Source organism: Silvimonas sp. (assembly GCF_031291215.1).
GTDB classification, from domain to species: Bacteria; Pseudomonadota; Gammaproteobacteria; order Burkholderiales; family Chitinibacteraceae; genus Silvimonas; species Silvimonas soli.
Genome location: NZ_JARLJK010000136.1, coordinates 1 through 112,801 on the forward strand (window position 1 = coordinate 1; position 112,801 = coordinate 112,801).

Consider the following 112,801-nt stretch of genomic DNA (forward strand, 5'->3'; position numbering starts at 1 on the left):
AGGAACATGCGACGAACTGGATGTGGACTTACAATCACGAGCGGCCGAATATGGCGCTTGGAGGAATCACCCCGAAACAGAAGTTGGCATTAACCGAATGACTTCTACTTCTGACCCCGGTTAAAAACGGGGGGATTACCGCTGTATGTACCGTATTTTCTAAGTTGTTCCGGTTTGGTTATCGATTCGTGTACCTATTCGTGTACCTAAAATTTTTTGCTGCCCCTTTTTAGCGGCTGTAAAAACTATATTATTGGTACCAGAGCTGGGTCACCTTTGAATTAAAACTATTTCACGCGGGTGGCGCAGCCAGGTCAACTACCTCGAAGCCACGCTTCGATGGCATTTCATCTGTCCCGTGACCTTCTACTGCCCGCTTGCCGCCAGATTCGTAGAGCAAGTATTTTCCTGGCTGTTCATTCCCTTCATTCGGAATCAATACTTTGATGCTGGTTTTGTTCAGGTATACCCAGCGAGGTAACGCCCGTTCAGCAAAATCGAGCCGTTGTATCCGGTTGGCTCCTTGGTCATAACCTACGACGACCCCTTGGGTGTAATTGGAAGAAAACTCGCCGGCAACCATGAGCACACCGCGCGTGGTCCCGATGCACCGACTCGATATGACGCTGCCGGTGGAAGTGGACAGGCTCCCGAATAGAGGCTTCTGTTTACCATTCTGGACGAGGTAATAGACACCAACATCTTGGGTAATCTCTTTGCCTTTAATGAGCTGGATGGTTTTACCTGACCCCACTTGGCACGAAGTAACTAGGGTGTCGGCGTAACTGGCCGCCAGTGCAAACATGCCGAGAGCAAGAACAAATGCATTCATTTTCATTATCGTGGTCCAACGCAGAGGCATGCAGCAGGCCCGGCCGCAAGCGGCCCGTGGGCTTCTACCGCACGACCCGGTGCGCCGAACGCACCCCGGAAGGGGCACCCACGGCCCCAGTGACAGCGACTAAACTGTGACGACATGGCCCGCTGGGCATTTCATAGGTCTCTCAATCTGTCTGGTCGCCACGCCGTACCTTTAGCGTTAATCCCCACAGGTATTCATCCAATGCGTTACGAAAGCATCATGAGGAGTCTCACCAATTGAGTTCAAGGTTAGACATTCCGTCCCCTTGCGATAATGCGTCTGGCACTGAGTAACACCACCAGTGCATGAGTCGATCTCATGAATGCCCGCCTTATAGAACACCATTGCTCCCGCATCGATGAAATCATCGCCAGTCGTTTCAGTGCTGGGGTGTTTATGCAGGACAATTCCCTTCCAGCCCGCCTTGAACAAAGCTGTTCGTGCATCCATAAGCATCATGCCTCGGTAGAGGTCTGTAGCTGCGTTAGCTGCCCCTGCAATTAGGAGTACACAGACTGTACCAACAAGTATCTTTTTCATTTTACGGTGCCGCCCCCTTCAACAAACCAAGCCTTAAGCACTGCGTATGTGTGCTTCTGAAATGAGGACCACTGCGCTGGAGCTAGTATTTTGATCGGCGTCTCAATATTGCCAGCAATGATAAGGTCCAAGCACTTGAAAGCGCGTAGGTTTTCAACAGCGATCAGGTCTTGGGTTTGTGGTGAGAAGTCCGTGAGGCCCTGCGCCCGGATACCCATCTGCGTCCAGCATGCCTTGTTGATCTGGTACATGCCCGCAGCGGTTGTTGATCCATCTTTCCCTAGCCCAGGGTGTGTGGATTCGTCGGTGAAAGTCCACCCATTGCGGCCTCTGATCCAGCCATACATTGCGTGGTAGTCCCCGCCCTCTGATTTTTGGATCATGTACAGAAACGCTTTCACGTTGGGGTCGTTCAGGTACGCCAGATTCTCAGTTCTGCGTGCATTCTGAGCAGAAACAACCCTCAACTGCTTCGCCGCACTATCCTCTTTGCGCGTGGTTGTCCTCTTGCCGACACGCCGCAATTCCTTGCCGGTTGGTGAGATCACAGTATCGTTCATGCTACTTCCATCCCGTTGCAGTAGAAGATAACTTCTTCTGGATTGTCTTGGTCGTCCACAAGATGCGTGTAGCCCTGACTGTCGGTTACACCATGCTCAATCTCCCCAGTTTCACGTCTGACTGCATATTCAGTGCCAGCAAGTGGCTGGCCTGTATGGTCGTCCAGCAACTGGAACCTGTCGTTATAAGTGGCTGGATCAGCGAATGACGCGGACAATGCAGCATGCGGGCTGACGACTTGATTCGTTGGTGAGGCGGGATCGTTGTAAAAGCTGGTCGAGTGGGCAATCACCCGGTTGTACTTGCAGCGGCACAGGACACGATCCCCGTTCTGTACCATGGGCACCCCATTCTCAGCCCAATGGATTGCGGTACCGCTAACGGGAAATGTGCCTTTACATGCAGGGCAGTACGCCTGATCCCCGCTGCGACACATAACCTTCCCCGAGTCCATGTAGGTGGACGTTGCGGAAATTACTTCCCCACCGGAAGTTGTCCGGTCTCCCATCCCTGCAAGCAGGCCCGACATTGGTGATCCCCTTCTTTCGTGATTGATCGCACAAACATAAGCACGGCAAAACGCTGGACTCAATTAACTAATCACACAGAAATTGCTGGTGTGGTGCGATCAGCCAAAAGAAACGCCGTAAAAGAATAATTACGAGTGCCGTAGATTTTTTTATGTCAGTCAAAAAAACCTTGCAGGCTCAGAGCGTTGGGGTGAGGGGAAGTGACCCGGAATGTCGAATATTTCCCCAGGCCACTATCTATATTCATAGTGGGGAAATAATCGGGGAAAACGGGCTTTTGGGTGCGTACCACGCTGCGTACCTCGGTTTTGCATACCTGTTCTTTCGCGGTAACAACGGGTCTGTTGCCAAGCAGAAACAGCGTTTTCCGTGGCAACCAGCGTGGCAACCATAACGCATGGCAACCACCGATTTGCCCCCTGTCCTATCCGGAATCACATTCTGAAAAACACCGGAAACCGTGGAAACCTTGGCAGTGGAAACCACCGTTACCGTGGTAACCAGCTTGGTAACCACCGGGCTGGTAGCCAATGCGTAATCATTACGCCAAACGGTCCAGCAGGCCTAGCCGTGAGGGTAAAGAGTGAAATCCCGATCCAGCCAGAGAATGAAGAATGTCGCCTCCCGCCGATAGCCAACCATTGGCTTCTTGCCGGAAAACCTGAAAGCAATGAAGTCCACGTCTGATCTCCCCCCGCAAAACCGGAGCAGCGAAAACCAGGGATTTCTGGCAGATTTGATGCCTTCACGGGCAGGAGATTGGCCATGAAAACGTCGAAATACACGGAAGAACAAATTGCCTTTGCGCTGCGCCAGGCCGAGTCGGGCACCGCCACGGCGGAGGTCTGCCGCAAGATGGGTATTTGCGAGGCCACGTTTTATCTCTGGAAAAAGAAATACGCCGGGCTGGGCGTGAGCGAATTGAGGCGCTTGAAGCAGCTGGAAGAGGAAAATGCCCGGCTCAAGCGGATGGTGGCTGACCTGAGCCTGGACAAGCAGATGCTGCAGGAAGTCATTCAAAAAAATGTATGGTCCGCCCCGGCTTTGCAAGATGGTGTATCCATGACAGAACAGTTTGCCTTAATGTATCCGGCCTCTCGCGAGTGGGCTGTTGTTACAGCCAGGCCATGATGAAATACGCGCGTACGGTTTCTAAATAGCGGTTCGGGCTCAGAACCCGCTTTTTTTGCAAGATTTACCGTGCGCCGTTTGGCTGTTTTGTCATCAATACAGCCCTGTAGGGTGCGCATTGATGCGCACCGTCTCCCTGGACTAGCCGATTTCACGAACATCTTGTCAATGTGTGAAGCTGAAACCGGAGGTAGTTTGTTGGAGCAAGACGGCAATTCGCCAGGGAATTCAGATTCAAATTTGAAACAATAAAGCGGGTCAGGGGATGGGGCTGCGGCTGAAATCGGCCCCCCCATCGTGAGGACTGCTTTATTGCTCGCGTGCAGGGTCAATTTCCTGGGCGCGCGTTGTTTTGCGGGAGCGCCAGGTGGTTTCCGCTATTCCTGCAATCGCTACCAACATGCCAATCAGCACGGCCCACAACCCAACTTGGGAATACATCAGCAGCCCAATGGCGATACCCCATGCGGCGTTGAGCAGTAACTTTTTTGTGCTGATTTTGGGGTGTTGGGTGGGCGTCATGTTCTTGTTTATCAAGTTACTTCTCCATGCCCGGACCACAATCCAGGCCCGCAAAAACAAACGCCCGGAACCGCATAACGGCGCCGGGCGCTGAAGTGAAACTGGTGGAGCCGGTGGGAGTCGAACCCACGTCCGAAAGTCCTCTACGAAGAGTTCTACATGCTTAGCCTGGTCAACTGGATTTAACCTTTAACGAGCCGACCGGCAGGCTTGTTTCGGGCGAGTCACCTTAGTTTGACACTGCATCAAGTGACCCGATGCAGCGCGATCCCTTCTATATGACTCTGCTACCGGTTGCCCGGTCTACCCGAAGGGAGAAGTAGTGCAGAGCCTAGCTGGTTAAGCAGCTAGGGCGTAAGTTTCGTCGTTTGCAACTAACTTGGTTCAGTGTTTTACGGGTAACTGAGAACCCGGCATGCCCTCATCCGCTTTGTAACCCCCGTCGAAACCATGGCGGCCCCAGATGAAGAATGTCTAGTATACCTCGAAACCGCGTTTCGGCGCAGCCCACCGTGTGAGCGTTGTTGGTGTACGGGTGACTGGTCCGGATTATTGGGTTTGATTCTGGGTTTGGTTCTGGCCTTGCACCCAAGCAACAATCCAGTCGGGTAGCGGCGGTGACGGGTGGGTAATGCCGCCCAATGCCATCAGGTCGCTGGTGAGTACAGAGCCGCCGGTTCTGCGCAAAAAGCGGGCGGCGACCACGGCTACGGCAATGATTTCGCCTTTACGCTCTATGCGGTGCTGCAGAAATACGGCCTTTTCATCCCAGCCCAGTACGTCGGTTTGCACTTCAAACCGCTGCCACACAGTCAGCGCTTTGCGAAAGTGGATGGTTTCCATTGCCACCACCGGAAACCAGCCCGCCTGCTTGACCTTGTCGGCCAGGCCAGAGCGAATCATCAAGTCGGTGCGGGCCAGGTCGAGCAGGGTGAAATAACGGCCATTGTTCACGTGCCGCAGGATATCCAGATCATTGGGGTAGACCTGATAGGGCGTGCGACAGGGGCCGAGTACCGGGCACACTGGTCTGAAGCGCGCAAACAGCATTTGCCAGATCAAACGAAAATAAAGATTCATGTTTTGGGCCAGAAGGACGGGTCAGGTCAAGGAAGGGTCAAAGCAGGATCAGAATTCGCAAAAACCGCATTGAGCGACGGTTTGTTTTGCGTGCACACTGCCATGCAATTCATCGCGTGTTATGCCGTCGTACTTTGTCGATTGCGCAACACGCAGTAAATACGGCAAAACCGGAGGCCCCATGTTTAAAGCGTTATTGTTGAACCAGTCAGATGCCGGGTTCTCGGCGCAGGTTACAACGCTGGATGAAGCGGCATTGCCAGAAGGCGATGTGCAGATTGATGTGCAGTTCTCAACACTCAATTACAAAGATGCGCTGGCGATTGGCAATACCAGCCCGATCGTGCGCAAGTGGCCGATGGTGCCCGGCGTGGATGGTGCGGGCATCGTTACCGCATCGCGCCATGCGGATTTCAAACCCGGTGATGCAGTAGTGCTTAATGGCTGGGGCGTGGGAGAGCGCCATTGGGGCTGCCTGGCTCAAAAGGCCAGTTTGTCGGGAGACTGGTTGATTCCGCTGCCTGCGGCGTTTACACCTGCGCAGGCCATGGCCATTGGCACCGCCGGTTATACCGCCATGTTGTGCGTGCAAGCGCTGGAACGGCACGGGCTTACTCCGGCAGACGGCCCGATTCTGGTTACCGGTGCGACTGGCGGCGTGGGGTCGATTGCGGTGGCCTTGCTGGCTCGCCTGGGTTACTCGGTGACAGCGCTTACGGGTAAAACCACGGCGAGCGATTATTTGCAGCAGTTAGGCGCTACCGAGGTGCTGGATCGGGCCGCGTTTGCCGCTGCGGGTAAACCATTGCAGAAGGAACTGTGGGCAGGCGTGATCGATTCGGCCGGTAGCCATACGTTGGTGAACGCGTGTGCCCAGGTGCGTTATGGCGGCGCGGTTGCCGCATGCGGGCTGGCGCAAGGAATGGATTTGCCGGGCACCGTCGCACCGTTCATTTTGCGTGGGGTGACGCTGTATGGCATTGATAGCGTGATGGCACCTAAAGCCCGCCGTATGGCCGCATGGCAACGGCTGGCGCAAGATCTGGATCACGATTTGCTGCGTGCGGCGACCACGCAGATTGGTCTGGCCGATTGCGTTGATGCCGCGCAGGACATTCTGGCCGGGCGGCATCGCGGGCGGTTTGTGGTGGATGTAAACCGGTAAACCACTTACTTGAGGCAAGACGCTGTACGCGCCTTGCCTCAATTATTCATCCGCAGTTGGCTGTGCTCAGGCCGGTAGGTGCGCCAGCAAATCCAGCGGGTGACCAATGCTCAGGTCGGCGCCCCAATTTTCGGGCTGGTCGGTGCTGGCGATATAGCCGTAGCTGGCAATGACTGTTGTCATGCCCACTCGGCGGCCGGCCTCGATATCGCGTTCGGCATCGCCCACATAAATGCAGTTGGCAGGGTCCACGCCCAGCGCTTCGGCAGCGTGGTACATCGGCTTGGGGTCTGGCTTGGGTGCGCCCACGGTATCGCCAGACACCACCACGCCTGGCGCGAACGGCAGCGGCAGCAGGGCCACCAGCGGGTCGGTAAATCGCGCCGGTTTGTTGGTGACAATGCCCCAGCGCCAACCGCGCGAAACAATCGCTTCGATCAGCGGAGTGACGCCATCAAACAAAATGGTGTCATCGGCCAGATGTAGCGCGTAGTGCGCCAGAAAACGATCCCTCAAGGCGATGAATTGTTCGGGCTGCTGTGGAGTGATGCCAAAACCTAGCCCAATCAAACCACGCGCGCCGTGCGAGGCAATCGGGCGAATGGCCTGATAAGGTTGCAGCGGCAGACCTTCTTCGGCCAGCAAGCGGTTGAGCGCGGCGCCCAAGTCTGGCGCGGTATCGGCCAGCGTGCCATCCAGATCAAACAAGACTGCGCGAACGGGGTCGGTCATTGCGAGTGAGTTCCTGATATTGCTGAGCGCGCCGCCGCCGAGTCAGTTGGCGGCTGGATGTGGCCGGTTGCGGATATGTTAGAGCGGCTTGCGGCAAGCCACCATGTAATTGACGTCAGTATCCGCGCCCAGTTTGTAAACCTTGGTGAGCGGGTTGTATGTCAGTCCGGTTAGCGCCACGGTTTCGATGCCGCTGGTGCGGGTCATGCGGCCCAGTTCAGACGGCTTGATGAACTTGGCGTAAGCGTGAGTACCGCGTGGCAGCATGCCCATGATGTACTCGGCGCCGAGTACGGCCAGCGCATAGCTCTTGGCGTTGCGATTGAGCGTGGAGAAAAACAGCCAGCCACCTGGTTTTACCAGTCGTGCGCAGGCTTCAATAATGCTGGCGGGCGAGGGGACATGCTCCAGCATTTCCATGCAGGTCAGCACATCGAACGATTCGGGCGCTTCTTCGGCCAGCGCCTCGACCGCAACTTTTCGGTATTCCACACTCAAGCCAGATTCATGCAAATGCAGCTTGGCGATTTTGAGTGATTTGTCGGCCAGATCAATGCCGGTCACCTGCGCGCCACTGGCCGCCATGCCCTCGGACAAAATACCGCCACCGCAGCCCACATCCAGCACCTTTTTGCCCGTCAGGCCAGCGTGCTCATCAATAAATGCCAAGCGCAGCGGGTTGATGTCATGCAGCGGTTTGAACTCGCTGGTTTTGTCCCACCATTTGTGAGCCAGCGCCGAAAACTTGGCGATTTCGGCGGCATCGGCGTTCAGGATGTTGTCGGGCGCGGATTGGGGTTCTGTCATGATTTCTTGCCTTCCATGCGCGCTTGCCAGCGGCGGGCGCGGGTGAGGATTTCCTGGCGATTCAGGCTGGTGTGCTGGCCATTGTGATACACCGTGCGGCCAGCAATCCAGACGTGGCTGACCTGGGTGCGGTCGGCGGCGTAAACCAGATGCGATACCGGATCGTAACATGGCGCGGTGCCTGCCGCAGAGAGGTCAACGGCGATCATGTCCGCCTGTTTGCCTGCCACCAGGCTGCCGATGCGGTCCTGCCAGCCCAGTGCTTTGGCGCCATTGAGGGTGGCCATTTCCAGTGCTTGCCACGCGGGCAGTGCTTCGGGATTGCCGCTCTGGCCCTTGGCCAGCAAGGCGGCCATGCGCAGTTCGGCGAACATATCCAGCTTGTTATTACTGGCAGCACCATCGGTGCCGATGCCGACGTTGATTCCGCCAGCGATTTGATCGGCAATGCGGGCAAAGCCGGATGCCAGTTTCAGATTCGATGCCGGATTGTGCGAGACGTTCACCCCGTGCCGCGCCAGCAGCGCGATTTCTTCATCGGTGGTGTGTACCATATGCGCGGCAATTAACTGGTTGCTTAGCAGGCCCAGCCCGGCCAGCCGTGCCAAAGGACGCGTGCCGTGCTCTTTGAGGCTGCCAGCAATTTCGTCCTGGCTTTCGTGAACATGGCAATGAATACCCACGTTCAGTTGATCGGCCAGCATGATCACATTGCCGAAGGTGGCATCGCTTACCGTATACGGCGCGTGTGGTGCCAAGGTGAACCCAACCAGTGATTCGCCGCGGAATTCATCCATGCAGGCGATAGCTTTGCGGATGTAGTCGTCGGCATTGCTGGCATACGCTGTGGGGAACTCCAGAATCGAGCAACCCACCATCATGCGAAAATCGCTGGTCAATGCAGCGCGGGCAACAGTGCTGTGGTGAAAGTACATGTCGTTGGCGCAGGTGGTGCCGCCAGCAATCATTTCCGCGATGGCCAGTTGCGTGCCATCGAAGACAAATTCATCAGATACAAACTTCCCTTCAGCCGGCCAGATGTGCTCGTTCAGCCAGGTCATCAGTGCCAGATCGTCGGCATAGCCACGCAGCAAAGTCATGGCTGAGTGAGCGTGCAGATTGATCAGCCCGGGCAGCAAGGCGTGATCCGGCAGGTGGATGCGCCCGGCTTGTGGATACTGCTGCAGGGCCTGAGACACCGGCAGCAGGGCGCGGATATGTTCCCCCTCCAGCACCAAGGCATGGTCGGTTAGAACCAGCGCTTGCGGTTCAATCGGGATAATCCAGCGCGGAATGATGACTTGTATGGGCATGCGATGCTTGCAAAGGCAATATTTGAGAGGGAAAGGCGGCTGAGCCAGCCTTGAAGATTCGGGGCGCTAGCTTGATAACTGGATATTACAGACTGTAGAAAAGCAAAAAGCCGACCAGTTGGTCGGCTTTTTTGCTTGCGCGCCGTGAATTACTTGGCAGCGGAAGCGTCCGAAGCAGCAGCGTCGGAAGCAGCAGCAGGAGCAGCAGCAGCGTCGGAAGCGACGTCGGAAGCAGGTGCAGCAGCAGCGTCGGAAGCGGCCGGAGCAGATGCTTCAGCAGCAGGAGCGGATGCATCAGCAGGAGCTTCATCTTTCTTGCCGCAAGCGGTGAGTGCGAGGGCCAGCAGGGCAGCAACGAGCAGAGACTGTTTCATTCTTCTTACCTTTAGCAGAATGGGGGGTTGGACAAGTAAATTACAAATTACAGCGTTGTTAGGCTATCGACCGTGATCGATGGCTATTTGGAAACCAGTTACATCACTGACGACCGACGGGCGGAATTCTAGCACGATTTGAATAAAAGGGTAGCCTGGGAGGCGCACCAAACTGTAGCGCGCTGAGATTTTTACAACAAATGTCAAACGCTCATAAATCAAGCCTACGCCAATCTGGCGTAACGTTCGAACATTCCCACGCCTTATCAAAGGCTTGTCGCATTTTAGCGACGTCGCGCGCATCGTCTGCGCATTCACTTTTCGGCCAATCAAAGTGACAACGTCTTACAAACCGTTGCATATCGGCCAGAATAAATGGCGAAAACAACGCTGGCATATCCGGATTAGCCAAATGCATCTGTAATCTTTGATTCTGGCGATTCTCCAATTCCAGTAGCAACGGACATTGGCTGGCAATGAATTCGGTTGAATGCGCCAGAATGCGGATCTGCGCTGCGGGATTGCGCGCCAGCAAGGCGGCCATGGCCTCGGTCATGGCGCGGCTCTCAAGGCCGCACTGGCTGAAGTCTCGTTCGTACATCATGAGGCTGTGGCTGGCGCCCTGAATCAGCGCCAGTGTGGCCTCACGATATTCTTTGTAAGTCTCAAATTTTGCCGACATGAAGGTAGCCATAGTCGTAGCAGGTATAGAGCGCTTCGAGTACTGCATCGTCATATTGCACCGCTGGCAGGCGGCGGCTATCGGCCAGGCGACGCAAGGTTTCCACCGCGTCTGCTTCGGCCTCCAGTTCTTCACCATTAATAAAGAGCTGTTCTCCTTCATAGAGCATGAGGGATTTCAGGTCCAGATAAACGCCCTGTGCCTGCGCTTGTGCGGCAAATTCGTCAAAATCCAGCGCGTCATCCGGCGCGGTGTAGAACACGTGTGGTTTGGGTTCGGTAAAGTAACGGCCAACAAACTTGCGAACGTCGGCGTCGGTCCAGGTTAGTTGCGTGAGCATGGATTCGATTTTGCCCACAAAGGCCAGATCAATCTCACCCGGTCGAGCAGTGGGTTGACGCTCGGGATCGCCATAAACGCCGGTCAGACGCAGCTCGTCCTGCAGGTATTCCAGAAACTTGCCGACGATTTCCTGTTCAGTGGGCGCCCGAAAACCGATCGAGTACGTCATGCCAGGTTCCAGCGCCACGCCGTAGTGCGCGTATTTGGGCGGCAGATACAGCATGTCGCCGTGATCCAGAATCCATTCCTGTTCGGATGAAAAATCGCGCAAAACGCGGATGGGCGCGTCTTCAATAAAATTGCCCGCGTCATCGCTGGAAATCTGCCAGCGCTTTTTGCCGCCCACCTGCAGCAAGAACACATCATAAGAATCGTAGTGTGGGCCAACCGTGCCGCCCGGTGGGGCGTAGGAGATCATCAGATCGTCCAGCCGGGTATACGGCAAAAAATTGAATTCATAGAGCAGATCAGCAATATGCGGCACGTGGTGATTCACGCTCTGCACCAGCACTGTCCAGTCGGTTTCTGGCAACCGGTCAAAGCGGCTGGCGCGAAACGGGCCGTTTTCTACCAGCCAGCGCTCATCACGACGCTCAATGAGCCGCGATTCCACGTCATCTTGCTGAGCGAGCGCAATTAACCTGGGTAAATCAATCAGTTCTGGGAAATCTTGCCAGGCATTGCGGATCAATAACGGCTGCTTTTGCCAGTAATCTGTCAGAAATTGCTCTGCAGTCAGTCCACCCAGGAGTTGTTTGTTCATTGGCTCGGCTATAACGGAGAAAAACGAGGCAATCATTATCCCACTACGCAAGGGAGCTGACATGCTCAAAGACGGGGAAATTGCACCGGACTTTGCATTACACGATGCCCAGATGCAGTTGATCCGGCTATCGGATTTGCTTGGGCAACATCATGTGGTGCTCTATTTCTTTAACAGGGATCACTCTCCTGGCGGAGTGACCGAGGCCGTAGAGTTCAGTGATCGCGCCGAAACATTTCGGGCGCACGGCACGCTGGTGTTGGGCGTGAGTCTGGATGACTGTCTGGCGCATGAGGCTTTTCGCGATGAACACGGCATCGAATTTCATCTTTTGTCTGATGCGGAAGGCGAGGTGAGCCGGCTCTATCATGTTTTGCGGGAATGGGTGGGCGCAGGCATGGTAAAATACGGGATTGAACGCTCTACCTTTGTGATCGACCGGCAGGGCGTGATCCGCCACGCGCTGTATCACGTGCTCCCGAAAGGGCACGCGGCGGAAATACTTTCACTTGTTAAACAGTTAGGATAAACCCGATGCAAATCGCCAAAGACACGGTCGTAACGCTGAACTACGAGATGTTCGACACCTCGGGCAAATCGCTCGACAAAACCGAACAGCCTATCGTTTATCTGCACGGCGGTTACGACAACATTCTGCCGCTGGTAGAAGAAGCACTGCATGGCAAGGCCAAGGGTGATTCCATTGATGTCACCATGGAACCCGATGATGCATTTGGCGAATACGAGCCAGAACTGGTGCGTAAAGAAGCCAAAGACGTGTTCCCGATGGAAGTTGAAGCCGGCATGATGTTTGAAGCCGATGATCCTGCCACTGGCGACGTCATGCTGTTCCGCGTAACCGAAATCAACGGCGGTGAAGTCACCGTTGACGCTAACCACCCGTTCGCAGGCGTGAAAATCCGCTTTGTGGGCAAGGTGGAAGACGTCCGCGCGGCAACTGATGAAGAAATCGCGCACGGTCACGTGCACGGCGAACACGGTCATCATCACTAAGCCGTAGCGCAAGGTGTGCAGGGCTGGCCCGATGCCTTGATGGCATGCGAGCGCTGCAAAAGGCGAACCAATGCGGTTCGCCTTTTTCTATTCTGTGGTGGGCGAAAGGGCTTCATTAGCCCAAGGCATCTCAATTTGTCCTGGTTTTGTAGCTTCGTAGCCCGGATGAAGCGAAGCGGGAATCCGGGATTGCGATGCATCAACAAACCGCCGACATTTGAAATTTTTCAGAATTGTCACCCGGATTTCCGCTGCCCCCACTGCAATTGTCATATGTAACGCCCAGTGGCGTTGCGGCGGAACCCCCGAGGGGCAGCTCCATCCGGGTTACGGGCAGAGGTTCGCCATTTTTACGTTGCATCACTGATCGCAAAAACGCCTCTGAAAGGCACTGTTTTGGCGCTTTCAGAGGGTCTGGTTTTACCCGTTTTGGTGCCCGCCCAAGCATCCTCGCAACACCGAATATCCGCTTTCGACAGGCTGTCTCAATCGTGCAACGCCTCCTATGCCGCATGAATAAAGGCTTCCCGTTATGCATTGCAAATATATTTCCGTTTGTCGCCTTATCACATCTTTTTCCGGTTGCGCTAGCGCTGGGTCTTCCCCTAGTATTTGTGTCTGAACGTTGAGACGAACACAAGATGTAGTGGTTCTTCACAATTTATACACAGAATTGTCCACAGTGGGTCGGTCCACTCCCAAGTCTTTGATTTGTGGAACAAACCGGCCACAAATAACACCTAGCCAGAAGGAAGCACGCGCAAATGTACGCCACACTGGATAGCACCGCAGGAAGCCGCATGACCGAAGCTGTAGATCCCCAAGTTGCCACCGATAACACTCGCTACGAGCAATATAAAACCATTCGCCGTAACGGCGCTGTGGTGCCGTTTGCGCCGTCCAAAATCACGGTAGCCGTGACCAAGGCGTATATCGCTGTGCATGGGAATCAAGCTGCGGCCAGTGCAGCGGTGCGTGAACGGGTGGAAGCGCTGACCGAACAGGTCGTCAACGCGCTCATGCGCCGCAAGCCTGAAGGCGGTGCAATCCATATTGAAGATATCCAGGACCAGGTTGAACTGGCCCTGATGCGTTCCGGCGAGCATGACATCGCCCGCGCTTATGTGCTGTATCGCGAGCAACGCAAGTCGGATCGCGCCGCCAAGGGCGAAAGCCACGAGATCACCACCGAGCAACACGGCAGCATCAATGTCGCGTTTGATGACGGCAGCCGTCGTCCGCTGGATATTGCTCGTCTGAAGGCGCTGATTGCTTCGTCTTGCTCCGGTTTCGAAAAAGAAACCAGCGCATCGACCATCCTGGCTGAAACGCTGAAGAACCTCTACGACGGTGTGCCGGTTGAAGAAGTGCGCAAGTCGGCGATTCTGGCGGCACGTGGCCGTATTGAAATCGACCCGGCCTACAGCTTTGTCACTGCGCGTCTGCTGCTGGATGTAGCACGCCGTGAAGTGCTGGGCGAAGAAGCCAGCCATGAAGAAATGGCGACCAAATACGCTGAAGCGTTCCCGCGCCTGATCAAGAAGGGCATCGAGAACGAACTGCTGGACGAAAAACTCGGCCAGTACGATCTGGCGCGCCTGGGCGCAGCGCTGGATCACACCCGCGATTACAAATTCGGCTACCTGGGTCTGCAAACCCTGTATGACCGCTATTTCCTGCACGTGCACGGCACCCGCATTGAACTGCCGCAAGTGTTCTTCATGCGCGTGGCCATGGGCCTGTCGCTGAACGAAGTGGACCGCGAAGCGCGCGCCATCGAGTTCTACAACGTGTTGTCGACCTTTGACTTCATGTCCAGCACGCCAACGCTGTTCAACTCCGGTACCCGTCGCAGCCAATTGTCCAGCTGCTACCTGACTACCGTGGCCGATGATCTGGAAGGCATTTACGAAGCACTGAAAGAAAACGCGTTGCTGTCCAAGTTTGCCGGTGGTCTGGGCAATGACTGGACGCCAGTGCGTTCGCTGGGCAGCCATATCAAGGGCACCAACGGCAAATCGCAAGGCGTGGTGCCGTTCCTGAAAGTGGTGAACGACACCGCCGTGGCGGTGAATCAGGGCGGCAAGCGCAAAGGCGCGGTCTGCGCGTACCTGGAAACATGGCACGCAGATATCGAAGAATTCCTGGAACTGCGCAAGAACACCGGTGATGACCGCCGCCGCACTCACGACATGAACACCGCGAACTGGATTCCGGACTTGTTCATGAAACGTGTGATGGAAGGCTCTGACTGGACTCTGTTCTCGCCAGCTGAAACGCCAGATCTGCACGATCTGTACGGCAAGAAGTTTGAAGAGGTCTACACCCGCTACGAAGAAAAAGCGGCGCGTGGCGAAATGCGCGTAGCCAAGAAGCTGCCGGCACAAACCCTGTGGCGCAAGATGCTGACCATGTTGTTTGAAACGGGTCACCCATGGATCACGTTCAAAGACCCATGCAACATCCGTAGCCCGCAACAACATATTGGTGTGGTTCACAGTTCCAACCTGTGTACTGAAATCACTTTGAACACCAATGACAGCGAAATCGCGGTATGTAACCTGGGTTCCGTGAACCTGGCGAACCATCTGAAAGACGGCAAGCTGGATTCCGAAAAAGTTGGCCGCACCGTGAAGACTGCGATGCGCATGCTCGATAACGTGATCGACATCAACTATTACGCTGTGCGCAAGGCCCGTAACTCCAACCTGAAACATCGCCCGGTGGGTATGGGTCTGATGGGCTTCCAGGATGCGTTGCACACCCTGCGTATGCCGTATGCCTCTGACGCCGCCGTGCAGTTTGCTGATGAATCGATGGAAATCATCGCTTATCACGCTTACTGGGCTTCGACCGAACTGGCACAGGAACGTGGCACCTACCCAAGCTACAAGGGCAGCCTGTGGGACCGTGGCATTCTGCCGCAGGACTCCAACCAACTGCTGGCCGAAGAGCGCGGTGGTTACCTGGAAGTGGATACCAGCTCACAACTGGACTGGACATCGCTGCGCGAACGCATCGCCACCTACGGTATGCGTAACAGCAACTGCCTGGCGATTGCGCCGACCGCAACGATTTCCAACATTGTTGGCGTAGATGCTTCGATCGAACCTACTTACCAGAACTTGTTCGTGAAATCGAACCTGTCTGGCGAGTTCACCGTGATCAACGATCACCTGGTGCATGACCTGAAAGAACGCGGTCTGTGGGATGAAGTCATGATCTCCGACCTCAAGTACTTCGACGGTTCCGTGGCCAAGATCGACCGCATTCCGGCTGACCTGCGCGAGCAATATGCCACTGCGTTCGAGATGGACCCGAAATGGCTGGTGGAAGCCGCATCGCGTCGCCAGAAGTGGATCGACCAGGCCCAAAGCCTGAACATCTACATGGCCGGTGCCTCGGGCAAGAAGCTGGACGAACTGTACAAGCACGCATGGTTGCGCGGTCTGAAGACCACTTACTATCTGCGTACTTTGTCTGCCAGCAGCGCTGAGAAGTCGACAGGTCGTGGTGGTGAACTGAACTCGGTGCCGGTGGATGGTGGCTTGTCTGCACCTCCTGCCCCTAACGCACCGGCAATCCCTTCGGCACCCGCAGCGCCAGCCGCGGTAGCAGAAATGGAACCCGCAACCGACATGAAGTTTTGCTCCATCGACAACCCTGATTGCGAGGCTTGCCAGTAAAGCCGCGTGACATACCGCCCCGCTTTCGGGGCGGTGTTATTGTCAGATCAGACAAAGCTCGGACAGATCGAAATAGCCAGGCGGAACAACGTTTTGCCTGTAGACAGGTCCAAATGGTTTGCCCAGAGGGTTTGCCACAATGCTGAAGCGGCTGTTGCTGTTATTGACTTGCATCGTGCTGTTATCGGCTTGCGCCACCAGGCCGCAACTCTCCACCACTGGCATTATGGTGCCGCCAGCGGGGCAGGCTTATGCGGTACTGGCCATTACGTTTACCAGTTTTGATCGCGACACCACCAATACCAGCGTGGTGCTGCAAGGCCCGATGGGCCAGAAAGAATATTTTGCCCAAGTCATGACGGACTTTATCCGCGACGCGGGCGATATCCCGGATACGCCGGGCAAGCTGCACCTGATTACCTTGCCGCCGGGCCACTACACCATGCCGATGGCTTGGGGGCGCTGGAATGACGGCAGCGATACGATCATGTTCAGCCACCATGTAGACCGGATACCGCTGAACCTGCAGTTTGATGTTGCAGCGGGCGAAGTGATTTACCTGGGCGATGTGCATCTGGATTTGAACCTGCGATCCAGTGCGCGGTTAAGCGATCAGCATGCCCGGGATTTCAACCATATAAAAACCATCTGGAAAGTGCCGGATACCTCCAGCATCCAGATTCGCTTGCCGCAACCGATACCGGGAACGGCAACGCCAGCAGTACAGTCCGCGCAATAGCGGGGCAGCATCGCCACTGATGCATGCAACTACGGCAACAAGAAGAGTGCCAGAAATACACGAACGAGCGGAGTGCGCAGATGAATCACTTCATCGCTATCTGACTGATTCAAAGTACATAATTTGATTTTTACTCATTCTGATTAATTTAGAGTTATTTGAAAGGACCAACCCATGCTGAGTTTTGACGACGACATCGTTTCCGCCCCGGCCCCCAAGCCTGCTGCCCCCGCTGCCAGCACTCATGCTGTACCGGCATCGGCCATCAGCAACCGTGTGCGCGCCGACGACAAACGCGTCATCAACGGCACTACCGACGTCAACCAGCTGGTGCCGTTTAAGCACAAATGGGCGTGGGAAAAATATCTGGCGCAGTGTGCAAACCACTGGATGCCGCAAGAAGTGAACATGCAGCGCGACATCGAACTGTGGAAAAGCCCCAATGGCCTGACCGACGACGAACGCCGTTTGGTGAAGCGCAACCTGGGCTTCTTTGTGACCGCCGATTCGCTGGCTGCCAACAACATCGTGCTGGGCACGTATCGCCAGATCACCTCGCCAGAATGCCGCCAGTTCTTGCTGCGCCAGGCGTTTGACGAAGCCATTCACACCCACGCTTACCAATACATTGTGGAAAGTCTGGGCCTGGACGAAGGCGAAGTGTTCAACGCCTACCAGGAAGTGGCGTCGATCCGCGACAAAGACGAATTCCTGATCCCGTTCATCAATGTGCTGACCAACCCGGAATTCAAAACCGGCACGCTGGAAACCGATCAGCAACTGCTGCGTTCGATCATCGTGTTTGCCTGCATCATGGAAGGCCTGTTCTTCTATGTCGGCTTTGTGCAAATCCTGGCGTTGGGCCGCCAGAACAAGATGACCGGCGCTGCGGAACAGTATCAATACATCCTGCGTGATGAATCGATGCACTGCAATTTCGGCATCGACTTGATCAACACCATCAAGCAAGAAAACCCGCAACTATGGACTGAACCGTTCAAAAACGAAATCTATGACCTGTTCAAAAAGGCCGTAGAACTCGAATATGCCTACGCCGAAGACACCATGCCGCGCGGCGTGCTGGGCCTGAACGCCAGCCAGTTCAAAGAATACCTGCGCTTCATCGCCAACCGCCGCCTGCAACAAATCGGCCTGGAAGCTTTGTTCCCAGGCGTCTCCAATCCATTCCCATGGATGAGCGAGATGATCGACTTGAAGAAAGAAAAGAATTTCTTTGAGACTCGGGTAACTGAGTATCAGACGGGTGGGGCGTTGAGCTGGGATTGAGGTTGTGTGTTTGAAGAAAAAAGCCGCTTTATGCGGCTTTTTTCTTTTAGGTTTTTAGAAAAGCATCGTAGCCCGTATGAAGCGCAGCGAGAATCCGGGGTGGCAATGTATCACTGGTTCATCTGCATATATCTTGGCGAATATGGCAACCCCGGATTCCCGCCTGCGGCTTCGTCCGGGCTACATGATCGAGTCATTTCTGTAGCCCAGATGAAGCGTGGCGAGAAGCCCGCCCGTTTATTCCTGCGCCGGAGGTACTACCGTTGCTGGCGCAAAACTCGTCGGCTGGCTGGCCACGGTTACTCCGCCATGAATGCGATGCTGGTGGTTGTCGGCAAACATGTAATACGGAAACGGCCGGGCTGGTTCGCTGGCTTGATCCAGTCGCGCAACCAGTTCGGTGGGGATATCGAACTCCAGCGAGCGCAGGGTTTGCTGCAGCTGTTCCGGTTTGGTGGCGCCGACGATCACGCTGGCAACGCCTTTGCGGTGAGACAGCCAGTTAAGCGCCACTTGCGCCATTGGGCGGTTGAGTTCGTTGGCGACTTTTTCCAGCTCGGCCACGATTGCAAAATTGCGTGGGGTCAGTTTTTCAAAGCCGGGCGAGGGTTTGTCTGCCACTTGCTGCAAACGCCCATCGCCAAACTGGCCGCCCTGGCTGGGTTTGTATTTGCCAGACAACAAGCCCATCGCCAGCGGGCTCCAGGTGACCAGGCCCATGCCCAGTTCAGTAGCCAGATCAGCAAATTCAAGCTCGGCGTTGCGCTCAATCATCGAGTATTCCAGCTGCATGGCGGCGACCGGCTCGTAGCCGCGCCACTGCGCAATGGTTTGGGCGCGACCAGCATACCAGGCAGGCGTATCGGACAAACCCACGTAGCGGATCTTGCCTGCGCGCACGGCATCGTCCATGGTACGCATCACTTCTTCCACTGGTGTCATGCGGTCCCACGTATGCAGGTAGTAAAGGTCGATGTAGTCCGTGCCCATGCGCTTGAGCGAGCCATCCAGCGCGCGCATCAGGTTTTTGCGATGGTTGCCGCCCGCGTTGGGGTTGCCGGGTTCGGCGTTGTAGCTGTATTTGGTCGCCAGCACGATCCGATCGCGCACGCCGCGCTCGGCAATGAATTCACCCAGCCATTGCTCGCTGGTGCCGCCGGTGTACAGGTCGGCGGTATCGACAAAGTTGCCGCCATGTTCCAGGTAAATATCAAACAGACTTTTGGCCGTATCGCGTTCTGTACCCCAGCCCCATTCGGTGCCAAAGGTCATGGTGCCCAGTGAGAACGGGCTGACGCGCAAACCGGAACGGCCCAGCAGGTTGTAAGTGGCGGTAGTCATGATGTAGCTCCTTGAATTGGCGAGAAGAAGAGCCATCCCGGTGGGCGACTCGGTGTTGACGGAACCCATATTGCTCTGCTTAATTGTGAAGAAAAATGCCATATGGATTGATAGACCATGAAGAAAAACTTCAAAATGGACGCCGCCCAATTGCCCGCATTGCTGGCCTTTGAGCGAGTGGCGCGACACGGCAACTTCAGCAAGGCGGCAGATGAAATGGGCGTGTCGCCGTCGGCGTTGTCGCAAACCATCCGCAACCTGGAAGCGCGCACCGGCATTCATTTGCTCAATCGCACCACGCGCAAGGTGAGTGTGACGGAGGCGGGCATGCGCTTGCTGGCCGGAGCCGCTCCCGGGCTGGCGCAGATCGAAGCCGCGCTGCTTGATCTGGAAGACTTTCGCGATCAGCCCGCAGGAACGCTGCGCATCAACCTGCCGCGCATTGCCTATCGCACCATCATTGCCCCGCATCTGGCCGGGTTCATGCAGACGTATCCCGATTTGCGGCTGGAGTTCCGTATGGAAGAGGGGATGAGCGACATTGTGGGAGACGGTTTTGATGCGGGCATCCGCTTTGGCGAAAGCGTGGCGCGCGATATGGTCGCCGCGCGCATTGGCGGTCCGCGCCGCATTGCGGTTGCCGCTACACCCGCGTACCTGAACCAGCGTAGGCGTCCGCAAACGCCTGAAGACTTGCTGCAGCATGATTGTCTGCGCTATCGCTTTGTCACCAGCGGGCGTTTGTATAACTGGGAGTTCACGCGCGACGGGCGCGAGTTTGAAATCGAACTGGATGGCCGGCTGGTTTACAACGACATTTACGACATGATCGACGCCGCCCGCCACGGCTTGGGGCTGGTGCACGTGACCGAAGACGTGATCGCCGCAGAACTGGCCAGTGGCGAACTGGAGCGCGTACTGGAGCCTTGGTGCACGCCCTTTGCCGGGTTCTTTTTGTATTACGCCAACCGCACGTGGATGCCACGCAAATTGCGGGTTTTCATCGACTGGTTTCAGCAGGCTAATGCCGCCAGCGTCTAGATCCAGACATCATTCTGCGCGGTGCGCTCGCCGCCGACCTCGCCGGTATTGAGCACGCCGCGTGGTTCGATCAACAGCATCTGTACTTCGCTTTGCGCATACGGTTTGTGCTCAACGCCCTTGGGGACGACATACATTTCGCCCGGCCGCAGATGCACCGCGCCATCACGAAAATCAATACGCAAATCGCCAGCCAGCACGATGAAGGTTTCGTCGGTATCGGCATGCGAATGCCAGACAAAATCGCCTTCAATCCTTACCACCTTGAACTGGTAATCGTTCATTTCGGCGACGACTTTGGGCGCCCATTGCTCGGCAAATAACGCCAACTTCTGCGCAAAATTGATGGCCTGGTATTGCTGTGCCGTTGTGCTGATGTCTGACATGGTGATGTGCCCATTTCTCGAAGTTGAACAGCTAGAACCCGAACCGGATTAATCCCGGAGAGGATCGCTCAGCGTTGCCTTTGCACGATGACCAGCACAATCCCGCCCAGAATGGCGACAGATGCCACCAGCAGGCGAAAACCAAATGGCTCACCCAAAAACAGAATGCCGCCCATGGCCGCCAGTGCGGGCACACTCAATTGCACCGTTGCTGCGGTAGTCGCTTTAAGCCCGGGCAACACGGCGTACCAGATGGCGTAGCCAATGCCGGAAGCCAGCGCACCCGATGCCAGCGCATACGCCAGACCAGCCGGGTCTACGCTTGCGCTGCGCCACTGCAGCAAACTGCAGAGCAGGGCAATGGGAACCGCTCGCGCAAAGTTGCCGGCCGTAACACGGGTAGGATCGCCCGCCCCGCGACCACGCAACGAATACACGCCCCAGGCCACGCCTGCGCCAATCATCAGCAAAGAGGCTTGCAGCGGTGGTGCAGTCAGACCGGGTAACAGCAGACCGATCACGCCCGCCGCCGCCAGCAGCAATCCCAGCCATTGCATGGCTCGCAGCCGTTCGCCGCGCCATAGGCCATGGCTAATCATGCTGATTTGTACCGCGCCGAATAACAGCAAGGCGCCCGTGGCTGCTGGCAGATTGACATACGCAAACGAGAAGCCCGCTGCGTAAATCAGCAGCGCTACCGCAGACTTCCAGCTCCCTTGCCCTCGTGCGGAGCTGGTTCGCGTACGCGCCAGCAAATACAACACAGCTGCACCGGATGCCAGGCGAACACTGGTAAAGCTGGCCGGATCGATAGTGGTGTGGCGCAACGCCATGCGGCAAAGCAACGAATTGCCAGCAAAGGCGATCATGGCCAACAGGGTCAGACAGGAAACGCGTAATGGAGACATTGTTCGTTATGAACTTTGATCTGGATAAACTGCGCCAGCGTAGCAGTTTGATCCGGAACAGAGTAGGGCGCCGAAAACCGTTCAGCGCCGATCAAGATATGTTGATTGAATAAAACGACCGACCGTGCTAATTTTCAGCGCATGGGCAAAGGCGAACAGAAACGGCAAGACATCATCGAGCACGCATTGCTGCTCGCGGGCAAAGTCGGGCTGGAAGGCCTGAGCCTGGGCGGCCTGGCGGCGAGCATGGAGATTTCCAAGAGCGGGCTGTTTGCGCATTTCAAATCCAAAGAGGCGCTGCAGTTAGCGGTGCTGGAACTGGCTTGCGAACGGTTTGCGGCCGAAGTACTGGTGCCAGCAGTGGCTTTGCCACGTGGGCAAAAGCGCTTGAACGGCTTGTTTGAGCATTATCTGGCCTGGATACGCGGCCAGACCAGTCAGGGCAGTTGCATCTTTATGGCGCTGGCCCACGAATATGATGATCGCCCCGGCGAGATTCGCGATGTACTGGTGCAAAGCTGGCGTGACTTTGGCGGTTCTGTGGCGCGCGTGGCCGCTACCGCTATCACCGAAGGCGAGTTTCGCCCGGATTGTGACCCAGCCCAGTTTGCCTTTGAGTTCGTCGGCATTGTCATGGTGTTCCAGCACGCACACAAACTGCTGGGAGAAACGCAGGCCGAAGCGCGGGCTCGTCTGGCCTTCAAGCGCTTGATGCGTTCTTACCGCATTGTTGAATCCAGCCCGTCGCCGCGCAACGTACCGTTTGATGCGGCTTGAATGCGCGCGCAGCGATAGTAAAACCAGACCGTCATATCGAATCCCGTTCCACCCAATTACGGAGCCGCACCATGAACCAGGCCGACGCCAAAGTGATCTCTGCAAAAAATAGCACGACCGGTCGTTCTTACGAGCCGCCCGCGCCGAAGTGGCTCAAAACCGGCCTGCGGACGCTGGACGTGGTGATGCCGCGCACCGCAGCCAGTGTGTTGCAGCGCTTGTTCACTACTCCGCCGCGCCCCGCGCTACGCCCGGACGAAGCTGCCGTGCTAGCGCAAGCCCGGCGCTGGCAGGGTCGCGTGCGCGGCATGGCGATGTCGGGCTATGAATGGGGAAATCCGGACGACCCGGCCGTGTTGTTGATTCATGGTTGGGGCGGGCATGCCGGGCATATGTCGGGCATGGTTGAGCCATTGCTGGCGGCGGGTTATCGCGTGCTGGCGGTGGATGTGCCGGGTCACGGCGATTCACCGCCCGGGCAAGTGGCATTGCCACATTTTCACGAAGCCATTGAAGAAATGGCCAGCCGCGCCGGGCGGGATTCGGTACAGGGCTTGATTGCGCATTCGTTCGGCGCAGCGGCAGCAACCTATGGTTTGTCGCGGGGATTGCAGATTCCGCGCGTGGTATTTGTCGGGCCAATGACGCAATTTGGCGCGCTCTGGGCGGCGGTACAGGCGCGCACCGGCGTTTCGCAGCGTTTGGTACAGCGCATGATTTCCCGTATGGAAGCACGGTTTTGTCTGGGCTTTGACGAGATCGAGCCCGTAGTGCTGGCCGGGCAATTGCAAACCCCGCTACTGGTGCTGCATGACCTGCATGACGACAAGGTGGCGATTGGCCAAGGTGAAGCGCTGGTGGCCAACTGGCGTGGGGCAGCGCTGCGCACCAGCTCACAACTGGGCCATCTGAAAATACTGAAAGACCAAGCCAGCGTGGCAGCGGCAGTCGGTTTTTTGCAGCGCGCCTAAAGCGGGGGTGATGTTTGATCAATCTGGTCTAACATCATGAGACTAACCCCCGGAGCGCTGGAACCATGACCATGAGTTGGCTACTGGCTGCGATACATCTACTGGGCGTGTGCATTGCCTTCGTCGCAATCTGGTGCCGCGCCCGCGCGCTGGGTCGGGTACACGGTTACGCCGATCTGGCGCCGGTCTTTGCCGCTGATTCGGTCTGGGGACTGAGTGCGCTGCTATTGGTCCTCACCGGCCTCACCCGGGCATTTGGCGGGTTCGAGAAAGGCACAGAATACTACGGCCACCAGCCGTTCTTTCATATCAAAATGGGCTGTCTGGTGGTGGTTCTGCTGCTGGAAATCTACCCGATGATCACCCTGCTGCGCTGGCGCATCGCCCGCAAGGACACGCGCCCATCCAACTTGGCCGTGGTGGGGCGACTGGCGCAGATCAGTTATGTGCAGAATGGGTTGCTGGTGGTGATGGTGTTGGCTGCAACGGCGATGGCGCGGGGGATTGAGTTGTAGCGACTTGCGCGTGAGAGTGTGCTTTAAGTGCCTATCGGCACGGTGTTGAAATGCGTTTGATACCCCGGGGTGCCGGGGAGCACGTTTCTTTCTTTTGCGTCGCCAAAAGAAAGAAACCAAAGAAAAGGCGACCCGGGCGCAAGCGCCGACGGGGCCCGAAGTCAAAAGCCGAAACGAACAGACTGCTTGCCAGGTATCTTTACGCGCATTCTGTGTTCCCTCGATCGGCCGGAGCCTAAGGTCTCCGGCTCTCGGTCGGCGTGTTCTGCGGTTTTGTCTGCCAGGTAAAAACCAAAACCGACGTAGCGTAGGGTGGATTCGGAGTAAAGCGGCAATCCACCAGTTGCTGACCCAACCTATAGCCCGGATGAAGCGCTAGCGGGAATCCGGGGCAGCAACGCTACAACAGGCCACTGGCGAAAAGTATTCCAGCGGAATCAACCCCGGATTCTCACTGCGTTCCATCCGGGCTACAGGGTTTGCGTGGGCACTGACCATGTGAACTGGGCCGCCAATCAAACCGCCGCCACCCGCGCCTGCAGCGCCATCCTTCGCACAATCTCAATAAACTCCACCCCAATCCCACTCAGCGTTTCGCCTTTACGCGTCAACAACCCAAATGGCGCCAGATTCTGCCCAATGGCCAAGGGCAGGGCGGTGAGCAGCTTGGCTGTGAGGTGGTCGCGCAGAACAGGTTCTGCCAAAGCGGTGACTGCATCGCTGCGTTGTACCAACTGCAACGTCGCGAAGATCGAATCACATTCAACGGTATTGACCGGTGTTGCGGTGTGATTATGTTCGAACTCGCGTTCCAGCACTTGGCGTGCCGGACTGGCGAGCGGCTGTAGCACCCACGGCCATTTGGCCAGTTCGGCCAGCGTGATGCTGTCACGCCCGGCCAGCGCATGGCCGCTGCGCACCACCACTTTCATCACTTCATTGCCCAGTGGTTCAAAGTCCAGCCAGTTGTGCTGATTCAGCTCAGAAAACCGCCCAATCGCAAAATCCACTTTGCCTTGTTCCAGCAGATCAATCAGTTGATCGCTGGTTTCGCCTTTGATGCGGATGCGCAGCAGTGGCTTGCGGGTTTTGAGTTCCGAGACTGACTGCGCGACCAGATCTGGCGCTGCGCCCATGATGGTGCCGATGATCAACTGCCCAAAACCACCTTGCTGCCACAACTGCAGGCTATCGGCGCAACGCTGCAAGCCGCCCAGGGTAGTGCGGGCAAAGCGGATGACCTCTTCGCCCACCGCCGTGGGCCGCACACCGCGTGCTAGTCGCTCGAAAAGCGTGCAATCCAGAAACTCTTCCACTTCTTGCAGCATGCGCGTGGCTGCGGGCTGCGACATGGCTAGCGTTTCCGCTGCCTGATGCAAGTTGCCGTGGTCGGCCAGCGACACCAGCAAGAACAAATGTTTGTAGCGCAGGCGATGTAACAACGATTGATAAAAATATTGTTTGAGCATTGCGGTGCACCATTCCAGTGGATTGATCTGTCTTCAGTGTATTGATTTGTATGATTTAAATTACAAATGCTGCGGTCGCATAAAGTGATTGTGCGATACCTTTTACTTATCGAATATAACCAAATTCGCATTGGTCAGGTATTTCACGGCGGGTTAAAACTGTAGCCATTGCAAACGAACTACGTGTTTGGCCGACTCGATGTCGGTGCATCGCACGAGGAGAAGCTTGATGAAATTGCTGCGTTTCGGCCCTGCTGGCCACGAAAAACCCGGTCTGGTCGATGCCAATGGCGTAATCCGGGATCTCTCCGCGGTGGTCGATGACATTGGCGGCGCCACGCTATTGCCGGGCAGTCTGGCCAAACTCAAGGATGTAAAACCCGAAACGCTGCCGACCGCGCCAGCCGGTGCCCGAATCGGGCCGTGTGTGGCGGGCGTGGGCAAGATCATTTGCGTGGGGCTGAACTACAGCGACCACGCCAAAGAATCAAATATGGCGATCCCGACCGAACCGATCCTGTTCATGAAGCCGGTCAGTTCCATTTGTGGGCCGAACGATCATGTGGAAATCCCGCGTGGTGGCGAGAAGACCGACTGGGAAGTCGAGCTGGGCGTGGTGATCGGCAAAACCGCCAAATATGTCGAGAAAGAACACGCGCTGGAACACGTAGCCGGTTACTGCGTGGTGAACGATGTGTCCGAGCGCGCTTTTCAGCTGGAACGTGGTGGCCAGTGGGACAAGGGTAAAGGTCACGACACTTTCGCCCCCATCGGCCCTTGGCTGGTCACGCGTGACGAAGTGCCAGACCCGCAAAACCTGGCGATGTGGCTGGACGTGGATGGCCACCGTTATCAGAACGGCAGCACCCAAACCATGATTTTTGATGTGGCTACGCTGGTGTCGTACATCAGCCAGTTCATGACGCTACAGCCCGGCGATGTGATTGCCACCGGCACACCGCCCGGTGTGGGTCTGGGCCAGAAGCCGCCGGTATACCTGCACGCCGGGCAAACCATGAAATTGGGTATTGCCGGTTTGGGCGAACAAACGCAGCTAACCGTGCCAGCGAAAGTGCCGGGTCGCTAAGGCGACAGACAGGTAGGGCAGGCACAAGCCGCCTTTCAAGATCGCAAAGGAAACCAGATGAACCAGCTAGACCTCAATAACCGCGTTGCCATCATCACCGGCGGCGCTCGTGGTATCGGCTACGGCTCGGCCCAACGCATGCTGCAATCGGGTGCCAGCGTGGCGCTGTGGGACATCGATGCCAAACGCCTGGATGAAGCCGCCAGCGAGCTCTCCAAGCTGGGCAAGGTCAGCGTACATGCGCTGGATCTGACTGACACCGCCGCCGTAAATGCCGCCGCTGAGGCCACCGTTGCTGCGCACGGCAAAATCGACATTCTGGTCAACAACGCGGGCATTACCGGCGGCAACGGCCTGACTTGGGAACTCGACCCCAAAGGCTGGGCGCGGGTGATTGAAGTTAATCTGGTTGCGCCGTTCCTGGTCTGTCACGCGGTCATCCCGAAAATGCTGGAAAACGGCTATGGCCGGATTGTGAATGTGGCCTCGATTGCCGGTAAAGAAGGCAACCCGACCGCCTCGCACTACAGCGCCTCCAAGGCCGGTTTGATCGGCCTGACCAAATCGCTGGGTAAAGAGTTGGCGACCAAAAACATCATCGTCAATTGCATTACCCCAGCAGCCGCCAAGACCGAAATCTTCGATCAGATGGCGCAGCAGCATATCGATTACATGCTGTCCAAAATCCCGATGGGGCGCTTCTTGCAGGTGGATGAAGTCGCCGCATTGATTGGCTGGCTCAGCTCTGAAGATTGCTCGTTCACCACTGGGGGTGTGATCGACATCTCCGGCGGCCGTGCAACGTATTAAGCGTTTGTAGGGTTTGCACACTGCATGTGCGAACGCGGGTAATTGAACGGTGCGCACCCGTGCGCACCCTACCGTAATAAAGGGCGAAGCATGAGCATGCCAACCATCAAACATATCCGCGCTTTCACCGTGCGCGGCGGCGGGGCGGATTACCACGATCAGGGCGGCGGTCACTGGATTGACGACCATATCGCCACGCCGATGAGCAAGTACGAGCAATACCGCCAAAGTCGCCAGTCCTTCGGCATCAACGCGCTTGGCACACTGGTGGTTGAGGTTGAGGCCAGCGATGGCACGGTGGGTTTTGCCGTAACTACGGGCGGCGAAATTGGCGCGTTCATTGTAGAGAAACACCTGGCGCGTTTTATCGAAGGCCAGAAGGTGACCGACATTGAAAAAATGTGGGACCAGATGTTCAACGCCACGCTGTATTACGGCCGCAAAGGCGTGGTGATCAATACGATCTCCGGCGTTGATCTGGCGCTGTGGGATTTGCTGGCCAAGGTTCGCGGCGAACCGGTGCATCAATTGCTGGGCGGCCCGGTGCGCGATCAACTGCAGTTTTACGCCACTGGCGCGCGGCCTGATCTGGCCAAAGAAATGGGCTTTATCGGCGGCAAGATGCCACTTCATCACGGCCCGGCCGAAGGCGAAGAAGGCCTGAAAAAGAACCTGGCCATGATCGAAGACATGCGCAACCGCGTGGGCGACGACTTCTGGCTGATGCTCGATTGCTGGATGAGCCTGGACGTTAACTACGCCACCAAATTGGCGACCAAGGCGCATCAATACGGCCTGAAATGGATTGAAGAAGCGCTGCCGCCAGATGACTACTGGGGCTACGCCGAACTGCGCAAAAACGTACCCAAAGGCATGTTGGTGACCACCGGCGAACACGAAGCGACGCGCTGGGGTTTTCGTCTGCTGCTGGAAATGGGTTGCTGCGACATCATCCAGCCGGACGTGGGCTGGTGCGGCGGCATTACCGAACTGATCAAAATTTCCGCCTTGGCCGACGCGCACAACGCGCTGGTCGTGCCTCATGGCTCATCGGTCTACAGCTATCACTTTGTCATTACCCGCCATAACAGCCCGTTTGCCGAGTTTTTGATGATGGCGCCCAAGGCTGACCAGGTGGTGCCGATGTTTAACCCGTTATTGCTGGATGAGCCGGTGCCAGTGAATGGACGGATGTCCGCCAGCGCGCTGGATAAGCCTGGGTTTGGGGTGAGGTTGAATCCGGAGTGCAAGTTGTTTAGGCCTTATGAGCATTGATTTTGCGTAGTTGGTTTTATGTGCCTTTGGCACAAGTAAAGGCATTTGATACCCGGGGGTGCCCGGGAGTACGTTTCTTTTCTTTGCGTCGCCAAAGAAAAGAAACCAAAAGTCCCGCAGAGCGGGATAGCAAAAGGCGACCCCGCTGCCGCAAGGGGGCCCAAGTTCAAAAACCGAAACAAACCATCTGTTTGGCGGGGGCTTTTACGCGCATCCTGCGTTCCCTCGGTCGGCGTGGTTTGCCGCATGGATTGCCAGCGACAGAGCAGTAACCGTGATGTAGACCGGATGAAGCGTGCCCCTCGGGGGTACCCCTACAAAGCTCTTGGAGAACACGTATGACTGTTGCAGCGGGGAAGCGGGAATCCGGGGTTGCGATGTAACAATGAACAACGGTGGCTGAATTTTGCCCATTTCGTCTCCCGGATTGCTTCGCGAATCCGGGCTACAGATGCAGAACGCAACAAGAATTCGCTGGAGAAACACATGCTGTTAAAAGACAAAACTGTCATCGTCACCGGTGGCTCTCGGGGTATCGGCAAGGCTGTAGCCATTGCCTGCGCTCAGCACGGCGCCAACGTGGTGGTCAGCCATCACAGCCACGCCGATGAAACCGTCGCGGCGATCAAGGCGTTGGGCCGTGGCGTGGTGGCGGTGAAAGGCGATGTGGCTGATCCGCAAACTGGCCACCTGCTGGTACAAGCTGCCGTGGAGAACTTTGGCGGTGTCGATGTGTTGGTCAGCAACGCGGGTATCTGCCCGTTCCACGCTTTTCTGGACATGCCACTGGAAACCTTCCAGCGCACCATGGAAGTCAACCTGCACGGCGCGTTCTACGTGACCCAGGCCGTGGCTAACCAGATGAAAAACCAGGGCCGGGGCGGGGCGATTGTCGCAGTGAGTTCGATCTCTGCACTGGTCGGCGGCGAGTTCCAGACCCACTACACGCCGACTAAAGCTGGTGTGCATTCGCTGATGCAATCGTGTGCGATTGCGCTGGGTAAGTACGGCATTCGCTGTAACTCGGTGATGCCGGGCACGATTCTTACCGACATCAACAAAGATGATTTGTCCGACCCGGAAAAGGTTGCGTATTTCGAGAAACGTATCCCGCTGGGCCGCTTTGGCCAGCCGGAAGACCTGGGCGGTGCGGTGGTGTTTTTGGCATCGGATATGGCCGCGTATGTGACTGGTGCATCGCTGCTAGTGGACGGTGGTTTGTTTGTGAATTTGCAGTAAATCCCGGGATGTAGGGTTTGCACGTTTTTTGTGCGAACGCGTTCAAAGATTTTCCGGGAGTCACGGTGCGCATAAATGCACACCCTACAAAAGCATTGAAAACGGAAAACAACATGCAAACCCACGCATTCCGAATGCAGCTCAACCCTGGCATGAAAGCCGAATACCAGCGCCGCCATGACGAAATCTGGCCAGAACTGGTAGACGCGCTCAAAGCTGTCGGGATTAGCGATTACTGGATTTTTCTGGACGAACAAACGCATAGCCTGTTTGGCGTGCTCAAGGCGACTGAAGACCACAGCATGGACGATTTGCCCAAGCTGCCGATCATGCGCAAATGGTGGGATTACATGGCCGATGTGATGTTGGTTGAGCCGGATAACAAGCCGCAGCAATGGGCGCTCACACCAGTGTTTCACCTGGAGTAACAAGGTCATGACGCTACAGATTGTTGATCCTCATATTCACCTCTGGGCACCGGGCACGCTGCGCTACCCGTGGATGGAGAGTGATGCGGTTGGTTTTAACGGTGACACGGCGGCCATCAAAAAACCGTACTTGCCGGCGGATCTGCTGGCTGATGCCGGGGACGCAGTACAGGTGCTCAAGGCCGTGCACATCGAAGCGATCCCCGAAGATCAACTGGGCGAAACCCAATGGGTGCAATCGCTGGCCAACGATCCAGCCAACATCCCGCTGGCGATCGTCGCGGCGGCAGATTTATCACAGCCAGACGTGGAACACCTGCTGGCTGCGCACGCTGAATACCGCAATGTGCGCGGCATTCGGCAAATTCTGAACGTGCATGAAAACCCGTTTTATGACTACGTTGGCCGCCATTACATGAACGAGGTGCAGTGGCGGCGCAATTTCAAATTGCTGGCAAAGTACAAGTTGTCGTTCGACATGCAGTTGTATCCGTCGCAAATGCCTGCCGCCGCCGTGCTGGCGCGAGACAACCCGGATACGACATTCGTCATTAACCACGCTGGCATGTTTGTAGATCGCAACAGCGTGGATGGCTGGCGCCAGTGGCACGAAGGTCTGATGGCATTGGCCGCGTTGCCGAATGTGTCGGTCAAGATCAGCGGGCTGGGGATGTTTGACCACCAATGGACGGTCGAAAGCCTGCGCCCGTATGTGCTGACAGTGATCGAGATTTTTGGGGCAGAACGTTGCATGTTTGCTTCGAATTTTCCGGTCGACAAGCTGTACAGCAGCTACCCGGCGATCTGGCAGGCGTTCGCGCAGATTGTGGCGGATGCCAGCAATGAAGAAAAAGCGCAGTTGTTCCGGCTGAATGCCGAACGGGTTTACCGGATTTGAGTTTTTGATAGCCATCGCCGTTTCAAGGGTTGGCGGGTATGCAGGAAGTAGGGTGCGCATTCATGCGCACCGAACATTGAATGCGTTCGCACGCAGTGCGTGCAAACCCTACGTATACCAAGGAATATTTGATGGATTCGAGTGCAATGCAACCCCGGCTGGAATTACGCGGCGCCAGTAAAGCGTTTGGTGAGGTCCAGGCCTTGCTCAACGGCTGCCTGTCGCTGTATCCGGGCGAAGTCCATGCCTTGTTGGGCGAGAACGGCGCGGGTAAATCGACGCTGGTGAAGATTCTGGCGGGTGTACACAAGCCCGATACCGGCGCGTTGATCATCGACGGGGTGCAACGCCATTTTGCCTGGCCATCGGACGCGCTGGAAGCCGGTATCGCAGTCATCTATCAGGAACCGACGCTGTTTGCCGATCTTTCGATTGCCGAGAACATTTATATGCGGCGCCAGCCGGTGGACAAGTTCGGGCGCATTCGTTACGACGAAATGAATCGCTGGACCCAGGAAATGCTTAACTCGCTGGGCGTGTCGCTCAAGGCCACGCAACTGGTGCGCGGTTTGTCGATTGCCGATCAGCAAGTGGTGGAGATTGCCAAAGCGCTGTCGCTCAACGCCAACGTGTTGATCATGGATGAGCCGACCGCCGCGCTCTCCAAGCCCGAAGTCGAGCGCCTGTTTGCGGTGGCCGAGCGCTTGCGCGGCACCAACGTGGCCATTCTGTTTATCACCCACCGGCTGGAAGAAGTGTTCCGCCTGGCGCAACGCATCACCATCATGCGCGACGGTGCGGCGGTGCATTTTGCCGAAACCCATGAAATGAACCACGACAGCATCGTCGCCAAAATGGTCGGGCGTGATCTCTCCACCTATTACCCCAAGGCCGAAGTCGAATTCGGTGAAGTCGGCTTGTCGGTGCGCAATCTCACGCGTCCCGGCGTGTTTCGCGATATCTCGTTTGATGTGCGCAAAGGCGAAATCGTGGCGTTGTCCGGCTTGGTCGGTGCCGGGCGCAGCGAAGTAGCGCGGGCCATCTTTGGGGTCGATCCAGTTGAGTCGGGCCAGGTGTGGGTGGAAGGCAAACAACTCAAGCTGGGCCAGCCGTCCACCGCCGTAAAAGCCGGTGTGGCACTGGTGCCGGAAGACCGCCGCCAGCAAGGCTTGGCGCTGGATATGCCAATCTCACGCAATGCCTCGCTCACCGTGTTGCAACGGCTGGTGCGTTACGGGCTGATCTCGGGCAAATCCGAACGTGATCTGGCCACCACTTGGGGCAACAAACTCAAACTCAAGGCCCACACCGTCGATGCGCCTGCCGGGACGCTCTCTGGCGGCAATCAGCAAAAAGTGGTGCTGGGCAAATGGCTGGCGACCAATCCGCACGTGTTGATCATTGACGAACCTACTCGTGGCATCGACGTCGGTGCGAAGGCGGAGGTCTATCAGACCATGACTGATCTGGTGAAAAACGGCATGGCGGTGTTGATGATCTCCAGCGAACTGCCCGAAGTGCTGGGCATGGCTGATCGCGTACTGGTCATGCACGAAGGCCGCATCACGGCGGATATTCCGCGCAGCGAAGCTAACGAAGAACGCATCATGGCCGCCGCGTTGGGCCAGATGGAAAACGGCGTGAGGCAAGCAGCATGAACGTGTCCTCGATCATTCATCCCACTCCTTCGGTTCACTCAGCAGGCGCACCACCCATGCCACAGAAACAACAAGAACCGCAGCGCTGGGCATTAACGCTTGCCCGCAACCGTGAAAGCACATTGCTGGTGGTGCTGGTGCTGTTGATTGTGGGCACTTCGCTGGCCAACCCGGCCTTCCTGAGCTGGCATAACGCGCGTGACGTGCTGTTGAACGTGGCCATCACCGCCATCCTTACCGCTGGCATGACCGTGGTGATGCTGATGCGGCATATCGATTTGTCGATCAGTTCCACGCTGGGCATCACCGCCTATGCCGTGGGCTCGTTGTTTATCGCGATACCGGGTTTGCCGATTCCGCTGGCGGTGTTTGCCGGTGTATTGATCGGGCTGTTTGCCGGTTGTATCAACGGCGCGCTGGTCACGGTAGGCCGGGTGCCGTCGCTGGTGGCAACGCTATCTACGCTCTACATCTTTCGCGGCATTGATTATGCGTGGGTCCACGGCGGCCAGATCAACGCCACCAGCTTGCCAGACGCGTTCTCGCATATCGCCAACGGCAATTTTTTCGGCCTGCCGCTGCTGGTAATCATCGCCGCCGTGGTGCTGATTGCGGTGGGCTATTACCTCAAGTTCTATCGTGGCGGCCGCGAGTTTTACGCCATCGGCTCCAATCCTGAAGCCGCTACGCTGGCCGGTATTCGTGTCAACAAACGGGTGTTCAACGGTTTTGCTTTATCTGGCGCACTGGCTGGTTTGGCCGGGGTGTTGTGGCTGGCGCGGTTTGGTACGGTGGATGCCAGCACTGGTAAAGGCGTGGAGTTGCAAGTGGTTGCTGCGGCGGTGGTGGGGAGCGTGGCGATTACCGGTGGTGTGGGCAATGTGTGGGGTGCCACGCTGGGTGCGCTGCTGCTGGGGGTGATCAATATTTCGCTGGTGGTATTGCGGGTGTCGTCGTTCTGGCAACTGGCGATCCAGGGCGGGTTGATTGTGCTGGCGATTGTGGGGGATACGTTGTTGTCGCGGCAGATTGCGAAGTGGTCGGTGAGGAAGCGTGAGCATGCTTGAGATTGTGGGGCGTAGGGTGGATTCGGCGCGAAGTCCGTAGCCCGGATGAAGCTGCCCCTCGGGGGTCCCCCACAAAGTCGCTGGACGTTGCGTATGACAGTTGCAGTGGGGTAGCGGGAATCCGGGGGCAGGGTGTCAATAAGCTGATAACGCTGACTTGTTAGTGCCTTCGGCACGGTTTGATTGAGATACCCGGTGGTGACCGGGAGCACGTTTCTTTTCTTTGAGTCGCCAAAGAAAAGAAACCAAAAGAAAGGCGACCCGACAGCGCAAGCGCAAACGGGGCCCAAGGTCAAAAGCCGTGCCCCTCGGGGGTACCCCCACAATGCCGTTACGCGTATCGGATGCAAGTTGCAGGGGGAAACGAACAGTTTGTGTATCAGGGTTCTTTGCGCGGCTCCGCCGTTCCCTCGGTCGGCCGGAGCCTGAGGTCTCCGGCTCTCGGTCGGCGTGGTAAGCATGGATGATGAGCCTGGAAGGAACAGCAGATATTAGTCCCCCTCTTTTTCAAAGAGGGGTTAGGGGAGATTGGGTTTTGGAGTGGACCAGGCCGCAGTGGTTAATCCCCCATTGCAGCCATCTCCCCCAGCCCCTCTTCCAGAAGAGGGGAGCTAAAAGCAACAGCAACAGCAACAGCAACAGCAACAGCAACAGCAACAGCAACAGCAACAGCAACAGCAACAGCAACAGCAACAGCAACAGCAACAGCAACAGCAACAGCAATGGCAGAAACCTTTGGCAGCACCAGAGCCTCGTCATTCCCGCGGAGGCGGGAATCCAGTGCAACAGTGAACGGTTGTGGTAGCAACGAAAAACAATGGGCACTCGCCAACAGACGAAATGCTTTTAACCCCCCGGATGCCACTGCCGAAGGAGTGTCGGGAAATCTTAGGCTCCCGGCCACCGCCGGGTATGAAAACACCGTGCCGAAGGCACTTAAGAATCACCAGTAGCAGATACACAAAGGCACAACAAATGCTCCAAACCCAAAAACTGCAACGCACCTTCGGCTGGGAAGGGATGCTCTGCGTGGTGCTGGTTCTCTCGCTTTCGCTGGGCCGTTTGCTGTCGCCAGAGTTCCTGGGCGCAGCCAATGTCTCCAACTTGCTGGCGGACTTCACCGAAATCGCCCTCATGGCATTGCCCATGACGCTGATCATTGTTGCGGCAGAAATCGACCTGTCGGTCGCGTCAGTCATGGGTATGTCCAGCAGCCTGATGGGCGTGCTGTGGCATATGGGTTTGCCAATGCCCTTGGTCATTACGCTGGTACTACTTGGCGGCATTGCGGCGGGGTTGTTTAACGGGTTGGTGATTGTGCGCCTGGGTTTGCCGTCGCTGGCGATCACCATCGGCACCATGGCCATGTTTCGCGGGTTCTCTTATTTGCTGCTGGGCGATCAGGCGATTGCGGATTTTCCAGCCAATTACACGGCGTTTGGTATTGGTTCGATTGGCGATACCTTTTTGCCGCAGCCGTTTGTACTGGTGATCATCGCCGCGATCCTGTTCACGGTGTTGCTCCAGTCCACCGCTTTTGGTCGCAGTTTGTATGCCATCGGCAGCAACCAGACTGCTGCGCATTTCTCCGGCATTGATGTCGCCAAAACCAAGATCAAATTGTTTGTGATGTCCGGGCTGATGAGCGCCATCGCTGGCGTGGTTTATACGCTGCGCTTTTCCAGCGCTCGCGGCGATAACGGTGAAGGCTTTGAGTTATCGGTCGTCGCGGCGGTGCTGTTTGGCGGGGTGTCGATCTTTGGCGGCAAGGGCTCGCTGATTGGCGTGTTGTTGTCACTGGTGATTATCGGCGTGCTGAAAAACGCGCTGACGCTGTACGACGTTTCCAGCGAAGTGCTGACGATTGTCACTGGCTTGCTGTTGTTGTCGTCAGTGCTGGTGCCCAACCTGGTCCAGCGCGCGAAAGAAATGCGGCAGAAACGGGCGATTGCGGCGCGGGCTGCAGCGGTGATCACACCGTAGCCCGGATTCCCGCCTGCGGCTCCATCCGGGCTACGGGACACGTTGTAGGGCGGGTGCAACCCGCCATGCAGGCACCACAAAGAACAAGCAGTAAAAAACTCAAGGCCGGAACAAGGCTGGGGGTAGTACCCAAAAACCACGGTCGGCATTTTTGACCGCACCACTGACGAGGAGTCGACTCATGCGTAGAAACATCAAGTTGCTTGCAGTACCGGCACTACTGGCGGCGTTGCTGTGTGCCACAGCGTTTGGCGCAGGTCTGAAAAAGGATCTCAAGATTGCGTTCCTGCCCAAACAGATCAACAACCCGTATGAAGTGATTGCCGATAACGGCGGTCTGGAAGCCATCAAAGAGATGGGCGGGATCGGCAAGGTGGTCGGGCCGTCCGATGCGGGTGCGTCTTCACAGGTGTCGTATATCAACACGCTGATTACGCAAAAGCAGAATGCCATCGTGATCGCTGCCAATGATGCCAACGCTGTAGTGCCTTATCTGAAAAAGGCCCAAGCCCAGGGTATCAAAGTAGTGACGTTTGATTCGGACACCGCGCCAGAAGGCCGCACGCTGTTTATCAACCAGGCCGATAGCGAATCCATTGGCCGTGGCCAGATTCAGTTGCTGTCCAAGCTGATTGGTGGCGAAGGCGAATTTGCCGTGCTGTCGGCCACACCGAACGCCACTAACCAGAATACCTGGATCAAGTGGATGGAAGAGGAACTGAAAAAGCCGGAATACGCCAAGATCAAGCTGGTGAAAGTGGCCTACGGTAACGACGACGACCAAAAATCCTTCGTCGAAACTCAAGGTCTGCTGCAAGCGTATCCAAACCTGAAAGCGATCGTGGCGCCAACCACCGTGGGTATTTCCGCTGCGGCGCGTTATATCTCCACTTCGCCCAAGAAAGGCACGTTTGTGGTGACTGGTCTGGGTACACCTAACCAGATGCGCGCCTTCGTGAAGAACGGCACAGTGAAAGCGTTCCAATTGTGGGATCCGGGTGCTTTGGGTTACCTGGCTGCTTACGCTGCGGCTAACCTGGCTTCGGGCACCATCACCGGCAAGGAAGGCGATACCTTTGAAGCTGGCAAGTTGGGTAAACGCACCGTCGGCAAGAGCGGCGAGGTCATTCTTGGACCACCGACCACGTTTGATGCATCCAATATTGATAACTTCAACTTCTGATTGATGTGAGAACGGGCGGACTTAGCTTGCGGGCTGCCATCTGAACTGAGCCGCCGTGTTCTTGGTACAAAACCATCAAACATCAAAGCATTAAACCCGTTGGGCCAGTGCTGCCGTCTTCTTCAACTCTGGCGGTACCTGGCCCAACAGCTCACTTTTCACCGCGAGGAAGTCGGCGTTTTGCGTCCACGCATACACCGTGATTTTGGTGCCAATATCGGTAAAGTCAGACACGACCACGTTCGGCGCCGGTTCGGCCAAAATGCGCGAATCCGCTTCAATCAACGAGCGCAGCTTGTCGATGGCGGTCGAGACTTCGGTATGCGGCACCACCATGCTGGCGTCGATGCGGCGGGTGGCGTTGACCGTGTAATTGGTAATGGCGCTGCTCCACAACTGGCTGTTCGGCACAAACATGCCTTGGCCGTCGGGTTTGGTCAGCCGCGTATAAAACAGGCTGATTTCTTTGACCGACCCGGCGACGGTGCCACTGCCTTCAATGTAATCGCCTACCCGAAACGGGCGCAGCAGCAAAATCATGAAACCCGCGGCGATGTTCTGCAGCGTGCCTTGCAGCGCCAGGCCAATTGCCAAACCCGCCGCACCCAAAGCCGCGACGATACTGGTGGTGCGCACGCCAAAGCGATCCAGCGCCGCAGTCAGCGCGATCAGGCGGATGGCCCACATCACAATACTGGTCAAGATCGGGCGAATGGTGACGTCGGCGCTGGTTTTGGCCAGCGAGCGCATCAACAGCGCGCTAAGGCGGTTAGACAACCACCAGCCAATAATCAGAATCAGCGCGGCCAGCATGGCGTCCACGCCAAAGTTCATCAAGTTACGCAATACCCATTCCGAAGTGATCTGCATGGTTGGCATGGGGTTCTCCTGTTCAAAGTTATCGATGTTTTATATAGGCAACCCGTACGGGTTTTCCGGGTTGCGTCCGCTGATTTGATGCGGACAATCACTAGTACGACTGACATCGCCGCTTCATGTTCCGCTCGTGGCAAAAACCCGCAGCGCAGCCTGGTGGCAGATTAAGCCACATACGTTTACGAATATCCGTTGTTGTTACCGGCACACCGCCTGCAAGCGGTGTACTCAACCAGGACTGTGACGCATGCGAGTTGCCTTGTTTGTACCGTGTTTTATCGATTCGTTTTTCCCGGAAGTGGGCGTCGCCACGCTTGAATTGCTGGAACGACTGGGCTGCGAGGTGGTTTATCCATTCGATCAGACCTGTTGCGGCCAGCCCATGGGCAATAGCGGTTGTGAAGCCGATGCCCGCGCCGCCGAGGCATTGTTTGTGCGCAACTTTGCCGATTACGACTACGTGGTTTCGCCCAGCGGCAGTTGCGTGCACCACGTGCGCGATCACCTCACCGCCGTGGAACAAGACAGCACTACCCACAAAGTGCGGGCGTCTACTTATGAACTGGTGGAGTTTTTGCACGATATCCTGCAAGTGCGGCAGTTTCCGTGGGCCGAATTTCCGCACAAGGTGGGATTGCATAACAGTTGCGGTACTTTGCGGCGACTGGGTCACGCCAAACCCAGTGAATTGAATGTGCCCGACTGGTCCAAACCGCTGGATTTGCTGCGCGGTGTCAAAGGCATTGAGTTGGTCATGCCACAGCGTCCGGATGAATGCTGTGGCTTTGGTGGCACCTTTTGCGTGACCGAAGAACCGGTTTCCGCCCGCATGGGTTACGACAAAGTCCGCGATCATTCCGGCGCAGGAGCCGAATATATTGTGTCGGCGGATATGTCCTGTTTGATGCATCAAAAGGGCTGTGCCGAACGCCTGGGCTTGCCGCTCAAGTTCATCCATATCGCGCAAATTCTCAACGGTGATCAGGGAGTAATGGCATGAGCGCGGTATTGGGTAAAAAGGCGGGCAAAAAGAGCGTCGATCACGTCAAGATATCGCGCGAGTTCATCGCCGATGAGCCGCACATTGCGTTCCACGACAAGCGTCTGTGGACACTGCGCACGCTGCGCGATGGCCAGGCCAATGCCATCCCGGAATGGGAAGAACTGCGCGTGCTGGCCTCTGGCATCAAAGAACACACGCTGACGCATCTGGCCGATTACCTGGAAGAGTTCGAGCGCAACGCCACCGCCAATGGCGTGACGGTGCATTGGGCCAAAGATGCGGCGGAACACAATCGCATCGTGCACGAGATTCTGGCCGCCAGAAACGTCGATACGCTGGTGAAGAGTAAATCCATGCTCACCGAAGAATGCGAGATGCGGCCATATCTGGAAGCGCGCGGCATTACGGTGGTGGAGACTGACCTCGGCGAGCGCATTCAGCAACTGGATGACGAGCCGCCAACCCACATCGTCGTGCCTGCCGTGCACAAACTGGCGACCGATGTCGCCGAAGTGTTCGCCGATACCATCGGCACGGATCGCAACAATGCCGATCCGCACTATCTGGCCGAAGGCATGCGCCAGGACACGCGGCCGTATTTTTTGAAAGCCGGTGCGGGCATGACTGGTGCCAACTTTGCCGTCGCGGAAACCGGCACTGTGGTCACCTGTACCAACGAAGGCAACGCGGATTTGTCTGGCAACGTGCCGCCGCTCTATATCGCCAGCATCGGCATCGAAAAGATCATTCCCAAAATGGAACACCTGGGTGTGTTTATCCGCATGCTGTCGCGCAGCGCGCTCGGATCGCCCATCACCCAATACACCTCACACTTTCGCGGCCCGCGTGACGGCGGCGAATCGCATTACATTCTGGTGGATAACGGCCGCAGTGAACGCTTGGCGATGGATGACTTCTGGTATTCGCTCAAGTGCATCCGCTGCGGTGCCTGCATGAATACCTGCCCGGTGTACCGGCGCAGTGGCGGGCTCAGTTATGGCGGCGTTTACGCCGGGCCGATTGGGGCGATCATCAATCCGACGTTTGATCTGAAAAAATATTCCGCGCTGCCGTTTGCCAGCACGCTCAATGGCAGTTGCACCAATGTTTGCCCGGTGAAGATCAATATCCACGAGCAAATCTACAAATGGCGGCAGATTGTGGTGGAGCAGGGCGAAGTGTCGTTTGTGAAAAAAGAAGCAATGAAAATGGCTGGCAAGGTGTTGGCTGATCCCAAGCGCTATCGGCAGTGGACGGCAGGCACCAACAAAGCACTGGCCGGTCTGCCACGTTCATTTCTCTACAACCCGTTCAATGCCTGGGGCAAACAGCGTGAACTGCCAGAACCACCCAAACAGACTTTCCACCAGTGGTATGCCGCCAATCGGCAAGCTAAAGAGGAGGGCGAACAATGAGCAGCCGTGATGCAATTCTGGGTGCTCTGCGCGGTGCTGGCCGCACGCCAACGCCGTTGCCGGAAGTGCCATTGTTTGATGCAGACCTGCCGCCCGCGTTTGAGCAATTCAAAGTGGCACTGGCGAAGATGGGCGGCCAATGGCTGGGCGCGCCTGCCAACCTCGATGGCTGGATTGCCACACGCTTTCCTGATGCCAAAGTCATCTGCTCGGCAGTGGCGGAAACAGACGGCACGCGACGGATTGAAACGGTGACTGAACCGGCCGCGCTGGATGACGTAGACGTTGGCATCGTACGGGCACGCTTTGGCGTGGCGGAAACCGGTTCAGTGTGGTTGTCAGAAGACGAATACAAGGTGAATGCACTGGGTTACCTGGCGCAACATCTGATCGTGCTGCTCGACCCGGCCAGCATTGTGCCGAATCTGCATCACGCCTATCACCAGCGCGGGTTTCATGAGGCGCGCTATTGCGTATTGATGACCGGGCCCTCGGCCACGGCGGATATCGAAGGAGTGCTGATTCGCGGTGCGCAGGGTGTGCGTAGTTTGACTGTGATCGGGATGTAGCATTTCGTCGGGATTTAAAGCCGCAGTATCGCCATTTCTTCATCGTAAAACTGGCCGTTGACCAGAATGGCATCGGGCTCGCAGCCATAGGCGATAAAGCCCAGATGCGTGTAGAGGGCTTTGGCGGGCAGATTGTCAGTGCGCACGTTGAGCAACAATTGCCGCACACCGGTAGTCTCGCGTGCGGTGCGGATGGCTTCTTGCATCAAGGCTTTGGCATAGCCCTGACCACGCGCGGCGGCAGCGACAAATACGCCAACCACCAGCATCTTGTGCGCCAGTTTGCGGCGTTGGTCATGCAGCAAGCCGACGATGCCGACCAGCGCGTCATTATCAAATGCGCCCAATACCTGGTTCGGGCCGTCGGGCGCCAGTCGCCGTTCCAGTTCGGTGGGGGTTAGCGTAGTAAGTTCTTCTTCCACTGTGGGCATGAACGAGGTGGGCGAGTCGGCCAGAGCAGCAAGGCGCAATGCGCGATAAGCGTGCGCATCGGCGGGGAGCAAACGACGGATGTACATGGCTTGGCATAAATGAATACGGTCGGTTAGCCTCGCATGCCTGAGCCTGGTCTGGCAAGTCTGATCCACCACACCTCGCTACGTGTACGCACGTTCACTTCATGCATGGCGGATGTTCAAAACAAAACCGGTTTACCAGTTGCTGCTGTCGTCGCTACCGATATCCAGAGCGCTGTCCGAGAAGCCGCTGGAGCCGCCGCTATTATCCCAATCATTGCCGTTGCCAAAGTCGACCGGCTGGGATTCCAGTTGCTGGTCCACGTTGCCGTTGCCCGCGCCGTTTTCGTAGATGTAGGTGTTGTTTTCTACCACCCCTGGCTGCCCGGCCAGACCGCCACCGCGATGGTCCAGCATCTCGCCAATCAATACCCCTGCGGCCAGACCACCAGCTGCACCCGCCAGGCCTGCACCCAGACCGCTGCCACCCTGGTTGACCACCACCGGGCCGTTGCCATAGCCGTAACCGGCAGGCGTGCCGCCGCCATAAACCGGACCACCGGCGCCTACGCCAGGACCAGCAGCGCCCATGCCGCCGTTAAACACCGCAGGCTCGCGCCGACGGGTCAACCAGATCAATACGGCAAAGCCTGCTGCAACCAGCAACGCGATCATCAACCAGTTGCTGCCAAAACCGCTACTGCGCTGGGCATTCACAGCCGGAGCTTCTACTGCAGATTTGCTGACAGTGGTGACGGTTCTGGGCGTTGTGGCGGTGCCGGAATCGGCTTGGCCAGCGTTAAGCAGTTGCGCTTCAAACTTGTGGAATTTATCCGGATTGGTGAAGCGGATCTGCGGATCGAGTGTTTTTGCCTGCAGGGCCTGATTGGTCGCGTCGGCAAAACGGCCGTTGTGCGCGAGAATTTCAGCGTACACATAGTGCGCTTTGGCGCTGCCTGGCTTGCCTTCGACCACTTGCGCCATCAGTGTCTGGGCCTGGGCATAGTCTCCGGCGCGTACTGCGGCCTGGACATCTTGTTCAGACGGCAACGCAAAGGCGAGCGTAGTCGCTAGTGCAAAAAACAGACTGGCAATCCAACGCATGTTTTTTCTCCTGATCTGGCAATAAGCCGGTTCCGCTTGCGGCTGACCATGGGCTGGTCGACGCAAGCGGGGTTTTCATGGCGCAGTATCCGCACGCTCGCTTAAAGATGTCTTAACGACAGGTTTACGGGTTAGGGCCTGTGGCGCGGATCACGCCTGACACGGTCGCTGCCCTTGGTCTATTCTGCAAAGGCTTCCCATGCGTCTTGCATATGGGTGCGACCGGGCATTTTTTCGAGGACATCCTTTGAATCGCGTTGTGATTGTTTTTGGCGTCTTGCCACGCTTGCTGGCATCGTTGAGCGTGTTGTTGCTGGCGCTCTGGCTGCAATCGGCACAGGCCATTACCGTTCCAGGCTTGCCATCCAAGCCTGCGACCGCGACTGCGGCTGCAAGCGAGGCTTCTGCGGTGGCTTTTGCTGCCTCGCTCGATAACGTCATCAATACTCTGGAAGACAACCAGCGCCGCGATGCGCTGGTCGCCCAGCTCAAGAAAATGCGTACCGTCGCCAGCGCGGTGGCCGAACAAGCCAAGGCGGAACAAAACAATGGTTTGCTGGGCAGCGTGAACGGACTGACCAAGTGGTTGACCGAGCAAACAGATGAGCTGCTGACCAACCAGGTGGCGTGGGTGCAGTTGGTGCGCAACGCGCATTACGAAATGGTCCAGCACATAGAGCAGACACCCGGCGGCATCTGGCGGGTGTTATTTGGATTCACTGGTGCTTTGGCCATATGGGCGGCAGCGGCGTGGATACTCAACCGGTTGCTGACTCGGGTGCTGGCCCGTTTTAACGTGCAATCTCAGGGTCTACCTGCCGATTCTTCGACTCTGACGTTACTGGCCTACGCGGCACGCATGATCGGGCCATGGGCCCTGGCTTTTGTTTTGACCGTGCTTTTTACTCGCGACTGGTCGCATTCGGTCGGCGGGGCGTTGGCCTTCCTGCTGGCTTGGTGCTCGCTGTGCGGGGTCGTGTTTGCCGCGATGGCGCTGGTGTTGTTTTCGCTGTGCGGCGCTGGCCACCGCAAAGTAGCGGTGCGGGTGTTGTTGCGTAAGAGCATGCCTTGGCTAGCCACTTTTGGCGCGATGGCAGCGCTTAACGACGCCGGAAACGATGTGCGTACGCAATTGGCCCTAGGTATGAATGTCTGTTTCTTTATTACCACCGTGAGCCATCTGATCAACGCGGCTTTGCTGGCGATTTTTGCAGTGCGCTTTCGGCGGCCAATTGCACAGCTGATCCGTAACAACGCATGGAACGTGCGTCAGAATCGTAAAGCCGTAAACGAGACCTTGCAGCTTGTCTCGATTATCTGGCAGTGGCCGATTATCACGATTGCGGTGGTGGCAGGACTGGGGATTCTTGCCAGCGCCGGGCGCAACGGGCAACTCACTGACCAGGCAGTTCGTACCGTAATGTGGCTGGTGTTGGCTATTTTTATCAGCTTGATGTTGCGACGCAGTTATCACGCCCGGACGCGCCATCCCTCGTCTATTGAAAGAGGCTCGGTCTATGTGCGGCGCTTGCTGCAAATGGTGTTTGCGTTTGCCAATCTGGTGGTCGGACTGGTGTTCCTTGAGCTGATTTTGCATACGTGGCATTACTCGACGGATGACCTGGCAAAAATCGTGGTGGCTGGGCGGCGGCTGGATCAGGTGTTTTTCAGCATCGCCACCACGCTATGCGTTTCCTGGCTGGTGTGGGTCGTGCTGGACGCCATTATTGAAGAGCGCATTACCGGCAGAAAATCACAACGGCGAGGCGAGCGGGTTTCCAATCGTGCGCGCACCGTTTTGCCTTTGTTCCGCAGTGTCTTGCTGGTGGTGATTCTGATCGTTGCCGTGATTCTGTCGCTGGCTAATTTGGGGATTAACGTCAACCCTCTGCTCGCAGGTGCCGGGGTAATCGGTCTGGCGGTGGGCTTTGGGGCGCAGGCGCTGGTGCAGGATCTGATCACCGGCATTTTCATGCTTGTAGAAGACACCATCGCGCTGGGTGATGTGATTGATGCTGGCGGCCATGTGGGCACGGTCGAGGGCATTACCATGCGTACGGTGCGGATTCGCGATATTCAGGGGGCGGTGCATACGGTTCCGTTCAGCCAGATCAAAGCGGTCAAGAATCTTGGGCGCGACTTTGCCTACGCGGTATTCGACATTAGCGTGGCGTACGACAGCGACCTCGACAAGGTGCTGCAGATCATGCGCGATACCGGACGGGAAATGAGTCACGACGTGGCGTGGCGCAATGTGTTGCTGGCGCCGCTGGAAGTGCAAGGTCTGGAGCGCTTCGACACCAGTGCTATTGTGGTGAGAGCACGCTTCAGGACGCGGCCGCTGGAACAGTGGGACGTGGCGCGTACGTTCAATCTGCGTCTGAAGAAGAACTTCGACAAAGCGGGAGTAACAATGCCATTCCCGCAGATGGACGTGCACTTGAACGGCAGTTTGCAGCAGCCAGAAGCTTTGCCGGCACCGCCCAAAGACGGCGCCGCCACGGCTTAGTCGGTTTTCGGTCAGGCAACCCAAGTTGCCAGTTTGCGCTTCACCAGCCGCTATCGGTTACGCAAAGGGTGGATTGCATCGCGAATCCTCCCAGCAGTACTGAAGCGATCCGCAAACTGCCTGGCAAATGTCCCCCCCGCCGGGTTACTGCACCTTGCTACGCGGAATAGCTGCTGCAATCACTTGTGCCAGCTTTGCCAGTGCCCGGTCATGCGCTGCGGCCATTGCGGCGTAGCCGGTACCTTGCACCGGTTCTTCAATCACGTTGCGGCCCGACTGCACCGGCGTATTGGTCTTGTCGACCACTTGCCATACCGCTTCAATCACCGCCGTTTTGTCCAGTTGCGATTCAAAGCGCTGGATACCTACAGCAACTGTCCAGTTGGTGTTGGGCAAGGCCAGTTGTGGCCAGCCAGTGACGTTGGGCGTACCCAGAAGCCGTGCCAGATCGACTGCCAGCACCGCTGGTATCTGCGATTTAAGCGGTGCCGCCCAGCGCTGCTGTTCCAGCAAGGTCAAGCTATGGTCGGGCTGGTTAAGCACAAATTGGGGCCGGTCTACCACCGCTGGCACCGTGACCGCCGCCACCGCGACCACCAGATTGGCCGGTGCTGTGGTGGTGGCTGGCGCTGCCACCGGGTTGAGCGAGTAATAGTACTCAGGTGGCGCCGAGCCACATCCGGCCAGAGCCAGCGCCAGGATCGAAATCGTCAAAGCGGCGTTGAGAGCGGGGCGGATCATTTAGCGTCTTCCTTCTGCCCACGGAGCAAAGCGTCCGGATGGCGGCTGAGATAATCGGACAGGTCACGGAAGGCCTGCGCGGCTTTGGCCACTTCCTGCAGCGTGTCGTTCATGTTTTGCTGCACCGGTGCATCAGGCGAGAGGGTTTGTTTGGCCTGATTGATCGCCTCTTGCGCCTGCTTGAGCGTGTTCTGTGCTTCTGGCGCCACTTCGTTCTTCAGGCGATTGATTAGCGCATTACTGTTATCCAGCACTACGTTCAGATTGCGCAAGGCCTCATCGGCGTGGTCACCCATGGCCTCAATCGGCAAGCTATCCAGCTTCTTGGCGATAGACAACGCGGTGTCTTGCAACTGCGTCAGGCTGCCATTGATGGTCGGCAAAGACGGCGGGAATTGCTTCCAGTCGATGCTGGCCTTGGCGGCAGTCGGCACAAAATCGAGCGCCACATACAACTGGCCGGTAATCAGGTTGCCCGTACGCAATTGCGCGCGCAGCCCATGTTCCACCATCGTGTTGAGTATCTTGATACGCATGGTGTCCGTCTTGACCACTTCATCGCCGCCCTTGAGCCGCCCACGCAGACGCTCCGGATACAGATCAATGGTGACCGGCATAAGCAGGCTGTGTTCTTCCTTGGAGAATTCAAAATTGATGGCTTTGACTTCACCAATATTGATACCGCGAAAATCTACCGGTGCACCGATGCTCAAACCACGTAGCGATTCGCGGAAGTACAGCACAAATGGCGCACGTTCGCGGTCCGCCTCAGTCATGGCGGTGATACGGTCCGAGGCCAGCGTAAATTGGGTATCCGCGGGGGCGGCTTCGGCCATGTCCTGGCCAGGTGGCGCCTGGAAGGCAATACCACCGATAGCGATGGAAGCAAGCGACTGGGTGTCGATTTTCAAACCATTGGCATCCAGCGTCACGTCCACGCCACTGGCATGCCAGAAGCGGGTATTGGTGGTGACATACTGGTCATATGGCGCATGGACGAAGGCCTTCATGGTGATGCCCTTGCCATCTTTATCCAGTTTATAGGCAGAGACTTCGCCGACCTGGACGCGGCGGAAGAACAGCGGGGCGCCGACGTCGATCGAGCCCATGTCCTGCGCATGCAACACGAACTCCCGGCCCGCCTGGCGCGTGGTCACAATCGGAGCTTGTTCCAGCCCGGTGAAATCACGTTTGCTACTGGCCTGACGCGTGGGATCAATGCCGATATAAGCGCCAGACAATAACGTCCCCAAGCCGCTGACTGAGCCACCGGAAATACGTGGGCGCACGACCCAGAAACGGGTTTTATCACCCAACAGGTCGTCCGTAGCATGAGCCAGTTGCGCGGTGACCTTGATGTGCTGGCGATCATCGGTCAGTACTACGCCGGTGACGCTGCCGATATCCACATCCTTGTATTTGATTTTGGTCTTGCCGGCTTCAATGCCGTCGGCGGTCTCAAAGGTAATGGTGATGGTCGGGCCGCGCTGCAAGTAAGCGTGTACGGCAATCCAGCCACCGGCCAGAGCAGCGACAATGGGGATCAACCAGATCAATGAGGGCAGACGGCGTTTGGGCACCGCTTTGGCGGTGGGCACCTGTTCTTCGTCCGGGGATTGCGGGGGAGTATTTTGGGGATGATCAGTCATCGTCTTTTGGCTCTGGGTCCCAGATGAGGCGTGGATCGAACGACATGGCGGCAAACATGGTAATGACCACAACGCTGGCAAATGCCAGGGCGCCGGGGCCGGCGGAAATCGTCGCCAGCGACTGGAAGTGCACCAGCCCCACCATTAACGCCACCACAAAAATATCGAGCATGGACCAGCGACCGACAAATTCCACCATACGATAAAGCTTGGTGCGTTCTTGCTGGCGCCAGGTTGATTTGCGCTGCGCAGTAATGGCCAGAATGGTGAGCGCAATCAATTTGGCCAAGGGCACCGTCACGCTGGCACAAAACACCAGAATCGCCAGCGGCCACGAGCCGGAGGTCCACAGATAAATAACACCGCTCATGATGGTGTCATCTTCTTCGTAAATGATCGAAGCGGTATGCATCACCGGCAACAAGTTGGCCGGGATATAAAGAATGAACGCGGCAATCAGCAAGGCCCAAGTGCGCGTGAGGCTATTGGGCTTGCGCATGTGCAAGTGCGTGCCGCAGCGCGGACAACGGTCGCTGGCGTTGGGCACGTTTTTGCTGAGCAAACCGCAGGAATGGCAATTAAGCAAACCCTGGGCAGCGGCGGAGGCCGGATGAGGTTTCATCTTCCCTCCACCGGCAATTGACGCCAGATCTGGCGGGCATCGAACACCGAAAAAGCGGCGGTCATCAATAGCATCAACAGGGCGAACGACCACAAGGCAATGCCGGGGATAACGGTAGCCATAGCCGCCAGCTTGGTCAGCGACACCAGAATGCCCAGCATGAACACCTCAACCATGCTCCATGGCCGCAGCAACTGCAGCATGCGCAGCAAGTCTGGCACTCGCGGCGGCATGATGCCCAGCGAAAGTGGTAGCAACATATAAAGCATGATCAATAACTGAGTCGCCGGCACGATCACCGTGGTGATCATGACCAGAATGCCAAGCGTGTGCATGCCGTCGTTGTATAGCTCCAGCGCGGCGCCGGTCAGCGTGCAGGTGATTTCAGTACCGCCGATCTGCAAACCCATGATCGGAAAGAAATTAGCCAGCAAAAACAGAATGGTAGCGCCCAAGGTAAAAGCCAGGGTGCGCTCCTGACTATTTTGCGGCGCTGCGAACAACGTGGCGTTACAACGCGGACAACGAGCAACGCCACCGGGCTCCAGCTGTGGCGGGCGTAGCAGCAGATCACACTCATGACAGGCAATCAGGTGCTCATCGATCATTCAACTACTCGTTGGAAGAGGGGTGCAAGTGGCAACCTTCAAGGAGGCGAAGGCATGACCTAAATATAGTTTGAAGTTTGCAGGAATATAGCTGACTGCAATAATTTAGCCAGGTTTTGTGGGAGAACCCCTTGTTACGGCAACAAAAAAACGCCGATCTCGGGGCGCTTTTTGTTTAACCGGGTTTGCGGGCTCAACCAGGCAAAAAGTTGAACAATACCGCCACAACAATGCCAGCGCTAAAGCATGCTTGCGCGGCACTTGGTCGTTGCCATAAGCGTGGCCCCATCTCGCGGCCAATCACCCACAACATTGCCCCGGCAGCCAACGCCAGCAATGCGGGCAGCAATGCGGCAGAGATACTCAACGCCGCCGTGCCCAACAATGCTCCAGCCAGTTCTACCAGGCCGCTGGCCATGCCGCCCAATGCCGCTTTCCATGGCGAAGCACCAGCTCGCAACAACGCAGTAGCGACGGCAAAGCCTTCGGGGATATCTTGCAAGCTGATGCCAAAAGTGAGCGCGCCGCCACGTTGCGAGCCAGCCATGGAAACCCCGGCCGCAATCCCTTCTGGCAGATTTTGCAGCGTCATGGCCAGCGCAAACAGCAACAGGCCAAAACGTTCTGCCTCTGCTCCTTTCAACGCAGCCAGACTTTGCGCCCCGGCTTGCCAGCGGGCAAAACCAAATGCGCCCAAGGCGGTGATGGTGGCAATGGCCAGCAATGAAGCGCTGGCGGATGGCACGATCTTTTGCATGCCGGCAAACGCTTCTGGCAATACGCCGCTGAGGGTGACGGTGGCCATAATGCCGCCGCCTGCCATCATCAAACCACTGGCGAGTTTTTCTGGCATGCGACGAGCGAAGGCGACAGGCAGGGCGCCGATGGCGGTTGCTGCAGCCACGCTGACACCGGCAACCCAGCCTGGCTTGAGGCTGTCGCGAGTCAGCCAGAAAAATGCGGCCAACGCAGCCAGCGCCGATAACCACAACAGATAAGTGCGCGCACGTTGCGGCGGGGCATTATTTGCAGCTGGCGCTGAGAGTTGCTGCCCCAAGTTGAGTATGAGCGTGGTCATCGGGTAAATCCTGTGACGAGATGTCGTTAGGACTCATTATCGATAACCATTCTCATTTGTGAAAATGAAATATTCCAACCCAATGCATAGAGGGCAACTATCAAGGCCGCCCTCTATGCATTTGCGTAACTACGAATGTTTAGCGCAGGGTGCGGCTGAACAGGTCAAAGGCCAACTGATAACCCAGCGACGACAGTTGCGGATCAAAACGGTCGCCCTCATCGCGCATAAAGGCGTGCTGGCCGTTCAGTTCATGCCAGGTAAAGCTGAGCTTGGCATCGGTGAGTTTTTGGTAAACCTGCGCGCGTCCTTGCGGTGGAATATGCGGATCTTGCTTGCCCCAGATCATCAGCATTTCGCCGGTGATATCACCGATGCGTTCCAGCGTGTGCTGGCCAGGTTGATTCGGAATGGTGTTGGTATGCAGGTCAGTGGCATAGAAACATGCGGTGCCTTTTACTTCTGGCTGCAACGCGGCACGAAACGCCAGATGGCCGCCAATGCAGAAACCCATCGCGCCCAGATGGCCGTTGAACCAGTCTTGCTGGCCTAGATAGTCGATCATGGCGCGGTTATCTGCGTCATAACTCTCAACTGGCTTGGCTCCTTTATCTGCGTTACCTTTGTCTTTGCCCGCATCGTCATAGCCCAGCACCGTGCCAATCGGATTGAGTTCGTGGAACACCTCCGGCACCAGCACAGCGTAGCCATGACCCGCCAGAAAACGCGCGGCGCGGGCAATCGGTGCGGTTTGCTGAAAAATCTCTGAATAAAACAGAATGGCCGGAAAAGCGCCCGCTGTATTCGGGCGATGCACATAAGTGCGCATGGTGCCGGTGGGCGTGGGCAGATCGACGATATGGTTCTGGATCAGCATGGTTTGCTCCGCGTGGGCCTGGTCGCGCCGATGGGCACGAGTGGAAAAGATTCAGGCGGATTATTCCACGATTGGGCGCACATTGTGATGACACCCGAACCCGTTTTCGTACACCTCGCCGGGCCAGGCCGATGAGGTGTACGAACCGCCGTGTATTAGCGCTTAAGCGTGGCTGGCGTGGCGCAATGACACCTGCAAGCGCACCATGCGGACATTGATGTCACCCGGGTTGGCCGCCAGATAAGCGTCAACCACCGCTTCGATGTAATCCGCTCGTGCGGCTTCTGGCACTGGTTCAATAAACGGCAACCAGGCAGTGCGCAGCCAGCCGTTGAATGCAGCACGGTCCGCATACGGCATGATCTTTGGGATCAACTGCGCATCGACCACCGTCAACCCGGCTTCTTGTGCCCAGCGCTGATAATCCTCGACCCGATGAAAGCCATAGGGAAAGCGGAATTCGGCAAAATGGGCGGCCCACTCGGGGCGGCTGCGCACAGTATCGAATGCAGCAATAATGCCAGCACCGTTGCCGTGCCCACCCAACTGCAACAGCGCATGGCCATGTGGCAACAACGCGTTGGCAATGCCACGCAAGACGCTGGCATGCTCGCCGGGCACCCAATGAATCGCCGCGTTGGAGAAAATCACCGAAAAGCGCGCTGGGTAGGGCAAAGCTGCCGCGTCGGCCACTTCAAAACTGAGATTAGGCAGTGGCGCGCTCATATGCTCGCGTTGGGCGTGGGCGATCATCTCTGGCGAAAAATCGGTACCGAGCACGCTGCCCTGCGGCACCAGCGAGGCGATTACCGCGGTATGACGGCCATCACCACAGCCAATATCCAGCACGGTGTCATCGTGTTTGAGGTCGAGTTGCGCAATCAGCTCTTTGGCCCAGCGTTCCTGGCCGGTCGAGTTCTGGGCATAGTCTTGTGGATTCCAGCGTGCCATGTTTTGTTGCTCCCTGTTGGTAAGGGCTCTAGCTTGCAGTAATCATCCATCTTGCAGAACTGAAGTCTGGCGACGATGGCATCGCAAACGGAGATGGCTGTGCCGATCAAGCCAATCAATATTGTTGCTGCAAATGCTCGAACAGTTTTTGCGTAGCGGGCGAGGGTGGCTCGTTGTCGCGGGTGCACAGGCATAACTGCCGCTGCGCCCACGTATCGGTCAGCGTTAGCCCATGCAAACCCAGCGACGCTACATAGGGCGTCGTCGCCGCTCGCGGCACCACGCCAACGCCCAAACCAGCCGCGACCATGGCGCAGACCGCGTCAAAGCTGGTGACTTGCACTAGCGGGCGCAAATCGTGACCAGCCTCGGCGGCTTCGCGGGTTAGCCGCGCATGCAAGGTACTGTTGGCATGCAGTCCCACCAGCGGCCACGCCAGCGCCTGTGCAAAGGAGATATGGGTTTGTGTTGCGAGCGGGTGATCTGGCGGGACGACCAATTGCAGCTCATCCTGCCGAAAGGGCGTCAGTGTTAGCCCCGGCAGGTGTGGCAATTCGCTGACGATGCCTAAATCCGCCACGCCATCCAGCACGGCTTGGGCGACCACACTGCTGACTTGCTCCTGCAACTGCACGCGTATGCCCGGATACACGTGCCGAAACGCCACCAGTGCGCCCGGTAGAAATTCAACAATTGCCGAAATATTGGCAAACAGCCGCACATGCCCTGAAACACCATCGGCGTAGTCGCGCATTTCGCCTTCAAGCTGCCGCGCTTGTTCCAGCAACCCCTGTGCCCGGCCCCGCAACGCTTGGCCGGCGGGAGTGAGCCGCACACCACGGCTGTGGCGTTCAATCAATGCCGTCGCAAAGTGGGTCTCAAGGTCAGAGATCCGTTTGCTGACAGCAGAAGCCACCATATGGCTGCGTTCTGCGGTTGCGGCGATGCTGCCGGTTTCGGCGACGCTGACAAACAGTTCCAGGTCTTTCCAGTCAAAACGGATTGGCGCGGTTGAGGGCATGTGAAGCCTGAGATGGGAGACTTGCTGCGGATTATCGCTCAGGCATAAAAGGGGCGGGCCACAAGATGGAATCGCTGCAGAACCGGCACCAATAGCAACAGCCCGGATTGCTCTGCAAATCCGGGCTGCAGATCACCGTCGGTTAACTGGTTAACTGGCAAATCAATGAATAATAATCACCGGCAACGCCGCGATCACGCCCAAGACAGCCCAGGCACCCGCGCCAATCCACATCACCAGCCAGGTCATATCACGGGTATCTTCGTCGCGATCATGCGACAGCATTGCCGGAACGCCGTGATACAGCAGCAAGCAGGCGATGCCCAAGCCGAGCAAACCACACAGCATATTGAACGCCACCACCGGCACAAACAAGGTCAGTGAAGATAACCAAAGTGGCACCGCCGCCAGTGTGGCGAGCAGGTAACTGTTGTCTTTATCGGCTTTGCCTGCCACCTGGCGCGACAACACGTTAATCACCCACGCCATACCGCGTACCGACAAGAGTTCTGCCACGAAGAACAGCAGTGCGGTACTGAGCCAGTACTGCATGGGCGCATTCGGCGCGTAGAAGCTGCCATGGGCCATTCCGGCGTAAGTAATCATCAATACCGGCAGAATGGATAAGGGCAGGACCAGCTTGAAGAAGATGCCGCGCGCGGTGGGATGTTTAACCCGCAATTCGTCCCAGCCACGGTGATCCGAAACCAGCATGTGCGAATAGCTAGAGATTTTCATCGTAACCTCCTGAGCCTGTTGGATCGCGCATGAAGTGTGTTGGTATGCGCACTGTATTGGACTGCCGTAACGTCAGAAATATCTACCGCGTGGCTGACTATCCGATGAAGTGCAGCCGGTGATTTGACGCCCAGCCTGGTGAACCGGATTGCGGGATGTACAGTGCGCTCGGCGGCGCTGTCAGTGCTTTTGTACGCCGCGCTGGCATTTGGCCGTCCAGATGGCCGGTTTCAGCTACAATCGTCGTTTTCGATATTTACTAATTGCACCGTCATGAGCAACGAAGCCCCAGCACCGGTTATCAGCAATTTCATCCGTCATATCATCGAAGGCGATCTGGCCTCCGGCAAGCGCAGCGGTGTGGTTACCCGCTTTCCGCCTGAGCCCAATGGTTATCTGCACGTCGGTCATGCCAAATCCATCTGCCTGAATTTTGGCGTGGCACAGGATTACCAAGGCGTTTGCCATCTGCGTATGGACGACACCAATCCGGAGAAAGAAGAAGACGAATACATTGCCGCGATCCAGGAAGACGTGCGCTGGCTGGGTTACGAATGGGATGGCGAGGTTCGTTACGCATCCAACTACTTCGACCAGCTTTATGCGTTTGCTGAAGAACTGATTGGCGCTAGCAAAGCGTATGTTGATGATCTGACGCCGGAAGAAATGCGCCAGTATCGCGGCAATCTGAGCGAACCCGGCAAAGATAGCCCGTACCGCACGCGCACGCCGGAAGAAAACCTGGCGTTGTTCCAGCAAATGCGTGACGGCGCGTTTGCCGATGGCAGCAAGACGCTGCGCCTGAAAATCGACATGAGCTCGGGCAACATCAATCTGCGCGATCCGGTGATCTACCGCATCCGCCGCGCCACGCACCATCAGACTGGTGACAAGTGGTGCATCTACCCGATGTACGACTACACCCATTGCATTTCTGATGCGCTGGAAGGCATTACGCACTCACTGTGTACGCTGGAGTTTGAAGACCATCGCCCGCTGTACGACTGGGTGCTGGACAACATCACCATTCCGACCCACCCGCAACAGATCGAATTCTCGCGGCTGGAGTTGTTGAGCGTGGTGACCTCCAAGCGCAAGCTCAAGCAACTGGTCGACGAAAAACTGGTAAGCGGTTGGGATGACCCACGTATGCCAACCGTGACTGGCATGCGCCGTCGTGGTTACAGCCCGGAAGGCGTGCGCTTGTTTGCGCAACGCGCCGGTGTTTCCAAAACACCAAACGTGGTCGACTTTACTTCGCTTGAAGGCGCGGTGCGCGAAACGCTGGAAGAAACCAGCCCGCGCGTGATAGCCGTGCTTGATCCGATCAAGGTGACGCTGACCAACTTCGAAGAAGGCGTGACCGGCAGCCGTAGCGCACCGTTCCATCCGCATCACGAAGAATGGGGCGAGCGCGAGATTCCGCTGTCGCGTGAAATCTTCATCGAACGTGAAGACTTTGCCGAAGTGCCACCGCCCAAGTGGCAACGCCTGACGTTGGGCGCCGAAGTTCGCCTGCGTTATTCGTATGTGATCAAGTGTGATGAAGTCATCAAGGACGCTGCTGGCAACGTGGTTGAGCTCAAATGCTCGCTCGATACCGAAACGCTGGGGCAGAACCCGGTTGGCCGCAAGGTGAAGGGCGTGATCCACTGGATTTCCGCCGCACATGCCATTGAAGCAGAAGTGCGCATGTACGACCGCCTGTTTACCGAGTCGCGCCCAGATGCCGTGCGTGGTGCCGATGGCGAATATGTGGATTTCAAACAGTTCATTAACCCGAATTCACTGAAAGTGGTGACGGGCTATATTGAGCCGATAGTGAAAGACGCAGCGCCAGAAACGCGTTACCAGTTTGAACGTTTGGGTTACTTCGTCACCGATCGCAGAGATCATGTCGCAGGCGGCAAGCCGGTGTTTAACCGCACCGTCACCCTGCGCGATACCTGGGCGGCGAAAGAGTAATCAATAAAACCGATGAAATCGGTCAATAACAAATAAAGCTGAAAACAGAAGATGCTGAAACGAACCCTGCTTGCATTGGCGCTGGCGGCAACGGCATGGGCGGCGCATGCCGCTGATGATGCCGCAGCCAGTACCGTTACGGTTGAAGCGGGCGCTGCAGCGGATGACGCACCCGATGCGCCACCCGCTGCAGCGCAACTGCCGCCACCCTCGCACCCGATTTTTCGCGGACGCGTGGGTGAAGCGCCGATGCAAGTGGCTTTCAGTTTTCTGGGCGACCACGCTTCCGATGAAGTCGGACAAATCGACTATCAAAAGTTGAGTGTGAATCAGATCGCAACCAGCAAAGATCGCCAGCAAGTGAATGTCGATGTAACCATGCTCGGTGCCCTGGAAAGTGCCCGTGCGGCTCAGCGTTTTCAGCTGAAAATGCTTTATGCCGATAAAACATGGTTCATTACCGCCGCCCGACAAGACTGGAAGTGCCACGCAAGTGGTAGCGGCTGGACACAGCGTCCCTGCAAATAACACGACCAACCTGGCTAGATGCGCGTGAGCGGCGTCATCGCAGTTAGCGTGGCGCGTTACTGTGGCAGCACTCCATACAGTGCATTAATTCGAAAGTAGAAAGCATGCAAGAACCCGGTGTGTGACGCAGGCCGCTTGCCGCAGCCACGCCGGGTATTCGGTTCGGTGGGCCGGTCCACCGATTGCGTTGAAGGTCGTTGTCATTTTCACAGCCTGCATTATCCGATGCGGCTTTCTGTGAATAGGGGCGCTGAATGGCTGAAGATCACGCAACGCTGCACGTTTCTGCATCAAAAAACACCCGCCATTTGCTCGCTAATTTCTGGCGTTTATGTCGCCCGTTCTGGGTGGACCGCGCGCACTGGTGGCAGGCGTGGGGCTTGCTGGTGCTGGTGTTGTCGCTAACTGGCGGCAATATTTATCTCAATAAGTGGTTCAACACCTGGCAGGGTGATCTGTACAACGCGCTGCAGACTCTGGACTTTGGTGCTTTCAAAAAGCTGATCCTGGAATTTTGCTGGATTTCCGGCCTTACCATCGTGGCGGGGGTCTACAGCACTTATTTCCAGCAAATGCTGCAGATCATCTGGCGGCGCTGGCTCACGCGCTCGTTGCTCAACCAATGGCTGACTGAGCAAAACTACTATCGACTGCAACTGACTGACCATAAAACCGACAACCCGGACCAACGGATCGCCGAGGATGTGGATGAATTCGTTAGCCGCTCGCTGGGTCTCTTTCTAAGTACTCTGAGTGATATTGGTACCTTGGTTACATTTTCGGCTTTGCTGTGGCAGTTATCTGGGCCGTTGCGCACGATATTGGGCGGCCATCAATTAGTCATTCCCGGTTATATGTTCTGGATAGCGCTTGTTTACGCGGTGATTGGCACGGTTATTACGTTCTGGATTGGATTGCCTCTGGTAAGACTTAATTTTTTCCAGCAACGCTATGAGGCTGATTTTCGTTATGGCCTGATTCGTTTGCGTGAAAATGCGGATGCAGTCGCTCTGTATAAAGGGGAAACGCAGGAAAGCACCATCTTGCAGCAACGTTTTGGCAACGTGATGAGCAACTTCTGGTTGCTGATGAAAAAACGCAAAGCTTTGGGTTTCTACGTCAGCTCTTACACGCAGTTGTCCATACTTTTCCCAATGGTGGTGATGGCGCCCCGCGTGTTTGCCAAACAAGTTACTTTAGGTGTGTACATCCAGATTGCCGATGCTTTCGGCCAGGTGCAGGGGGCGTTATCCAGCTTTATTAACAACTTCACCGAATGGGCGCGCTGGAAGTCGGTGGTCGATCGTTTATCCACATTTCAGTCCGGGCTCGACCAGGTTGCGGTCATGCCCAGATTGCAGCCGGAATACGCGGGTCAATCCATGCAGGTTGACTTGCAATCCGTCACCAAACCCGATGGCGAGGTACTGCTGCAGGACGTCAGCTGGTCATTGCAAAGTGGCGACAGATTGATGATCCAGGGGCGCTCCGGTTGTGGCAAATCGACGTTGATTCGCGCGCTGGCGGGTATCTGGCCGTACGCCCATGGCAAGCTGGCTTACCCGGAACAAGGCAGTACATTGTTTCTCTCGCAAAGACCCTATTTGCCGCTTGGCACCCTGCGCGAGGCTATGTATTATCCATGCCCCCCACGTCATGACGATGCCGCACTGGCGCAGTTGCTGGAACTGGCCAATTTGCAGCATCTACAGCCCCAGCTGGATAAACGCGATATGTGGTCGCATATCCTGAGCATCGGTGAGCAACAACGGGTGGCTTTGTTGCGGGCGTTGTTGAACCCGCCCGGCGTGTTGCTGATGGATGAAGCGACCTCGGCGCTGGATTCCGAAACCGAAGCCACCTTGTTTGCCGCGCTGCTGGCGCGCTTGCCCGGCTGCATCATGGTGAGCGTGGCGCATGGCGATGAACTGCGGCCGTATCACAACAAGGTGTTATCCTGCACGGCGCCGGGCAACTGGCAGATGACATGACGGCGCAGGGTTTGCGCATGAACCAACATTTTGACCGGTCTCTCTGAGATCTGAAGACAGGCGAGAACATGGCAACATCACAGCTCAAGAACGACGTTTTCCTGCGTGCCCTGGCGCGTGAACCGGTGCCCTACACACCCGTATGGCTGATGCGTCAGGCCGGTCGGTACTTGCCGGAATACCGCGCCACGCGGGCCAAAGCGGGTTCGTTTCTTGATCTGTGCAAGTCTAAAGAATATGCCACCGAAGTCACCCTGCAGCCGCTGGATCGCTTCGAGCTGGACGCTGCCATTTTGTTTTCGGACATCCTCACCGTACCGGACGCCATGGGTCTGGGCTTGTACTTTGCTGAGGGCGAAGGCCCCAAGTTTGCGCGCCCATTGCGTGACGAAACCGCCATCCGCAAGCTGGCCGTGCCCGATGTTGGCACCGAACTGCAATACGTATTCGATGCTGTGAGTTCCATCCGCACCGCACTGGACGGCCGGGTGCCGCTGATTGGTTTCTCCGGCAGCCCGTTTACCCTGGCCTGTTACATGATCGAAGGCGGTGGCTCGGACAATTACGCCACGGTCAAAACCATGCTGTACGACCGCCCGGATTTGTTGCACCACATCCTGGACGTTAACGCCCGCACGGTGATTGACTACCTGAACGCGCAGGTCGAAGCTGGTGCACAAGCACTGATGATTTTTGATACCTGGGGTGGTTCACTCGCCGCTGGTAAATATCAGGAGTTCTCGCTGGCTTATATGCAGCGCGTGGTGAACGGCCTGACCCGTCAGGCCGATGGGCGTAAGGTGCCGGTGATCCTGTTTACCAAGGGCGGCGGCTTGTGGCTGGAAGAAATGGCTGGCACCGGCTGCGATGCTTTGGGTCTGGACTGGACTGTAGACTTGGGCGCTGTGCGTCAGCGCGTTGGCAGTCAGGTTGCTCTGCAAGGTAACTTTGATCCGGTGGCACTGATGGCGCAACCCGCTGCCATTGAAGCCGAAGTGGCGCGGTTGCTTGCATCATGGGGTAATGGAACTGGCCATATCTTTAATCTGGGTCACGGCATTGGTCAGTTTACTCCCCCGGATAATGTAAAGGTTCTCGTTGAAAGCGTGCATAAGCTTTCAAGACCCTATCATTCCTGATTTTTCCAAGTCATTGTGAATCAATCATTTAGCGCGCAATGTTCAAGCGCGCCTGGCGTATGGTGATTTACTTATTCACACTGAAAATTTGCCACAAAACAGCTTTGTCAAGCCCTCGTCACAAAGAGATGTCAAAACAATACATATAATTTAAGTTATTGATTTATAACGAAATTATATTTTGGTTTAAAAAATAGGCAATCCAGCCTACATCTTGTTGTAACGCGGGTTTCACGCAGTTTCCTGCAAGTTCTTCACAAAGTTATCCACAGAAGCTGTGGGTAGTTTTTCGTGGCATATTTTGGTGCCTGAATGCCTGAACTTTACTTACAAATTGCCCTGGATGTGCCTCTCCAGCGAACATTTGATTATCGCTGGTCAGGGACGGCGCCCCAGCGCGGGGCGCGGGTGATTGTTCCGTTCGGGCGACAGTTGCTGGCCGGTGTAGTACTGCAGGTGAGCGAGCAATATGATGGCTCGGCTGGCTTCACGGTAGAGCAACTCAAATCGGTGCAGGTGATTCCAGCGGATATGCCGCCGCTGCCTGCCGCCATCCTCGATTTATGCCGTTTCTGCTCTGATTACTATGCGTGGCCGATTGGTCAGGTAATCGCCGCAGCGCTGCCAGGCGCGTTTCGCCAGACTCAGCTTTGGGCCGGTGCAAGGGACATGGCCTTTTTTGCTGCGATCGATCACGCCGGTTTGTTGGCGCAGATTCCCGACCGCGCACGCAAGCAGAAAGAACTGGCGACCTTGCTTGCGCTTCCGCGCAGCCTTGATGAGATTCGCGCCGTGTCGGCCAGTGCTGCTGGTTGGTTGAAAGCCTGGCAAGAATCCGGTTGGGTTAACGAGGTTGAGCCCGAGCTCGCCCCAGCTCGCGTACCGGTAACGCAGAATTTGCCGACACTCACCGACGAGCAACAAGCCGCGCTGGAAAAACTCAAGGTTGCGACCGGCTACGCGCCTTTTCTGCTCTATGGCGTGACTGGCAGCGGCAAAACCGAAATATATCTGCGCGAGATCGAAGCCCGGCTGGCGCAGGGCGGGCAGGTGCTGGTACTGATTCCGGAAATCAACCTCACCCCGCAGCTGGAATCGCGTTTTCGCGCCCGCTTTCCGCACGAACATCTGGTGTCATTGCATAGTGGCCTGGCCGATGGCGAGCGCACCCGTAACTGGCTGCTGGCGGCGCAAGGGCGGGCCCGGATCGTCCTCGGCACCCGACTGGCGGTGTTTACGCCGATGCCTGAACTGGCACTGGTTGTGGTCGATGAAGAGCATGACCTGTCTTATCGTCAGCAAGAGGGTTTTCGCTATTCCGCGCGCGATGTGGCCGTGTACCGTGCGCGTCAGGCCAATGTGCCAATCATTCTGGGGAGCGCCACGCCGAGCATTGAAAGCTGGCGCAATATGCGTGAGAAGCGCTACCAGTTGTTGTCGCTCACGCGGCGCGCCATTGCCGCAGCCACCGCGCCGCAGATCCACTTGCTGCCCACCCAGCAGTTGCGGTTGTTTGATGGCCTGGCGCAACCGGCAATCAATGCGATTCGCGATACCTTGAATGCCGGTGGTCAGGTGCTGGTGTTCATCAACCGGCGTGGTTATGCGCCGGTATTGGCGTGCCATGAATGCGGCTGGATAGCCAGTTGCAAACGGTGTACCGCGCGGCTGGTGCTGCATCGGGAAGATCGCCGTCTGCGCTGTCACCACTGTGGCTGGGAAAGTCCCCCGCCGGTGCATTGTCCGGATTGCGGTAACGCCGATTTGCAGCCGCTCGGCTTTGGCACCCAGCGGCTGGAAGAATCGCTCGCTCAGTTGTTTCCCGAGGCGCCGCCGTTGCGCATTGATCGCGACAATACCCGGCGCAAAGGCAGTCTGGATGCCATGCTCAAGCAAATCCATGACGGGCAAGCGCGCTTGCTGATTGGCACGCAAATGATGGCCAAAGGTCATGACTTTGCCAATCTGCAACTGGTGGTCGTGTTGAATGCCGATGGCGGTTTGTTCTCGCTGGATTTTCGTGCGCAGGAACGGCTGTTTGCGTTGCTACTGCAAGTAGCGGGTCGCGCAGGGCGGGCAGGGCAGCCGGGCAAGGTGCTGATCCAGACGCGTTATCACGACGACCCGTTTTATCCCATGCTGATTGCCGGGGATTACGCCGTGTTTGCTGATCGCACCATGCAGGAACGCAAAGCCAATGGTTTGCCGCCCTTTGCCGCCTGGGCAATGCTGCGCGCTGAAGCCAAAACGCTGGAGCGCGCGGTGGATTTTCTCAAACAGATTCGTGAACGCTGGCGCGATTTTCCAGGGCTGCATCTGGCCGCCCCCGTGCCCGCGCTGATGGTACGCAAGGCGGGCTGGGAGAGGGCGCAAGTGCTCATCTCCGCACAACGTCGCCCGGCCATGCAGGCTGCATTGCGCGAGATGCTGGAGCAACTTGGCGTGGAAAAACACCCCGGCGTGCGCTGGGCGCTGGATGTTGATCCGGTGGATGTTTGAGGCTTAGATTTAGCCAGGCCCGCTGTGCAAAATAAGCTGCTGGTTCGGCAGGCTTGATACGCCGCGGTGTTCTGCCTCTGATCAAAGAAGTCAGCAGGTGGCTACGTTTAATGAGCCCATAAAAAAACCGCCAGGACGCAGGCGGTTTTTTTATGGGCTAAACACGCTCGCTACTGTCAGATGGCGTCTTCGTTGCTCTCGCCGGTACGAATGCGGATTGCCTGCTCGACATTGAATACAAAAATCTTGCCGTCGCCAATTTTGCCGGTACGCGCGGCGTTCTGGATCGCTTCAAGGGCGGCATCAAGTTTGTCGTCAGCCAGAACGACGTCCAGTTTGATTTTCGGCAAAAAATCAACAACATACTCGGCGCCACGGTACAGTTCGGTATGACCCTTTTGACGGCCAAAGCCTTTTACTTCGGTCACGGTCAGCCCGGAAATGCCCAGATCGGAAAGCGCTTCACGAACATCGTCAAGCTTGAACGGTTTGATAATGGCTTCGATTTTTTTCATTGGTTTTCCTGGTGGGCTGCGTATGGCCCGGTTGGTTGCTTGATCGAACGGCTAGCCGTTAACGGTTTGTGCTGGAGTCAACTGCCAGTTTAGCAGCGCAGTTTACGAAAGTGCGCTGCTTTGTCTGGTTTACGTCTGGGCCGAAGCTCCCAATACTGCCAGATGGTGCTTTATTGGCCGCCAAGCTGAACGGTATGGCCTGGCCCCATGCGGTCAAGCAGGCTGGAGAACAATGCTTCTTTGCCCTTGGTCGGGGTAAAGCTCAATTGCCCTTTGGGGCCATCGTTGGTGATCTGGCCACTGCCGTTAATAGCCAACAACCCACCTTGCGGAGTGATTTGCCAGGTTGGTGCGCCACTGCCTTGCGCCACATGGATCAGATAATTGCCAAATGGATTGGCTTGCGGCGTCACCATGGACGTGGCATCGGTCAGTTGCATGCTCAATTGATCAAACTTGCCTGCGGCAATTTGTTGTGCCCGGACTTGCAGGCTGCCACCCAACTGAAATGGCGCCAGCATCTTGACCTGGGCAAACAACGGGCTGGCTGGTATGTTCAGGGCGACATGCTCCAGTCGCCAACCGGTCATGCCCAATACGGCGCGCGCCTGGCCGGGTGTTTCGCCGTCACGAGTATCCAGTTGCCAGGCAAGTTGGGCGTGCAACAAGGCAGATGGTTGCCAGTGCCAGCGTACATCTTGCAGCAATAACTGATCGCCCAGGCCTAACTGACCAATGCGGCCTTCCCACAAATTGCCCGTTACGTCACCGGTTTTGACCGGGGCGGGGATAGCGCTGGCGAACAGAACCATCGGCAAGCGCACCAGCGCAAACAACACAAACAGTGCAATGCCAAACCAGAGAAGAGGGTGTTTCAGGTGTTGTTTCATCGCTGGACAACCGCAGTAAAGTGCACAACGCCATCGTTCTGGGCACCATTGGCATCAAAAGTCACAACATGGCTGCCGGTTTCGCGCGGCAAAGCACCGACCAGTTCGAGCACTTGGGCGAAGTCGGCCTGCGGCGCATCGATCCTGATCTTGTTGTCCGGTTGCGCTTGCAGATCGGCCTTGATGCCATGCTGTTGCAGGCTGGCGGTGACTGCTGCGCGCAGGTCATCGGTACGCACCACGTTGCTGCCACCCTTAAGTAGCTGCAGTCCGCGTTGCATTTGCGCCAGATCGGCCTGGAGTTGCGGTACGCGTTTGTTCAATTGCGCGCGCTGGGTCACCAATGGTTGCCAGATGCCGGCGTAGACGACCGCGATCAGCACAATGGCGCCGCCAACCGCCAGAATATTGCGCTCACGAGCATTACGCGCTTGCCAGAAACCTTGCGCACGGGCGGTCAGTTGATTCAGCTTCATTTCTGGCCTCCTTGAACGCGCAATACAGTGGTGCCTACCGCGCCAGGCTGTTGATCAACCTTAAAGCCAGCACCAGCCAGTTTTTGTTGCAGGGCAGGGGCTTCGGCGGTGGCGAGTTCCATTTGCAGCTGGCCGTTTTCAAATTGCAAGCGGCGCAGATGAGTTCCGGTGGCGATGCCATCGATACGCTGTAACAAGCCGGTAAAGTCAGCGCCACTTGCCGTCCCGCTACCTTGTCCGGCGCCGGCGGCTTGTAGCTGGCTTTGCAATTGCAGGATCGGATCAACAATCGGGGTGCCCGGGAAGGCTGCGGCAAAAGTCTGACGCAGTTCGCGTTGCAGCGCGGTTGCCTGTTGGCGCAACTGCCACCAATCCCACAGGCTGCCTACGGTTAGCACCACAAATAGTGCGATCAAAATACCGACAGTACGCTTGAGTTTGCGTGTGTCAAACGGCAGGGAAAGCTTGGGGGTGAGATCGCCTTGCAGCAGATTGATAGCCCCGCTACGGATAGGGTCGCCATAAATATCAGGCCAAGCCAGATCGTGAACTGGTTGGTCTTCCAGCCATTGGCTGGCAACGGCGGCTGAATCAAACCAGGTGCTTTGGTCGCCTTTGACCAGCAGCACGCCATCATCCAGTTGCACGCGCTGCCACTCGTCCAGTGGTTGCACCAGATCAACCAGCGGCCACGCGTTGCGCAAGCTCAGCCCTTGACTAGCCAATACGGCAACCCAGCGCTGCAACCAAGCCTTGTCACAGGCGATGACCCGGGTTTTACCGTCCGCTGCGCTACCAAGCGCAAAGTGACGTTGCTGGCCACCCGCCAGCAGCCGGTCGTCCAGCGCATGCGGCACTAGTGCACGCAAACGTTGGCTGGACTGGCGCGGCAGTTCGAGCAAATGCAAGGAATAATGGGTTGGTAGCACCACGGCTTCTACCGCAGTTGCCGCAGGTAATTGGCCTGCGATGTCTTCGCCATGCCGCAATTTGCCACTGGCATCTATCCCACACCAGCGGATGACGGTATCGAGGGCGGGATTGCCGGCAAGCACGAGTCGAAGCAAGACAAAGGAATAATGTGCAGAAATGCTCACAAATGCGGTCACTTGTACGGGGCGGTTCAGATATCCACGCAGGCTGCGGGACAGGCTCAGGTGTGCTTTTTACCTGACTTGGACGGCGGGAAGTATGACATAAAGCGTAACTGCTCACGAAACACGCCAGACTCTGTTTGTTTTTCGTACAACATTTCCTTTATAATCGCCCTCCAACCTGAGTTGCCGGCTTTGTGTGATAGTTGCAATGCCCGGCGTTGGCCCTCGTTTTGCGGGCTATCAGGTTGCATGTATTGAATGCGAGCGTGGCGGAATTGGTAGACGCACTGGATTTAGGTTCCAGCGCTGTAAGGCGTGAGAGTTCGAGTCTCTCCGCTCGCACCACAATACACAAACACGGTTTTGCAATTTAGCCCGTCAAGCCCCGTCATCGTTGGCTTTGCGGGCTTTTTTGTTGCGCGCGTTTAACCATCCGATCCTGTTTGGGGTCATACCTCGGCCCCGTTATCCCCCCGATTTTTTGCCCGCTCGTTCCAGTCCTTCCTGGCCGGTAACCGATATGTAGCGCTGCTACGTCATCGAATTGCTGCTATACAGCAATGGCCGAGCCAACAAAGTCCTGCGCCAGGCTGACCCATGTTCTGGTTGTGTTGTAATTGAATGCGGTGGCAGGAGAGGGCTCGATGCTCAAGTCGATACATCTGGCGCAGCCGCTCTTTGCATTGCGGCGCACCAGACGATGGCCTTGGCAGGTATGACCGACCGCTGAATCCGATGCGAGGTGGCCCAGTGCTGCAAACTGCTGAACCCATAATGCCGCGCTTGCGCTTGCCTGAGATTAACGGGCTGCGCGGCGTCGCCATTCTGGCCATTATCTGGCATCACCTGACCATTGCACTGAAGGTCAAGGCGCCGGTGATCTTCCAGCTTTCGACAGCGCCCTTGGTTTTTAACGGGTGGACCGGCGTTAATCTCTTTTTCATTTTGTCGGGTTTTGTCCTTTATTTGCCCTATGCCGCGCAGAAACGGCAAATGCAAAGCAGGGCCGATGCGCTGGTGTTCTACAAACATCGTTTTTTTCGCCTGATGCCGCTTTATTATCTGGTCAGCATTGCCACATTGGTCCTCAGTGGCACCTTGGCTGCGCCTGACGGCGGCGTGTTGCGCCAGGCGCTGACCATCGCCACGTTTACCTTCATGTTCTCTTCCCATACCTTTGTGCCGTCATCCAACTGGGCGCTTTGGTCGATTGGTACAGAAGTGCTGTTTAGTCTGGTATTTCCCCTGTTGTTATGGATAACGGCGAGGGTGGGGCTCAAGTCGGTGCTGGTCGGTGCGCTGGTGTTGTCGCTGCTCGTGCGGGTGTTATGTCTGATTCATGGGCGGCACGACGGACCAGACTGGGTTGCGGATGGCTTGCTGCTAGGGCGCCTGGATGAGTTCGTGATCGGCATGATGCTGGCCCAGGCACATGTCCATAACCGGTGCTGGCGATTGCCGAGCGCGGTGTTTGTGGGTCTGGGTGCGCTGCTGATTGGCATCGCTTTTTACGGCTTTAATCGCTGCATTATTGAGCTCACTGCACCGGCTGAATTGCTGGCGGTATTAAGTAACGTGCTTGATCTGGGCCTGGTGCTATTGCTGCTGGCCGCGCTGGACGAGCGGTTCGTATTGGCGCAAATGTTGCGTTCGCGTGTGCTGCACGTTCTGGGGATGGCCTGCTACAGCATCTATCTATGGCATCTGCCAGTCATGAACGCCTATGGCATTTTCAAAGGAAATACCGATCCTGCGTTTATAGCGGCGTTTGGATTGACGGTATTGTTCCTGGCCGCAATGACTTATCGCTATATTGAATTCAGGTCTGTTGCCGACTGGCGGCAGTTATTCCTGGCTGGGCCGTTTGCTCCGGCTAAACGCCCTCATTCTGCTGAGCTTGCCAACGTGGCGTCTGCCAACTCTCGCCACGCTTCCTGAGGGAGCCGAATCCTGGCGTGTGGGCGCGGGCCAAGGCTGGTCTGGCCCAACTTTTATGATTCACGATCTGGATCAAATCCGTGACAGAACGGTGTATCTGAATGGCCCCGGTAATTGAGTGGCAAGTCGAATCCTCCCCGCCAGCGCAGCACCTGGCTGCCAACAAGACCCGCACCCTGGCGCATGTCAGCCAGCCCAGTGGCAAAATACACACACCATCCTGACGGTTTGCACCGCGCTGGTGTTGGCGAACCTTGCCCGGATCAGCTATCCTAATGGGCTCGTTTGAGAGCAGGTGTCGTGCTTGCTGCGTATGCCGGTAGGCGTGTCTGGCCTTGGTGACGCTATCGTGAGCCATTTACGGCGTTTTTGATTGTGTCCACAGAGCCGATGCGAATGCTTGCAGCACACGGTTCCCGAGTCTTTGCGCTCGCACCACCTTTTTGTAATAAGGTCCGGATTGACCGGGCTGGCCTGGCCCAAGCAGTGCTTGTTGGCCTGAACTGAATCAATGTGAAGGATGGATCAACACATGCAAGCACAACTGGAAACCTTGGGCGCGCTTGAACGCCGCCTCAGCTTCTCCGTACCGCGCGATCAAATCAATGCGCAAGTTAGCGCTCGTCTGAAAAACGTCGCAAAAACGGCTCGTATTGACGGTTTCCGTCCTGGCAAAGCGCCGATGAGCATCGTTTCGCAACAATATGGCTTCCGCGTCCAAGAAGAAGTCATGGGCGAAACCGTTGAGCGCTCGTTCGGCCAAGCCGTTCAAGAACAAAAGCTGAGCGTTGCCGGCTACCCACGTTTCGAACCGAAGCAAGGCGCTTCGGGCGAGGGCGACTTTGAATTTGTGGCCACTTTTGAAGTTTATCCGGAAGTGACGCTGGGTGATCTGAACGGCGTCGAAATCGAAAAGCCGGTGCTGAATGTATCCGACGCTGAAATCGACAAGACCCTGGATATCCTGCGTCGCCAGCGTACCCGTTACGAGCGCGTTGAACGTGCTGCTGCTGACGAAGACCGCGTTATTATCGACTTCAAGGGCACCATTGATGGTGAGCCGTTTGAAGGTGGTTCTTCTGACAATTATGCATTCCTGCTGGGCAAGGGCCAGATGTTGCCTGAGTTCGAAGCCGGTATTCGCGGCATGAAAGAAGATGAAACCAAAAGCGTGGAAGTAAGCTTCCCGGCTGACTATCATGGCAAGGACGTGGCTGGTAAAACCGCCGTGTTCGCGATCACCCTGAAGAACGTAGCTCAATCGCTGCTGCCGGAAGTGAACGCAGAATTCGCCAAGAGCCTGGGCATTGAAGACGGCGACATCGCCAAGATGCGCGCTGAAGTCAAAGCCAACCTCGAGCGCGAAGTGCGTTTCCGTCTGAAAGCCCGTGCCAAGGAAAGCGTGATGACCGCGCTGATCGAGGCTACACCGGTTGAATTGCCCAAGTCCCTGGTCGGCCTGGAGATCGGTCGTTTGGCAGAATCCGCGCAGGCGGACTTGAAACAACGCGGTATCGATCCCAAGTTGGTTCCGTTCTCCCCGCAAATGTTCGAAGCGCAAGCACAGCGCCGCGTGCACCTGGGCCTGGTCCTGGCTGAACTGGTCAAGGCTAACGGTCTTGAAGCCAAGCCGGAACAAGTCAAGGCAATCATCGAAGATCTGGCACAAAACTACGAAGATCCGCAGGATGTCGTAGGCTGGTACTACGAGCAACGTGATCGTCTGGCTGGCCCGGAATCCATGGCGCTGGAAGACAACGTCGTTGAATTCGTGCAATCGAAGGGCAAGACCGTTGAAAAGTCGGTGACTTTCGAAGAACTGATGGGCCAACAGCAACAAGCTTGATCGGCCCGGATCCCCGGTTTTGGGTATCCGGCCAGGACGGCGGATACCCAAACTGAAGAGGAAAACCATGCAACGACCGGAATTTGAACCCCAAGGCCTCGGATATATTCCGATGGTTGTCGAGCAGAGCGGCCGCGGCGAGCGTTCTTACGACATCTATTCGCGCCTGCTGAAAGAGCGCATCGTTTTTCTGGTCGGTCCGGTGAATGATCAAACCGCCAACCTGGTTGTCGCTCAGTTGTTGTTCCTTGAATCGGAAAATCCGGACAAGGACATCTCTCTGTATATCAATTCTCCAGGTGGCTCGGTAACGGCTGGTCTGGCGATTTATGACACCATGCAGTTCATCAAGCCGGCAGTGTCGACATTGTGCGTTGGCCTGGCTGCAAGTATGGGTGCATTCCTGCTGACCGCAGGCGAGAAGGGCAAGCGTTACGCGTTGCCAAACTCGCGGGTGATGATCCACCAGCCGCTGATTGGTGGTCTGGCTGGGCAAGCATCCGACATTGAAATTCATGCCCGTGAGTTGCTCAAGACCAAGCGCACGCTGAATGAGCGTTTGGCCTTTCACACTGGCCAAAGCATCGAAACCATTGAGCGCGATACTGACCGCGACAACTTCATGAGTGCGGAAGAATCCAAAGCTTATGGTTTGGTCGACGAAGTAATGGTTAAACGCGCAGGCACCGCCTGATCGACTTTCGTGATCTGACCGCCAGACTTTGACGCTGGCGGTTTTCTTTTTTCTCGCTCTGCTCTGTAGAGAGGGGGGGATATGACTGACAAGCCTAAAGACAAATCCAAGGAAAAGCTGCTCTATTGCTCGTTTTGCGGCAAGAGTCAGCATGAAGTGACCAAGCTCATCGCTGGTCCACAGGTGTTTATCTGCAATGAGTGTATTGAACTCTGCAATGACATCCTGACGGAAGAAGGTACGGCGCAGATCGGTACCGCGGTAGAGCCGCAAACCCCGACTGGCAAGCGTTTGCCACTGCCGACTGAAATCCGTGAGACGCTGGATCAGTATGTGATCGGGCAGGAGCGCGCCAAGAAAATCCTGGCTGTAGCCGTGTACAACCACTACAAGCGCTTGTCCACCAAGGGTGACAAGAGCGGCGAAGTCGAGTTGTCGAAGTCCAACATTCTGTTGATCGGGCCGACTGGCTCGGGCAAGACGCTGCTGGCGCAAACCATGGCCAAGAAGCTGGACGTGCCGTTTGTGATTGCCGATGCGACCACGCTGACTGAGGCTGGCTACGTTGGTGAAGATGTTGAACACATCATCGCCAAGCTGCTGCAGCAATGCGACTACGACATCGAGAAGGCCCAGCGCGGCATCGTTTACATCGATGAGATCGACAAGATCGCCCGTAAAAGCGAAAACCCGTCGATTACCCGCGATGTTTCGGGCGAAGGCGTTCAACAAGCGTTGCTGAAGCTGATCGAAGGTACGGTTGCGTCAGTGCCGCCGCACGGTGGCCGCAAGCATCCGAATCACGAGATGCCGCAGGTTGATACCACCAACATTCTGTTTATTGTTGGCGGTGCGTTTGAAGGTCTGGCCAAGATTATCCGCAACCGTTCGGAAAAGGGCGGGATCGGCTTTGGCGCAGAGGTGGCCAGCAAGGACGACACCTCAGGCATCGGCAAGTTGTTGCATGAAGTCGAACCTGATGACCTGATCCGCTTTGGTCTGATTCCAGAGTTCGTCGGGCGTGTACCGGTAACGGCAACGCTGGACGAACTGGATGAAGCCGCGCTGATCAACATCCTGACCGAACCCAAGAACGCGCTGGTGAAGCAGTATCAGCGTCTGTTCGAAATGGAAGACGTCAAGCTGGAGATCACGCAAGACGGTCTGGAAGCGATCGCCCGCAAGGCAATGGAACGCAAGACCGGTGCGCGTGGTTTGCGCTCGATTCTGGAATCCTCTTTGCTCGATACCATGTACGAACTGCCAGCGCTAGAAGGCGTGGCAAAAGTGGTGGTGGATGAGTCGGTGATTCTGGAGGGTGCGCTGCCGCAACACGTTCCTTCTGAACCTGCAGAGCCTGCTGCTGCCTGATTTGTTGTTTCTGCCGGAAATCAGTGCTGATCGGTGTGCACTGAAATTTCCTCAATGCTGCCAGACCCTTAGCGGTCTGGCAGTTTGTTTTCATCCTGCTGGATGAAGTCTCGCATTCTGTTTTTGTTGGCAAATTGGCGTGCTGGCGTTGAATTTGTGCCCGGCAAGCCACATTATTGATCCAACTCCCACCCACTCAGGGCTATCAAAATGTCAGAAAACCACGCATTGCCCGCCGAAGTCGCCAGTTTCCCTATGCTGCCGCTGCGGGACGTCGTCGTCTTCCCGCATATGGTGATTCCGCTGTTTGTGGGTCGTCCGAAATCCATTCGCGCGCTGGAAGCCGCGATGGAAGGTGGTCGTCATATCCTGCTCGTGGCACAAAAGAACGCGCAGAAAGACGAGCCATCAATGGCAGATATCTACCCGGTCGGCACCATTGCTACCGTGTTGCAACTGCTCAAGCTGCCTGATGGCACCGTAAAGGTGCTGGTTGAGGGCCTGCAGCGTGCAGATATGCTTACGCTGAAAGATGAAGATGGCTATTTCAGTGCAGAAGCATTGCCGCACGAACCCGGTGAAGACGAGGGTCATGAAGCAGAAGCCATGCGCCGCGCCTTGCTGTCACAGTTTGACCAGTACGTAAAACTGAACAAAAAAATTCCGCCAGAAGTGCTGACCTCGCTGTCGGGCATTGAAATCGCTGGCCGTCTGGCAGATACCATCGCCGCCCATCTGCCGCTCAAGCTCGAGCAAAAGCAGGCTGTGCTGGAAATGGGCGATGTCAAACGTCGCATGGAACACCTGCTCAAGCAACTGGAAACCGAGCTGGACATCCTGCAGGTAGAAAAGCGCATCCGTGGCCGCGTGAAGCGCCAGATGGAGAAAAGCCAGCGCGAGTACTACCTGAACGAACAAGTCAAAGCCATCCAGAAAGAATTGGGTGAGCTGGACGAAAACGCTGATCTGGATGAGCTGGAAAAGCGCATCAAGACCGCTGGCATGAGCAAGGAAGCCCGCGAAAAAGCCGAAGCGGAAATGAAAAAGCTGCGCATGATGTCGCCGATGTCCGCAGAGGCGACCGTGGTGCGCAACTACATCGATACCATGCTGGCTTTGCCGTGGAAGAAAAAGACCAAGATCAGCAAGGACATTGCCGCTGCCGAAGAAGTGCTGGATACCGAGCACTATGGGCTGGAGAAGGTCAAGGAACGCATTCTTGAGTACCTTGCTGTGCAGAGCCGTGTCGAGAAGCTGAAAGGCCCGATCCTGTGCCTGGTTGGCCCTCCCGGCGTGGGCAAGACCTCGTTGGGCGAGTCGATCGCCCGTGCCACGAACCGCAAGTTCGTGCGCATGGCCTTGGGCGGGATGCGTGATGAAGCTGAAATCCGCGGTCACCGCCGCACTTATATCGGTTCGATGCCCGGCAAGATTCTGCAATCCATGACCAAGGCCGGCGTGAAGAACCCGCTGTTCTTGCTGGATGAAGTAGACAAAATGGGCGCCGATTTCCGTGGCGACCCATCGTCCGCTTTGCTGGAAGTGCTTGATCCTGAACAAAATAATTCGTTCAGCGATCACTACCTGGAAGTGGATTACGATCTGTCCGACGTCTTGTTTGTGGCCACAGCCAATACACTCAATATCCCTCCAGCTTTGCTGGACCGGATGGAAGTGATCCGGCTTTCTGGTTATACGGAAGACGAAAAGGTCAACATCGCGCTCAAGTACCTGGTGCCCAAGCAGATGAAGTCCAACGGCCTGCAGGAAGGTGAGTTGTCCATCATCGACTCGGCCGTGCGTGACATCGTGCGTTACTACACCCGTGAAGCGGGTGTGCGTAGTCTGGACCGCGAAATCGCCAAAATCTGCCGCAAGGTAGTGAAGAATCTGCTGCTCAAGCCGTCGGACAAGCGTCAGCAAGTGACGGCGAAGAACCTGGATAAATACCTCGGCGTGCGTCGCTACGACTACGGCATGGCCGAGCAGCAAAACCAGGTGGGGCAGGTTACTGGCTTGGCATGGACCGAAGTCGGCGGCGAATTACTGACCATCGAAGCGGTAAAATTGCCCGGTAAAGGCAAGGTCATTCAGACCGGCAAGCTCGGTGAAGTCATGCAGGAATCCATCCAGGCAGCGCTGTCAGTGGTGCGCAGCCGTGCGGTACAGCTGGGTATTGATCCGGACTTCTATCAGAAGAACGACATCCATATCCACTTGCCCGAAGGCGCTACACCCAAGGATGGTCCATCGGCCGGTATCGCAATTGCTACGGCGATGACTTCCATACTTACGAACGTGCCAGTGCGTTGCGACGTCGCCATGACCGGGGAAATTACCTTGCGTGGCGAGGTGTTACCGATTGGCGGATTGAAAGAAAAGTTGCTTGCGGCCCACCGTGGTGGCATCAAGCATGTATTGATTCCTGAAGGCAACGTCAAGGATCTGATTGAGATTCCTGACAATGTGAAGCGTGGCTTAACCATTCATCCGGTCAAGTGGTTTGACCAGGTTTTGGGCCATGCGCTGGAAAGCCAACCCGAATCGAATACCGGGGCGGTTGATAGCGCAGAAGACGGCGCAGCGCAAGCGAGCGATCGTCCAAGCGTGGAAACGGGCACACAGCCTACCAAACACTAGTTGACACACGTTTTTGCCGCTTGCTATAAAGCTCAAGCAATCGGCAGACCGGACCTATCCAACCAGAACGAAAGGGGACACATAAGTGAATAAATCTGAACTGATCGACGCAATCGCTGAATCCGCAGGCCTGTCCAAGGCTGCTGCCGGCAAGGCACTTGATGCCACCATCGAAGCTGTTTCCAAAGCACTGCAAGGCGGTGACGAAGTGACGCTGGTCGGCTTTGGCACTTTCTACGTTGCCGAACGTGAGGCACGTAACGGTCGCAATCCGCGTACTGGCCAGACCATCGAAATCGCTGCTGCCAAGCAACCGAAATTTCGTGCTGGTAAATCTTTGAAAGATGCCGTACAATGATTGTCTTTGCTGCTTCGGCTAATAACGAAGCGGCATAAGACCGGGGGTGGTTAGCTCAGTTGGTTAGAGCGCCTGCTTCACACGCAGGAGGTCGGTGGTTCGAATCCACTACTACCCACCAAAATGGCGATGCATGAAAGTTGTTGTAAAATACAAAACGCATGCTATAATCGCCGACTCTTCTGGAGCGGTAGTTCAGTTGGTTAGAATACCGGCCTGTCACGCCGGGGGTCGCGGGTTCGAGTCCCGTCCGCTCCGCCAGATGATCAAAAAAGCCAAGCGCAAGCTTGGCTTTTTTGTTTTCAGCGGCCGAACGTGTTCGTTTGTCACTACCCAAGCATGCAGACGAGACGCAATGAACGGCTTCTGGCATCATACTGCGCGAGTCTCATACGGAGTGTAGTGTTCATGTTTGATCTGGTACAAAAGAATAAAACCGTCGTCCAGGTTGTACTGGGTCTGGTTTCGCTGGGTTTGGTAGTCGGATTTGGTCTTTCAGGTTACTCGGCGATGGAAGGCGGCCCTAGCTGGCTGGCCAAAGTCGGCGGAAAGTCGATTACCGAGCAAGATATAGCGGAAGCTACCCGCGGCCAGGTGATCTCTGACGATATGAAGCCGATGGTTCTGCAAGAACTGATCCGCAAGCAATTGTTGCTTAACGAAGCACACGATCTGCGTCTGTCGCCCTCGACCCAACAATTGCAGAAAGCCATTGCCGCGATCCCGGCTTTCCAGGATAACGGGCAGTTCAGCCCGCAGCGTTACCAGGAACTACTGGGAGCGCAACAAATCTCCCCGACAAAGTTTGAAGGTCAGATGCGTGACGACCTGGCAACGCGCCAGCTGTTGTCGGCATTCATGCAAAGTGGCATGACTTCATCCGTTACGCTGGAACGCCTGGCCAAGCTGATGGGCGAAAAGCGCGAAGTTTCGTCTGCAGTGCTCAAGCCTGAAGCGTATCTGAGCCAGGTCACTGTCAGCGATGCTGAGGTCAAACAGTATTACGACCAGCATCAGGCTGATCTCAAGGCGCCGGAAATGGTGCGAGTGGAATACGTTGCGCTGTCCAAAGACCAACTGGCCCAGCAGCAAGTTGTCTCTGATGAAGAAATCCAGAAGTATTTCGACGCCCATAAAGACGATCTGGCCAAGGAGGAGCGCCAAGCTGCGCACATTCTGATTGCCGTGCCTAAGGGCGCATCTGCAGCAGACAAACAAGCTGCCAAAGCCAAGGCCGAAGACATCCTCAAGCAGGTCAAAGCCAACCCGGCGCGTTTTGCCGAACTGGCCAAGGCCGACTCGCAAGATCCGGGCTCCAAGGATAACGGTGGCGATTTGGGCTGGTTTGCCCGTGGCGCCATGGTCAAGCCGTTTGAAGACACCGTATTCAAGCTGCAGAAAGACCAGGTCAGCGATCTGGTGGAGACGGACTTCGGTTACCACATCATCAAGCTCGAAGGCGTGCGCACCAAGACGCTGGCTGATCTGAAGCCCGAAATCGCTGACAAGCTCAAGTCAGAGAAGGGCACCGCAGGTTATCAGGCGCAGGCAGACAAGTTCAATGAACTGGTTTACCAGCAAGCTGATAGCCTGAAGCCGGCTGCGGACCAATTCAAGTTGCAGGTACAGCAAAGTGGCTGGATTACCCGCAAAGGTACGCAAGACCCGCTGCTGAATAATCCAAAGCTCGAAGACGCAATCTTTGGTGATGACGTGCTCAAGAAAAAGCACAATTCCGAAGCCATTGAAGTAGTGCCAGGCACACTGGTTTCGGCACGCGTGATCGAACATAAAGATGCGCAGATTCCGCCACTGCCAACGGTCGCACCAGACATCCAGGCTCGTCTGAAGCATGACAAAGCAGTCAAACTGGCCGCTGCTGATGGCGCCAAGAAGCTGGCTGCGCTGCAAAAGGGCGAGACTGTCGATGTGGCTTGGGATGCACAACCCAAAGAAATGTCGCGGATCGCTGAACCTGGCGTAGCAACCGACCGGTTGCATGCAATTTTCGCCGCTCCGGCCCACAAACTGCCAGCCTTTGTTGGTGGGGATGACGCGGCGCTGGGTGGTTATGTGCTGTACAAGGTTGGGAAGGTGATTCCGGCTCCGACATTGACTCCAGAAATGCGTCAGCAAATTGAGCAAAATCTGGGGCAAATGTACGGGCAGGCTGAATTGACCAACTACTTTGGCAGTTTGCAGAAAAAGGCCAAGATCGAATTGCGTGCACCTGCTAAAGCACAGCAATAATTACGGCGATTACGTCGTTTCAGGAAAGCGGGCTACGGCCCGCTTTTTTTATTGCGCTATTGCACCTTTCTTTTATTAGCGGAAAAAATCAGCTAGCAGACAGCGAAAATTCGTTTGGCATGACTTTGGTCGATTTGTCGCGTCTTATGTGCAACAAATGTTGATCTTTGCCAAAAGGGGATTGAATTTTTGCGGGTTCGGGCGGATATATCAAATTGAGAGATCGGTGTGATTTCTCTACCCGCTTACGGAGGTTAAAACCATGATGGCAATGTATGACATGGAATCGGGTGCAAGCGTGATGGAACCGGGGCAGGATTGGTCCGATCGCGTGCAGACTGTGGCAAACCTCCAGCACAATCCACTGCCGATGGCGGCATTGCGATTGTTGACGATAGAAGAAGCGATGGCCAGTTCAAAACAGCAGGTTTCCCGACCTGCCTGGCCGCAGACTTGATCCAGTTTGGTCTAGTCCACATTGGGCACCCAGTTGGGTGCCCTGTTTTCACCTAACGCTGCAATTCCTTCCCGAGCCTCTTCGCGTGTACGCATGTGCGCAATACGATGGGCGCTATCCGAGAGTAGTGAATCATCAATTGGCCGATAGGCTACCGTGGCGATCAGCCGCTTTGCCGAAGCAACCGCATGCGGGCCGTTCAACAGCAAATGGTCGATCCAGGTGCTGACTTGCTCGCTCGCTAATGCAGAGGTCGCCACTTCTTCATGCACCAATCCGTAGCGCCAGGCTGCTGCGGTAGAAAAGCGCTCTCCCGTAAGAAAATAACGCCTGGCGGCACTAGTCCCAATTTTGGCAACGATATACGGCCCGATAATTGCCGGAACCAGCCCTAGTCGCGTTTCGGGCATACAGAACCAGCTGTCTTGTGTGGCCACCACCAGATCACAACAAGCGGCGATGCCGACGCCAACGCCTATGGCAGGGCCTTCCACCGCAGCAATAACCGGGGCAGGGAAGCGGTCCAGCGACTGCATCATGCGTGCCAGACGCAGCGCCTGTTCGAAATTGTCGTGTTGCTCTTCGTTATTGGTATGGGCTAACCAGCGCAAATCGTTGCCCGAACAGAATATTTCACCCTCGGCCCGCAAGATCAGTGCACGCAAATGCAGGTTTTGCGCCAGTGCTGCGAGTGATGCCGTCATTTCGGCGACAAAGACCTCATCAACCGGATTGCGGCTTTCCGGGCGGGATAAGGTGATTGTGGCAATCCCTGCCTGATCCATTTCCAACCGGATGGAGTCGCTCATGCCGCAGTCCTTACAAAAAGTCGGTGGGGCTGGGTAGGTCTACCTCATTGATTTAGCGTATAAAACGAATGATTTCCAGCAGCATTTTATTTGCACCAATTATGCCGGTGTCAAAATCACACATTCAGTTACATGCCCCATTGTGATACAGTTCGCCGCTAAATCCCGGCCCGCCTTGATACTATGCATGCCCTTGGCACTCATTGATCCGCATGCATTGCCTGGCACCCATTCTGATACGGTTTGCGGCAACGGCTTGACGTCCCTTGCACGCTTACCTTTTGCATGTTTTGTTTCAATTGTGACTAATGCAATGAGGTTGTGGTTTTTCCCTGCCGTTCTGGCTTTTTTCTGTTCTTTGCTGCTGACCAGCGCGCCAGCAAGGGCTAATCGCGTTGAAATCCCCGGCGTGGGTGGCGTGACGTTGATTGCCGAATACACCGCCCCGCCAGCCGGAGGCACCAACGCCCCTGGCATGTTATTGCTGCACGACTGCGGCGGTTTGTGGGCCAAGCCCGGAGTCATGGCTGCGCGCCCGGCGCGTATGGCGAGCTTGCTGCAAGAACTCGGTTATGGCGTGTTGATGGTCGACAGCTTTGGCTCCCGCGGTGTGCGTGAGGTCTGTACGACTCCGGGCCATGATCGACAAATCAATGTACAGCGCCGTGCCGAAGATGCGCAGCGCGCCATCAACTGGCTGAAGGCCCGCAAGGAAATCGACAGTAGCCGTATTGCCGTATTGGGCTGGTCACAAGGTGCGACTACCGTTTTATCGCTGATGAATGCGGACAATCCTGGCGTGCGCGCGGCGGTGGCGTTTTACCCTTCCTGTGCACCCTTTCTGAAAGGCAACCAGCGTTATCAGCCGGCCGCGCCAACCTTGATGCTGGCGGGCGAAGCGGATGACTGGACGCCCGTTGAACCGTGTCGTGAGCTGGTAGCGCGCTCGGGCATGGATACTTTCCGCCTGGTTAGCTATCCCGAGGTATTTCACGATTTTGACGATCCGGGTGTCGACGTTCATGTGCGCCGGGATATCCCGAACGAAGCGCATCCAGGGCAGGGCGTGACGGTTGGTTTTAACCAGGCCGCAACCGACGATGCTTATCGTCGGGTGTTCAAATGGTGCTCGCGCTGGCTTGATCCGTTTCACACTTATCCCTATGAACAGCGTACTTCGCGCGCGCCGACCCCCACTCCGGTCAAACACTAGTCTTTGAATTGTTGCCGACCTTGCCATAATGCAAGTTCGGCAATTGCGTTTCTGGTGCCGTGTGCGCGATCATCTACGACCTCGGCGACAGTCCCGACTGGACTATCGTTTTTCCCCACTGCGTAGCTGGGTTGCAGCCGGTGCCACGGCCAGCCAGTAACGCCCTGCAGGAGCAGCAGCAATGAGTGTTAGCCAAGCCGAACAGCAAATCCTGAATTCTGTGCCAGGTCTCTCCATCGGTTCTTCCGTCGGCCGTTACGGCGGTGCCGGGCTGGATTTGCTGACCGTCGAGAACCCGGCTGGTCACGCGGTCATCGCCCTGCAAGGCGCGCACGTTGTTTCTTTTGTTCCGGCAGCAGCTAAGGATGTGTTGTGGATCTCGCCGAATGCCGTATTTGCGCCGGGCGAAGCCATTCGCGGCGGTATTCCGCTGTGCCTGCCCTGGTTTGGCGCCAAGCCACAAGAGCCGGATGCGCCCAAGCACGGTTTTGCCCGCAATGAAGTCTGGACCCTCATTGAAGCTTCGGTTGAAGCGGACACCACCCGCGTGGTGCTGGAATTGCGCGACAATGCCGTATCACACGCTTTGTGGGATCACGCTTTTGTTTATCGTCTGGCCGTAACCGTCGGCAAAACCCTGCATCTGGATTTGCAGATTCAGCATTTGGGCACCACACCACAGTTGCACTCCGTGGCGCTGCATACCTACTTCGACGTGGGTGATGTAACCCAGGCGGTGATTACCGGTCTGGATGGCACCACCTATATCGATACCACACAGGACAGCAAGCCGCGCTTCGCGCAAACCGGTGCGGTACAACTGTCGGGGCCGACTGATCGTGTTTACCTGAATGTCCCGCAATACCAGGACATCAAGACGCCTGACCGTACCTTGAAAATCGATAGCCAGGACACGCATTGCGCTGTGGTCTGGAATGCGTGGCACAACGCGGACAAGATTGCCGATATCGGTCCGGGTAACTATGTCGGCTACCTGTGTGTCGAGCGTGCGGATGCCTGGGAATATTCTCCAACTTTGCAACCGGGCGAAACTTATCGCGCCAGCATGACGCTTTCGGTCGCGTAATCGTAGAATAGCGTTTTGTGTACCCGGCGGGCCGCAAACAGCGGCCCGCATTTTTTGTAGCTGGAGTCTCATGCAATACCGTGACCTGCGCGATTTCATGGCGCAACTTGAAAAACAGGGCGAACTCAAGCGCGTTACCGTACCGGTATCACCGATTCTGGAAATGACCGAAATCTGTGATCGCGCATTGCGCGCGGCTGGTCCGGCCATTTTGTTTGAGAACGTGCCAGGTTCGCAGATGCCGGTATTGGGCAATCTGTTCGGTACACCGCGCCGCGTGGCGCTGGGCATGGGTGCAAACGACGTAGGCGCGTTGCGTGAGATCGGCAAGACCTTGGCCTACCTGAAAGAGCCGGAGCCGCCCAAGGGCCTGCGCGATGCCTGGGACAAGCTGCCACTTCTTAAACAAGTTTTGAACATGGTGCCCAAAGAAGTGCGTAAGGCACCATGCCAGCAAAACGTGATTGAAGGTCCGGATGTCGATCTGGCGCGCATTCCGGTACAGCATTGCTGGCCAGGAGATGTTGCTCCGTTGATTACCTGGGGTCTGGTGGTCACCCGAGGCCCGCAGAAAAAACGCCAGAATCTGGGGATTTATCGTCAGCAAGTCATTGGCCGCAACAAGGTCATCATGCGCTGGCTGGCCCATCGCGGCGGTGCGCTGGATTTTCGCGAATTCGCCAAGGCCAACCCGGGCAAGCCATTCCCAATCGCCGTGGTCTTGGGCTGCGACCCGGCCACTATTCTCGGGGCAGTCACGCCAGTACCCGATACGCTCAGCGAATACCAGTTTGCCGGTCTGCTGCGTGGCTCCAAAACCGAAGTGACGCAGTGCATCGGCAGCGATTTGCAGGTGCCTGCCACCGCCGAGATCGTACTGGAAGGGCATATCTATCCGGATGCTGGCCATGCTTCGGGCTACGAACATGCACTGGAAGGGCCATACGGCGACCACACCGGCTATTACAACGAGCAAGACTGGTTTCCGGTATTCACCATCGACCGCATCACCCAGCGTGATAACCCGATTTACCACAGTACGTACACTGGCAAACCGCCAGACGAACCGGCGGTGCTTGGGGTCGCGCTGAACGAAGTTTTTGTGCCTATTCTGCAAAAGCAGTTTCCGGAAATCGTCGACTTTTACCTGCCGCCAGAAGGTTGCAGCTACCGTATGGCGATTGTGTCGATACGCAAGCAATATCCGGGGCATGCCAAGCGTATTCTGTTTGGCGTCTGGTCGTTTTTGCGGCAGTTCATGTACACCAAGTTCATCGTCGTGGTGGATGAAGATGTTGATACGCGCGACTGGAAAGAAGTCATCTGGGCCATTACCACGCGCATGGACCCGGTGCGCGACGTCACGCTGGTCGAGAATACGCCCATTGATTATCTCGACTTTGCCTCGCCGGTCAGCGGTTTGGGCGGCAAGATGGGGCTGGATGCCACCAACAAGTGGCCAGGCGAAACCAGCCGCGAATGGGGTCGGCCCATCGAGAAAGACCCGGCCGTGGTGGCGCGGGTGGACGCTTTGTGGCAAGAACTCGGTTTGTGATGGTGGTTGATGCGGCGCGGGCGTGAGGCCATCGCTCGCCGGTCGCAATCAACTGAATCGGCAAAGATCAGGAGTCGGCAAAGGTCAGCGTATGTGGTTTCTGACTGAATTGGCGGAGCGCAGAATTGCCCAGGCGCTCGACAATGGCGAGCTGGATAATCTGCCCGGCGCAGGCCAGCCATTGCCGGGGGAAGATTTCGACCCCTTGGTGCCTGAGCATCAACGTATGGCCTGGCGGGTATTGAAGAATAGCGGTTACCTGCCGCCCGAACTGGAAATGCACAAAGAAGCGGTTGATCTTGCATTGCGGCTGGCCACCGCCGATACAGAGATAGATACAGATCAACTGATGCGGCTCGAACAATTGAATGTACTGTTGGCGCAAACCGGCCATCGTGGCCTGTGTGTGCCGAATGAATACCTGGCAAAAATCAGCGAACGCCTGGCGCGGCGTCATCCTTGACCTCGTGCATAACCTCTGTGAATAAAGCGACCCATGCTCAATAACACGCCACGTGAATTTGCTTTTACCGAACAGGACTTCGAAAAAGTCCGGGTGATGATTTACAACTATGCGGGTATTGCGCTGACACCAGCCAAGCACGACATGGTGTACGGCCGACTGGCGCGGCGGTTGCGTGCTTTGGGCTTGCGCACATTCAATGAGTATTTGCAGGTGCTCGATCGTGGCGACAGCAAAGAATTCGAGCTGTTTGCCAATTCGCTGACCACCAATCTGACCTCGTTTTTCCGCGAATCGCATCACTTTCCGATGCTGGCGGATCATCTCAAGGCGCAACGCAGCAGCGGCGTACTGAATCTGTGGTGTTCGGCCTCCAGCACGGGTGAAGAAGCTTATTCGATGGCAATTACCGCGTGCGAAGCTTTCGATTCGCTGCGCCCGCCGGTGCATATCATCGCCACCGATCTGGATACTGGCGTGCTGGAAACGGCAAAGCAGGGTATTTACGGCGCTGATGAAGTTGAAAAGCTGGAAGGGCAGCGCGCCAAACGCTATTTCGAGAAGCAAAGCGATGGCCGCTATCGGGTGCGTCAGGAACTGCGCGACATGATCGTGTACCGCAAGGTCAATCTGATGGAGCCCAACTGGCCCATTCGCGGCCCGCTGGATGCCATTTTTTGCCGTAACGTCATGATCTATTTCGATAAACCGACGCAGCTAAAGGTGCTGCAGCGCTTTGCGCCACTGCTCAAGCCCGACGGTTTGTTGTTTGTGGGGCACTCAGAGAATCTCTATCACGCTGCCGATATCTTCAAGTTGCGCAACAAAACCGTATACGAGCGTGTGATTAGCGGCACCCCCGCGCCGGGCCCGGCGACCATGGCTCGTCCTGGTAGCAGCGGTTTTTCACGTTAAGCCGGTTTGGGTTTGAGTTGGCGCGCCGGTAAGTCTTGCGCAGCGTCAGCCTGGCAATTCCGATCGGGCTACAAGAACAACATGGCGCGCCCCACCTTGCGCGCCTGATCTTCTCCGGCCAACTGGCGCACCAGATCCAGCGCAAACAGGCTGGCGGTGCCTGCGCCACGCGAGGTGGTGATCGGCCCATCGTTCACCACATTGTGTCCCCACACTTGGGCTTTGCCCTCAATCAACACGGATTCACAACCCGGAAAGCACGTGGCCTGGCGCCCGGCAAGAATACCCGCCCTGGCCAGCACCATGGGCGCGGCACAGATCGCCGCCACCTTGCGTTCTGCCGCCAGATGAGCTTGCAGGCGTGGAATCAATTCGGTCTTTTTGAGCAAGGCCTGCGTGCCCGGGCCGCCACCAGGCAAGATGATGGCATCGGCAAACAAGCCGTGCGCACCGGCAAATGGGATATCCGCTTGCACTGTGATGCCGTGGGCGCCCGTTACTGCCTGGACGTCGTCCAGTGCCACCATCAGCACTTTGATATCCGCGCGGCGCAGAATGTCGACTATCGTCACCAGTTCTACTTCCTCAAACCCCGGCGCCACATAAACGTGCGCTGTCTTCATGTTGTTCTCCTTGTCGATCTGCTCAAAACCTCAGTCCGCTACATCTCGCTCGTAGCATGTTCTTTGACGATACCGACGCTGCCTGCATTGGGTGACAGTTGCAGAAAAATGGCAGCTGCCAGTATCGACATCACCCCGACGCATAGAAAAGTATAGTGAAACGAACTCAGAACCTGGAACGGATCAGGGCGGTTGTATTCAGAAACGAAGCCCTGCAGTAAAGCGGCCGCAGCAGCGACCCCCAAGCTGACTGATAATTGCATGACCACCGACAGCAAACTGTTGCCACTGCTGGTATCCGCCTCGCTCAGATCAATCAGCGTCACCGTATTCATGGCGGTGAACTGCAACGAGTTGACAGCCCCGAAGACCGCCAGTTGGGCCAGTAAAAACGGGTAGGGCGTGTCTGCCCCGACGGTGGCGAAGCTAGCAATCAGTGCGCCCAGCAGCAAGGTATTGACGGTGAGCAGCTTGCGATAGCCAAAACGCTCGATCAACCGCCGCGCCAGCGCTTTGGCGAACATGGCAAAGATAGCGGTGGGGATCATGGTCATCCCCGCTGTGGATGGCGAGAAGCCCAGGCCAATCTGCAATAGCAATGGCATCAGAAAAGGCATGGCCCCACTCCCCAGCCGGGCAAACACGTTGCCCAGAATCCCCACTGCATAGGTATGTGTGTGGAACAGCGTCAGGCTGAAAATGGGATGTTCCTGGCGCGCCGCATGCAGCCAGTAAGCGGCCAGGCACGCTAGCCCGCCCAGCAATAACAACATCACCCGCGCGTGGGCCAGATGCAGCTCACCCAGACCTTCCAGTGAGATGGAGATCAAAACCATGGCGGCGCCAAACAGGCAAAACCCCAGGATATCAAAACGACTTTGATCCGGGCTGCGCATGTCCGGCAGGTATTTCCAGGTGGCTATACAACCAATGATCCCGACCGGAATGTTGATAAGAAAAATCCAGTGCCACGAGGCGTATTCCACCAACCAGCCGCCCAAGGTTGGCCCTACCAGCGGGCCGACCATGCCGGGCAGCGTAACAAAGCTCAAAACATCGACCAGTTCGGAACGCGGATAGGCCCGCAATATCACCAGCCGCCCAACCGGCACCATCAGCGCACCGCCTATTCCTTGCACCACGCGCGATGCGACCAGCATGCCCAGGGTGGACGATTCAGCGCACAAAAATGAACCTATGCTGAACAGCAAAATGGCGCTAAAGAAAACGCGACGGGTACCAAAGTGATCGGCTATCCAGCCCGATGCCGGAATCAGCAAAGCCACCGTCAACAGGTAGGCAATGACCACTGACTGCATGCGCAACGGGCTTTCGTTCAAGCTGGACGCCATGGAAGGCAGGGCGGTATTGAGAATCGTGCCATCCAGCATCTGCATGAAAAACGCAATGGCGACAATCCAGGGCAATAGTTTCGCAGTACGCGGGTCAAGAGCAGGCGTCATTGGCGGGCTGGTCTCAGAAAAGTTATTGAATCATTGGCGGCTGATTACTGATTCTAGACGGCAGATCGATTAATCTCTGGGGCAGTTCAGCGTGGCCGTGCCAAGCCGGTCCGTCTGGAGTGATATTCAACTGTTGCCGAGGTCTATTTTGCAGCCTGAAATCGTTTTTCTGGATCGTGAAACCTTGCCGGTAGCGGTGCGCGCAGTGACGTTGCCGCATCGCTGGGTGGAGTACCCGCAAACCGGCCGGGATGAGGTCGTTGCTCGTTTGGCCAATGCCACGGTAGCCATTACCAACAAAGTGCCACTGACCGCAGCTACCTTGGCCGCGTTGCCCACGCTCAAGCTGATTGCGGTTGCAGCTACCGGTTACAACCAGATTGATCTGGCCGCCGCTCGGGCGCATGGCGTTACCGTCTGCAATATTCGCGATTACGCAATTGCGGGCGTGGCTGAACACGCATTGATGCTGATGCTGACGCTCAAGCGCCAGTTGCTGGCTTACCGGCAGCAGGTAGCTGCTGGAGACTGGCAACGCTCCCCCTCATTCTGCGTTTTTGGCGCGACCATGCATGATCTGCATGACGCTACGCTGGTCCTGCTGGGCTCAGGTGCGCTCGCCCAGGCCACGGCCAGGCTAGCCGCGGCATTTGGCATGCGCGTGCTCTACGCCGAGCGCAAAGGCGCGGCTGAGGTGCGTGAGGGTTACGTGGCGTTCGAAGCCGCGCTGGCGCAAGCCGATGTGCTGAGTCTGCATTGCCCACTCACCGCCGAAACCCACAATGTGATCGGTGAACGTGAACTGGCGTTGATGAAAACGGATAGCGTGCTCATCAACACAGCCCGTGGCGGTCTGGTGGATGAAGTGGCGTTGCTGGCCGCGTTGCAATCCGGCCAGTTGGGTGGCGCCGCGCTGGACGTATTGGTTCAGGAGCCGCCGCGCGATGGCAATCCCTTGCTGGACATAAATCTGCCCAACCTGATCATCACCCCGCATGTGGCCTGGGCTAGCGTTGAAACCATGCAGGTGCTGGCCGGGCAGTTGATCGACAATATTGAGGGATTCTTGCTAGGCCAGCCGCGCAACGTGGTGTGCTAATCACTCAGGTACGGCCCGGTGTTAACCGGCAATCTGCATGTGATAACGCACTTTTTGCAATTCGCGGCCACCCAGGGTGACTGGGCAGGGCAAGTCTTCGCATGACATACCCATGCGCTCATAGAAGCGTCGCGCGACAGGGTTGTCTTGCAATACCCACAACGAGGCGCTGCTGAAGTCGGCCTGAGCCAACGCATGGATGGCGGCCGCAAAGAGTTGGCTGCCGATGCCACGGCGCCAGTGCTCTGGAGCCAGATAAATACCGTAAATTTCTCCAGCACTCGGCACGGCGCTGACATCACGACTGGCGCCAAAACCGGCCCAGCCTGCCAGGCTGGAACCGGATTGCGCTACCAAGACCGGATGCTGGCTGGCGGCAAGTAGTTTTTGCCAACTGTCGCAGCGTTGCCGTAGATCCATGCTGGCCAGATAGGCATCGGGCACCAACCCACGATAGGCCATTTGCCAAGCCAGAATATGGATGCGGGCGATGTCTTGGGCGTCGGTAACGCAGGCGGGTCGAATGAGCAGGGTAGGCATAGGGGCAGTTTTGTCGCAGAAGATGAGAAAGGCTCAAGCACGGAGCAAGGGTCGACAAAAAACAAAAAAGCCCCTCACGGGGCCTTTTTGTTTTGTGCTGCGTATTTATCCGGCAGCGTGCCCGTGTGGAATCAAACCGCTTCCAGGGCTAGTAGTTCGGCAATAGTCTGACGGCGACGAATCAGTGTGACCTTGTCGCCATCCACCAGCACTTCAGGCACTAATGGGCGCGAGTTGTAATTGGACGACATACTGGCGCCATAAGCACCGGCATCGTGAAACACCATAAGATCGCCGATTTCGGCTTCCGGCAGGGCGCGGGGCGCGACAATGCCGCCGTCTTCCACCGTGAACACATCACCGGATTCGCACAGCGGGCCCGCTACTACGGTCGGGCGAATGGCGCCATCCGTGGCGCTGCCGTCGGCATGGACAATGCTGATCTCATGGAAAGAGCCATACATGGCTGGGCGCGTCAGATCGTTGAAGCCGGCATCGACCAGTACGAAGTGATTGCTGCCGACGTCTTTCTTGGCGCGCACTTCCGCCAGCAATTTGCCCGCTTCGGCCACGATAAAGCGGCCCGGTTCGATTTCCAGATGTACCGGGTGGCCGAGGAAAGCTTCGATCTGCTTGCGGGCACCGTCCCAGACGCTGAAATAGTGCTCGGTATCGATAGTATCCGCGACGTTTTCTGCGTGATACGGAATCGACAAACCGCCGCCTGCCGAAATGGCGCGGATATCGTGGCCAGACGATTTGACTTGCTCAACCATGGCATCGCACACGCGCTGCAAGTGGCTGTAATCGACGCCTGAACCAATGTGCATATGCAGGCCAACCAGATCAAGCTGGTATTTTTTGACCAGTTCAATCGCGGCGCCCAAGTGTTCATACCAGATGCCGTGCTTGCTGGATTCGCCGCCGGTATTGGTTTTACGGCTATGGCCGTGACCAAAACCGGGGTTGATCCGCAGCCATACCCGATGACCCGGGCTGGCCTGGCCCAGTTGCTCCAGCATTTGTGGCGAACCGGCATTAACCGGCACTTTCAGTTCGACGACACGGGCCAGCGTTGTGCGATCCAGAATATCGGCGGTCAGCACCATCGGACACGGCTCATCACCCACGGTATAACCCGCAGCCAATGCGCGTTCCAGTTCACCCAGCGAGACCGAATCCACCAGCACGCCTTCTGCGCGCATCAATTTCAGCAAATGCGTATTGGAATTGGCTTTTTGGGCAAAGCGCACCACATCGAAATAACGCAGTTTGGCAATGCGGTCGCGAATGACCGCTGCGTCATAGACATAACAAGGGGTACCGAACTCGGCGGCGATGCGGGCTAGCAGAGGGCCGTTGACGGGCTTCATGGATTTTCCAGTGTTTTGTTTCGATGGGCTTATAAGCAGACTTTTGCTAATTGTACATGCCAGCCCCGGATTGCATGCGCTGCAAGCTGTAACAACATGCCCAAAACGGTGCTTCAGGATTGTTCCGCCTAGCCGAGCGTGTTTTCGGATTCTGGATCCCAGATGCTGACCTGGTTACGCCCACCATTTTTGGCTGCGTACAGCGCCTGGTCGGTTTGCATGAGCGCCTGATCCAGACTCAGGTCGCGTGCCCATTCAGTGACGCCAAAACTGGCAGTAATGGGGATGTGCTTGCCGTCATTGAGCTGTACCGCCGTGTTCGCAAGGCACTCGCGCAAGCGCTCTGCCACAGCGGCCGCGCTGGCAGAGTCGGCGTCGGGCAATAGCACCACAAATTCTTCACCGCCCAGCCGCGCCATCAAATCGACTTCGCGCAGTTCCTGCAGACAGTTACGCGCCAATTGGGTCAACGCTTCATCGCCAGCGCTGTGGCCAAACAAATCATTAATCTGCTTGAAGTGATCGATATCCAGCATGACCAGGGAAAGCGGCTTGTTGCTGCGCAGGGCGCGTTTGAATTCCTGTTCAGCACTGCGCCAGAAGGCGCGCCGGTTCATCAAGCCGGTAAGCGTGTCGGTGCTGGCGAGTGCTTCCAGTTGTCGCACCAAGGCGCTGCGCTCTTCCAGCGTTGTGAGTAAATGCGTATTGGCCAAGTCCAGCATTTGCGTGCGGGCGGCGACTTCTTCTTCCAGCGATTGATTCAGTGCTGCCAGCTTGCCACGTTCGGCGTTCAGGCCCGCCACCAGATGGCGCAGCGAGGCCGAAAGGCGTTCGGTTTCGGCGTAACGCGTTTCCAGCGGAATCTCCAGTTCGCTTTCCCCGGCGCGTAAACGCTGGGCGACCTGTGCCAGCCGCAACATCGGACGGCTGATACCAGTCGCCAGCCACGCGCCCAACAGCGTGAAAATCAATGTGCCGATGGCACCAGTAATCCAGATCGCCCGCTGCAGCTGTTGTACCGGCGCGAAGGCGACGCTGGTCGGCTGGCGAACCACCACGGTCCAGCCCAGACCCTTGAAATCGCCATATCCGTGCGTAGGGACCACAGCGGTGAGATAGGTTTTGCCGTCAGGCCATGTCAGCACGTTGGCCCCCTCGGCTGCGCGGTTCAGACCGGCTGGCATCTGCCGCTGACTCTCGGGTAAACCGGAAGGTGCCAACAACACTTGGCCGCTATGCGTCAGCACAAAGGCTTGTACTCCTTGCTCATGCCGCGAAGTGGAAAACACGTTTTGCTCGCGTTCGCGGGCCCATTCCCAGGAAAGATGGGCACCCAGAACGCCCAGCAATTGATTGTGCAGGTCGTAAACCGGCGTGGAGATATCAACAAAACGCAGCGGCTCACCGCTGCTGGGTTTCGCCAGTAATTTGGCCAGCAATTTGGCCTCATGCACGTCACCGACATAAGTGCCTTGCGTGCCAGCGGCAAACCACGGGCGCTCCAGCATGCTTTTGCCTTCCAGCAAGCCTTGGGTGGCGTAGGCCAGGGTGCCGTCCGGGTTGGCAAAACCAATGAAGGCGTAAGCGGGGTAGGTTTGTTTGAGTTTTTCCAGCACAGCCTGGTTATCGGCAATCGAGCTTTGCGGATCGCGGATCTGGCGTAAAGACGAAATCACTTGCAGGTCGCGGATGCGCTGGTTGATCCCGCGATCCAGTTGCTGGCTCATTTGCGCACCCAGCTCTTGCAGTCCCGCGCTGATTTCCTGGCGCTCCCGCTCGGTGGCCAAGTGCCCCAGAATCAGCGACAGCGATATCGCCATCAATACTGCAACCGTAGCAAAGGCAAGCATCAATACCGAGCGCAGCTGTTTGCGGTGCGACGTCAAAAGGGGAGAAATAACGGCTGTCACAGAATCAGGACTCTCGACTGGGGTAGATAACAATCAAAATCAGACTTTACTGATATATCTTGATGCTGCGTAGAAAAATCATCCGCATGGGTGAGCCCGGCTGTGCCGGACTGCTGAGTGGCGCTGTCTGGTCCCGCTACGCAACGGTGAGTACAGGCAAAGGCTCAACGGTGAGCCAACTGCCAGAACGCAACAACCAGACCGATTAGCAATACCGCGCCGAGCCAGCTCAAAAGGCGCGTGCGGCGCCGTAATCCTTCGATGGCAATGACCATTTGCGCATTTTGTTCTGCCAATACCTGGATCAAACGTACCGATTCTTGCAAATCGTGCTGCAAATCGACCAGTTCGTTGCGGTTCGCTTCTGCCAGCGTTTCCAGTCGCTCCAGTCTGCCAGACTCGGTCTGGGGAACAGGTATTTGCGCTGCGGGTTCAAGCGGTGGCACCGGCTTGCTGGATTTGGAAAACAGCTTGCGGGTAGCCTCGATCAACTTCGGGGTGTTGTCGATAACTTGTCCCCACGGAATAGCTTGTACGGCAGCTAGCCAGTTAAACGGCAAGATAGAGTCCTTTCAAAGAATGCACAAACGCACTGAGGGTTACCGGCGCTTGGGCTTATTGAAGCGCCATTGAGTTCCTTGCTTAACCATAGTTTGCGGGAATAAAAAAAGCGGACATCCGGGGATGTCCGCTTTCGTGTGCCGGAGGAACCGCGCTATTACAGCTTGGCCGCTACCCAGGCAATGACACCGGCCAGTGCGCCAGCCAGGTTTTCTGGCTGTGTGCCACCGGCCTGGGCCATATCGGGACGACCGCCACCTTTACCGCCAACTTGTTGCGCAACAAAGTTGACCAGTTCACCGGCTTTGACCTTGCTGGTGAGGTCAGCGGTCACACCTGCCACCAGCGTGACTTTGCCTTCAGCGGTGCTGGCCAGCACAATCGCCGCGCTGCCCAGCTTGTCTTTGAGCTTGTCCAGTGTTTCGCGCAGGGCGGTGTTGTCGGCTCCTGGCAATTCAACGGCCAGTACTTTGGCGTTGCCGATAACGGTGGCGCTATCAGCCAGTTCGTCACCCTTGCTCGCAGCCAGTTGGCCTTTGAGTTTGGCCAGTTCTTTTTCCAGCGACTTGGCGTTGTCCTGCAGTTTTTCCAGCTTGGCCAGCAACTCACCCGGTTGTGCCTGGGCCAGTGCTGCGGCTTGTTTCAGTTCACGATCTTGCGCTTGCACAAAAGCCACTGCGTTTTCACCGGTAGTGGCTTCCACGCGGCGGATGCCGGCAGCAACGCCGCCTTCGGCCAGCACTTTGAAGAAGCCGATATCCCCGGTGCGATGCACGTGTGTACCGCCGCACAGTTCGGTGGAGAAATCGCCCATCTTCAACACGCGTACTTCGTCGCCGTACTTCTCGCCAAACAGGGCCATCGCGCCAAACTTGATGGCGTCGTCGTAGCTCATGTTGGCCACGTCGACCGGGTAGTTCTGCATCACCACGTGATTGACCAGCGATTCAATCTTCGCCAGTTCTTCCGCCGTCACCGGCTTGGGGTGGCTGAAGTCGAAACGGGTGCGTTCATTGTTGACCAGCGAACCCTTTTGTTCCACGTGCTTACCCAGTACTTCGCGCAATGCGGCGTGCAGCAAGTGAGTGGCGGAGTGGTTGCGCGCGGTAGCGTTGCGTTTATGCAGATCAACGGTGGCGGCCACGGTGTCACCTACTTTCAGGCTACCGCGTACCAGTTTGCCTTGATGGCCGAACACGTCGGCTTTCACCTTTTGCGTGTCAGTCACGTCAAACAAACCATCCAGACCGCCATTGGCAGCGATCTCACCGGTATCGCCCGCCTGGCCGCCAGATTCAGCGTAGAACGGGGTGTGATCCAGCACCACCACGCCATCATCACCGGCGTTCAGTTGTTGCACTGCCTCGTTACCGCGGTACAGCGCAATGATCCTGGCATCGCGGCTGGTTTCGTCGTAACCGTGGAAATGACTGGCTTCGCCGTCATAAGCCAAGCCGGCAGTCATCTTGAACTGGCCAGCGGCTTTGGATTGTTGGCGTTGTGCTTCCAGCGCTTTCTCGAAGCCTTCCATATCCACGGTGACATTGCGCTCGCGGCACACGTCAGCGGTCAAGTCGATCGGAAAGCCAAAGGTATCGGCCAGCATGAAGGCGGTTGCGCCTTCCAGTACCGTCTTGCCGCCAGCCAGCGCGCCATCCAGCAACGCCATACCGTTTTCCAGTGTGCGGCTGAACAGTTCTTCTTCTTGCTTGAGCGCGTCTTCAATGGAGCTCTGGCGCTGGCGCAGTTCCGGATAGGCATCGCCCATCAGTTCGGCCAGCTTGGCCACCAGCGTATAGAAGAACAGACCCTTCTGGCCCAGCTTGTAACCATGGCGAATCGCGCGGCGGATAATCCGGCGCAGCACGTAACCACGGCCATCGTTCGACGGCAACACGCCATCGGCAATCAGGAAGGAACAGGCGCGAATGTGATCGGCGATCACTTTCAGCGACGGTGTTTCCTGGTTGTACGGCACGCCAGTGGCTTTGGCTGCGGCTTGCAGCAGATCCACAAACAGGTCGATCTCGTAGTTGGCATGCACGTGTTGCATGACTGCCGAGATACGCTCCAGACCCATGCCGGTATCAACCGATGGCTTGGGCAGCGGATGCAGCGTGCCGGTTTCATCCCGGTTGAACTGCATGAACACGTTGTTCCAGATCTCAATGTAACGATCGCCGTCTTCTTCTGGCGAGCCAGGAGGGCCACCCCAGATGCCTTCGCCGTGATCGTAGAAAATTTCGGTACATGGGCCGCATGGGCCGGTGTCGCCCATGGTCCAGAAGTTATCCGATGCGTACGGCGCGCCTTTGTTGTCGCCGATACGGATCATGCGCTCGGCCGGGATGCCGACACCCTTGTGCCAGATGTCATAGGCTTCGTCGTCCGACGCGTAGACGGTCACCCACAGTTTTTCTTTGGGCAGGTTCAGCCATTGCGCACTGGTCAGGAATTCCCACGCGTATTTGATCGCGTCTTCTTTGAAGTAATCACCAAAGCTGAAATTGCCCAGCATTTCAAAGAAGGTGTGGTGGCGGGCGGTGTAGCCCACGTTTTCCAGATCGTTGTGCTTGCCACCGGCGCGTACACACTTTTGCGAAGTGGTGGCGCGGGTATAAGCGCGCTTGTCGAACCCCAGGAACACGTCCTTGAACTGGTTCATGCCGGCGTTGGTAAACAACAGCGTCGGGTCATTGGCGGGAATCAACGACGAAGAAGCCACAATCTGGTGGCCCTTCGAGGCGAAGAAATCGAGGTATTTCTGCCGGATTTCAGCGGATTTCATAGTCGGGGACGTGTTCGCGCGTTATATGGGTAACCGCCGATTGTAAACAAAAGCGCGGCGCGCGAACAGGCAACCGATGTGCTAGGCCTTTTGCCGCATTACCAGGGTGCGGTGAATCAGCCACGCGCCCACGCCACAAACGCACATCAGTGTTGCCAACGGCTTGGCGCTGGGGTCCTGCCAGGCGCCCATCAAGGTGCCGACGACAGTGGCCAGGGTGAATTGCAAACTACCCATCAAGGCCGATGCCAGCCCGGCACGGCTGCCATGATGTTTGAGCGCGGCAGCCGACCCGTTGGGGCTGATAAACCCAAGGCTGCCGACAAAGCAGAACAGCCCGAGCAGCAAGACCGGCAGTGCATCGAAACCCAGCCATGCGCTGACAGCCAGCAACAAGCCCGCCAGCAAGGGCGCCCACAAAGCGCGTCGCAGCAAAGTGTCCAGATCATTGGCTTTGAGAAAACGGCTATTGAGTTGCGAAGCCAGAATCAAACCAAAGGCATTGCTCCCGAATACCCAGCCAAAATGTTCCGGCGCAATGCCGTGCAGCGTAATCAGCACATAAGGCGAGCCGGTGATATACGCAAACATGCCCGCGCTGGCCAGACCGGAGCACAGCGTGTAACCCAGAAACCAGCGATCCCGCAGTAACTGACCATAACCCTTGAGCACGCCACCAAAATGCATTGGAGCGGCCTTTTTGTGGTCCACGGTTTCGGTCAGTCCAAAGTGAATACCCGTCAGGCAGATCAAACCAAAGCCGACCAACACGCCAAACAGCGCACGCCAGCTCAGATGGATCACCAGCCAGCCGCCCAGCAATGGCGCCAGAATGGGCGCCAGGCCCATTACCAGCATCAGCAGCGAAAAGATGCGCGCGGCTTCTTGTGGCTCGCAGCGATCACGCACAATGGCGCGACAGATCACCATACCGGTGCAGCCGCCTAACGCTTGCAAAAAGCGGCACAGGATTAGCATTTCGATACTGTGCGACAACATGCAACCCACGCTGGCCAAGGCGTAGAGCGCCATCCCGAAGTACAACGGCGGCTTGCGCCCGAAACGATCCGATAACGGCCCGTAAATCAGTTGCCCCAGTGCCAGGCCAATGAAAAAACTGGCCAGCGTCCATTGCACCGCGCCAGCACTGGCCTGCAGGCTTTGCTGAATGGCCGGAAAGCTCGGTAAGTACATATCGATCGACATCGGGCCGATGGCGGTCAGTGTGCCCAGTAAAAGAATCGCCCCGATAGAAAGCGGTTGGCGTTGCGCGGGTGTGCTGGGTGCGGTGGTGGTCATGAGTCTTCAGAATGTCTGGTACAGGTTTATGCGAGAGCTACGGCTACGGGCGGGCGTTGATTCGCATCCGCTGTAAAAATCAAAACCTGCCCGGGGCTATCCCGGACAGGTTTAGGTAATGGCGACATTATCGGGCAGATTGCCGCTGAGTGCAGTGCTTGTCTTGTTTCCAATTATTGGATTTGCAAACCCGACGCTGCTTAGTTGCGGCCAAACGTCGAGCGTTTGAGTACGAAGGCGCCGTCGCCGAGTAACGCAACTGCGGCAGAGGTCACTGCCAAAAACACGGGGTATTCCCAACCACCGTTCGCATTGGTGAACATCCAGCCGTTACCGAAGTGCACGGTGGCTGCGCCGAACAATTCCAGTGCCAGCACAGCGGCAACCCAGCGCGGAAAGATGCCCAGAATCAGCGCAATGCCGCCGGCCAGTTCGGCAAAGGTAATCGGGTAGGCCAGCCAGCCGGGCAAGCCGAGCGAGGCAAAAAAGTGGGCGGTGCCGGGCAGGGTAAATACAAACAGCTTGGTGGCGCCGTGGGCGACAAACATCACCCCCAAGGCCAGGCGCAAAATGAAAATGCCAAAAGGGGCGGTGCGAGATGAGTTCATGGTGTTGCTCCAGAGTAGATATTGATTGTTGATTGAATATCGGTATTTAGCTGCTGCGTTCTTTAGCGCGGTTTGCCGTTGATTTTTGCGGGCTTCAGGTTTTCCCGCTGGCGTTGCCGCAGCGGATGAAGAACATTGTCTTTGTTTCTATCATTGCGATAAATGAGCTATTCATCAATAATTTGTCCCATATATCGCAATAAAAGGATTGGGTGATGGACCGGTTGCTAGCTATGCAAACTTTCGCCAAGGTGGTTGAAACCGGTAGCTTCGTGCGGGCAGCGGAGAAACTGGATATGTCGACGTCTGCGGTTTCGCGGTTAGTAGCCGAACTGGAAACTCATCTGAACGCACGCTTGCTACAACGCACCACGCGCCGTCTGAGTTTGACCGACGCCGGGCGCGCGTATTTTGAGCGGGCCCAGCAGATCATTGCCGATGTCGATGAAGCCGAGACCGAAGTGGGTAGTGAGGCGTCCAGACCCAGCGGCTGGTTGCGATTTACCGCGCCGGTGTCTTTGGGCACACGCCATCTGGCTGCCGTATTGCCGCGTTATTGCGCGCAATATCCGTTGGTACATCCAGATGTTTCTTTGTCTGATCGAGCTGTAGATCTGGTCGAAGAAGGTCTGGATATGGGTTTGCGCATTGCCGCGCAATTGCCGGGTTCGTATGTGGCACGGCGGATTGCGCCGATCCGCATCATCGCCTGCGCCGCGCCGGGTTATCTGGTTACGCATGGCACGCCCAAAACGCCTGCGGACTTGAAGGAACATCGGGCACTGGCGTATTCATACGCCGCCGATGGCGAAACCTGGACGTTTAGCGACAGCCAGCAGCGGCGCACTTCAGTACAGGTGCGTAGTACTTTTCGCGCCAACAATGGCGACGTGTTGTGTGAGGCGGCGCGGGCGGGCGAGGGCATCATCATGCAACCGACTTTTTTGGTGGGTGAGGACTTGCGCGCCGGGCGACTGGTGCCACTGCTGGCCGATTACACGCTGCCGGAGCTGACCTTGCATGCCATCTACCCAAGTCGTCGGCATTTGTCGGCCAAGGTGCGTTCACTGGTGGAGTTTTTGCAAGCGCAGTGGGGCGAAACGCCACCCTGGGATTGCTGGATGCAAGGCTCGGAGTCTCAAGATTTTCCACCTGCACGCCTGCCGGATTAGCCTTGCGGGTTTGGAGAGGGAAGTCGAGCGACAGTATTAAAGCAAACTGCCCCAACCGTTGCCGGTGGGGCAGTTTGCTGGCAATAGCTATACGGGCGGCTCAGTAGCCAACGGTAAAGCGTTGCTTGCTGTGCTGGTGTTGTTCCAGTTCGTCGATCAGCGCTACGGCGTAATCCTGCACCGAGATTTCGCTCTTGCCAGCGCTGTCCACCAGCAATTGATCGCCGCCCAGACGGAAGACGCCGGTGCGCTCGCCCGGATGGATATATGCCGACGGGCTCAACATGGTCCAGTCCAGGCTGGTTTCGCTGCGCAACAAGTCCAGCGCGTCGCGGGCACCCAAGGCCGTGCCTTTCCATTGTTCAGGGAATTCCGGTGTATCGACAACCTGTAGGCCCGGAGCCACTTCCAGGCTACCGGCACCGCCGACGACCAGCAAACGTTGCAGGGCCGAAGCTTTGGTCGCCGTGAGGATGGATTTGAAGCCTGCCACATAGTAATCACGCACATCCGTCTGGGCGTGGCCGCTGAACGCGCTCAATACGGCGTCATGGCCTTCCAATGTCTGGGTCAATGTGCCGGTATCCAGCACGTTGACTGCCGCGCCGGTCAGACTGGCATGGGCAGGGAGTTTTTCCGGATGCTGAACGATGGCAGTCACTTTATGGCCGCGAGCGAGTGCTTCGGACAGCAGGGCCGATCCGATAAAACCGGTAGCGCCGATCAATACGATATTCATGAGATTCTCCTTGTAGCTGTTATTCAAGTGGTTGTTATTACGGGTTGTTTTGTGCGGATTGATGGTCGTTCTGTAATGCGCTCTGAATCGCCCCGATCAATTGGGTTGGCTCGTGGTACAGCATCTGGTTGGGCACAATGCCGCTGCCGCTTGCGGTTTCCAGTAACAAGGTCGGTACCCCGCCAACCCGGTGCGATTGCATCAGTTGCCTGGCTTGGCTGATGGCTTCAGTCAATGCAGGTGGGGTTGGGCCCTGCAACGAAATCAGAAAGCTCTCTCGCTCAAGCCCGTATTTCTCGGCCACATCCGCCAAGGCCTCAATGTCGCCACTTTGCCGCCCGGCTACATAGCGCAATTGCTGGATCGCATGCAGAACCTCGAGGCCAGCGGCAGGTTGTTGTTCGGTGATCAGATACCACGCTTTGGTTGGTAACCAGGAATCAAAACGACTGGTGAAGTCGCTCAATACGTCATCGTAATAAGCCTGGCTAAAGACTTGCCCGGTGAGTTGCTCGATGCGTTGGTCGTTGCTCCAGAAGTACTCACGCTTTGTGGTCGTCATGGTTTGCCCACCGTCACCGGCAAACAAACCAGTGGGAAGCAGGTGCCATTGCACGTCCAGGTTTTGCGCCAGCGCATCCAGCCCGGGTTGGGCGGCGTAACACCAGCCGCAGAGCGGATCAAACAGCAGGGTCAGGGTGGGTTGGGTCATCGGTTGGTTCGACTGGATTTAAAGTGCTGCTATTTTGCGTGGTGCTATTGATCTGATAAACAGCCTTGTTGATAATTTACTGTTCACTATTTGAAGACAATAAGACCCATGTTGAGCGAACCAGATCTAAACCGGATTGAACTCTTTCTTGCTGTCGCTGAAGCGGGCGGGTTCACTGCGGCGGCAGAACGGATGGGGATAGCCAAGGCCGGGTTGAGTCAGCAAATTGCCAAGCTGGAAGCCGAACTGGGCACGGCACTGTTCGTGCGTACCACCCGGCGAGTGACGTTAACGGAGGCTGGAGAAACGCTGTTTCGGGACGCCGCGCCGCTGATTCAATCGCTGCGTGAAAGTATTGACCGGCTTAACGAGGAAGTCGCCGCGCCATCCGGTACTTTGCGGATTACCGCTCCCGCTGACCACGCCGCCACAGTGCTCGCCCCGGCATTGGCCGCATTTGGCGAGCGCTATCCCGATTTGCAAATTGATTTACTGGCGACCGACCAGGTGCTGGATCTGGTACGTGAACGTGTAGATGTGGCAATCCGCATGGGCTGGTTGCGCGATTCCAGTTTGCGAGCGACGCAACTTGCCCGGTTCGAGCAATACGCCGTGGCGTCTCCAGCCTATCTGGCCAGGCATGGTTTGCCGCGGCACCCGCGTGATCTGGCGACGCATCGCTGGGTGGTGCTCAGCTTGCTGGCCGCACCGCTGACCTGGCGTTTTACCCATGGCGACGGTGAAGATTGCACCGTGCGTTTGCATGCGGCCATGCGCACCAGTACGCCGCTCAGTGCATTGGCGTTAGTGCAGCATGGCGCCGGTATTGCGGTGCTGGATGAAAGTACCGTACGTGCCGGTCTGGTCAGTGGCGATCTGGTCCGACTGGTGCCCGCTTGGGCGTTGCCATCCGGTGGGATATACGCTGTCTATCCAGATAGCCGCCATGTACCGGCCAAGGTGCGAGCGTTTATTGGGTTCTTTCGGGAATGGCTGGAAGCGTTGCCGCACAGTGGGGTGGATGCAGAGAAGTGAGGAACGGGATGTGTGGTACGAAATGGCGTAGTAGCAAGAAATGCAAGGGCGGGATGGCTTAGAAATTGTCTTCTTCGCCACCAACGATGCGATAGATCACATCTGTGGAAAAACCTCGCCCGGCCAGAAAGCGTAATTGTTTGGCGCGTTCTTTCTGATCCTGCGGTAGTTGTCCGAACTTGCGTTGCCACAGTGCGCGAGCTTTGGAAAGCTCGTCACCTTCCATGTTTTCCAGGGTCTCGGTAATAAGCTCACTGGAAACGCCTTTTTGCCTCAATTCAGCAGCAAGTCGGCGCGTGCCATAACGCTGTGACCGAAAATGCGCCCACTGCTCGGCAAAGCGGGCATCAGAAAGCCAGTTGCGTTCCTGAAAGTCATCCAGCAACGCTTCCAGGTGGCTTTCGTCGGGACAGTGTGGCCTTAGTTTGGCCTTTAGCTCTGCCCGTGCATATTCTCGCCGGGACAACATGGCGAGCGCGCGGTGGCGGAATTTTGCGGGGTCGAAGGGCACCGCCGGTGCCGCTTCGAACTCGCTGTCAAAGCCTTCTTCGAAGGCTTCATCATCGTCATGCATGTGCAGGTTTCAAGCCGGATTACGCTTCGAGTACATCGACTTCATCGTTTTGCGTGCCACCAACTTCAATTGGTGTGCTGCTCAGGCCGATTTTTTCGCGAATCTTGGCGACGATTTCAGCCGCGACTTCAGGATTGTCTTTCAGATACTGGCGGGAATTCTCCAGGCCTTGGCCAATCTTGTTGCCGTTATAGCTATACCAGGCACCCGCTTTCTCTACGATCTTGTGGGTGACGCCGTGCTCGACGATCTCGCCTTCACGGCTGATGCCTTCGCCGTACAGAATGTCAAAGGTGATGACGCGGAATGGAGGGGCGACCTTGTTCTTGGCAACTTTGACCTTGGTCTGGTTACCAATGACTTCTTCACCTTTCTTGACTGCGCCAATGCGGCGGATATCCAGACGGACAGAAGCATAGAACTTGAGTGCATTACCGCCGGTGGTGGTTTCCGGGCTCTGGCCGGGCATCATGGCGCCAATCTTCATACGCAACTGGTTGATGAAGATCACCAGCGTGTTGGTGCGCTTGATGTTACCGGTCAGCTTGCGCAGTGCCTGGCTCATCAACCGGGCTTGCAGGCCGACGTGAACGTCGCCCATTTCGCCTTCAATTTCAGCTTTCGGCGTCAGTGCGGCCACCGAGTCGACCACGATGATATCCACGCCGCCAGAACGCACCAGCATGTCAGCGATTTCCAGGGCTTGCTCGCCGGTGTCCGGCTGCGAAATCAGCATGTCGCCAACGTTAACGCCCAGCTTTTGTGCGTAAACCGGGTCCAGCGCGTTTTCCGCATCAATATATGCAGCGGTGCCGCCCAGCTTCTGGATTTCAGCAACCACGTGCAGACACAGCGTGGTTTTACCCGACGATTCTGGTCCGAAAATTTCAACAATACGGCCGCGCGGCAGACCGCCTACACCCAGCCCAAGGTCCAGCCCGAGGGAGCCGGTGGATACGACTTGCAGATCGTTTTCGATCTGGTTGTCGCCCATCTTCATGATGGCGCCTTTGCCGAATTGCCGCTCGATTTGTGCCAGTGCGGCGGCAAGCGCCTTGCTCTTGTTGTCATCCATGACTGAAGACCCGTGAAGAAGTGTGTGGTGGCCGGATTATAGAACAATTGTTCTACTGAAGGGAAGTGCTCGGGGTGACGATTGTCGTAAAGCGTAGTCAGACTGACGCATGGCAGGTTGGCAAAACGCCGGGCTATTTGCGACCTGTATCAGAAATTCTCTAAATAGCAGGTGTGCGCTGACTGAGAGCCATGGTATTTACTAAGCCCTCGGTCAATCGGTGGCAGAACGGCCCGGATTTGATTTTGAGAAGTTACACTTTTCGGCGGTAGTGCATTAAAAAAAGCCATTGATACTGGCAGGGCATAATCGATGCCCACGGCAAGGGGAGAACTGGATGCACGTGGTGGTATTGGGAGCCGGGATCGCTGGCGTAACGTCGGCATGGTTTCTGCACAAGGCGGGGCATGAGGTGACGGTGATTGATCGCGAGCCGGATGCCGCCTTGCAAACCAGTTTTGCCAATGGCGGCCAGATTTCCGTGTGCCATGCCGAGCCATGGGCCAATCCCAAAGCGCCGTGGAAGGTGTTGCAGTGGCTGGCCGAAGAAGATGCACCATTACTGTTTCGGCCTAAAGCGGACTGGGCCCAATGGCGTTGGGGGCTACGCTTCTTGCAAGAGTGCACCCCGGCCCGCGCGCGCCACAATCTGCAAAATCTGGTACGACTGGGGCTGTACAGCCGGGCACAACTGCAACAGTTGCGTCACGATACCGGGCTGCATTACGACGAATTGACCAAAGGGATTTTGCACTACTACACGGACGAGGCCGAGTTTGCAGCAGCAGTACCGGCAGCAGCCCTGATGCGTCAGGTGGGGCTGGATCGGCAAGTGAAGTCAGCACAGGAATGTCTTGCCATTGAGCCCGCATTGGCCAGTTCGTTGCGGCCGATAGTGGGGGGCACCTACACACCCAGCGATGAATCCGGTGATGCGCACAAATTCACCCACCATTTGGCCCAGCTCGCCGCGCAAGCTGGTGTGGTGTTTCGCTATGGCACGCAAATTGATTACCTGGAAGACGCACAATCGTGCGAGATATCTGGCGTGCAATTGCGTTGGCAAGAAGCGGACGGCTATCCCCGCACCGAATTATTACAGGCCGATGCTTATCTGGTTTGTCTGGGCAGTTTTAGTCCGCAACTACTTAAACCACTCAAGATCACCCTGGATATTTATCCAGCCAAAGGGTATTCCGCGACGATTCCGGTGCGCCCGGGCGATATAGCACCAGAAGTCAGTTTGACCGACGATGGCCACAAACTGGTGTTCTCGCGCCTGGGAGACCGCTTGCGCGTTGCCGGTACGGCTGAGCTCAATGGTTATGACCTGACGCTTAATCCGGTTCGTTGTGCCGCGTTAATCCACCGCACCCGCGAGATATTCCCACATGCGGGCGATTACGATAACGCCACGTTCTGGAGTGGCCTGCGCCCGACCACGCCTGGCAATCTGCCTTATATTGGCGGCACCCGTTATCCCAACCTGTTTATCAATAGCGGGCACGGCACGCTGGGCTGGACCGAAGGTTGTGGCGCCGGTAAAGCCGTGGCGGACATCATTTCCGGACATCAGCCTGAGGTCGATTTTCCGTTCTGTTCCGGTTTATAAGCCCCAGCATGCAATAAGCCGGGATCATCCCGGCTTATTGTTATTACCTGTTCGCTGCTCGCGTGTGCACTGTCAGTTACCGCTATTCATGCGCCCCAGACAATCCTGATAGCGCCCATCAACCCGCTGGGCAAACCATGCCGTGGTCAGCTTGCGCGTAATTTTGGGGCTGATCAGCCGGATTTGCGGCAACGCTTCCTGCGGTACCGGTTTGCCCGCGACCTTGGTGGCGAGCGCAAAGACCCGCTGATAAGTTGGGGTTTGCGCGAAGGAGGAATAGCGTTCCTGCCGGATGTCGCTAAGCATCTGTGCTCTGGAAATCCCCAACTTTCCCGTCATGCCAAACAACAGGCGCTGGGTGTCAGTTACGTCATTGTTGGGCGCCGTGCCGGTATAGCTCATCAGATAACCATCGGGAACCAGTTTGCTGCCACTGATGCGCGCCAATGCCAACTGGAAAGCGGCACTGCGGCTGGCGTAACGGCCCGCGTTGTAATCAGCAAAGCGGTAAACCATTTGCGTGTATTTGGCCGGGTATTGCAGCAAATGCGCGGTGCCAAAATAAACGCTGCCGCGGCGAGTAAACACTTCGTCACGCAAGCTGCGCTGGATCTTGTATGGGTACGGCCAGACTTTGACGTGGCCTTTGGCAAACTCAACACCCACCTGCATGGGGCCACCAGTGCGAATCGGGTTGTCGTCGGCCAACAACTTGGGGCCAAACGGCAGTTCGGTAATCATGTCTTCAAACAACGCGTTCATCTGGCGTTCGGTCTGCAACGAATCGACCCGCTGGTTATAGCTGCGACCGTCTGGTGAAGCTTTGGCAAAAGCCGCTTGTACCACCAGTCGCGGAATGCCGAACTTGTGGATGCGTTTGTCGATCTCGCTCCACACAATCTTGGGCAGACCCGGCACGACCGGATCGCTCTGGAAACTGGATTCCTGCGCAATGACGGCGATCGAAGCGCAGAAGAACGATGGCGTATAGGGAATCTTCAATGCGCTGAAAGCATTGAAGATGTCGGTAGACCAGCCCGCGCGATCCGGTATGCCGGTGGGCAGCAGCTTGTTGAGCAAAGCTCGACCCTCTTTGTCACCACCAGCGGCCTGATTGGGTTGCAAAGGTGGCGGCGTCGGGCGCGGCGTGGGCGTGACAACTGCTGGCGTACTGGCGGGTGCTGGCTCGGGTGTGGGTTCGACGTCCGGAAGAGGGGCCGTCATCGTTTCCGGCGGCGGCTCTTGCACAGACGTGGAAGATGCAGAGTCTGGGGGCAAGGTTGGCTCGGCATGAGTTACCGGAACGGCAAGCATGAGGGCAAGTGCAAAAGGGAGCGAGATACGCACGGCGGGGAGGGATTCAAAGGCGGGAAGGCTGCAAGAGTATCAAACCTGTTGCGGCGTAACCACCATCAGATCAACAAACCACTGCCCGGCTTGGTATTGGCAGTTTCATGCTCTTTAATACATAAGCCTGTGGGATTTGTCTCGCAGCGCCATTAATTCGGAGAATTCTATGTTGTTGCGCGCCCGGCGGTTGGTAGTTGGCAAATTATGTGCGGGATTGCTTGCCCTTGCCGGGTTGTTGGCGCCGGTCGCCAATGCCATCGATTTACCACCGGCACCTAACCTGTTTGGTATCGGAGTGGGGGTAACAACGCAATGCAGCGGCTGTAAAGATACCTATGTCGGCGCGGTGCCAGGCCTGAATTATCGCGGCGATGGCTGGCTGGTGGAGTGGTACGGGCCATATGCGCAGTTCGATCTGGGCAAAACGGGTTCGGGCTTTCGCTGGGGGCCGGCGCTGAATGTCAAATTGGGCCGCAGCGATCTTGACGACCCGGTGCTGCGGCGCCTGCCGGATATCGACACCACGCTGGAAGTGGGTGGTTTTGTTGGCTACCAGTATCTAAGCGGTGGCGATATTCCGTATCGTTTCCGGCTGTATGCCAATATCTTGACCAATGGCGGGCAGGTTTATGACGGCGTGCGCGGAGCCGTGCAAGCATCAATCTGGGCGCCGGCTTCACCACAATGGCTATTCGGTCTGGGTTTGGGCTATGGCTGGGCCAGCAAGAGTTTCATGAACACCTATTACGGGGTCGACGAAGCGGCATCACAAGCTTCCGGTTTGCCGGTATTCAGTGCCAATAGTGGCAATCAACAGGTTTATGGCTGGCTCGGCGCTATTTACTTCATTAATAAACATTGGGCAGTGGGCACGGCAGTAATCGACCAGCGCCTGATTGGCTCGGCGGCCGATACGCCCATCGTCACCCAGCGTGGCACGGCCAATCAGCTGACCTATGGCGTGGGTCTGGGGTATCTGTGGTAAATGCTATGGAATGGCATGGCGGGTGCGTTGCGAATGCTTAGCGTCCGCCCGCCACATCGATGAACGAACCGGTAATGTAAGACGCCTCGGCAGACATTAGCCAAAGGATGGCGTTGGCGACTTCTTCTGGCGTTCCGCCGCGTTGCAATGGGATGACAGACCGCACCCGCTCGATCCGGTCGGGTTCACCGGCACTGGCATGAATGTCGGTGTAAATCGGACCAGGGCGAACGCCGTTCACCCGGATACCTTCACTGGCCACTTCTTTGGCAAGACCGATCGTCATGGTGTCGATGGCGCCCTTGGTCGCGGCATAATCGATGTACTCGTTGGGTGAACCCAGCCGAGCTGCGGCTGAAGACACATTGACAATGACACCACCCTGGCCACCGTGGCGGGTCGACATCCGCAGCACGGCTTCGCGGGCACACAACAGCGGGCCAATTGCGTTGGTCGTAAACACCCGCTGTAGCCGCGCGCTGGTCATCTGCTCAAGCCGCATCTGCGGTTCTATCATTCCGGCGTTGTTGACCAGGGCACTGATCGGCCCCAAGGCCCGGCTGGCCTCTTCAAACAGGCGCACCACGTCGGCTTCAAGCGCCATGTCCGCCGCAATGGCAATGGCTTGCCCACCCATGGCTTGAATGTCGCTCACTACTTGCCCGGCGGCGGCGGCGTTATGCAGATAGTTCACACAAACCGCATAGCCGCGCGCACCGGCGAGCCGGGCTGTTGCCGCGCCAATGCCACGACTACTCCCGGTAATGATGACCACGGGTCTCATTTTTTATCTGCCGCATCTGGCGTAAACGGCGACAAGGTCAGCCGGATTTGTACCGGAGCCATGGTGGAATCGGTGGTGGTGGAGATCATCATCAGGCCTTGTTGGGCCTTCTCTTTGGTATTGATGATGGTGGTGGCTTGCTGGTGATAGTTCAGCCCACCTTCCATGATGGTTTTATCGACCAGGCTCTTGACCTTGGTGCCCGGACGTTTGATGTTCTTGATGATCTTTTGCATATTCTGTTCAACGCCTGCGGCGTCCGCCTGCCGCGCCCAGACCGAACACATCGGCTCAGACAAAACCAGAATAAATTGCCCTTCGGGGCTGGACGCGCCCCATACCTGGCCCGGGCGGCCACGCAGCACGTCGGCGGTAAATTTGTCGTTGGCGGGCTGCATGCCTTTTTGCTTGGCCCAATCGGCCGAGGCCTTGTTGTTTCCTGGATGAGCAACACAGGATTCAACAAAAATGTCTGTGGCGATATTGGCTTGTTTCTGCCCCAACGTGACGCTGTCGTCGGCATGCGCCAAACAGGCTGTGAGTGCTGCACATATCGCAAACAAAGACTTTGGGTTTTTCAATTTCATTGCAATAAACCTGCCTGAGAAAAGCCTGGAAATGGGAATAAACGGCGATGAACGACGCGAAAGCGCCAGTGTGCCACCAACCCTGCCAAAGTAAAGTGTTCGTTGGCTAGTCATTGCGCGGCGGCTTGGTTGGTTACGCAAGCGTCAGTTTGGGCTGCGGCTGAATGAATTCGTGCTTGAGTAATCCCAACTGCACCAGATCATGGTATTGCTCCAGCCAGTAACCGCCCTGGCGCAGCTGGCCTTCGCGCGCAAACCCCAGGTTTTCCAGTACCCGTAACGAGGGCGTATTGCGCGGATGCACCAGCGCCTCGATCCGGTTCAGCTGCATGCCCTCCAGCGCCCAGCCGATGACGCTTTCCAGTGCTTCGCGCATATAGCCGTGTCCCCATGCGGGGTGAGCCAGTTCGTAACCCAGACTGCAACTACGCCAGGATTTGTTCCATTTGAATACACCACAAGAACCAATCAACCGGGCATCATCGCGCCGCTCAATCGCCCAGCGCATGCCTGGTGCGGCCATGTGCGGCAGATTGATAAAAAAAGCCAGCAATGCATCAGCGCCAAGCTGATCAACAACCGGATCAGAGCCAAACCACTGCATGGCTTGTGCATCGGAATGGATGGCAAACAAGGCTGGCGCATCGGCCTGGGTAAAGGCGCGCAAGATCAGGCGTTCGGTATGCAGCGTAGGGAAGTCCATCGAATCAGCATCTGGTGGTGTGTGACGGGATAACGACTATGCCATGCGTATGGCTGTCGCAGAAAGCAGATCGAACCCGGTTGAGATCAGCTGTGTCAGAGAGTGAGTGGTCTTGGTGGCAAAAATAGCTGGCAGCTAGCCAGCTATTTATTCTGGTCAGCCAGGTTCAGGCCTGGCTCGCCATATCAGAACTCGTAACCCGCACCCAGCAACACGATATCGCTATCGCGGCTGTAATTGGTGACGATACGGTGCCATTCCACCCGCGCGCGCAGGTGTTCCATCACCTTGTAGCTGGCGGTGAGCGTAACCAATCCGGATAACCGGTCTGGATCGCTGTCATCCGTGGTGTTGCTGGATTTATCTACCAGCACATAGGCGCCGACACCTACGCCCAAGGTGAATTGCTTGTTGTAAAACTCCGGCTCTAGCCACACCTGAGCCAGCGCGCCATTGCGGCGGATGGTGGCAGGGTTGTTTTCGTTTAGCCAGGCGCCCGAAACCTTGACCCACGGATTAACAGCGTAGCGATATTCAACGCTGGCGGCGCTGCCCGTTTCCGAGTTGAAACTGTTCAAAATGGTTTTACCGCCGTAAACCGTAACTTCTTGCCGACCGGCCGGTATCTGCCAGTTAGCGCTGCCCAGCGTGTCCGGGCTCAGCGCATAGCCCACGCCCAGCGTGACCGAATTGGTGTCGATGCTGCCGGTGGCCTGAACGTGGTTCAGGCGCAATTGATAAAGCCAGTTGCTATCGGGGTTTTGCCAGACCGCCGTCAGGCTATACAGCACGCCCCAACCGTGATTATCCGAGTAAGTGTCGCTGGTGGCGGCCGAGGTGGTATCGAAATATCGATAAGGCCCGACACCCGCACCAAACCGCAAGTGACTCCACAGTGGATCAGTGTGATACCAGACCTGCACGCTGTGGCCATCGCGATGATGGTCTGCCACGTGGCCTTCATTCATCCAGGTAAAGCTGGCAGACCAGTTGGGTGTAATCGGGTGCGAATACGAGAGCATCCAGTCGTAGGAGTGATCATCCTGCGCGGCGGAGCGCATGGCGCCGGCATCCAGCCAGACTACGTCAGCCTGGGCCACGCGTGAAACCAGTAAAAGTGAACAAATGCAGAATGCTGAAGCGAGGGGGAGGCGATACAAAACAGACTTCCTGAAGTGAAAAACGGCTAAGTACGCACGGTCCGCGATGAGAGCTTAAACATGCGTGCTTGCTAATGTTTAGTTGTAATTACAGAAAAATGCATTAAGTTGGAGGAGAGAATATGAAAGCCGCATGGTCATACCCTGTCAGGAATAAATGAAACTGAATGGCAGAAGTAATCCATCCTGAAAGCGGAGCACTTCCGGATCATCTCTCCATTTTTTTGTTTTGGCCGATTGTTGCCAGAGCATCCAACACGCAGTCAAACCTGACCTTTCGGAGTTATTACTTTATGAAATCAACCCACGCCCTGATCCTTCCGGCAGCATTGCTCGCCTTGCTGGCAGTAACGCAACCGGCATTTGCAGCGGATGCTTCAGCGCCAGCCGCCCAGATTATCGATGCAGGTGGCGCGGCACAGGTCGGACACGCCAAAGGCGTCATTATTGCGATTGATCCGGCTACCCGCGTGGTCTCCATCAAGGGCGAGAAAGGTCACGTTGTTGACGTGACCAATCCACCGGAAGTAAAGAATTTTGACCAACTCAAGGTGGGCGATAAAGTTAGCGTTGAATACCGTCGTTCCATCGCGCTGGCACTCAAGCGTGGCGGCAATGGCATTCGCTCGGAAGTGGAAACCACGGCAAAAGCTTCGGCTGCCGCTGGCGAGAAGCCAGGTGGTATGGAAGTACGCCGTCGGACGCTCGTTGCCAATGTGCTGAGCGTGAACCACAAGACGCAAACCATTACCGTCAAAGGCCCGAAGAACCGTGTGGTTGACGTGAAGGTTGAAGATCCAGCCGTGTTCAAGGAAATAAAGAAGGGTGACCAGATTGTGGCTGTGGTCACCGACGCGTTGGCGGTTTCTGTAACGCCAGGCAACTGATCCAGTCGATGATTCAAGCAACAAGAGAGGCGCTGTTGGCCTCTCTTGTTGCTTGAATCAGGCTGTTTTGATATTGGCAAAACAAATAAACAACGATTGAACAGCAAGTGGCAAGAAAATCGCCCGGTAGTTGTCCGTTGCCCGGCGCATATATCCTTGTGAGGAGGTTTTGATGATGTTTTTTGCAAAACAGCCAGGCTGGCGCGCTTTGGCCGTGATCGTGGCAATGTGTGGATTAATGGGCAATGCGCTGGCGGCCAATGGCAGCAATGTTCCCGAAAAACGCAATACGGTTAAATTGAATGTGCGTGATCTGGTTGACCGACTGGAAAAAGCTGATCCCAGCCTGAAAGCCAAAATCGACCAAAGCGTGGGTTACGCTGCATTTACCAATAACGCGACCGGCGTACTGATGTTTGGCGGTTTTGGTAATGGCCTGGCCAAAGATATCAAGAAAAACAAAGAAATCTATATGCGCATGACCAGCCCATCCACTGGTTGGGGGAAGGGCGTCAAGGAATACAGCGTGGTTTTTGTGTTTGAAACGCAGGAAACGCTGGATAACTTTGCTTCACGTGGTTACGTCTTGCCGGCGGAGGCGATTACGGCATCGCAAGCGGCAGGCAAAGGCGCAGCAGAAGTATCACCCGGCATCTGGGTTTATCAACTGGATGCGCAAGGTATTGCACCAGCCTTGACCAGCCAGGGCGTGAAGTTTTACGTGGACCCGCAACTGAATTAACCCGACGCGGCTGCGCATGATCGCTCGAGCTACCAGTCAGAGCGCTTTGGCGATCATGCTTAGCCCGATCAGCAACACCAGCAGCGCAAACCCGCGCTGAATCTGGGCTCCGGGCAAGTGTTGAGCCAGCAGCCGCCCGGCAATCATTCCGCTTACCACGGCTCCCAGAAAAGGCCAGGTAACGGCGGGCGGCAGGACGGTGCCATGCCACTGCGCCGTCAAAACTCCGCCGCAGCCGGTGAGGGCGATCACGAATAGTGAGGTCGCCACAATCGCGTGCATGCTCAAACTGGTAAAGCGGCGCAGAGCGGGCACGATCACAAAGCCGCCGCCCACACCCAGTAGCCCCGTCAGCAAGCCCGTTACCATGCCTATCCCGCCTACCACTGCGACGCTCGCGGGCGTCCAGACCAGGCGGCCTGTGGCAGGATTGACGCTACAACGTGGCAACAGACGACTGTCTTCGGGCGCTTGACTGGCACGATGCAAGCCCCGAAAGGCGACGATCAGCATGGTGATCCCGAACAAACCGGTAAGCCAGTCCGTAGGTATGCGATGGGCCAGCCACGCGCCGACGCCCGTCAATGGCACGCCAAGAGCCGCCATCAACAGGCCAGCCCGATAGCGCACCAGCCCTTGCCGAAAACCTTCCACCGCGCCCGTCGCTGCGCCTGCTGCCACTGCAATAAGGGCCACTGGCGCGGCTTGCTGCACAGTCCAACCCAAGCCGGCAACCAGAGCTGGCACAGCCAGGATGCCACCACCAGCGCCAGTCAGGCCCAATACCGCGCCCACCAGCGCGCCAAGTAGCAGAACCAGGATCACGATGCGTTATTCCGGTGGTGTTCCAGCCACTCAAAAATGCCCATGCCGACCAGCATCGCCGCTACAAACAGCAGGCCTTCGGTTTTGCCGCTACCCATCAAAACCAATGCCGGGCCGGGGCAGATGCCAGCCAGGCCCCAGCCGATGCCGAAAATCATGCTGCCAAGGATGAGTCGGCGATCAATACGGCGGCTTTGCGGCAATTGCATAGGTAAGCCAAGCAATGATGTCGTGCGTTTTTTGGCAAGGGCAAACGCAGGCAGGCCAACTGCAATTGCTCCGCCCATGACCAGCGCCAGCGATGGGTCCCAACGTCCGGCCAGATCAAGAAAACCGGACACCTTGGCCGGATTGGCCATGCCCGCCAGCAACAGACCCAAACCAAATACCAGACCCGAAAGCGCAGCAAAGACGATATTCATAAGATGAGTTCCGTTTCAGGCCAGAACGTGGCGCAGTATAAACACGGTGGCGAAACCGAACGCCATAAAGATGAGTGTGGCCGCCAGGGAACGCCCGGACAACCGGGACAATCCGCACACACCGTGGCCGCTGGTGCAACCCGCGCCATAACGAGTGCCAATGCCCACCAGCAAGCCCGCCAGCACAATCAGCCATGACGACGCCGTGATCTCAATCGGTCGCAGCGCCGCAAGGGAACGCCAGAGCAATGGCGCAATCACCAGCCCGGCAACAAAAGCCACACGCCAGCTCGTCTGGCCACTAACTGGTCGCAGCAAACCGCCAACGATGCCGCTAATGCCGGCGATACGGCCATTAAACAAGGCAAAGCCTGCCGCAGCCAGCCCAATCAATATGCCCCCTGCCAGCGAAGTCCATGGGGTGAAGTGTTGCCAATCCAGGGTCATGATCAAATCCATAATTCGTGTACGCAGACGCGACCACAAGGGCTCAGCCGCATGTAAAAGTGCTTATTGGGGGCAGTACAGCTGATAGAGCGTTTCCAATAGCTTGAGCACCCGTGGGTCGGCGATGCGGTAGTACATCCGTTTACCATCGCGCCGGGTAGCAACCAGCCCTTCACTGCGGAGTACGCCGAGTTGTTGTGAAAGTGTGGGCTGATGCAGATCCAGCGCGTCTTCCAGTTCGCTGACCGAGCTTTCGCCCTGGCTGAGCTGGCACAGCAGCAGCAAGCGGTCCGGATTGGCCAGCACGCGCAATGTAGTGGTGGCTTCGTTGGCGCCTTGGCGCATGAGTGCCAGCGGGGGAGCGAGATGATCAAGAGTCATGACATGGATAACCGTGGTCTGACCTGGCCGGTCAGCGCAGGTGTTTCTAAACAATTTACAAACATATATTATATTAATTGGTATATCGACGAAAGATCATCACCGGGAACATCTCATGCAAGCGCTGATAGAAACCGTGTTTGACACCGCCACAGGTACCGCTACCCATGTGGTATACGACCGTCGCAATGGCTATGCCGCGGTAATTGACCCGGTGCTCGATTACGATGCCAAAGCCGGGCGCATCCGTACTACCAACGCTGATCGGGTACTGGCGTTGCTGGCCAGTCACGGTCTAACCCTGCAATGGATACTGGAAACCCACGCCCACGCCGATCATCTATCGGCAGCGCAGTACCTCAAACAGCAAGCGGGGGGACGAGTCGCCATTGGCGAGAACATTCTGGCGGTGCAGCAGACCTTCAAACGGCTGTTCAATCTTGGCGATGACTTCAACCCTGACGGCACGCAATTTGATCAATTGCTGGCTGCCGACGAGGTCATCACGATTGGCGAGTTGCACGCCGAAGTGCTGGCGGTGCCGGGGCATACAGCGGCAGATATCGCTTTTCAGATCGGCGACATTGTCTTTGTTGGCGATACCTTGTTCATGCCAGATGTTGGTACGGCCCGCTGCGATTTTCCGGGCGGCGATGCGCGCGTGTTGTATCAATCCATACGCAAGCTACTGGATTTACCGGCTGAAACGCGCCTGCTGCTATGCCATGATTACCCGCCAGCGCAGCAACGTGCGCCGGTTTGGGAAAGCACTGTTGGGGCGCAAAGAGCGGCGAATATCCATGTCCGTGACGGTATTGGCGAAGATGAATTTGTGGCCATGCGTAACCAGCGCGACATGACGCTGGATGTGCCGTTGCTGATTTTGCCTGCGGTGCAAGTCAATATCCGGGCGGGAAGCCTGCCGCAGGCGGAAAGCAACGGGGTGCAATATCTGAAAATTCCACTCAACGCACTTGGGCGTTCGCGCGCCGGTTGAATTGAGTGGAGTGGGCCAGATGCCTGCATCCTGACTAAAACTGGCCTGGCACAGGCGCTTCTGGTTCGTCGAAATCCAGCCGTGGCGATGGGCCATAGCGATTGGTACCCGGAGTGCTCTGCTGCAGCATGAACACCAGCATCACAATCGCCCCCACGATGGGCAGCAAGACGATCAGTAACCACCAGCCAGTGTGGTCACCGTCATGCAGGCGGCGCACGGTGACCGCCAGCGATGGCAGCAGCACCGCCAGGCCATATACGGTACCCAAAATGCCAATTGCTTCGCCGTGGCTTTCAATGGTCAAACCCGTCAGATGATCAATCACCCGCAAAATGACGGTGATGATGACGTTGCACAACACGAACATCCAGTATTCCTTGCGGCGTGCGCGGCCGCTGAAACCCAGGTAATTCTTTAATACAGCCAGGTACCAGTTCATCTGTTTTTTCCTTGGTCTGGATTGCGGTCTGATTTTATTTTCCGGCACCAATGCGGCGAGCGCCGGGGCTGGGCAAGTTGCGGCCAGGTGCTGATTTTATAGCTGATTCACTGAACGGATGCCGGATGACAAATCCGTTTACCGCGTGCGTCTCGACCAAACGCTGTCGCCAACATTCAATCTGCCGCGATACATTTATTTGTGAAGTGCGTCAGCCCGTTGATTTTTCTGCGTTTATTGGCTGGCAGCATGCAACGGGCCACGCCTGGAGCCAGGGAGTTCCATTCAGTTGACATGTCTGGCGGCCTATAATGCGGCTTCTGTACCCCTGTTACCGCTTTTGCCAAGGAAATCCATCATGATCAAATCCCGTGCCGCCGTTGCCTGGGCCGCCAGACAACCATTGGAAATTGTTGAAGTTGAGGTGGATGGCCCGAAAGCGGGCGAGGTGCTGGTACGGATCGTGGCGACCGGCGTCTGCCATACCGATGCTTATACCTTGTCCGGTGCCGACCCTGAGGGGATCTTCCCGACCATCCTTGGCCACGAAGGCGGAGCGATTGTGATGGAAGTGGGCGCTGGCGTAATCAGCGTCAAACCGGGCGACCACGTGATTCCGCTGTACACCCCGGAATGCGGCAAATGCAAGTTCTGCCTGTCGGGCAAAACTAACCTGTGCCAGGCCATTCGCGCCACGCAAGGCAAGGGTTTGATGCCTGATGGCACCAGCCGCTTTTCGTATCAAGGCAAACCGATTTACCACTATATGGGCACCTCGACGTTCTCTGAGTACACCGTGTTGCCAGAGATTGCCGTCGCCAAAATCAG

Annotated in this window: 109 protein-coding genes, 3 tRNA genes, 1 other RNA gene and 1 pseudogene (1 of these 114 cut by a window edge); 55 read left to right on the forward strand and 59 right to left on the reverse strand. The window is 56.7% G+C overall.

All coding sequences use genetic code 11. The annotated features are described in order from the left end of the window. Nucleotides 1-292 precede the first annotated feature (292 nt). The 4 genes from P4L78_RS15515 to P4L78_RS15530 form a co-directional block, all read right to left on the reverse strand. Nucleotides 293-838, reverse strand: coding sequence for a hypothetical protein (locus tag P4L78_RS15515; RefSeq protein WP_309328740.1), 546 nt, complete (start codon nucleotides 836-838; stop codon nucleotides 293-295). Between the two features lie 201 nt (nucleotides 839-1,039). Next, nucleotides 1,040-1,402: a hypothetical protein gene (locus tag P4L78_RS15520; RefSeq protein WP_309328742.1), complete on the reverse strand. Its 363-nt coding sequence runs from the start codon at nucleotides 1,400-1,402 to the stop codon at nucleotides 1,040-1,042. Then, complete coding sequence (locus P4L78_RS15525; RefSeq protein ID WP_309328744.1) at nucleotides 1,399-1,962, reverse strand: hypothetical protein; 564 nt, start codon at nucleotides 1,960-1,962, stop codon at nucleotides 1,399-1,401. Before P4L78_RS15525 ends, P4L78_RS15520 begins: the two co-directional genes overlap by 4 nt. Further along, the gene (locus tag P4L78_RS15530) at nucleotides 1,959-2,492 is read right to left on the reverse strand and encodes a PAAR domain-containing protein (protein ID WP_309328747.1); all 534 of its coding nucleotides are present in this window, start codon (nucleotides 2,490-2,492) and stop codon (nucleotides 1,959-1,961) included. The genes P4L78_RS15525 and P4L78_RS15530 overlap by 4 nt, the downstream gene beginning before the upstream one ends. 766 nt (nucleotides 2,493-3,258) lie before the next feature. Here P4L78_RS15530 and P4L78_RS15535 point away from each other — a divergent pair. Continuing rightward, nucleotides 3,259-3,522, forward strand: a pseudogene (locus tag P4L78_RS15535) (transposase); the annotation flags it as partial. 411 nt (nucleotides 3,523-3,933) lie between these two features. Here the strand turns inward: P4L78_RS15535 and P4L78_RS15540 are convergent. The 3 genes from P4L78_RS15540 to P4L78_RS15550 form a co-directional block, all read right to left on the reverse strand. Next, the gene (locus P4L78_RS15540) at nucleotides 3,934-4,146 is read right to left on the reverse strand and encodes a hypothetical protein (RefSeq protein ID WP_283149078.1); all 213 of its coding nucleotides are present in this window, start codon (nucleotides 4,144-4,146) and stop codon (nucleotides 3,934-3,936) included. Nucleotides 4,147-4,248: 102 nt separating this feature from the next. Continuing rightward, nucleotides 4,249-4,607, reverse strand: a transfer-messenger RNA (tmRNA) gene (gene ssrA, locus P4L78_RS15545). Between the two features lie 88 nt (nucleotides 4,608-4,695). After that, a complete protein-coding gene (locus tag P4L78_RS15550) occupies nucleotides 4,696-5,226 on the reverse strand; it encodes a thioesterase family protein (RefSeq protein WP_283149079.1) in 531 nt (176 codons plus the stop codon). Nucleotides 5,227-5,407: 181 nt separating this feature from the next. Between P4L78_RS15550 and P4L78_RS15555 the strand changes: the two genes are divergently transcribed. Beyond that, on the forward strand, nucleotides 5,408-6,391 hold the full coding sequence (locus P4L78_RS15555; RefSeq protein ID WP_283149080.1) for an MDR family oxidoreductase: 984 nt from the start codon (nucleotides 5,408-5,410) through the stop codon (nucleotides 6,389-6,391). Nucleotides 6,392-6,457: 66 nt separating this feature from the next. On the opposite strand, the gene P4L78_RS15560 is transcribed toward P4L78_RS15555, so the two are convergent. The 6 genes from P4L78_RS15560 to P4L78_RS15585 all read right to left on the reverse strand — a co-directional run bounded on the left by P4L78_RS15560 (nucleotide 6,458) and on the right by P4L78_RS15585 (nucleotide 11,404). Beyond that, nucleotides 6,458-7,123: an HAD family hydrolase gene (locus P4L78_RS15560; RefSeq protein WP_283149081.1), complete on the reverse strand. Its 666-nt coding sequence runs from the start codon at nucleotides 7,121-7,123 to the stop codon at nucleotides 6,458-6,460. A gap of 78 nt (nucleotides 7,124-7,201) precedes the next feature. Then, nucleotides 7,202-7,900, reverse strand: coding sequence for a bifunctional 2-polyprenyl-6-hydroxyphenol methylase/3-demethylubiquinol 3-O-methyltransferase UbiG (gene ubiG / locus P4L78_RS15565; RefSeq protein ID WP_405051573.1), 699 nt, complete (start codon nucleotides 7,898-7,900; stop codon nucleotides 7,202-7,204). A 26-nt stretch (nucleotides 7,901-7,926) separates the two neighbouring features. Then, nucleotides 7,927-9,243: a TRZ/ATZ family hydrolase gene (locus tag P4L78_RS15570; RefSeq protein WP_309328751.1), complete on the reverse strand. Its 1,317-nt coding sequence runs from the start codon at nucleotides 9,241-9,243 to the stop codon at nucleotides 7,927-7,929. An 85-nt stretch (nucleotides 9,244-9,328) separates the two neighbouring features. Continuing rightward, nucleotides 9,329-9,553: a hypothetical protein gene (locus P4L78_RS15575; protein ID WP_283149084.1), complete on the reverse strand. Its 225-nt coding sequence runs from the start codon at nucleotides 9,551-9,553 to the stop codon at nucleotides 9,329-9,331. Between the two features lie 275 nt (nucleotides 9,554-9,828). Beyond that, nucleotides 9,829-10,347: a hypothetical protein gene (locus P4L78_RS15580; RefSeq protein ID WP_309328753.1), complete on the reverse strand. Its 519-nt coding sequence runs from the start codon at nucleotides 10,345-10,347 to the stop codon at nucleotides 9,829-9,831. Continuing rightward, nucleotides 10,283-11,404 (reverse strand): cupin domain-containing protein, encoded by a 1,122-nt coding sequence (locus P4L78_RS15585; protein WP_309328755.1) that lies wholly within the window; start codon nucleotides 11,402-11,404, stop codon nucleotides 10,283-10,285. Before P4L78_RS15585 ends, P4L78_RS15580 begins: the two co-directional genes overlap by 65 nt. Before the next feature lie 61 nt (nucleotides 11,405-11,465). Between P4L78_RS15585 and P4L78_RS15590 the strand changes: the two genes are divergently transcribed. From P4L78_RS15590 to P4L78_RS15610, 5 genes are all read left to right on the forward strand, one after another. Continuing rightward, complete coding sequence (locus P4L78_RS15590; protein ID WP_309328757.1) at nucleotides 11,466-11,933, forward strand: peroxiredoxin; 468 nt, start codon at nucleotides 11,466-11,468, stop codon at nucleotides 11,931-11,933. Between the two features lie 5 nt (nucleotides 11,934-11,938). Beyond that, nucleotides 11,939-12,418 carry a peptidylprolyl isomerase gene (locus tag P4L78_RS15595; protein ID WP_283149088.1) on the forward strand — a complete coding sequence of 160 codons (480 nt, stop codon included), beginning with the start codon at nucleotides 11,939-11,941 and terminating at the stop codon, nucleotides 12,416-12,418. 800 nt (nucleotides 12,419-13,218) lie between these two features. Beyond that, nucleotides 13,219-16,104, forward strand: coding sequence for a ribonucleoside-diphosphate reductase subunit alpha (locus tag P4L78_RS15600; protein WP_283149089.1), 2,886 nt, complete (start codon nucleotides 13,219-13,221; stop codon nucleotides 16,102-16,104). 139 nt (nucleotides 16,105-16,243) lie between these two features. Next, nucleotides 16,244-16,843 carry a hypothetical protein gene (locus P4L78_RS15605; protein ID WP_309328759.1) on the forward strand — a complete coding sequence of 200 codons (600 nt, stop codon included), beginning with the start codon at nucleotides 16,244-16,246 and terminating at the stop codon, nucleotides 16,841-16,843. Between the two features lie 174 nt (nucleotides 16,844-17,017). Beyond that, a complete protein-coding gene (locus P4L78_RS15610) occupies nucleotides 17,018-18,130 on the forward strand; it encodes a ribonucleotide-diphosphate reductase subunit beta (protein WP_283149091.1) in 1,113 nt (370 codons plus the stop codon). A 237-nt stretch (nucleotides 18,131-18,367) separates the two neighbouring features. Here P4L78_RS15610 and P4L78_RS15615 read toward each other — a convergent pair whose 3' ends face one another. After that, nucleotides 18,368-19,471: an aldo/keto reductase gene (locus P4L78_RS15615; protein ID WP_283149092.1), complete on the reverse strand. Its 1,104-nt coding sequence runs from the start codon at nucleotides 19,469-19,471 to the stop codon at nucleotides 18,368-18,370. A gap of 117 nt (nucleotides 19,472-19,588) precedes the next feature. Between P4L78_RS15615 and P4L78_RS15620 the strand changes: the two genes are divergently transcribed. After that, entirely contained in the window at nucleotides 19,589-20,512 is a 924-nt protein-coding gene (locus tag P4L78_RS15620) for a LysR family transcriptional regulator (protein WP_309328761.1), read from the forward strand. On the opposite strand, the gene P4L78_RS15625 is transcribed toward P4L78_RS15620, so the two are convergent. Continuing rightward, on the reverse strand, nucleotides 20,509-20,898 hold the full coding sequence (locus tag P4L78_RS15625) for a cupin domain-containing protein (protein WP_309328763.1): 390 nt from the start codon (nucleotides 20,896-20,898) through the stop codon (nucleotides 20,509-20,511). The genes P4L78_RS15620 and P4L78_RS15625 overlap by 4 nt on opposite strands. Before the next feature lie 68 nt (nucleotides 20,899-20,966). After that, nucleotides 20,967-21,806, reverse strand: a complete 840-nt coding sequence (locus P4L78_RS15630; protein WP_309328766.1) for a DMT family transporter — start codon at nucleotides 21,804-21,806, stop codon at nucleotides 20,967-20,969. 105 nt (nucleotides 21,807-21,911) lie between these two features. Here P4L78_RS15630 and P4L78_RS15635 point away from each other — a divergent pair, with 105 nt between their 5' ends. From P4L78_RS15635 to P4L78_RS15645, 3 genes are all read left to right on the forward strand, one after another. Continuing rightward, nucleotides 21,912-22,583 (forward strand): TetR/AcrR family transcriptional regulator, encoded by a 672-nt coding sequence (locus tag P4L78_RS15635; RefSeq protein ID WP_309328768.1) that lies wholly within the window; start codon nucleotides 21,912-21,914, stop codon nucleotides 22,581-22,583. Between the two features lie 71 nt (nucleotides 22,584-22,654). Then, nucleotides 22,655-23,554, forward strand: coding sequence for an alpha/beta fold hydrolase (locus P4L78_RS15640; protein ID WP_309328770.1), 900 nt, complete (start codon nucleotides 22,655-22,657; stop codon nucleotides 23,552-23,554). A gap of 71 nt (nucleotides 23,555-23,625) precedes the next feature. Continuing rightward, on the forward strand, nucleotides 23,626-24,069 hold the full coding sequence (locus P4L78_RS15645; protein ID WP_309328772.1) for a DUF2214 family protein: 444 nt from the start codon (nucleotides 23,626-23,628) through the stop codon (nucleotides 24,067-24,069). 515 nt (nucleotides 24,070-24,584) lie between these two features. Here the strand turns inward: P4L78_RS15645 and P4L78_RS15650 are convergent. Next, complete coding sequence (locus P4L78_RS15650) at nucleotides 24,585-25,538, reverse strand: LysR family transcriptional regulator (protein WP_309328774.1); 954 nt, start codon at nucleotides 25,536-25,538, stop codon at nucleotides 24,585-24,587. 229 nt (nucleotides 25,539-25,767) lie between these two features. Between P4L78_RS15650 and P4L78_RS15655 the strand changes: the two genes are divergently transcribed. The 8 genes from P4L78_RS15655 to P4L78_RS15690 all read left to right on the forward strand — a co-directional run bounded on the left by P4L78_RS15655 (nucleotide 25,768) and on the right by P4L78_RS15690 (nucleotide 34,000). Further along, entirely contained in the window at nucleotides 25,768-26,625 is an 858-nt protein-coding gene (locus tag P4L78_RS15655) for a fumarylacetoacetate hydrolase family protein (RefSeq protein ID WP_309328776.1), read from the forward strand. Between the two features lie 57 nt (nucleotides 26,626-26,682). After that, nucleotides 26,683-27,435: an SDR family NAD(P)-dependent oxidoreductase gene (locus tag P4L78_RS15660; protein WP_283149101.1), complete on the forward strand. Its 753-nt coding sequence runs from the start codon at nucleotides 26,683-26,685 to the stop codon at nucleotides 27,433-27,435. Nucleotides 27,436-27,531: 96 nt separating this feature from the next. Then, entirely contained in the window at nucleotides 27,532-28,710 is a 1,179-nt protein-coding gene (rhmD, locus tag P4L78_RS15665; RefSeq protein ID WP_309328778.1) for an L-rhamnonate dehydratase, read from the forward strand. A 486-nt stretch (nucleotides 28,711-29,196) separates the two neighbouring features. Continuing rightward, nucleotides 29,197-29,949, forward strand: coding sequence for an SDR family NAD(P)-dependent oxidoreductase (locus P4L78_RS15670; protein WP_309328780.1), 753 nt, complete (start codon nucleotides 29,197-29,199; stop codon nucleotides 29,947-29,949). 113 nt (nucleotides 29,950-30,062) lie between these two features. Further along, on the forward strand, nucleotides 30,063-30,377 hold the full coding sequence (gene rhaM / locus P4L78_RS15675; RefSeq protein ID WP_309328782.1) for an L-rhamnose mutarotase: 315 nt from the start codon (nucleotides 30,063-30,065) through the stop codon (nucleotides 30,375-30,377). A gap of 7 nt (nucleotides 30,378-30,384) precedes the next feature. Next, on the forward strand, nucleotides 30,385-31,275 hold the full coding sequence (locus P4L78_RS15680; protein ID WP_309328784.1) for an amidohydrolase family protein: 891 nt from the start codon (nucleotides 30,385-30,387) through the stop codon (nucleotides 31,273-31,275). Nucleotides 31,276-31,406: 131 nt separating this feature from the next. Beyond that, nucleotides 31,407-32,933: a sugar ABC transporter ATP-binding protein gene (locus P4L78_RS15685; RefSeq protein ID WP_309328786.1), complete on the forward strand. Its 1,527-nt coding sequence runs from the start codon at nucleotides 31,407-31,409 to the stop codon at nucleotides 32,931-32,933. Between the two features lie 56 nt (nucleotides 32,934-32,989). Then, nucleotides 32,990-34,000 (forward strand): ABC transporter permease, encoded by a 1,011-nt coding sequence (locus P4L78_RS15690; RefSeq protein WP_309328788.1) that lies wholly within the window; start codon nucleotides 32,990-32,992, stop codon nucleotides 33,998-34,000. A gap of 559 nt (nucleotides 34,001-34,559) precedes the next feature. On the opposite strand, the gene P4L78_RS15695 is transcribed toward P4L78_RS15690, so the two are convergent. Next, on the reverse strand, nucleotides 34,560-34,832 hold the full coding sequence (locus tag P4L78_RS15695; RefSeq protein ID WP_309328790.1) for a hypothetical protein: 273 nt from the start codon (nucleotides 34,830-34,832) through the stop codon (nucleotides 34,560-34,562). A 143-nt stretch (nucleotides 34,833-34,975) separates the two neighbouring features. Between P4L78_RS15695 and P4L78_RS15700 the strand changes: the two genes are divergently transcribed. Next, nucleotides 34,976-35,983 (forward strand): ABC transporter permease, encoded by a 1,008-nt coding sequence (locus P4L78_RS15700; RefSeq protein WP_309328792.1) that lies wholly within the window; start codon nucleotides 34,976-34,978, stop codon nucleotides 35,981-35,983. Between the two features lie 181 nt (nucleotides 35,984-36,164). Beyond that, nucleotides 36,165-37,166 (forward strand): rhamnose ABC transporter substrate-binding protein, encoded by a 1,002-nt coding sequence (gene rhaS / locus P4L78_RS15705; RefSeq protein WP_283149110.1) that lies wholly within the window; start codon nucleotides 36,165-36,167, stop codon nucleotides 37,164-37,166. Nucleotides 37,167-37,256: 90 nt separating this feature from the next. Here the strand turns inward: rhaS and P4L78_RS15710 are convergent, their stop codons facing one another. Further along, nucleotides 37,257-38,045 (reverse strand): mechanosensitive ion channel family protein, encoded by a 789-nt coding sequence (locus P4L78_RS15710; protein WP_283149111.1) that lies wholly within the window; start codon nucleotides 38,043-38,045, stop codon nucleotides 37,257-37,259. Between the two features lie 244 nt (nucleotides 38,046-38,289). Here P4L78_RS15710 and P4L78_RS15715 point away from each other — a divergent pair, with 244 nt between their 5' ends. From P4L78_RS15715 to P4L78_RS15725, 3 genes are read left to right on the forward strand one after another with little or no spacing between them, the layout of a single operon-like run. After that, entirely contained in the window at nucleotides 38,290-39,042 is a 753-nt protein-coding gene (locus P4L78_RS15715; RefSeq protein ID WP_309328795.1) for a (Fe-S)-binding protein, read from the forward strand. Beyond that, a complete protein-coding gene (locus tag P4L78_RS15720) occupies nucleotides 39,039-40,460 on the forward strand; it encodes a lactate utilization protein B (protein ID WP_309328797.1) in 1,422 nt (473 codons plus the stop codon). Before P4L78_RS15715 ends, P4L78_RS15720 begins: the two co-directional genes overlap by 4 nt. Then, nucleotides 40,457-41,029, forward strand: coding sequence for an LUD domain-containing protein (locus P4L78_RS15725; RefSeq protein ID WP_309328799.1), 573 nt, complete (start codon nucleotides 40,457-40,459; stop codon nucleotides 41,027-41,029). The genes P4L78_RS15720 and P4L78_RS15725 overlap by 4 nt, the downstream gene beginning before the upstream one ends. A 14-nt stretch (nucleotides 41,030-41,043) precedes the next feature. Here P4L78_RS15725 and P4L78_RS15730 read toward each other — a convergent pair whose 3' ends face one another. Next, nucleotides 41,044-41,547 carry a GNAT family protein gene (locus P4L78_RS15730; RefSeq protein ID WP_309328801.1) on the reverse strand — a complete coding sequence of 168 codons (504 nt, stop codon included), beginning with the start codon at nucleotides 41,545-41,547 and terminating at the stop codon, nucleotides 41,044-41,046. Nucleotides 41,548-41,679: 132 nt separating this feature from the next. After that, entirely contained in the window at nucleotides 41,680-42,588 is a 909-nt protein-coding gene (locus P4L78_RS15735; RefSeq protein WP_309328803.1) for a tetratricopeptide repeat protein, read from the reverse strand. Between the two features lie 247 nt (nucleotides 42,589-42,835). On the opposite strand from P4L78_RS15735, the gene P4L78_RS15740 reads away from it, so the two are divergent. Then, entirely contained in the window at nucleotides 42,836-45,097 is a 2,262-nt protein-coding gene (locus tag P4L78_RS15740; protein WP_309328805.1) for a mechanosensitive ion channel domain-containing protein, read from the forward strand. Nucleotides 45,098-45,241: 144 nt separating this feature from the next. Here the strand turns inward: P4L78_RS15740 and P4L78_RS15745 are convergent, their stop codons facing one another. From P4L78_RS15745 to P4L78_RS15785, 9 genes are all read right to left on the reverse strand, one after another. Further along, nucleotides 45,242-45,838: a PqiC family protein gene (locus P4L78_RS15745; protein WP_309328807.1), complete on the reverse strand. Its 597-nt coding sequence runs from the start codon at nucleotides 45,836-45,838 to the stop codon at nucleotides 45,242-45,244. Continuing rightward, entirely contained in the window at nucleotides 45,835-47,487 is a 1,653-nt protein-coding gene (locus P4L78_RS15750) for an intermembrane transport protein PqiB (protein ID WP_283149119.1), read from the reverse strand. The genes P4L78_RS15745 and P4L78_RS15750 overlap by 4 nt, the downstream gene beginning before the upstream one ends. Next, complete coding sequence (locus P4L78_RS15755; RefSeq protein ID WP_283149120.1) at nucleotides 47,480-48,109, reverse strand: paraquat-inducible protein A; 630 nt, start codon at nucleotides 48,107-48,109, stop codon at nucleotides 47,480-47,482. Before P4L78_RS15755 ends, P4L78_RS15750 begins: the two co-directional genes overlap by 8 nt. Continuing rightward, nucleotides 48,106-48,717, reverse strand: coding sequence for a paraquat-inducible protein A (locus P4L78_RS15760; RefSeq protein WP_283149121.1), 612 nt, complete (start codon nucleotides 48,715-48,717; stop codon nucleotides 48,106-48,108). The genes P4L78_RS15755 and P4L78_RS15760 overlap by 4 nt, the downstream gene beginning before the upstream one ends. A 193-nt stretch (nucleotides 48,718-48,910) precedes the next feature. Beyond that, the gene (locus P4L78_RS15765) at nucleotides 48,911-49,795 is read right to left on the reverse strand and encodes a ZIP family metal transporter (protein ID WP_309328810.1); all 885 of its coding nucleotides are present in this window, start codon (nucleotides 49,793-49,795) and stop codon (nucleotides 48,911-48,913) included. Between the two features lie 139 nt (nucleotides 49,796-49,934). Further along, nucleotides 49,935-50,672, reverse strand: coding sequence for a dienelactone hydrolase family protein (locus tag P4L78_RS15770; protein ID WP_309328812.1), 738 nt, complete (start codon nucleotides 50,670-50,672; stop codon nucleotides 49,935-49,937). Nucleotides 50,673-50,834: 162 nt separating this feature from the next. Further along, a complete protein-coding gene (locus P4L78_RS15775) occupies nucleotides 50,835-51,623 on the reverse strand; it encodes a methyltransferase domain-containing protein (RefSeq protein ID WP_309328814.1) in 789 nt (262 codons plus the stop codon). 115 nt (nucleotides 51,624-51,738) lie between these two features. Then, a complete protein-coding gene (locus P4L78_RS15780) occupies nucleotides 51,739-52,644 on the reverse strand; it encodes a LysR family transcriptional regulator (protein WP_309328816.1) in 906 nt (301 codons plus the stop codon). Nucleotides 52,645-52,806: 162 nt separating this feature from the next. Further along, nucleotides 52,807-53,382, reverse strand: coding sequence for a YIP1 family protein (locus tag P4L78_RS15785; RefSeq protein WP_283149126.1), 576 nt, complete (start codon nucleotides 53,380-53,382; stop codon nucleotides 52,807-52,809). Between the two features lie 273 nt (nucleotides 53,383-53,655). Here P4L78_RS15785 and P4L78_RS15790 point away from each other — a divergent pair, with 273 nt between their 5' ends. The 5 genes from P4L78_RS15790 (at nucleotide 53,656) to P4L78_RS15810 (ending at nucleotide 61,504) form a co-directional block, all read left to right on the forward strand. Further along, nucleotides 53,656-55,347 (forward strand): glutamine--tRNA ligase/YqeY domain fusion protein, encoded by a 1,692-nt coding sequence (locus P4L78_RS15790; protein ID WP_309328818.1) that lies wholly within the window; start codon nucleotides 53,656-53,658, stop codon nucleotides 55,345-55,347. Between the two features lie 51 nt (nucleotides 55,348-55,398). Beyond that, on the forward strand, nucleotides 55,399-55,875 hold the full coding sequence (locus tag P4L78_RS15795; protein WP_283149128.1) for a hypothetical protein: 477 nt from the start codon (nucleotides 55,399-55,401) through the stop codon (nucleotides 55,873-55,875). A gap of 254 nt (nucleotides 55,876-56,129) precedes the next feature. Next, nucleotides 56,130-57,866: an ABC transporter ATP-binding protein/permease gene (locus tag P4L78_RS15800; protein WP_309328820.1), complete on the forward strand. Its 1,737-nt coding sequence runs from the start codon at nucleotides 56,130-56,132 to the stop codon at nucleotides 57,864-57,866. 68 nt (nucleotides 57,867-57,934) lie between these two features. Next, nucleotides 57,935-59,005, forward strand: a complete 1,071-nt coding sequence (gene hemE, locus P4L78_RS15805; protein WP_309328823.1) for a uroporphyrinogen decarboxylase — start codon at nucleotides 57,935-57,937, stop codon at nucleotides 59,003-59,005. Nucleotides 59,006-59,317: 312 nt separating this feature from the next. Continuing rightward, nucleotides 59,318-61,504, forward strand: coding sequence for a primosomal protein N' (locus tag P4L78_RS15810; protein WP_309328825.1), 2,187 nt, complete (start codon nucleotides 59,318-59,320; stop codon nucleotides 61,502-61,504). A gap of 176 nt (nucleotides 61,505-61,680) precedes the next feature. Here P4L78_RS15810 and P4L78_RS15815 read toward each other — a convergent pair whose 3' ends face one another. The 4 genes from P4L78_RS15815 to gspL form a co-directional block, all read right to left on the reverse strand. Beyond that, nucleotides 61,681-62,019: a P-II family nitrogen regulator gene (locus tag P4L78_RS15815; protein WP_283149132.1), complete on the reverse strand. Its 339-nt coding sequence runs from the start codon at nucleotides 62,017-62,019 to the stop codon at nucleotides 61,681-61,683. A gap of 170 nt (nucleotides 62,020-62,189) precedes the next feature. Continuing rightward, nucleotides 62,190-62,909: a type II secretion system protein N gene (gene gspN, locus P4L78_RS15820; protein WP_309328828.1), complete on the reverse strand. Its 720-nt coding sequence runs from the start codon at nucleotides 62,907-62,909 to the stop codon at nucleotides 62,190-62,192. Continuing rightward, on the reverse strand, nucleotides 62,906-63,385 hold the full coding sequence (locus P4L78_RS15825) for a type II secretion system protein M (protein ID WP_283149134.1): 480 nt from the start codon (nucleotides 63,383-63,385) through the stop codon (nucleotides 62,906-62,908). The genes gspN and P4L78_RS15825 overlap by 4 nt, the downstream gene beginning before the upstream one ends. Next, nucleotides 63,382-64,440, reverse strand: coding sequence for a type II secretion system protein GspL (gspL, locus tag P4L78_RS15830; protein WP_309328831.1), 1,059 nt, complete (start codon nucleotides 64,438-64,440; stop codon nucleotides 63,382-63,384). Before gspL ends, P4L78_RS15825 begins: the two co-directional genes overlap by 4 nt. A 302-nt stretch (nucleotides 64,441-64,742) precedes the next feature. On the opposite strand from gspL, the gene P4L78_RS15835 reads away from it, so the two are divergent. The 11 genes from P4L78_RS15835 (at nucleotide 64,743) to P4L78_RS15885 (ending at nucleotide 76,036) form a co-directional block, all read left to right on the forward strand. After that, nucleotides 64,743-64,827, forward strand: a tRNA-Leu gene (locus tag P4L78_RS15835). Nucleotides 64,828-65,256: 429 nt separating this feature from the next. After that, nucleotides 65,257-66,420, forward strand: coding sequence for an acyltransferase (locus P4L78_RS15840; RefSeq protein ID WP_309328833.1), 1,164 nt, complete (start codon nucleotides 65,257-65,259; stop codon nucleotides 66,418-66,420). A 532-nt stretch (nucleotides 66,421-66,952) separates the two neighbouring features. Beyond that, nucleotides 66,953-68,266: a trigger factor gene (tig, locus tag P4L78_RS15845; RefSeq protein WP_283149137.1), complete on the forward strand. Its 1,314-nt coding sequence runs from the start codon at nucleotides 66,953-66,955 to the stop codon at nucleotides 68,264-68,266. 67 nt (nucleotides 68,267-68,333) lie between these two features. After that, nucleotides 68,334-68,960, forward strand: coding sequence for an ATP-dependent Clp endopeptidase proteolytic subunit ClpP (clpP, locus tag P4L78_RS15850; RefSeq protein WP_283149138.1), 627 nt, complete (start codon nucleotides 68,334-68,336; stop codon nucleotides 68,958-68,960). 81 nt (nucleotides 68,961-69,041) lie between these two features. Then, nucleotides 69,042-70,331 carry an ATP-dependent Clp protease ATP-binding subunit ClpX gene (gene clpX, locus P4L78_RS15855; protein WP_309328837.1) on the forward strand — a complete coding sequence of 430 codons (1,290 nt, stop codon included), beginning with the start codon at nucleotides 69,042-69,044 and terminating at the stop codon, nucleotides 70,329-70,331. Between the two features lie 210 nt (nucleotides 70,332-70,541). Then, nucleotides 70,542-72,971 (forward strand): endopeptidase La, encoded by a 2,430-nt coding sequence (lon, locus tag P4L78_RS15860; protein ID WP_283149140.1) that lies wholly within the window; start codon nucleotides 70,542-70,544, stop codon nucleotides 72,969-72,971. Between the two features lie 85 nt (nucleotides 72,972-73,056). Then, entirely contained in the window at nucleotides 73,057-73,329 is a 273-nt protein-coding gene (locus P4L78_RS15865; protein ID WP_184097309.1) for an HU family DNA-binding protein, read from the forward strand. Nucleotides 73,330-73,373: 44 nt separating this feature from the next. Further along, nucleotides 73,374-73,450, forward strand: a tRNA-Val gene (locus P4L78_RS15870). A gap of 63 nt (nucleotides 73,451-73,513) precedes the next feature. Continuing rightward, nucleotides 73,514-73,590 (forward strand) — tRNA-Asp (locus tag P4L78_RS15875). A gap of 147 nt (nucleotides 73,591-73,737) precedes the next feature. Continuing rightward, entirely contained in the window at nucleotides 73,738-75,579 is a 1,842-nt protein-coding gene (locus P4L78_RS15880; protein WP_309328840.1) for a peptidylprolyl isomerase, read from the forward strand. A gap of 262 nt (nucleotides 75,580-75,841) precedes the next feature. Beyond that, nucleotides 75,842-76,036 carry a hypothetical protein gene (locus P4L78_RS15885; RefSeq protein WP_283149142.1) on the forward strand — a complete coding sequence of 65 codons (195 nt, stop codon included), beginning with the start codon at nucleotides 75,842-75,844 and terminating at the stop codon, nucleotides 76,034-76,036. A gap of 11 nt (nucleotides 76,037-76,047) precedes the next feature. Here P4L78_RS15885 and P4L78_RS15890 read toward each other — a convergent pair whose 3' ends face one another. Further along, nucleotides 76,048-76,845 carry an enoyl-CoA hydratase-related protein gene (locus P4L78_RS15890; RefSeq protein ID WP_283149143.1) on the reverse strand — a complete coding sequence of 266 codons (798 nt, stop codon included), beginning with the start codon at nucleotides 76,843-76,845 and terminating at the stop codon, nucleotides 76,048-76,050. Nucleotides 76,846-76,944: 99 nt separating this feature from the next. Then, nucleotides 76,945-77,286, reverse strand: a complete 342-nt coding sequence (locus tag P4L78_RS15895) for a hypothetical protein (RefSeq protein WP_309328842.1) — start codon at nucleotides 77,284-77,286, stop codon at nucleotides 76,945-76,947. Here P4L78_RS15895 and P4L78_RS15900 point away from each other — a divergent pair. From P4L78_RS15900 to P4L78_RS15920, 5 genes are all read left to right on the forward strand, one after another. Further along, nucleotides 77,264-78,058 (forward strand): dienelactone hydrolase family protein, encoded by a 795-nt coding sequence (locus P4L78_RS15900; RefSeq protein ID WP_309328844.1) that lies wholly within the window; start codon nucleotides 77,264-77,266, stop codon nucleotides 78,056-78,058. The two genes, P4L78_RS15895 and P4L78_RS15900, sit on opposite strands and share 23 nt — an antisense overlap. Before the next feature lie 181 nt (nucleotides 78,059-78,239). Continuing rightward, a complete protein-coding gene (locus P4L78_RS15905) occupies nucleotides 78,240-79,145 on the forward strand; it encodes a D-hexose-6-phosphate mutarotase (protein WP_309328846.1) in 906 nt (301 codons plus the stop codon). Between the two features lie 70 nt (nucleotides 79,146-79,215). After that, nucleotides 79,216-80,700, forward strand: coding sequence for a 4-hydroxy-3-polyprenylbenzoate decarboxylase (gene ubiD / locus P4L78_RS15910; RefSeq protein ID WP_283149146.1), 1,485 nt, complete (start codon nucleotides 79,216-79,218; stop codon nucleotides 80,698-80,700). A gap of 91 nt (nucleotides 80,701-80,791) precedes the next feature. After that, nucleotides 80,792-81,163 (forward strand): DnaJ family domain-containing protein, encoded by a 372-nt coding sequence (locus P4L78_RS15915; protein ID WP_309328849.1) that lies wholly within the window; start codon nucleotides 80,792-80,794, stop codon nucleotides 81,161-81,163. A gap of 33 nt (nucleotides 81,164-81,196) precedes the next feature. Next, nucleotides 81,197-82,078, forward strand: a complete 882-nt coding sequence (locus P4L78_RS15920) for a CheR family methyltransferase (RefSeq protein ID WP_309328851.1) — start codon at nucleotides 81,197-81,199, stop codon at nucleotides 82,076-82,078. Between the two features lie 68 nt (nucleotides 82,079-82,146). Here P4L78_RS15920 and P4L78_RS15925 read toward each other — a convergent pair whose 3' ends face one another. Together P4L78_RS15925 and mdtD are read right to left on the reverse strand one after the other, a co-directional pair. After that, nucleotides 82,147-82,701 carry a DJ-1 family glyoxalase III gene (locus P4L78_RS15925; protein WP_283149149.1) on the reverse strand — a complete coding sequence of 185 codons (555 nt, stop codon included), beginning with the start codon at nucleotides 82,699-82,701 and terminating at the stop codon, nucleotides 82,147-82,149. Nucleotides 82,702-82,739: 38 nt separating this feature from the next. Beyond that, nucleotides 82,740-84,164: a multidrug transporter subunit MdtD gene (gene mdtD, locus P4L78_RS15930; protein ID WP_309328853.1), complete on the reverse strand. Its 1,425-nt coding sequence runs from the start codon at nucleotides 84,162-84,164 to the stop codon at nucleotides 82,740-82,742. 133 nt (nucleotides 84,165-84,297) lie between these two features. On the opposite strand from mdtD, the gene P4L78_RS15935 reads away from it, so the two are divergent. Beyond that, entirely contained in the window at nucleotides 84,298-85,263 is a 966-nt protein-coding gene (locus tag P4L78_RS15935; RefSeq protein ID WP_309328856.1) for a D-2-hydroxyacid dehydrogenase, read from the forward strand. 21 nt (nucleotides 85,264-85,284) lie between these two features. Here P4L78_RS15935 and P4L78_RS15940 read toward each other — a convergent pair whose 3' ends face one another. From P4L78_RS15940 to P4L78_RS15970, 7 genes are all read right to left on the reverse strand, one after another. Next, nucleotides 85,285-85,803, reverse strand: a complete 519-nt coding sequence (locus tag P4L78_RS15940; protein ID WP_309328858.1) for a GNAT family N-acetyltransferase — start codon at nucleotides 85,801-85,803, stop codon at nucleotides 85,285-85,287. Between the two features lie 131 nt (nucleotides 85,804-85,934). Beyond that, on the reverse strand, nucleotides 85,935-87,176 hold the full coding sequence (lysA, locus tag P4L78_RS15945) for a diaminopimelate decarboxylase (RefSeq protein WP_309328860.1): 1,242 nt from the start codon (nucleotides 87,174-87,176) through the stop codon (nucleotides 85,935-85,937). Nucleotides 87,177-87,304: 128 nt separating this feature from the next. Further along, entirely contained in the window at nucleotides 87,305-88,996 is a 1,692-nt protein-coding gene (locus tag P4L78_RS15950; RefSeq protein ID WP_309328862.1) for a sensor domain-containing diguanylate cyclase, read from the reverse strand. A 254-nt stretch (nucleotides 88,997-89,250) separates the two neighbouring features. Then, on the reverse strand, nucleotides 89,251-89,646 hold the full coding sequence (locus P4L78_RS15955) for a hypothetical protein (protein ID WP_309328864.1): 396 nt from the start codon (nucleotides 89,644-89,646) through the stop codon (nucleotides 89,251-89,253). Between the two features lie 158 nt (nucleotides 89,647-89,804). Beyond that, complete coding sequence (alaS, locus tag P4L78_RS15960; protein WP_309328865.1) at nucleotides 89,805-92,435, reverse strand: alanine--tRNA ligase; 2,631 nt, start codon at nucleotides 92,433-92,435, stop codon at nucleotides 89,805-89,807. 81 nt (nucleotides 92,436-92,516) lie between these two features. Then, entirely contained in the window at nucleotides 92,517-93,734 is a 1,218-nt protein-coding gene (locus P4L78_RS15965; RefSeq protein WP_309328867.1) for a Bcr/CflA family multidrug efflux MFS transporter, read from the reverse strand. 200 nt (nucleotides 93,735-93,934) lie between these two features. Next, on the reverse strand, nucleotides 93,935-94,342 hold the full coding sequence (locus P4L78_RS15970) for a DoxX family protein (protein WP_309328869.1): 408 nt from the start codon (nucleotides 94,340-94,342) through the stop codon (nucleotides 93,935-93,937). 233 nt (nucleotides 94,343-94,575) lie between these two features. Between P4L78_RS15970 and P4L78_RS15975 the strand changes: the two genes are divergently transcribed. Then, on the forward strand, nucleotides 94,576-95,514 hold the full coding sequence (locus P4L78_RS15975) for a LysR family transcriptional regulator (RefSeq protein WP_309328871.1): 939 nt from the start codon (nucleotides 94,576-94,578) through the stop codon (nucleotides 95,512-95,514). 100 nt (nucleotides 95,515-95,614) lie between these two features. Here the strand turns inward: P4L78_RS15975 and P4L78_RS15980 are convergent, their stop codons facing one another. Both P4L78_RS15980 and P4L78_RS15985 read right to left on the reverse strand, forming a co-directional pair. After that, a complete protein-coding gene (locus P4L78_RS15980; RefSeq protein WP_309328873.1) occupies nucleotides 95,615-96,253 on the reverse strand; it encodes an NAD(P)-dependent oxidoreductase in 639 nt (212 codons plus the stop codon). Nucleotides 96,254-96,290: 37 nt separating this feature from the next. Further along, entirely contained in the window at nucleotides 96,291-96,965 is a 675-nt protein-coding gene (locus P4L78_RS15985; protein WP_309328875.1) for a DsbA family protein, read from the reverse strand. Nucleotides 96,966-97,073: 108 nt separating this feature from the next. Between P4L78_RS15985 and P4L78_RS15990 the strand changes: the two genes are divergently transcribed. Further along, the gene (locus P4L78_RS15990; protein ID WP_309328878.1) at nucleotides 97,074-98,000 is read left to right on the forward strand and encodes a LysR family transcriptional regulator; all 927 of its coding nucleotides are present in this window, start codon (nucleotides 97,074-97,076) and stop codon (nucleotides 97,998-98,000) included. Nucleotides 98,001-98,058: 58 nt separating this feature from the next. Here the strand turns inward: P4L78_RS15990 and recX are convergent, their stop codons facing one another. Next, on the reverse strand, nucleotides 98,059-98,574 hold the full coding sequence (recX, locus tag P4L78_RS15995; RefSeq protein WP_309328880.1) for a recombination regulator RecX: 516 nt from the start codon (nucleotides 98,572-98,574) through the stop codon (nucleotides 98,059-98,061). Between the two features lie 19 nt (nucleotides 98,575-98,593). Further along, complete coding sequence (recA, locus tag P4L78_RS16000) at nucleotides 98,594-99,649, reverse strand: recombinase RecA (RefSeq protein ID WP_283149164.1); 1,056 nt, start codon at nucleotides 99,647-99,649, stop codon at nucleotides 98,594-98,596. Nucleotides 99,650-99,986: 337 nt separating this feature from the next. Between recA and P4L78_RS16005 the strand changes: the two genes are divergently transcribed. Next, nucleotides 99,987-101,261: a D-amino acid dehydrogenase gene (locus tag P4L78_RS16005; RefSeq protein ID WP_283149165.1), complete on the forward strand. Its 1,275-nt coding sequence runs from the start codon at nucleotides 99,987-99,989 to the stop codon at nucleotides 101,259-101,261. A 72-nt stretch (nucleotides 101,262-101,333) separates the two neighbouring features. On the opposite strand, the gene P4L78_RS16010 is transcribed toward P4L78_RS16005, so the two are convergent. Next, nucleotides 101,334-102,485 carry a DUF1615 domain-containing protein gene (locus P4L78_RS16010; protein WP_309328883.1) on the reverse strand — a complete coding sequence of 384 codons (1,152 nt, stop codon included), beginning with the start codon at nucleotides 102,483-102,485 and terminating at the stop codon, nucleotides 101,334-101,336. Nucleotides 102,486-102,777: 292 nt separating this feature from the next. Between P4L78_RS16010 and P4L78_RS16015 the strand changes: the two genes are divergently transcribed. Then, entirely contained in the window at nucleotides 102,778-103,596 is an 819-nt protein-coding gene (locus P4L78_RS16015) for a MipA/OmpV family protein (RefSeq protein WP_283149167.1), read from the forward strand. Between the two features lie 37 nt (nucleotides 103,597-103,633). On the opposite strand, the gene P4L78_RS16020 is transcribed toward P4L78_RS16015, so the two are convergent. The 4 genes from P4L78_RS16020 to P4L78_RS16035 form a co-directional block, all read right to left on the reverse strand. After that, on the reverse strand, nucleotides 103,634-104,380 hold the full coding sequence (locus tag P4L78_RS16020; RefSeq protein ID WP_283149168.1) for an SDR family oxidoreductase: 747 nt from the start codon (nucleotides 104,378-104,380) through the stop codon (nucleotides 103,634-103,636). Further along, complete coding sequence (locus P4L78_RS16025; protein WP_283149169.1) at nucleotides 104,377-104,967, reverse strand: NMCC_0638 family (lipo)protein; 591 nt, start codon at nucleotides 104,965-104,967, stop codon at nucleotides 104,377-104,379. The genes P4L78_RS16020 and P4L78_RS16025 overlap by 4 nt, the downstream gene beginning before the upstream one ends. A 133-nt stretch (nucleotides 104,968-105,100) precedes the next feature. Beyond that, nucleotides 105,101-105,670: a GNAT family protein gene (locus P4L78_RS16030; protein ID WP_309328885.1), complete on the reverse strand. Its 570-nt coding sequence runs from the start codon at nucleotides 105,668-105,670 to the stop codon at nucleotides 105,101-105,103. Nucleotides 105,671-105,855: 185 nt separating this feature from the next. Beyond that, the gene (locus P4L78_RS16035; RefSeq protein WP_283149171.1) at nucleotides 105,856-106,770 is read right to left on the reverse strand and encodes a hypothetical protein; all 915 of its coding nucleotides are present in this window, start codon (nucleotides 106,768-106,770) and stop codon (nucleotides 105,856-105,858) included. 353 nt (nucleotides 106,771-107,123) lie between these two features. Here P4L78_RS16035 and P4L78_RS16040 point away from each other — a divergent pair, with 353 nt between their 5' ends. Both P4L78_RS16040 and P4L78_RS16045 read left to right on the forward strand, forming a co-directional pair. Further along, nucleotides 107,124-107,717: a hypothetical protein gene (locus P4L78_RS16040; protein WP_283149172.1), complete on the forward strand. Its 594-nt coding sequence runs from the start codon at nucleotides 107,124-107,126 to the stop codon at nucleotides 107,715-107,717. A gap of 172 nt (nucleotides 107,718-107,889) precedes the next feature. Then, on the forward strand, nucleotides 107,890-108,459 hold the full coding sequence (locus tag P4L78_RS16045) for a hypothetical protein (protein ID WP_309328888.1): 570 nt from the start codon (nucleotides 107,890-107,892) through the stop codon (nucleotides 108,457-108,459). A gap of 36 nt (nucleotides 108,460-108,495) precedes the next feature. Here P4L78_RS16045 and P4L78_RS16050 read toward each other — a convergent pair whose 3' ends face one another. From P4L78_RS16050 to P4L78_RS16065, 4 genes are all read right to left on the reverse strand, one after another. Further along, nucleotides 108,496-109,284: a sulfite exporter TauE/SafE family protein gene (locus P4L78_RS16050; RefSeq protein ID WP_309328890.1), complete on the reverse strand. Its 789-nt coding sequence runs from the start codon at nucleotides 109,282-109,284 to the stop codon at nucleotides 108,496-108,498. Further along, nucleotides 109,281-109,706, reverse strand: a complete 426-nt coding sequence (locus tag P4L78_RS16055) for a YeeE/YedE family protein (protein WP_309328892.1) — start codon at nucleotides 109,704-109,706, stop codon at nucleotides 109,281-109,283. The genes P4L78_RS16050 and P4L78_RS16055 overlap by 4 nt, the downstream gene beginning before the upstream one ends. 15 nt (nucleotides 109,707-109,721) lie before the next feature. Continuing rightward, entirely contained in the window at nucleotides 109,722-110,153 is a 432-nt protein-coding gene (locus P4L78_RS16060; RefSeq protein ID WP_309328894.1) for a YeeE/YedE family protein, read from the reverse strand. A gap of 63 nt (nucleotides 110,154-110,216) precedes the next feature. Beyond that, on the reverse strand, nucleotides 110,217-110,534 hold the full coding sequence (locus P4L78_RS16065; protein WP_309328896.1) for a metalloregulator ArsR/SmtB family transcription factor: 318 nt from the start codon (nucleotides 110,532-110,534) through the stop codon (nucleotides 110,217-110,219). A 115-nt stretch (nucleotides 110,535-110,649) separates the two neighbouring features. Between P4L78_RS16065 and P4L78_RS16070 the strand changes: the two genes are divergently transcribed. Beyond that, nucleotides 110,650-111,531 (forward strand): MBL fold metallo-hydrolase, encoded by an 882-nt coding sequence (locus P4L78_RS16070; RefSeq protein ID WP_309328898.1) that lies wholly within the window; start codon nucleotides 110,650-110,652, stop codon nucleotides 111,529-111,531. 34 nt (nucleotides 111,532-111,565) lie between these two features. Here P4L78_RS16070 and P4L78_RS16075 read toward each other — a convergent pair whose 3' ends face one another. Beyond that, complete coding sequence (locus P4L78_RS16075; RefSeq protein ID WP_283149179.1) at nucleotides 111,566-111,973, reverse strand: DUF805 domain-containing protein; 408 nt, start codon at nucleotides 111,971-111,973, stop codon at nucleotides 111,566-111,568. A 358-nt stretch (nucleotides 111,974-112,331) separates the two neighbouring features. Here P4L78_RS16075 and P4L78_RS16080 point away from each other — a divergent pair, with 358 nt between their 5' ends. Continuing rightward, nucleotides 112,332-112,801 carry the start of an S-(hydroxymethyl)glutathione dehydrogenase/class III alcohol dehydrogenase gene (locus tag P4L78_RS16080; protein WP_405051568.1) on the forward strand. The gene runs 649 nt beyond the window's last position, so the window shows 470 of its 1,119 coding nt (coding positions 1-470); its start codon is at nucleotides 112,332-112,334; the stop codon falls past the right edge of the window.

What these genes read in the sequence shown, in the direction of transcription:
- P4L78_RS16010 (WP_309328883.1), bottom strand. Translation starts at nt 102,485, where the DNA reads ATGACGGCCCCTCTTCCGGACGTCGAACCCACACCCGAGCCAGCACCC.
- P4L78_RS15580 (WP_309328753.1), bottom strand. Translation starts at nt 10,347, where the DNA reads ATGCAGTACTCGAAGCGCTCTATACCTGCTACGACTATGGCTACCTTC.
- P4L78_RS16020 (WP_283149168.1), bottom strand. Translation starts at nt 104,380, where the DNA reads ATGAGACCCGTGGTCATCATTACCGGGAGTAGTCGTGGCATTGGCGCG.
- P4L78_RS15585 (WP_309328755.1), bottom strand. Translation starts at nt 11,404, where the DNA reads ATGAACAAACAACTCCTGGGTGGACTGACTGCAGAGCAATTTCTGACA.
- P4L78_RS15590 (WP_309328757.1), top strand. Translation starts at nt 11,466, where the DNA reads ATGCTCAAAGACGGGGAAATTGCACCGGACTTTGCATTACACGATGCC.
- P4L78_RS15560 (WP_283149081.1), bottom strand. Translation starts at nt 7,123, where the DNA reads ATGACCGACCCCGTTCGCGCAGTCTTGTTTGATCTGGATGGCACGCTG.
- P4L78_RS16040 (WP_283149172.1), top strand. Translation starts at nt 107,124, where the DNA reads ATGAAATCAACCCACGCCCTGATCCTTCCGGCAGCATTGCTCGCCTTG.
- P4L78_RS15770 (WP_309328812.1), bottom strand. Translation starts at nt 50,672, where the DNA reads ATGCTGATCCAGAACCATATCGTCGATCTGCCCACGCCCACCGGCACC.
- P4L78_RS15985 (WP_309328875.1), bottom strand. Translation starts at nt 96,965, where the DNA reads ATGACCCAACCCACCCTGACCCTGCTGTTTGATCCGCTCTGCGGCTGG.
- P4L78_RS15520 (WP_309328742.1), bottom strand. Translation starts at nt 1,402, where the DNA reads ATGAAAAAGATACTTGTTGGTACAGTCTGTGTACTCCTAATTGCAGGG.
- P4L78_RS16060 (WP_309328894.1), bottom strand. Translation starts at nt 110,153, where the DNA reads ATGACCCTGGATTGGCAACACTTCACCCCATGGACTTCGCTGGCAGGG.
- P4L78_RS15950 (WP_309328862.1), bottom strand. Translation starts at nt 88,996, where the DNA reads ATGGCGATATCGCTGTCGCTGATTCTGGGGCACTTGGCCACCGAGCGG.
- P4L78_RS15685 (WP_309328786.1), top strand. Translation starts at nt 31,407, where the DNA reads ATGGATTCGAGTGCAATGCAACCCCGGCTGGAATTACGCGGCGCCAGT.
- mdtD (WP_309328853.1), bottom strand. Translation starts at nt 84,164, where the DNA reads ATGACGCCTGCTCTTGACCCGCGTACTGCGAAACTATTGCCCTGGATT.
- P4L78_RS15725 (WP_309328799.1), top strand. Translation starts at nt 40,457, where the DNA reads ATGAGCAGCCGTGATGCAATTCTGGGTGCTCTGCGCGGTGCTGGCCGC.
- P4L78_RS15965 (WP_309328867.1), bottom strand. Translation starts at nt 93,734, where the DNA reads ATGACCACCACCGCACCCAGCACACCCGCGCAACGCCAACCGCTTTCT.
- recA (WP_283149164.1), bottom strand. Translation starts at nt 99,649, where the DNA reads ATGGATGACAACAAGAGCAAGGCGCTTGCCGCCGCACTGGCACAAATC.
- P4L78_RS15925 (WP_283149149.1), bottom strand. Translation starts at nt 82,701, where the DNA reads ATGAAGACAGCGCACGTTTATGTGGCGCCGGGGTTTGAGGAAGTAGAA.
- P4L78_RS15880 (WP_309328840.1), top strand. Translation starts at nt 73,738, where the DNA reads ATGTTTGATCTGGTACAAAAGAATAAAACCGTCGTCCAGGTTGTACTG.
- P4L78_RS15735 (WP_309328803.1), bottom strand. Translation starts at nt 42,588, where the DNA reads ATGCGTTGGATTGCCAGTCTGTTTTTTGCACTAGCGACTACGCTCGCC.
- P4L78_RS15745 (WP_309328807.1), bottom strand. Translation starts at nt 45,838, where the DNA reads ATGATCCGCCCCGCTCTCAACGCCGCTTTGACGATTTCGATCCTGGCG.
- P4L78_RS15815 (WP_283149132.1), bottom strand. Translation starts at nt 62,019, where the DNA reads ATGAAAAAAATCGAAGCCATTATCAAACCGTTCAAGCTTGACGATGTT.
- rhmD (WP_309328778.1), top strand. Translation starts at nt 27,532, where the DNA reads ATGCCAACCATCAAACATATCCGCGCTTTCACCGTGCGCGGCGGCGGG.
- P4L78_RS15730 (WP_309328801.1), bottom strand. Translation starts at nt 41,547, where the DNA reads ATGTACATCCGTCGTTTGCTCCCCGCCGATGCGCACGCTTATCGCGCA.
- P4L78_RS16070 (WP_309328898.1), top strand. Translation starts at nt 110,650, where the DNA reads ATGCAAGCGCTGATAGAAACCGTGTTTGACACCGCCACAGGTACCGCT.
- P4L78_RS15575 (WP_283149084.1), bottom strand. Translation starts at nt 9,553, where the DNA reads ATGAAGCTCCTGCTGATGCATCCGCTCCTGCTGCTGAAGCATCTGCTC.
- tig (WP_283149137.1), top strand. Translation starts at nt 66,953, where the DNA reads ATGCAAGCACAACTGGAAACCTTGGGCGCGCTTGAACGCCGCCTCAGC.
- P4L78_RS15825 (WP_283149134.1), bottom strand. Translation starts at nt 63,385, where the DNA reads ATGAAGCTGAATCAACTGACCGCCCGTGCGCAAGGTTTCTGGCAAGCG.
- P4L78_RS16015 (WP_283149167.1), top strand. Translation starts at nt 102,778, where the DNA reads ATGTTGTTGCGCGCCCGGCGGTTGGTAGTTGGCAAATTATGTGCGGGA.
- recX (WP_309328880.1), bottom strand. Translation starts at nt 98,574, where the DNA reads ATGCATGACGATGATGAAGCCTTCGAAGAAGGCTTTGACAGCGAGTTC.
- rhaM (WP_309328782.1), top strand. Translation starts at nt 30,063, where the DNA reads ATGCAAACCCACGCATTCCGAATGCAGCTCAACCCTGGCATGAAAGCC.
- P4L78_RS15670 (WP_309328780.1), top strand. Translation starts at nt 29,197, where the DNA reads ATGCTGTTAAAAGACAAAACTGTCATCGTCACCGGTGGCTCTCGGGGT.
- rhaS (WP_283149110.1), top strand. Translation starts at nt 36,165, where the DNA reads ATGCGTAGAAACATCAAGTTGCTTGCAGTACCGGCACTACTGGCGGCG.
- P4L78_RS15885 (WP_283149142.1), top strand. Translation starts at nt 75,842, where the DNA reads ATGATGGCAATGTATGACATGGAATCGGGTGCAAGCGTGATGGAACCG.
- clpX (WP_309328837.1), top strand. Translation starts at nt 69,042, where the DNA reads ATGACTGACAAGCCTAAAGACAAATCCAAGGAAAAGCTGCTCTATTGC.
- P4L78_RS15630 (WP_309328766.1), bottom strand. Translation starts at nt 21,806, where the DNA reads ATGTCTCCATTACGCGTTTCCTGTCTGACCCTGTTGGCCATGATCGCC.
- P4L78_RS16045 (WP_309328888.1), top strand. Translation starts at nt 107,890, where the DNA reads ATGATGTTTTTTGCAAAACAGCCAGGCTGGCGCGCTTTGGCCGTGATC.
- P4L78_RS15550 (WP_283149079.1), bottom strand. Translation starts at nt 5,226, where the DNA reads ATGAATCTTTATTTTCGTTTGATCTGGCAAATGCTGTTTGCGCGCTTC.
- P4L78_RS15940 (WP_309328858.1), bottom strand. Translation starts at nt 85,803, where the DNA reads ATGCCTACCCTGCTCATTCGACCCGCCTGCGTTACCGACGCCCAAGAC.
- P4L78_RS15915 (WP_309328849.1), top strand. Translation starts at nt 80,792, where the DNA reads ATGTGGTTTCTGACTGAATTGGCGGAGCGCAGAATTGCCCAGGCGCTC.
- P4L78_RS15690 (WP_309328788.1), top strand. Translation starts at nt 32,990, where the DNA reads ATGCCACAGAAACAACAAGAACCGCAGCGCTGGGCATTAACGCTTGCC.
- P4L78_RS15975 (WP_309328871.1), top strand. Translation starts at nt 94,576, where the DNA reads ATGCAAACTTTCGCCAAGGTGGTTGAAACCGGTAGCTTCGTGCGGGCA.
- P4L78_RS15650 (WP_309328774.1), bottom strand. Translation starts at nt 25,538, where the DNA reads ATGCTCAAACAATATTTTTATCAATCGTTGTTACATCGCCTGCGCTAC.
- P4L78_RS15610 (WP_283149091.1), top strand. Translation starts at nt 17,018, where the DNA reads ATGCTGAGTTTTGACGACGACATCGTTTCCGCCCCGGCCCCCAAGCCT.
- P4L78_RS15750 (WP_283149119.1), bottom strand. Translation starts at nt 47,487, where the DNA reads ATGACTGATCATCCCCAAAATACTCCCCCGCAATCCCCGGACGAAGAA.
- P4L78_RS15680 (WP_309328784.1), top strand. Translation starts at nt 30,385, where the DNA reads ATGACGCTACAGATTGTTGATCCTCATATTCACCTCTGGGCACCGGGC.
- P4L78_RS15625 (WP_309328763.1), bottom strand. Translation starts at nt 20,898, where the DNA reads ATGTCAGACATCAGCACAACGGCACAGCAATACCAGGCCATCAATTTT.
- P4L78_RS15620 (WP_309328761.1), top strand. Translation starts at nt 19,589, where the DNA reads ATGAAGAAAAACTTCAAAATGGACGCCGCCCAATTGCCCGCATTGCTG.
- P4L78_RS15605 (WP_309328759.1), top strand. Translation starts at nt 16,244, where the DNA reads ATGCTGAAGCGGCTGTTGCTGTTATTGACTTGCATCGTGCTGTTATCG.
- lon (WP_283149140.1), top strand. Translation starts at nt 70,542, where the DNA reads ATGTCAGAAAACCACGCATTGCCCGCCGAAGTCGCCAGTTTCCCTATG.
- P4L78_RS15640 (WP_309328770.1), top strand. Translation starts at nt 22,655, where the DNA reads ATGAACCAGGCCGACGCCAAAGTGATCTCTGCAAAAAATAGCACGACC.
- alaS (WP_309328865.1), bottom strand. Translation starts at nt 92,435, where the DNA reads ATGAAATCCGCTGAAATCCGGCAGAAATACCTCGATTTCTTCGCCTCG.
- P4L78_RS15715 (WP_309328795.1), top strand. Translation starts at nt 38,290, where the DNA reads ATGCGAGTTGCCTTGTTTGTACCGTGTTTTATCGATTCGTTTTTCCCG.
- P4L78_RS15905 (WP_309328846.1), top strand. Translation starts at nt 78,240, where the DNA reads ATGAGTGTTAGCCAAGCCGAACAGCAAATCCTGAATTCTGTGCCAGGT.
- P4L78_RS16075 (WP_283149179.1), bottom strand. Translation starts at nt 111,973, where the DNA reads ATGAACTGGTACCTGGCTGTATTAAAGAATTACCTGGGTTTCAGCGGC.
- P4L78_RS15660 (WP_283149101.1), top strand. Translation starts at nt 26,683, where the DNA reads ATGAACCAGCTAGACCTCAATAACCGCGTTGCCATCATCACCGGCGGC.
- P4L78_RS15990 (WP_309328878.1), top strand. Translation starts at nt 97,074, where the DNA reads ATGTTGAGCGAACCAGATCTAAACCGGATTGAACTCTTTCTTGCTGTC.
- clpP (WP_283149138.1), top strand. Translation starts at nt 68,334, where the DNA reads ATGCAACGACCGGAATTTGAACCCCAAGGCCTCGGATATATTCCGATG.
- lysA (WP_309328860.1), bottom strand. Translation starts at nt 87,176, where the DNA reads ATGAAGCCCGTCAACGGCCCTCTGCTAGCCCGCATCGCCGCCGAGTTC.
- P4L78_RS15570 (WP_309328751.1), bottom strand. Translation starts at nt 9,243, where the DNA reads ATGCCCATACAAGTCATCATTCCGCGCTGGATTATCCCGATTGAACCG.
- P4L78_RS15780 (WP_309328816.1), bottom strand. Translation starts at nt 52,644, where the DNA reads ATGCCCTCAACCGCGCCAATCCGTTTTGACTGGAAAGACCTGGAACTG.
- P4L78_RS15795 (WP_283149128.1), top strand. Translation starts at nt 55,399, where the DNA reads ATGCTGAAACGAACCCTGCTTGCATTGGCGCTGGCGGCAACGGCATGG.
- P4L78_RS15980 (WP_309328873.1), bottom strand. Translation starts at nt 96,253, where the DNA reads ATGAATATCGTATTGATCGGCGCTACCGGTTTTATCGGATCGGCCCTG.
- P4L78_RS15765 (WP_309328810.1), bottom strand. Translation starts at nt 49,795, where the DNA reads ATGACCACGCTCATACTCAACTTGGGGCAGCAACTCTCAGCGCCAGCT.
- P4L78_RS15970 (WP_309328869.1), bottom strand. Translation starts at nt 94,342, where the DNA reads ATGAACTCATCTCGCACCGCCCCTTTTGGCATTTTCATTTTGCGCCTG.
- P4L78_RS16005 (WP_283149165.1), top strand. Translation starts at nt 99,987, where the DNA reads ATGCACGTGGTGGTATTGGGAGCCGGGATCGCTGGCGTAACGTCGGCA.
- P4L78_RS15810 (WP_309328825.1), top strand. Translation starts at nt 59,318, where the DNA reads ATGCCTGAACTTTACTTACAAATTGCCCTGGATGTGCCTCTCCAGCGA.
- ubiD (WP_283149146.1), top strand. Translation starts at nt 79,216, where the DNA reads ATGCAATACCGTGACCTGCGCGATTTCATGGCGCAACTTGAAAAACAG.
- P4L78_RS15700 (WP_309328792.1), top strand. Translation starts at nt 34,976, where the DNA reads ATGCTCCAAACCCAAAAACTGCAACGCACCTTCGGCTGGGAAGGGATG.
- P4L78_RS15890 (WP_283149143.1), bottom strand. Translation starts at nt 76,845, where the DNA reads ATGAGCGACTCCATCCGGTTGGAAATGGATCAGGCAGGGATTGCCACA.
- P4L78_RS15760 (WP_283149121.1), bottom strand. Translation starts at nt 48,717, where the DNA reads ATGATCGATGAGCACCTGATTGCCTGTCATGAGTGTGATCTGCTGCTA.
- P4L78_RS15840 (WP_309328833.1), top strand. Translation starts at nt 65,257, where the DNA reads ATGCCGCGCTTGCGCTTGCCTGAGATTAACGGGCTGCGCGGCGTCGCC.
- P4L78_RS16025 (WP_283149169.1), bottom strand. Translation starts at nt 104,967, where the DNA reads ATGAAATTGAAAAACCCAAAGTCTTTGTTTGCGATATGTGCAGCACTC.
- P4L78_RS15790 (WP_309328818.1), top strand. Translation starts at nt 53,656, where the DNA reads ATGAGCAACGAAGCCCCAGCACCGGTTATCAGCAATTTCATCCGTCAT.
- P4L78_RS15755 (WP_283149120.1), bottom strand. Translation starts at nt 48,109, where the DNA reads ATGAAACCTCATCCGGCCTCCGCCGCTGCCCAGGGTTTGCTTAATTGC.
- P4L78_RS15540 (WP_283149078.1), bottom strand. Translation starts at nt 4,146, where the DNA reads ATGACGCCCACCCAACACCCCAAAATCAGCACAAAAAAGTTACTGCTC.
- P4L78_RS15515 (WP_309328740.1), bottom strand. Translation starts at nt 838, where the DNA reads ATGAAAATGAATGCATTTGTTCTTGCTCTCGGCATGTTTGCACTGGCG.
- P4L78_RS15720 (WP_309328797.1), top strand. Translation starts at nt 39,039, where the DNA reads ATGAGCGCGGTATTGGGTAAAAAGGCGGGCAAAAAGAGCGTCGATCAC.
- P4L78_RS15710 (WP_283149111.1), bottom strand. Translation starts at nt 38,045, where the DNA reads ATGCCAACCATGCAGATCACTTCGGAATGGGTATTGCGTAACTTGATG.
- P4L78_RS15645 (WP_309328772.1), top strand. Translation starts at nt 23,626, where the DNA reads ATGAGTTGGCTACTGGCTGCGATACATCTACTGGGCGTGTGCATTGCC.
- P4L78_RS15530 (WP_309328747.1), bottom strand. Translation starts at nt 2,492, where the DNA reads ATGTCGGGCCTGCTTGCAGGGATGGGAGACCGGACAACTTCCGGTGGG.
- P4L78_RS15595 (WP_283149088.1), top strand. Translation starts at nt 11,939, where the DNA reads ATGCAAATCGCCAAAGACACGGTCGTAACGCTGAACTACGAGATGTTC.
- P4L78_RS15555 (WP_283149080.1), top strand. Translation starts at nt 5,408, where the DNA reads ATGTTTAAAGCGTTATTGTTGAACCAGTCAGATGCCGGGTTCTCGGCG.
- P4L78_RS16030 (WP_309328885.1), bottom strand. Translation starts at nt 105,670, where the DNA reads ATGGACTTCCCTACGCTGCATACCGAACGCCTGATCTTGCGCGCCTTT.
- P4L78_RS15800 (WP_309328820.1), top strand. Translation starts at nt 56,130, where the DNA reads ATGGCTGAAGATCACGCAACGCTGCACGTTTCTGCATCAAAAAACACC.
- gspN (WP_309328828.1), bottom strand. Translation starts at nt 62,909, where the DNA reads ATGAAACAACACCTGAAACACCCTCTTCTCTGGTTTGGCATTGCACTG.
- P4L78_RS15785 (WP_283149126.1), bottom strand. Translation starts at nt 53,382, where the DNA reads ATGAAAATCTCTAGCTATTCGCACATGCTGGTTTCGGATCACCGTGGC.
- P4L78_RS15655 (WP_309328776.1), top strand. Translation starts at nt 25,768, where the DNA reads ATGAAATTGCTGCGTTTCGGCCCTGCTGGCCACGAAAAACCCGGTCTG.
- P4L78_RS16055 (WP_309328892.1), bottom strand. Translation starts at nt 109,706, where the DNA reads ATGAATATCGTCTTTGCTGCGCTTTCGGGTCTGGTATTTGGTTTGGGT.
- P4L78_RS15525 (WP_309328744.1), bottom strand. Translation starts at nt 1,962, where the DNA reads ATGAACGATACTGTGATCTCACCAACCGGCAAGGAATTGCGGCGTGTC.
- P4L78_RS15600 (WP_283149089.1), top strand. Translation starts at nt 13,219, where the DNA reads ATGACCGAAGCTGTAGATCCCCAAGTTGCCACCGATAACACTCGCTAC.
- hemE (WP_309328823.1), top strand. Translation starts at nt 57,935, where the DNA reads ATGGCAACATCACAGCTCAAGAACGACGTTTTCCTGCGTGCCCTGGCG.
- P4L78_RS16065 (WP_309328896.1), bottom strand. Translation starts at nt 110,534, where the DNA reads ATGACTCTTGATCATCTCGCTCCCCCGCTGGCACTCATGCGCCAAGGC.
- P4L78_RS15615 (WP_283149092.1), bottom strand. Translation starts at nt 19,471, where the DNA reads ATGACTACCGCCACTTACAACCTGCTGGGCCGTTCCGGTTTGCGCGTC.
- P4L78_RS15775 (WP_309328814.1), bottom strand. Translation starts at nt 51,623, where the DNA reads ATGGCACGCTGGAATCCACAAGACTATGCCCAGAACTCGACCGGCCAG.
- P4L78_RS15920 (WP_309328851.1), top strand. Translation starts at nt 81,197, where the DNA reads ATGCTCAATAACACGCCACGTGAATTTGCTTTTACCGAACAGGACTTC.